This window comes from Isoptericola cucumis, from assembly GCF_014635665.1.
In the GTDB taxonomy this organism is placed as follows: Bacteria; Actinomycetota; Actinomycetes; order Actinomycetales; family Cellulomonadaceae; genus Isoptericola; species Isoptericola cucumis.
This window is the reverse complement of record NZ_BMDG01000006.1, coordinates 113,052-226,500: the sequence shown is the minus strand read 5'-3', so window position 1 is coordinate 226,500 and position 113,449 is coordinate 113,052. Positions and strand designations below refer to the sequence as shown.

At 74.3% G+C, this 113,449-nt stretch carries 107 protein-coding genes (2 of these 107 only partly in view); 36 read left to right on the top strand and 71 right to left on the bottom strand.

Annotated elements, in window-relative coordinates; all coding sequences use genetic code 11:
• On the bottom strand, positions 1-718 hold the 5' portion of the coding sequence (locus IEW03_RS10805; RefSeq protein ID WP_188523685.1) for an MFS transporter. The gene continues 599 nt to the left of window position 1, outside the view; only the first 718 of its 1,317 coding nucleotides appear in the window; it begins with the start codon at positions 716-718; the stop codon falls past the left edge of the window.
• 131 nt (positions 719-849) lie between these two features.
• Between IEW03_RS10805 and IEW03_RS10800 the strand changes: the two genes are divergently transcribed.
• Positions 850-1,386 (top strand): NUDIX domain-containing protein, encoded by a 537-nt coding sequence (locus IEW03_RS10800; protein WP_188523684.1) that lies wholly within the window; start codon positions 850-852, stop codon positions 1,384-1,386.
• Positions 1,387-1,489: 103 nt separating this feature from the next.
• On the opposite strand, the gene IEW03_RS10795 is transcribed toward IEW03_RS10800, so the two are convergent.
• On the bottom strand, positions 1,490-3,007 hold the full coding sequence (locus IEW03_RS10795; protein ID WP_229737919.1) for an NAD(P)H-quinone dehydrogenase: 1,518 nt from the start codon (positions 3,005-3,007) through the stop codon (positions 1,490-1,492).
• A gap of 77 nt (positions 3,008-3,084) precedes the next feature.
• Here IEW03_RS10795 and IEW03_RS10790 point away from each other — a divergent pair, with 77 nt between their 5' ends.
• Positions 3,085-3,936 (top strand): purine-nucleoside phosphorylase, encoded by an 852-nt coding sequence (locus IEW03_RS10790; protein ID WP_188523683.1) that lies wholly within the window; start codon positions 3,085-3,087, stop codon positions 3,934-3,936.
• A 28-nt stretch (positions 3,937-3,964) separates the two neighbouring features.
• Entirely contained in the window at positions 3,965-5,818 is a 1,854-nt protein-coding gene (locus tag IEW03_RS10785; protein ID WP_188523682.1) for a phospho-sugar mutase, read from the top strand.
• Positions 5,819-5,858: 40 nt separating this feature from the next.
• Here the strand turns inward: IEW03_RS10785 and IEW03_RS10780 are convergent, their stop codons facing one another.
• The 14 genes from IEW03_RS10780 to IEW03_RS10715 form a co-directional block, all read right to left on the bottom strand.
• On the bottom strand, positions 5,859-6,674 hold the full coding sequence (locus IEW03_RS10780; RefSeq protein ID WP_188523681.1) for a siderophore-interacting protein: 816 nt from the start codon (positions 6,672-6,674) through the stop codon (positions 5,859-5,861).
• A gap of 96 nt (positions 6,675-6,770) precedes the next feature.
• The gene (locus tag IEW03_RS10775; RefSeq protein ID WP_188523680.1) at positions 6,771-8,516 is read right to left on the bottom strand and encodes a hypothetical protein; all 1,746 of its coding nucleotides are present in this window, start codon (positions 8,514-8,516) and stop codon (positions 6,771-6,773) included.
• Positions 8,513-9,175 (bottom strand): ABC transporter ATP-binding protein, encoded by a 663-nt coding sequence (locus tag IEW03_RS10770; RefSeq protein WP_188523679.1) that lies wholly within the window; start codon positions 9,173-9,175, stop codon positions 8,513-8,515. Before IEW03_RS10770 ends, IEW03_RS10775 begins: the two co-directional genes overlap by 4 nt.
• Positions 9,176-9,185: 10 nt before the next feature.
• Positions 9,186-9,914 (bottom strand): deoxyribose-phosphate aldolase, encoded by a 729-nt coding sequence (gene deoC, locus IEW03_RS10765; protein ID WP_188523678.1) that lies wholly within the window; start codon positions 9,912-9,914, stop codon positions 9,186-9,188.
• Entirely contained in the window at positions 9,911-11,026 is a 1,116-nt protein-coding gene (locus IEW03_RS10760) for an adenosine deaminase (protein ID WP_188523677.1), read from the bottom strand. Before IEW03_RS10760 ends, deoC begins: the two co-directional genes overlap by 4 nt.
• Before the next feature lie 20 nt (positions 11,027-11,046).
• Positions 11,047-11,322, bottom strand: coding sequence for a hypothetical protein (locus IEW03_RS10755; RefSeq protein ID WP_188523676.1), 276 nt, complete (start codon positions 11,320-11,322; stop codon positions 11,047-11,049).
• A gap of 240 nt (positions 11,323-11,562) precedes the next feature.
• Complete coding sequence (locus tag IEW03_RS10750; protein ID WP_188523675.1) at positions 11,563-12,858, bottom strand: thymidine phosphorylase; 1,296 nt, start codon at positions 12,856-12,858, stop codon at positions 11,563-11,565.
• Complete coding sequence (locus IEW03_RS10745) at positions 12,858-13,295, bottom strand: cytidine deaminase (protein ID WP_188523674.1); 438 nt, start codon at positions 13,293-13,295, stop codon at positions 12,858-12,860. Before IEW03_RS10745 ends, IEW03_RS10750 begins: the two co-directional genes overlap by 1 nt.
• 2 nt (positions 13,296-13,297) lie before the next feature.
• Entirely contained in the window at positions 13,298-14,605 is a 1,308-nt protein-coding gene (locus IEW03_RS10740; RefSeq protein WP_188523673.1) for an ABC transporter permease, read from the bottom strand.
• Positions 14,602-16,041, bottom strand: coding sequence for an ABC transporter permease (locus IEW03_RS10735; RefSeq protein WP_188523672.1), 1,440 nt, complete (start codon positions 16,039-16,041; stop codon positions 14,602-14,604). The genes IEW03_RS10740 and IEW03_RS10735 overlap by 4 nt, the downstream gene beginning before the upstream one ends.
• Positions 16,038-17,570 carry an ABC transporter ATP-binding protein gene (locus IEW03_RS10730; RefSeq protein WP_188523671.1) on the bottom strand — a complete coding sequence of 511 codons (1,533 nt, stop codon included), beginning with the start codon at positions 17,568-17,570 and terminating at the stop codon, positions 16,038-16,040. Before IEW03_RS10730 ends, IEW03_RS10735 begins: the two co-directional genes overlap by 4 nt.
• A 155-nt stretch (positions 17,571-17,725) precedes the next feature.
• A complete protein-coding gene (locus IEW03_RS10725) occupies positions 17,726-18,820 on the bottom strand; it encodes a BMP family lipoprotein (protein WP_188523670.1) in 1,095 nt (364 codons plus the stop codon).
• 188 nt (positions 18,821-19,008) lie between these two features.
• Complete coding sequence (locus IEW03_RS10720; protein ID WP_229737918.1) at positions 19,009-20,241, bottom strand: amidohydrolase; 1,233 nt, start codon at positions 20,239-20,241, stop codon at positions 19,009-19,011.
• A complete protein-coding gene (locus IEW03_RS10715) occupies positions 20,238-21,392 on the bottom strand; it encodes a mannose-1-phosphate guanylyltransferase (RefSeq protein ID WP_188523669.1) in 1,155 nt (384 codons plus the stop codon). The genes IEW03_RS10720 and IEW03_RS10715 overlap by 4 nt, the downstream gene beginning before the upstream one ends.
• A gap of 175 nt (positions 21,393-21,567) precedes the next feature.
• Between IEW03_RS10715 and sdhC the strand changes: the two genes are divergently transcribed.
• From sdhC to IEW03_RS10695, 4 genes are read left to right on the top strand one after another with little or no spacing between them, the layout of a single operon-like run.
• Positions 21,568-21,948 (top strand): succinate dehydrogenase, cytochrome b556 subunit, encoded by a 381-nt coding sequence (sdhC, locus tag IEW03_RS10710; protein WP_188523668.1) that lies wholly within the window; start codon positions 21,568-21,570, stop codon positions 21,946-21,948.
• Positions 21,948-22,412: a succinate dehydrogenase hydrophobic membrane anchor subunit gene (locus IEW03_RS10705; protein ID WP_188523667.1), complete on the top strand. Its 465-nt coding sequence runs from the start codon at positions 21,948-21,950 to the stop codon at positions 22,410-22,412. Before sdhC ends, IEW03_RS10705 begins: the two co-directional genes overlap by 1 nt.
• A gap of 15 nt (positions 22,413-22,427) precedes the next feature.
• Positions 22,428-24,263 (top strand): succinate dehydrogenase flavoprotein subunit, encoded by a 1,836-nt coding sequence (sdhA, locus tag IEW03_RS10700; RefSeq protein ID WP_188523666.1) that lies wholly within the window; start codon positions 22,428-22,430, stop codon positions 24,261-24,263.
• Positions 24,263-25,039, top strand: coding sequence for a succinate dehydrogenase iron-sulfur subunit (locus IEW03_RS10695; RefSeq protein WP_188523665.1), 777 nt, complete (start codon positions 24,263-24,265; stop codon positions 25,037-25,039). The genes sdhA and IEW03_RS10695 overlap by 1 nt, the downstream gene beginning before the upstream one ends.
• Here IEW03_RS10695 and IEW03_RS10690 read toward each other — a convergent pair.
• The 7 genes from IEW03_RS10690 to sigE all read right to left on the bottom strand — a co-directional run bounded on the left by IEW03_RS10690 (position 25,023) and on the right by sigE (position 31,411).
• Positions 25,023-26,081, bottom strand: a complete 1,059-nt coding sequence (locus IEW03_RS10690) for a YihY/virulence factor BrkB family protein (protein WP_229737917.1) — start codon at positions 26,079-26,081, stop codon at positions 25,023-25,025. The genes IEW03_RS10695 and IEW03_RS10690 overlap by 17 nt on opposite strands.
• Positions 26,082-26,092: 11 nt before the next feature.
• The gene (locus IEW03_RS10685; protein ID WP_188523664.1) at positions 26,093-26,647 is read right to left on the bottom strand and encodes a 2'-5' RNA ligase family protein; all 555 of its coding nucleotides are present in this window, start codon (positions 26,645-26,647) and stop codon (positions 26,093-26,095) included.
• Positions 26,644-27,711, bottom strand: coding sequence for a tryptophan--tRNA ligase (gene trpS, locus IEW03_RS10680; RefSeq protein ID WP_188523663.1), 1,068 nt, complete (start codon positions 27,709-27,711; stop codon positions 26,644-26,646). The genes IEW03_RS10685 and trpS overlap by 4 nt, the downstream gene beginning before the upstream one ends.
• An 85-nt stretch (positions 27,712-27,796) precedes the next feature.
• Positions 27,797-28,276: a twin-arginine translocase TatA/TatE family subunit gene (locus IEW03_RS10675; protein WP_229737916.1), complete on the bottom strand. Its 480-nt coding sequence runs from the start codon at positions 28,274-28,276 to the stop codon at positions 27,797-27,799.
• A 53-nt stretch (positions 28,277-28,329) separates the two neighbouring features.
• On the bottom strand, positions 28,330-29,712 hold the full coding sequence (locus IEW03_RS10670; RefSeq protein WP_188523662.1) for a S1C family serine protease: 1,383 nt from the start codon (positions 29,710-29,712) through the stop codon (positions 28,330-28,332).
• Positions 29,709-30,734: a zf-HC2 domain-containing protein gene (locus IEW03_RS10665; RefSeq protein ID WP_188523661.1), complete on the bottom strand. Its 1,026-nt coding sequence runs from the start codon at positions 30,732-30,734 to the stop codon at positions 29,709-29,711. The genes IEW03_RS10670 and IEW03_RS10665 overlap by 4 nt, the downstream gene beginning before the upstream one ends.
• Positions 30,731-31,411 (bottom strand): RNA polymerase sigma factor SigE, encoded by a 681-nt coding sequence (gene sigE / locus IEW03_RS10660; RefSeq protein WP_371870615.1) that lies wholly within the window; start codon positions 31,409-31,411, stop codon positions 30,731-30,733. Before sigE ends, IEW03_RS10665 begins: the two co-directional genes overlap by 4 nt.
• A gap of 137 nt (positions 31,412-31,548) precedes the next feature.
• On the opposite strand from sigE, the gene IEW03_RS10655 reads away from it, so the two are divergent.
• Positions 31,549-32,199 carry an O-methyltransferase gene (locus tag IEW03_RS10655; RefSeq protein ID WP_188523767.1) on the top strand — a complete coding sequence of 217 codons (651 nt, stop codon included), beginning with the start codon at positions 31,549-31,551 and terminating at the stop codon, positions 32,197-32,199.
• Positions 32,200-32,337: 138 nt separating this feature from the next.
• Here the strand turns inward: IEW03_RS10655 and IEW03_RS10650 are convergent, their stop codons facing one another.
• The 4 genes from IEW03_RS10650 to dapE form a co-directional block, all read right to left on the bottom strand.
• Complete coding sequence (locus tag IEW03_RS10650) at positions 32,338-32,505, bottom strand: DUF3117 domain-containing protein (protein WP_079573043.1); 168 nt, start codon at positions 32,503-32,505, stop codon at positions 32,338-32,340.
• 178 nt (positions 32,506-32,683) lie between these two features.
• Positions 32,684-33,658, bottom strand: a complete 975-nt coding sequence (gene folP, locus IEW03_RS10645) for a dihydropteroate synthase (RefSeq protein ID WP_188523659.1) — start codon at positions 33,656-33,658, stop codon at positions 32,684-32,686.
• Positions 33,655-34,521, bottom strand: coding sequence for an LOG family protein (locus IEW03_RS10640; RefSeq protein ID WP_188523658.1), 867 nt, complete (start codon positions 34,519-34,521; stop codon positions 33,655-33,657). The genes folP and IEW03_RS10640 overlap by 4 nt, the downstream gene beginning before the upstream one ends.
• Positions 34,522-34,530: 9 nt before the next feature.
• Positions 34,531-35,721 carry a succinyl-diaminopimelate desuccinylase gene (dapE, locus tag IEW03_RS10635; RefSeq protein ID WP_188523657.1) on the bottom strand — a complete coding sequence of 397 codons (1,191 nt, stop codon included), beginning with the start codon at positions 35,719-35,721 and terminating at the stop codon, positions 34,531-34,533.
• A 31-nt stretch (positions 35,722-35,752) separates the two neighbouring features.
• On the opposite strand from dapE, the gene dapD reads away from it, so the two are divergent.
• Both dapD and IEW03_RS10625 read left to right on the top strand, forming a co-directional pair.
• The gene (gene dapD / locus IEW03_RS10630; RefSeq protein ID WP_188523656.1) at positions 35,753-36,721 is read left to right on the top strand and encodes a 2,3,4,5-tetrahydropyridine-2,6-dicarboxylate N-succinyltransferase; all 969 of its coding nucleotides are present in this window, start codon (positions 35,753-35,755) and stop codon (positions 36,719-36,721) included.
• 103 nt (positions 36,722-36,824) lie between these two features.
• The gene (locus IEW03_RS10625) at positions 36,825-37,685 is read left to right on the top strand and encodes a hypothetical protein (protein WP_188523655.1); all 861 of its coding nucleotides are present in this window, start codon (positions 36,825-36,827) and stop codon (positions 37,683-37,685) included.
• Positions 37,686-37,719: 34 nt separating this feature from the next.
• Here the strand turns inward: IEW03_RS10625 and IEW03_RS10620 are convergent, their stop codons facing one another.
• The 3 genes from IEW03_RS10620 to fdxA form a co-directional block, all read right to left on the bottom strand.
• Positions 37,720-39,066 carry a citrate synthase gene (locus tag IEW03_RS10620; protein ID WP_188523654.1) on the bottom strand — a complete coding sequence of 449 codons (1,347 nt, stop codon included), beginning with the start codon at positions 39,064-39,066 and terminating at the stop codon, positions 37,720-37,722.
• Positions 39,067-39,236: 170 nt separating this feature from the next.
• Positions 39,237-40,400, bottom strand: a complete 1,164-nt coding sequence (dapC, locus tag IEW03_RS10615; protein ID WP_188523653.1) for a succinyldiaminopimelate transaminase — start codon at positions 40,398-40,400, stop codon at positions 39,237-39,239.
• A gap of 16 nt (positions 40,401-40,416) precedes the next feature.
• Complete coding sequence (gene fdxA / locus IEW03_RS10610; RefSeq protein WP_188523652.1) at positions 40,417-40,734, bottom strand: ferredoxin; 318 nt, start codon at positions 40,732-40,734, stop codon at positions 40,417-40,419.
• A 118-nt stretch (positions 40,735-40,852) separates the two neighbouring features.
• Here fdxA and IEW03_RS10605 point away from each other — a divergent pair, with 118 nt between their 5' ends.
• On the top strand, positions 40,853-41,137 hold the full coding sequence (locus tag IEW03_RS10605) for a DUF6725 family protein (RefSeq protein ID WP_188523651.1): 285 nt from the start codon (positions 40,853-40,855) through the stop codon (positions 41,135-41,137).
• A 33-nt stretch (positions 41,138-41,170) separates the two neighbouring features.
• Here IEW03_RS10605 and IEW03_RS10600 read toward each other — a convergent pair whose 3' ends face one another.
• The 19 genes from IEW03_RS10600 to IEW03_RS10510 form a co-directional block, all read right to left on the bottom strand.
• Positions 41,171-42,217, bottom strand: coding sequence for a prephenate dehydrogenase (locus IEW03_RS10600; protein WP_229737915.1), 1,047 nt, complete (start codon positions 42,215-42,217; stop codon positions 41,171-41,173).
• Positions 42,214-43,179 carry a prephenate dehydratase gene (locus IEW03_RS10595; protein WP_188523650.1) on the bottom strand — a complete coding sequence of 322 codons (966 nt, stop codon included), beginning with the start codon at positions 43,177-43,179 and terminating at the stop codon, positions 42,214-42,216. The genes IEW03_RS10600 and IEW03_RS10595 overlap by 4 nt, the downstream gene beginning before the upstream one ends.
• Positions 43,176-44,057, bottom strand: a complete 882-nt coding sequence (locus IEW03_RS10590) for an ACT domain-containing protein (protein ID WP_188523649.1) — start codon at positions 44,055-44,057, stop codon at positions 43,176-43,178. The genes IEW03_RS10595 and IEW03_RS10590 overlap by 4 nt, the downstream gene beginning before the upstream one ends.
• On the bottom strand, positions 44,057-46,360 hold the full coding sequence (locus IEW03_RS10585; RefSeq protein WP_188523648.1) for a VanW family protein: 2,304 nt from the start codon (positions 46,358-46,360) through the stop codon (positions 44,057-44,059). The genes IEW03_RS10590 and IEW03_RS10585 overlap by 1 nt, the downstream gene beginning before the upstream one ends.
• Before the next feature lie 216 nt (positions 46,361-46,576).
• Positions 46,577-46,999 (bottom strand): DUF6113 family protein, encoded by a 423-nt coding sequence (locus tag IEW03_RS10580; RefSeq protein WP_229737914.1) that lies wholly within the window; start codon positions 46,997-46,999, stop codon positions 46,577-46,579.
• Positions 46,996-47,985, bottom strand: coding sequence for a PIG-L family deacetylase (locus IEW03_RS10575; protein WP_188523647.1), 990 nt, complete (start codon positions 47,983-47,985; stop codon positions 46,996-46,998). Before IEW03_RS10575 ends, IEW03_RS10580 begins: the two co-directional genes overlap by 4 nt.
• Positions 47,986-48,004: 19 nt before the next feature.
• Positions 48,005-49,915 (bottom strand): translational GTPase TypA, encoded by a 1,911-nt coding sequence (gene typA, locus IEW03_RS10570; protein ID WP_188523646.1) that lies wholly within the window; start codon positions 49,913-49,915, stop codon positions 48,005-48,007.
• Positions 49,916-49,972: 57 nt separating this feature from the next.
• Positions 49,973-51,757 (bottom strand): BCCT family transporter, encoded by a 1,785-nt coding sequence (locus IEW03_RS10565; protein ID WP_188523645.1) that lies wholly within the window; start codon positions 51,755-51,757, stop codon positions 49,973-49,975.
• A gap of 114 nt (positions 51,758-51,871) precedes the next feature.
• Entirely contained in the window at positions 51,872-53,632 is a 1,761-nt protein-coding gene (locus tag IEW03_RS10560) for a dipeptide ABC transporter ATP-binding protein (protein ID WP_188523644.1), read from the bottom strand.
• Entirely contained in the window at positions 53,629-54,606 is a 978-nt protein-coding gene (locus tag IEW03_RS10555; protein ID WP_188523643.1) for an ABC transporter permease, read from the bottom strand. The genes IEW03_RS10560 and IEW03_RS10555 overlap by 4 nt, the downstream gene beginning before the upstream one ends.
• On the bottom strand, positions 54,599-55,525 hold the full coding sequence (locus IEW03_RS10550; RefSeq protein WP_188523642.1) for an ABC transporter permease: 927 nt from the start codon (positions 55,523-55,525) through the stop codon (positions 54,599-54,601). The genes IEW03_RS10555 and IEW03_RS10550 overlap by 8 nt, the downstream gene beginning before the upstream one ends.
• 264 nt (positions 55,526-55,789) lie before the next feature.
• Complete coding sequence (locus tag IEW03_RS10545) at positions 55,790-57,412, bottom strand: peptide ABC transporter substrate-binding protein (protein ID WP_188523641.1); 1,623 nt, start codon at positions 57,410-57,412, stop codon at positions 55,790-55,792.
• A 227-nt stretch (positions 57,413-57,639) separates the two neighbouring features.
• Positions 57,640-58,401 carry an ABC transporter ATP-binding protein gene (locus IEW03_RS10540; RefSeq protein WP_188523640.1) on the bottom strand — a complete coding sequence of 254 codons (762 nt, stop codon included), beginning with the start codon at positions 58,399-58,401 and terminating at the stop codon, positions 57,640-57,642.
• A complete protein-coding gene (locus IEW03_RS10535; protein ID WP_188523639.1) occupies positions 58,398-59,339 on the bottom strand; it encodes an ABC transporter ATP-binding protein in 942 nt (313 codons plus the stop codon). Before IEW03_RS10535 ends, IEW03_RS10540 begins: the two co-directional genes overlap by 4 nt.
• Positions 59,340-59,394: 55 nt before the next feature.
• Positions 59,395-62,127: an FtsX-like permease family protein gene (locus IEW03_RS10530; protein ID WP_188523638.1), complete on the bottom strand. Its 2,733-nt coding sequence runs from the start codon at positions 62,125-62,127 to the stop codon at positions 59,395-59,397.
• The gene (locus IEW03_RS10525; protein ID WP_188523637.1) at positions 62,127-65,126 is read right to left on the bottom strand and encodes an FtsX-like permease family protein; all 3,000 of its coding nucleotides are present in this window, start codon (positions 65,124-65,126) and stop codon (positions 62,127-62,129) included. The genes IEW03_RS10530 and IEW03_RS10525 overlap by 1 nt, the downstream gene beginning before the upstream one ends.
• Entirely contained in the window at positions 65,123-65,359 is a 237-nt protein-coding gene (locus tag IEW03_RS10520; RefSeq protein WP_188523636.1) for a hypothetical protein, read from the bottom strand. Before IEW03_RS10520 ends, IEW03_RS10525 begins: the two co-directional genes overlap by 4 nt.
• A 16-nt stretch (positions 65,360-65,375) precedes the next feature.
• Entirely contained in the window at positions 65,376-66,176 is an 801-nt protein-coding gene (locus IEW03_RS10515) for a GNAT family N-acetyltransferase (protein ID WP_188523764.1), read from the bottom strand.
• A 55-nt stretch (positions 66,177-66,231) separates the two neighbouring features.
• A complete protein-coding gene (locus IEW03_RS10510) occupies positions 66,232-67,029 on the bottom strand; it encodes a TetR/AcrR family transcriptional regulator (RefSeq protein WP_188523635.1) in 798 nt (265 codons plus the stop codon).
• Between the two features lie 64 nt (positions 67,030-67,093).
• Here IEW03_RS10510 and IEW03_RS10505 point away from each other — a divergent pair, with 64 nt between their 5' ends.
• A complete protein-coding gene (locus tag IEW03_RS10505; protein ID WP_188523634.1) occupies positions 67,094-67,960 on the top strand; it encodes an alpha/beta hydrolase in 867 nt (288 codons plus the stop codon).
• A gap of 18 nt (positions 67,961-67,978) precedes the next feature.
• Here the strand turns inward: IEW03_RS10505 and IEW03_RS10500 are convergent, their stop codons facing one another.
• The gene (locus tag IEW03_RS10500) at positions 67,979-68,572 is read right to left on the bottom strand and encodes a hypothetical protein (protein WP_188523633.1); all 594 of its coding nucleotides are present in this window, start codon (positions 68,570-68,572) and stop codon (positions 67,979-67,981) included.
• Positions 68,569-68,907 carry a hypothetical protein gene (locus IEW03_RS10495; RefSeq protein ID WP_188523632.1) on the bottom strand — a complete coding sequence of 113 codons (339 nt, stop codon included), beginning with the start codon at positions 68,905-68,907 and terminating at the stop codon, positions 68,569-68,571. Before IEW03_RS10495 ends, IEW03_RS10500 begins: the two co-directional genes overlap by 4 nt.
• Positions 68,908-69,074: 167 nt before the next feature.
• Here IEW03_RS10495 and IEW03_RS10490 point away from each other — a divergent pair, with 167 nt between their 5' ends.
• The gene (locus IEW03_RS10490; RefSeq protein WP_188523631.1) at positions 69,075-69,716 is read left to right on the top strand and encodes a LysE family translocator; all 642 of its coding nucleotides are present in this window, start codon (positions 69,075-69,077) and stop codon (positions 69,714-69,716) included.
• On the opposite strand, the gene IEW03_RS10485 is transcribed toward IEW03_RS10490, so the two are convergent.
• Both IEW03_RS10485 and IEW03_RS10480 read right to left on the bottom strand, forming a co-directional pair.
• Positions 69,677-70,567, bottom strand: a complete 891-nt coding sequence (locus IEW03_RS10485; protein WP_188523630.1) for a phosphatase PAP2 family protein — start codon at positions 70,565-70,567, stop codon at positions 69,677-69,679. The genes IEW03_RS10490 and IEW03_RS10485 overlap by 40 nt on opposite strands.
• Before the next feature lie 152 nt (positions 70,568-70,719).
• Entirely contained in the window at positions 70,720-71,181 is a 462-nt protein-coding gene (locus tag IEW03_RS10480; RefSeq protein WP_188523629.1) for an SRPBCC family protein, read from the bottom strand.
• Positions 71,182-71,319: 138 nt separating this feature from the next.
• On the opposite strand from IEW03_RS10480, the gene IEW03_RS10475 reads away from it, so the two are divergent.
• From IEW03_RS10475 to IEW03_RS10450, 6 genes are all read left to right on the top strand, one after another.
• Complete coding sequence (locus IEW03_RS10475) at positions 71,320-72,243, top strand: DUF6772 family protein (RefSeq protein ID WP_188523628.1); 924 nt, start codon at positions 71,320-71,322, stop codon at positions 72,241-72,243.
• The gene (locus IEW03_RS10470) at positions 72,240-72,572 is read left to right on the top strand and encodes a hypothetical protein (RefSeq protein WP_188523627.1); all 333 of its coding nucleotides are present in this window, start codon (positions 72,240-72,242) and stop codon (positions 72,570-72,572) included. Before IEW03_RS10475 ends, IEW03_RS10470 begins: the two co-directional genes overlap by 4 nt.
• Before the next feature lie 8 nt (positions 72,573-72,580).
• A complete protein-coding gene (locus tag IEW03_RS10465; RefSeq protein ID WP_188523626.1) occupies positions 72,581-73,882 on the top strand; it encodes an MFS transporter in 1,302 nt (433 codons plus the stop codon).
• A gap of 60 nt (positions 73,883-73,942) precedes the next feature.
• Positions 73,943-75,082: a LacI family DNA-binding transcriptional regulator gene (locus IEW03_RS10460; protein WP_188523625.1), complete on the top strand. Its 1,140-nt coding sequence runs from the start codon at positions 73,943-73,945 to the stop codon at positions 75,080-75,082.
• 10 nt (positions 75,083-75,092) lie between these two features.
• Complete coding sequence (locus tag IEW03_RS10455) at positions 75,093-75,719, top strand: VOC family protein (RefSeq protein ID WP_188523624.1); 627 nt, start codon at positions 75,093-75,095, stop codon at positions 75,717-75,719.
• A 94-nt stretch (positions 75,720-75,813) separates the two neighbouring features.
• Positions 75,814-77,052: a N(5)-(carboxyethyl)ornithine synthase gene (locus IEW03_RS10450; protein WP_371870614.1), complete on the top strand. Its 1,239-nt coding sequence runs from the start codon at positions 75,814-75,816 to the stop codon at positions 77,050-77,052.
• Here IEW03_RS10450 and IEW03_RS10445 read toward each other — a convergent pair.
• A complete protein-coding gene (locus IEW03_RS10445) occupies positions 77,041-77,277 on the bottom strand; it encodes a hypothetical protein (protein WP_188523622.1) in 237 nt (78 codons plus the stop codon). The two genes, IEW03_RS10450 and IEW03_RS10445, sit on opposite strands and share 12 nt — an antisense overlap.
• A 281-nt stretch (positions 77,278-77,558) precedes the next feature.
• Positions 77,559-78,284: an SDR family oxidoreductase gene (locus IEW03_RS10440; protein ID WP_188523621.1), complete on the bottom strand. Its 726-nt coding sequence runs from the start codon at positions 78,282-78,284 to the stop codon at positions 77,559-77,561.
• Between the two features lie 121 nt (positions 78,285-78,405).
• On the opposite strand from IEW03_RS10440, the gene IEW03_RS10435 reads away from it, so the two are divergent.
• Both IEW03_RS10435 and IEW03_RS10430 read left to right on the top strand, forming a co-directional pair.
• Positions 78,406-78,816 carry a MerR family transcriptional regulator gene (locus IEW03_RS10435; RefSeq protein WP_188523620.1) on the top strand — a complete coding sequence of 137 codons (411 nt, stop codon included), beginning with the start codon at positions 78,406-78,408 and terminating at the stop codon, positions 78,814-78,816.
• A 149-nt stretch (positions 78,817-78,965) separates the two neighbouring features.
• Positions 78,966-79,475 carry a hypothetical protein gene (locus IEW03_RS10430; RefSeq protein ID WP_188523619.1) on the top strand — a complete coding sequence of 170 codons (510 nt, stop codon included), beginning with the start codon at positions 78,966-78,968 and terminating at the stop codon, positions 79,473-79,475.
• A gap of 32 nt (positions 79,476-79,507) precedes the next feature.
• Here the strand turns inward: IEW03_RS10430 and IEW03_RS10425 are convergent, their stop codons facing one another.
• Together IEW03_RS10425 and IEW03_RS10420 are read right to left on the bottom strand one after the other, a co-directional pair.
• Positions 79,508-80,200 carry a hypothetical protein gene (locus tag IEW03_RS10425; RefSeq protein ID WP_229737911.1) on the bottom strand — a complete coding sequence of 231 codons (693 nt, stop codon included), beginning with the start codon at positions 80,198-80,200 and terminating at the stop codon, positions 79,508-79,510.
• Positions 80,197-80,880: a hypothetical protein gene (locus IEW03_RS10420; protein WP_188523618.1), complete on the bottom strand. Its 684-nt coding sequence runs from the start codon at positions 80,878-80,880 to the stop codon at positions 80,197-80,199. The genes IEW03_RS10425 and IEW03_RS10420 overlap by 4 nt, the downstream gene beginning before the upstream one ends.
• 132 nt (positions 80,881-81,012) lie before the next feature.
• Here IEW03_RS10420 and IEW03_RS10415 point away from each other — a divergent pair, with 132 nt between their 5' ends.
• Positions 81,013-81,684 carry a TetR/AcrR family transcriptional regulator gene (locus IEW03_RS10415; RefSeq protein ID WP_188523617.1) on the top strand — a complete coding sequence of 224 codons (672 nt, stop codon included), beginning with the start codon at positions 81,013-81,015 and terminating at the stop codon, positions 81,682-81,684.
• 76 nt (positions 81,685-81,760) lie between these two features.
• Here the strand turns inward: IEW03_RS10415 and ychF are convergent, their stop codons facing one another.
• From ychF to IEW03_RS10390, 6 genes are all read right to left on the bottom strand, one after another.
• Positions 81,761-82,846 (bottom strand): redox-regulated ATPase YchF, encoded by a 1,086-nt coding sequence (gene ychF / locus IEW03_RS10410; RefSeq protein ID WP_188523616.1) that lies wholly within the window; start codon positions 82,844-82,846, stop codon positions 81,761-81,763.
• Positions 82,847-82,882: 36 nt separating this feature from the next.
• A complete protein-coding gene (locus IEW03_RS10405) occupies positions 82,883-83,731 on the bottom strand; it encodes a DinB family protein (RefSeq protein WP_188523615.1) in 849 nt (282 codons plus the stop codon).
• Between the two features lie 73 nt (positions 83,732-83,804).
• Positions 83,805-84,845 carry a GNAT family N-acetyltransferase gene (locus IEW03_RS10400; RefSeq protein ID WP_188523614.1) on the bottom strand — a complete coding sequence of 347 codons (1,041 nt, stop codon included), beginning with the start codon at positions 84,843-84,845 and terminating at the stop codon, positions 83,805-83,807.
• A gap of 98 nt (positions 84,846-84,943) precedes the next feature.
• The gene (locus IEW03_RS20400; protein ID WP_229737910.1) at positions 84,944-85,594 is read right to left on the bottom strand and encodes a hypothetical protein; all 651 of its coding nucleotides are present in this window, start codon (positions 85,592-85,594) and stop codon (positions 84,944-84,946) included.
• Positions 85,573-86,544, bottom strand: a complete 972-nt coding sequence (locus tag IEW03_RS20395; protein ID WP_229737909.1) for a hypothetical protein — start codon at positions 86,542-86,544, stop codon at positions 85,573-85,575. Before IEW03_RS20395 ends, IEW03_RS20400 begins: the two co-directional genes overlap by 22 nt.
• On the bottom strand, positions 86,514-87,344 hold the full coding sequence (locus tag IEW03_RS10390) for an ABC transporter ATP-binding protein (RefSeq protein ID WP_188523613.1): 831 nt from the start codon (positions 87,342-87,344) through the stop codon (positions 86,514-86,516). Before IEW03_RS10390 ends, IEW03_RS20395 begins: the two co-directional genes overlap by 31 nt.
• 182 nt (positions 87,345-87,526) lie before the next feature.
• Here IEW03_RS10390 and IEW03_RS10385 point away from each other — a divergent pair, with 182 nt between their 5' ends.
• The gene (locus IEW03_RS10385) at positions 87,527-89,092 is read left to right on the top strand and encodes a DNA recombination protein RmuC (protein WP_188523612.1); all 1,566 of its coding nucleotides are present in this window, start codon (positions 87,527-87,529) and stop codon (positions 89,090-89,092) included.
• A 14-nt stretch (positions 89,093-89,106) separates the two neighbouring features.
• Here the strand turns inward: IEW03_RS10385 and IEW03_RS10380 are convergent, their stop codons facing one another.
• On the bottom strand, positions 89,107-90,108 hold the full coding sequence (locus IEW03_RS10380) for a 4-hydroxy-3-methylbut-2-enyl diphosphate reductase (RefSeq protein ID WP_188523611.1): 1,002 nt from the start codon (positions 90,106-90,108) through the stop codon (positions 89,107-89,109).
• Positions 90,109-90,242: 134 nt separating this feature from the next.
• Between IEW03_RS10380 and xseA the strand changes: the two genes are divergently transcribed.
• Both xseA and IEW03_RS10370 read left to right on the top strand, forming a co-directional pair.
• Positions 90,243-91,511 (top strand): exodeoxyribonuclease VII large subunit, encoded by a 1,269-nt coding sequence (gene xseA, locus IEW03_RS10375; RefSeq protein ID WP_371870618.1) that lies wholly within the window; start codon positions 90,243-90,245, stop codon positions 91,509-91,511.
• Between the two features lie 64 nt (positions 91,512-91,575).
• Positions 91,576-92,718, top strand: a complete 1,143-nt coding sequence (locus IEW03_RS10370; RefSeq protein WP_188523609.1) for an epoxide hydrolase family protein — start codon at positions 91,576-91,578, stop codon at positions 92,716-92,718.
• 9 nt (positions 92,719-92,727) lie between these two features.
• Here the strand turns inward: IEW03_RS10370 and IEW03_RS10365 are convergent, their stop codons facing one another.
• On the bottom strand, positions 92,728-94,347 hold the full coding sequence (locus tag IEW03_RS10365; RefSeq protein ID WP_188523608.1) for an ATP-binding cassette domain-containing protein: 1,620 nt from the start codon (positions 94,345-94,347) through the stop codon (positions 92,728-92,730).
• 90 nt (positions 94,348-94,437) lie between these two features.
• Here IEW03_RS10365 and IEW03_RS10360 point away from each other — a divergent pair, with 90 nt between their 5' ends.
• From IEW03_RS10360 to IEW03_RS10350, 3 genes are read left to right on the top strand one after another with little or no spacing between them, the layout of a single operon-like run.
• Entirely contained in the window at positions 94,438-94,707 is a 270-nt protein-coding gene (locus IEW03_RS10360) for an exodeoxyribonuclease VII small subunit (protein ID WP_188523607.1), read from the top strand.
• The gene (locus tag IEW03_RS10355; protein WP_188523606.1) at positions 94,704-95,672 is read left to right on the top strand and encodes a carbohydrate kinase family protein; all 969 of its coding nucleotides are present in this window, start codon (positions 94,704-94,706) and stop codon (positions 95,670-95,672) included. The genes IEW03_RS10360 and IEW03_RS10355 overlap by 4 nt, the downstream gene beginning before the upstream one ends.
• Positions 95,669-96,328, top strand: coding sequence for a carbonic anhydrase (locus IEW03_RS10350; protein WP_188523605.1), 660 nt, complete (start codon positions 95,669-95,671; stop codon positions 96,326-96,328). The genes IEW03_RS10355 and IEW03_RS10350 overlap by 4 nt, the downstream gene beginning before the upstream one ends.
• Before the next feature lie 11 nt (positions 96,329-96,339).
• Here IEW03_RS10350 and IEW03_RS10345 read toward each other — a convergent pair whose 3' ends face one another.
• Complete coding sequence (locus IEW03_RS10345; RefSeq protein ID WP_188523604.1) at positions 96,340-96,900, bottom strand: DUF1697 domain-containing protein; 561 nt, start codon at positions 96,898-96,900, stop codon at positions 96,340-96,342.
• An 84-nt stretch (positions 96,901-96,984) separates the two neighbouring features.
• Between IEW03_RS10345 and IEW03_RS10340 the strand changes: the two genes are divergently transcribed.
• Entirely contained in the window at positions 96,985-98,436 is a 1,452-nt protein-coding gene (locus IEW03_RS10340) for a class II fumarate hydratase (protein ID WP_188523603.1), read from the top strand.
• A 207-nt stretch (positions 98,437-98,643) separates the two neighbouring features.
• Here the strand turns inward: IEW03_RS10340 and IEW03_RS20570 are convergent, their stop codons facing one another.
• The gene (locus tag IEW03_RS20570) at positions 98,644-99,150 is read right to left on the bottom strand and encodes a MarR family winged helix-turn-helix transcriptional regulator (protein WP_188523602.1); all 507 of its coding nucleotides are present in this window, start codon (positions 99,148-99,150) and stop codon (positions 98,644-98,646) included.
• Positions 99,151-99,220: 70 nt separating this feature from the next.
• On the opposite strand from IEW03_RS20570, the gene IEW03_RS10330 reads away from it, so the two are divergent.
• On the top strand, positions 99,221-100,525 hold the full coding sequence (locus tag IEW03_RS10330) for an FUSC family protein (RefSeq protein WP_188523601.1): 1,305 nt from the start codon (positions 99,221-99,223) through the stop codon (positions 100,523-100,525).
• A gap of 10 nt (positions 100,526-100,535) precedes the next feature.
• Here the strand turns inward: IEW03_RS10330 and phoH2 are convergent, their stop codons facing one another.
• Positions 100,536-101,897, bottom strand: a complete 1,362-nt coding sequence (gene phoH2 / locus IEW03_RS10325; protein ID WP_188523600.1) for an RNA 5'-3' helicase PhoH2 — start codon at positions 101,895-101,897, stop codon at positions 100,536-100,538.
• 320 nt (positions 101,898-102,217) lie between these two features.
• Here phoH2 and IEW03_RS10320 point away from each other — a divergent pair, with 320 nt between their 5' ends.
• Positions 102,218-102,778: a DUF1697 domain-containing protein gene (locus IEW03_RS10320; RefSeq protein WP_188523599.1), complete on the top strand. Its 561-nt coding sequence runs from the start codon at positions 102,218-102,220 to the stop codon at positions 102,776-102,778.
• A 199-nt stretch (positions 102,779-102,977) separates the two neighbouring features.
• The gene (nhaA, locus tag IEW03_RS10315; protein WP_229737907.1) at positions 102,978-104,207 is read left to right on the top strand and encodes a Na+/H+ antiporter NhaA; all 1,230 of its coding nucleotides are present in this window, start codon (positions 102,978-102,980) and stop codon (positions 104,205-104,207) included.
• Here the strand turns inward: nhaA and IEW03_RS10310 are convergent.
• A complete protein-coding gene (locus IEW03_RS10310) occupies positions 104,185-104,919 on the bottom strand; it encodes a DedA family protein (protein WP_188523598.1) in 735 nt (244 codons plus the stop codon). The two genes, nhaA and IEW03_RS10310, sit on opposite strands and share 23 nt — an antisense overlap.
• A 179-nt stretch (positions 104,920-105,098) precedes the next feature.
• Between IEW03_RS10310 and IEW03_RS10305 the strand changes: the two genes are divergently transcribed.
• The gene (locus IEW03_RS10305) at positions 105,099-106,493 is read left to right on the top strand and encodes a short-chain fatty acid transporter (RefSeq protein WP_188523597.1); all 1,395 of its coding nucleotides are present in this window, start codon (positions 105,099-105,101) and stop codon (positions 106,491-106,493) included.
• A gap of 17 nt (positions 106,494-106,510) precedes the next feature.
• Here the strand turns inward: IEW03_RS10305 and IEW03_RS10300 are convergent, their stop codons facing one another.
• A complete protein-coding gene (locus IEW03_RS10300) occupies positions 106,511-107,938 on the bottom strand; it encodes an MFS transporter (protein ID WP_229737906.1) in 1,428 nt (475 codons plus the stop codon).
• 156 nt (positions 107,939-108,094) lie between these two features.
• Here IEW03_RS10300 and IEW03_RS10295 point away from each other — a divergent pair, with 156 nt between their 5' ends.
• On the top strand, positions 108,095-108,826 hold the full coding sequence (locus IEW03_RS10295; RefSeq protein ID WP_188523595.1) for a helix-turn-helix domain-containing protein: 732 nt from the start codon (positions 108,095-108,097) through the stop codon (positions 108,824-108,826).
• A 6-nt stretch (positions 108,827-108,832) separates the two neighbouring features.
• Here IEW03_RS10295 and IEW03_RS10290 read toward each other — a convergent pair whose 3' ends face one another.
• The gene (locus tag IEW03_RS10290; protein ID WP_188523761.1) at positions 108,833-110,341 is read right to left on the bottom strand and encodes an XRE family transcriptional regulator; all 1,509 of its coding nucleotides are present in this window, start codon (positions 110,339-110,341) and stop codon (positions 108,833-108,835) included.
• A 169-nt stretch (positions 110,342-110,510) separates the two neighbouring features.
• On the opposite strand from IEW03_RS10290, the gene aceA reads away from it, so the two are divergent.
• Complete coding sequence (gene aceA / locus IEW03_RS10285) at positions 110,511-111,824, top strand: isocitrate lyase (RefSeq protein WP_188523594.1); 1,314 nt, start codon at positions 110,511-110,513, stop codon at positions 111,822-111,824.
• 110 nt (positions 111,825-111,934) lie between these two features.
• Positions 111,935-113,449, top strand: the 5' portion of a protein-coding gene (gene aceB / locus IEW03_RS10280; RefSeq protein WP_188523593.1) for a malate synthase A. Its footprint extends 213 nt past the window's final position; only the first 1,515 of its 1,728 coding nucleotides appear in the window; its start codon is at positions 111,935-111,937; the stop codon falls past the right edge of the window.

Genomic DNA, 113,449 nt, shown 5'->3' with positions numbered 1-113,449 from the left:
GGATGTACCGCACCCCGGCCGCGAGGTCGCCGAAGTAGCTCGGCGGGGCGCCGGCGTCGGAGCGCACGAGCCGCGGGACCCGGACCAGCAGGAGCAGGCCCACGCCGACGAGTGCCGTCACGACGTCCACGAAGAACACCGCGACGATGTCGAAGTTCGCGTAGACGGCGGCTGCCAGTGCCGGCGCGAGGAGCATCATGCCGGACTGGATGGACTGGTTGATGCCGTTGATGCGGATGAGCTGGGTGGCCGGGACGATCTGCGGGACCATCGCGCTCACGGCGGGGGTCTGGATGCCGGCGAACGTGGACCGCACCGCGAGCGCCGCGTAGATGACCCACAGGTCGTCGACGCCGGAGAGCATCAGCAGCGCGAGCGCGAGCGTGACGACCGCGATCGTGGTGTCCGCGCCGATGATGAGCAGCCGGCGGTCGTGCCGGTCCGCCCACACGCCGCCGAAGATCGAGACGAACGCCTGCGGCAGCATGCCGAACACGATGCTCAGCATGAGCACGGACCCGGACTGGGTGAGGATCGTCAGGTGCCACATGACGGCGAACTGCACGAGCATCGAGCCGAGCAGGGAGACCGTCTGGCCGGTGAGGAAGACGGCGACGTTCCGCTTCCAGCGCGGGTCGTCCTCGGCGACGCCGGTGGGCGCGTCGCCGGCCTGCGTGGCGAGGTCGGCGGCGGGAGTCGTGGGGAGGTTCTCGGTCATGGGGCGGTACGGCCTTCGTTCGTCGGGGCGACGGCGGGTGGACGGGGTGGTGCAGGGGTGGACCTCGGGCCGGGCCGGTCTTCATCGGCGGGGGGCGTCGCCGAGAACATCCTCCCCGGTAGCCTGGCCGCGTGCCGAACCGTTTTCCGCCCCGTGACGTCCTGCACCGGCAGCCCGGGGACGGGTGGGTGACGTGCGGCGACCATCGTCACTGGGGCCTGCACGGCGCGGCCGGGCTGTTGCTGGCGCGGCGCGGCGGGACCCCGGGCGCCGGTGACACGGACGGGCCGGTGACCGAGGTCGTGCTGCAGCACCGTGCGCTGTGGTCGGACCAGGGTGGCACGTGGGGCGTGCCCGGTGGCGCGCTCGCGCCGGGCGAGACCGCGGTCGACGGTGCGCTGCGCGAGTCCCTGGAGGAGGCCGCGATCCTGCCGGAGTCGGTGCAGGTGGTCGGCACGCACGTGCTCGACCACGGCGCGTGGTCCTACACGACGGTCGTCGGCGAGGTGGTGCCGGGTGCCGTCGTCGAGCCCGCGGCCGCCGACCCGGAGAGCCTCGAGGTCCGCTGGGTGCGGCTCGACGAGCTGGACGGGCTGCCGCTGCTCCCGCCGTTCGCCGCGGCGCTGCCCGACCTCCTGGCGCTGCTGGACGGCGGCCGCGACTCCTGACGCCGGCCGCCCGGGACCCTCTCGGACGATGTGCACGGCACCACCCTGAGACCTCGACCAAGGTTGAGGTCAAGGCCCGGCCGGGAGGCGGACGCCGAGGGCGTCAGCGCACCTGGCCGTGCAGCACGCGCGCGGCCTCGGCGACCGACCCGGACAGCGACGGGTAGACGGTGAACGCGTCGGCGACGTCGTCGACGGTGAGCCGGTGCGCCACGGCGAGCGTGATGGGGAACACGAGCTCGCTCGCCCGCGGCGCCACCACGACGCCGCCGAGCACGACACCCGCCTCCGGATGGGCGAAGAGCTTGACGAAGCCGTCGCGCATGCCGAGCATCTTGGCCCGCGGGTTGCGCGCGAGCGGCAGCATCGTCGTGACGTAGCGTGACCCCTGCTCGCGCAGGCGCGCCTCGCTGTACCCGACGGTCGCGATCTCGGGCGCGGTGAAGATGTTCGCCGCGACCTGCTTGAGGCGCAGCGGCGCGACGGCGTCGCCCAGGGCGTGCGACATGGCGATGCGCCCCTGCATGGCCGCGACCGACGCCAGGGGCAGCATCCCCGTGCAGTCCCCGGCCGCGTAGATGCCGCGCACCGACGTCCGCGACACCTTGTCGACGGCGACGTGCCCGGACTCGGTGAGCCGCACCCCCGCCTCCTCGAGCCCCAGCCCGGCGGTCGACGGGATGCCCCCGACGGCGATGAGCACGTGCGACCCGGTGACGACCCGCCCGTCCGACAGGGTGACGGCGACGCCGTCGGCCGTCCGCTCGGCCGACGCGGCGCGCGAGCGGGACATCACGGTCATACCGCGCGAGCGGAAGACACCCTCGAGCAGCTCGGCGGCGTCCATGTCCTCGCCCGGCAGCACCCGGTCGCGCGAGGAGACGAGGACGACGTCCGAGCCCAGCGCGTGGTACGCCCCGGCGAACTCGGCGCCGGTGACGCCCGAGCCGACGACGATGAGCTTCTCGGGCAGCTCGGTCAGCCGGTAGAGCTGCGTCCAGGTGAGGATCCGCTCGCCGTCCGGGACGGCGGTGGGCAGCGTGCGCGGGGTGGCGCCCGTCGCGAGCAGGATCGTGTCCGCGTCCCGCGTGACGGTGCCGGACTCCTGCTCGACGACGACGCGCGACGGGCCGTCCAGGCGCCCGCGCCCGGTCAGCACCTCGACGCCCTCACGCTCGAGGCGGGCGCGGATGTCTGCCGACTGCGCCTCGGCGAGCGCGAGCACGCGCGCGTTCACGGCCTTCAGGTCGACCAGGTCGCGGCGGGCCCGGCTGCTGCGCGCCGCCGGGTCCACGCCCGGCTCGAGCCCGGTCTCCGACGACACGAGGGCCTCGGAGCGGATCCCCAGCTCGGGGCCCTGCTCGGCCGTGGTCAGCCACTCGGCGGTCGCGATGAGGGTCTTGGAGGGGACGACATCCGTGAGGACGGCGGCGCCGCCGACGCCGTGCCGCTCCACCACGGTCACGTGCGCGCCCAGCCGGCGTGCGACGAGGGCGGCCTCGTAGCCGCCCGGTCCGCCGCCGACGACGACGACGCGCTGGCCGCGGGGGTGGGCTGCCGGTGCGCCGGGTGCGGCGACGGGGGCAGGGGTGTCCTCAGGAGGGGTGTTCACGGTGGGCACGGGGCCATTGTGTCAGGCCCGGCGCGGGCTCGGAGCCGGTGCGGCGGGGGCCCGGTCGCCGGGCTACCCTCGGGTCCATGAGCACCACGACCCCGATCGTCCCCGACCTCGACGACCCGGCGACCGACCCGTTCGACGTGGCCCGCGCCGCCGCCGACCACATCGCCGAGGTCACGGGCGTGTCCGGGCACGACGTCGCACTGGTGCTGGGGTCGGGCTGGGGCGGCGCGGCGGAGCTCGTGGGCGACGTCGTCGCGGAGGTCCCCACCCATGAGATCCCCGGCTTCGCCCGGCCGTCGGTCGTGGGGCACGGCTCGACCACCCGCTCGATCCGGGTGGAGCGCCCGGACGGCGCCGTCCGTCACGCCCTGGTGATCGGCGGGCGCACGCACCTCTACGAGGGCAAGGGCGTGCGCCGGGTCGCGCACGGTGTCCGTACCGCCGCCGCGACCGGGTGCGAGACGGTCGTGCTCACCAACGGCTGCGGGGGCCTGCACATCTCGTGGCGGCCCGGCCAGCCGGTGCTGCTGTCCGACCACATCAACCTGACGGCGACGTCCCCGCTCGAGGGCGCGACGTTCGTCGACCTCACCGACCTCTACTCCTCGCGGCTGCGCGAGATCGCCCGCACCGTGGATCCCGAGCTGCCCGAGGGCGTGTACGCACAGTTCCCCGGGCCGCACTACGAGACCCCGGCCGAGGTCAAGATGGCGGGTCTCATGGGCGCCGACCTGGTCGGCATGTCCACGACGCTCGAGGCGATCGCCGCCCGGCACGCGGGCATGGAGGTGCTCGGCATCTCCCTGGTGACCAACCTCGCGGCCGGGATCAGCCCGCAGCCGTTGTCGCACGAGGAGGTGCTGGAGGCCGGTCAGGAGGCCGGCCCGCGCATCAGCGACCTGCTCGCGCGGATCGTGAAGTCCCTCTGACGCCGCCCGGCCCGAAGGAGCGCCTGCCATGAGCCTGGACACCGACGACCCGGCCTTCGAACCCACCGCGGGCCCGAACGGGCCGACCGTCCCCCTGGAGCTCCTGCTCGACCAGGTGGAGGACTGGATCCGCCACGACGTCGACGAGGCGGACCGGGCCGAGCTCGCGGAGCTCGTCCAGGACACGGCCTCCCACCGGCGCAGCACGGCCGCCCGCGCCGTCGCCGAGCTGCGTGACCGGTTCGCCGGGACGCTGCAGTTCGGCACCGCCGGCCTGCGGGGTGCGATGGCCGCCGGCCCGAACCGGATGAACCGCGCGGTCGTGACGACGGCGGCCGCCGGGCTCGGCGCCTACCTCGCCGCCACGCTGGGCCGGGCCGCCACCCGCGAGGCGGCTCCCCGGGTCGTCGTCGGCTACGACGCGCGGTACCGCTCGGCGACCTTCGCCACGGACACCGCCGCCGTCCTCACCGCGGCCGGGGCCGACGTCCTGCTGCTGCCCTCACCGCTGCCGACGCCCGTGCTCGCGTTCGCGGTGCGGCACCTGGACGCCGACGCCGGCGTCATGGTGACGGCGAGCCACAACCCCGCCGCCGACAACGGCTACAAGGTCTACCTGGGCGGGCGGGTCGTCACCGACGCCGGGCAGGGCGCGCAGATCGTGCCGCCGCACGACGCTGGAATCGCCGAGCGCATCGCCGCCGCGGGCCCGGCGTCCGACGTGCCGCGCGCCGACTCCGGGTGGACCGTGCTCGACCGCGACGTCGTGCTGTCCTACCTGGCCTCCGTGCGCGCCCTGTCCGACGGGAAGCCCCGGACGCTGAAGGTCGTCACCACCTCCCTGCACGGCGTCGGCGGGCGGGTGCTGGCGCGCGCGCTCGCGGACGCCGGGTTCACGCACGTCGTGCCCGTCGAGGAGCAGGCCGACCCCGACCCCGACTTCCCCACCGTCCGCTTCCCCAACCCCGAGGAGACGGGCGCGATCGACATGGCGCTCGGCCTCGCCTCCGACGTCGGCGCCGACGTCGTCATCGCGAACGACCCGGACGCCGACCGGTGCGCCGTGGCCGTCGTCGACCCGGCGGCCGGCACCTACCAGGGGGCCGAGACCGCCCGCTCGCAGGGGTGGCGCATGCTGCACGGCGACGAGGTGGGCGCGTTGCTCGGCCGGGAGATCGTCACCCGGGGCGTGGGCGGTGCCGGGCCCGTCCGGCCGGGCCCCGGCGGGCGGCCCGTGCTCGCGTCGTCGGTCGTGTCGTCGCGGGTGCTGTCGTCGATCGCCGCGCACCACGGTGCCGCGCACGCCACCACCCTCACGGGCTTCAAGTGGATCAGCCGCACGCCGGGGCTCGTCTTCGGCTACGAGGAGGCGCTCGGCTACTGCGTCGACCCCGCAAACGTGCGGGACAAGGACGGCATCAGCGCCGCCGTCCTGGTCGCGCAGCTCGCCGACCGGCTCAAGGCCGACGGGCGCACCCTGATCGACGCGCTCGACGACGTCGCCCGCGAGAACGGGCTGTTCCTCACCGACCAGCTCTCGGCACGCTTCGACGACCTCGAGCGCATCGGCGACACCATGGACCGGCTGCGGTCGGCCCCGCCGCGGATGCTGGCCGGGGCCGGGGTGGCGCAGGTCCTCGACCTGACCACCGGCGTGGACGGGCTCCCGCCCACCGACGGCGTCGTGCTGCTGGGGGCCGACGACACGCGCGTCGTCGTGCGGCCCAGCGGCACCGAGCCCAAGGTCAAGTGCTACCTGGAGGTGGTGGAGCCGGTCGCCCCGGACGCCTCGTCGTACGACGTCGGGCGCCTGCGCGTCGCGGCGCAGGCCAAGCTCGACCGGGTGAAGGCCGACATGCGCGCCGCGCTGGGGCTCGGCTGACCCGGTCGGCTCAGCCCCGGTCGGCTCGGACCCGCCCGGGTCAGCCGCCGAGGGCGGCGTCGTCCTGCTCGACGGCCGCGTTCCAGTCACGCTTCTGCGCGCGCCAGCCCTCGTCGTCGGTGCCGCGGCGCCAGTACCCGGACGCCGACAGCAGCTCGCGCGGCACGCCGAGCTCCGAGCGCGCCCACCGACGCAGGTCGCGCACGCAGCCGGCCTCGCCGTGCAGGAAGGCGTGCGGGGTGCCCGCGGGGAGCTCGCCCGCCGCGTGGGCGCGCCGGACCACGTCGGCGAGGTCGTCGCTGCCGCGGTGGACCCAGGTGAGGCGCACGTGGGCGCGCGAGTCGATCATGTGCTCGTCGTCCGGCCCGGGGACCTCGACGAACGCGTGCGCCACGGCCCCCGCCGGCAGCGACTCGAGCGCCGCCGCGATGGCCGGCAGCGCCGCGTCGTCGCCCACGAGCAGGTGCCAGGGCGCCTGCGGGTCCGGCGCGTACAGGCCACCGGGCCCCAGGAAGGCCACCGGCTCGCCCGGCTGCGCCCGTGCCGCCCACGGCCCGGCGACGCCCTCGTCCCCGTGGACCACGAAGTCGATGTCCCACTCACCGTCGCGCACGGCGCGCACCGTGTAGGTGCGCAGCAGCGGGCGGCCGTCCTCGAGCTCGCCCAGCACGAGCTTCACGTAGGCGTCGGTGTGCTCGACCGGCGGGGCCGCGCCCGCGGCGAGCTCGGGCCCTGCGAGCGTGAGGCGGACCATGTGCGGGGTCAGCCACCGCACGGCCGTGACGGTCGCGTGCCGGGGCACGCGCTTGCGGGCCGGGGCGCCGGCCGGTGCTGCGGGCGTGGTCGTCTCAGTCATGGTGAGGCGAGCCTAACCTCTCCCCGGCCGTCGCCCCGGTGACAAAGGTCACCCGCGACGTGCCGGGTCACCGGTGCCCGGGTCGCCGGTGCCCGGTCACGAGCCGGCGAGGCGGCGGACCCCCGACGTCACGAGCCATGCCGCGAGCGCCGCCACCCCCACCGCCGCGACGACCTCGCCGCCGGGCGTCGCGCGGTGCAGCAGCCAGGCCGTCCCGATCACGACCAGCCAGCCGCGCAGGTACCAGGCGCCCAGCACGAGCATGGAGGCGTCGCCGGCCGGCGTCACCATCGGGGTGAAGACGCCCGGGGGCGCGGTCGTCGCGCCCGCCACCCACACCCGGGCCGCGAGCACCAGGACGATGACGAGCACGAGTAGCAGGACGGCCGGCCCGGCCGCCGAGACGGACGCGCCGGCCGCGGCGGCCCACGCCGCGGTGACGCCCCCGCCCAGGGCCGCAGCCAGGATCCCCACCAGGACGGGCACCACCGCGTGCGCGGCGACCTGACGCCCCGGGCCGCCGGGAAGCAGCGCTCCCGGCTCGGTCTGCGCCGCCAGGGCGCGCAGGCCGCCGCACCACGTCGCGCTCGCCGCGTACAGGAGGGCGGCGCCCACGACGACCGCGACCGGGGAGGCACCCCCCGCTGCGGCGCCCTCACCCGCCGCACCCGCGCCGAGCAGGACGAGGAGGCCACCGACGCCGCCGACCGCGAGAGAACCGGCGAGCGCCACCGGGCGCCGCCGCAGGCCCAGGAGGTCGCGCGCCACCACGGGGGCCCGGCGCAGGAGGGCGCCGGGAAGCCGGGCGCGGCGCCCGCCGTACGTCACGGGTCCGAGCACGTCCGCGACGGCACCCGACTCGCCGCCGACCAGGCCGCGCCCGGCCGCGACGGTGCTGCGGTGGCCGCTCGCCGCCGCGTCGACGTCGACCTCATCCGGCAGCGCCTGCAGAACCAGGCCCACGGCGGCCAGCCCGACCAGGGCCGCCCCGACGACCAGACCCGCCCCGGGCTGCCCCGCGACCAGCCCGACGTCCACGGGGCACGGTGCCTCTCCCCCGTCCGGGGCCAGGCAGGCGACGCCGATCGTCGTCCGTCCCCGAGCCGGGTCGAGCAGCGCGGCCGTCGCCGCCACGCCCCCGACGACGAGCAGCACCGCCGTCACCGACGTGGACGCGCGCCGCCACCTCGGCGCCTGCGCGCCCACGCCCACCGCGAGCGGGACCTGCGCCAGCAGCGCCGCGCACACCCCCCACCACGCCACGGGGCCGGCGCCGTCCCCGGCGCCGTGCGCGAGCGCCGTCGCGCCGAACGCCGCGACGACCGCCGCCCCAGCCACCAGCGCCGCGCCCCGGCGCCGCAGCACCACCCGGGGGCGGAACTGCCCGCCGAGGACGAACGTCGCCTCGGCGGGGCTCACCGACAGCGGGCCGCCGGCCCGGGCCGCGGCGAGCGCCGCGGCCGCCGCGACGCCGAGCGCGAGCAGTCCGCCGGCGACGAGCCGCGCGACGTCGGGCGTGTCCCACGCGCCGGCGCCGTTCGCCGCGCCGACGACCGCCGCGGTGCGCAGTCCCGTCCCGGCCTGCGCGAGGGCCGACCAGAGGATCGGGCCATAGACCAGCGCCAGGAGCACCACGCCGTACGCCAGGTAGACCCGGTCGCTCGGGTCGCCTCCGCCCTCGGCCACTCGGACCAGCATGCTGCGTCGCCGCAGCGAGCGCACCCACCGGCGCCACCGGCCGTACGCGACCCGCCGCCCGTCGTCGAGGTGGGCGGCCCGCGCGGCATCGTCGTCCGACGCACGCTCCGGGGCGGGCACCGGCTCCCGTTCCGGGTCCGTCATCGCGGCCCGGGGGCGGCCAGCGCCACCTCGCCGCCACGCGCCGCCAGGTCGGCGCGCAGGTCGGGGTCGTGCGTCGCGACGACGAGAGCCCGGCCCGCGTCCGCCGCCCGGCCGACCAGCCGACGCGCCACCGCCCGCCACCGGGCGTCCAGGCGCTGCTCGGGCTCGTCCAGCACCACCAGCCGCGCCGGCCGGTACAGGGTGGTGGCGAGGGCGAACAGCTGCGACTCCCCCGAGGACAGCTCGCCGGGCAGCTGGTCGCGCACCCGCTCGAGCTCTGCCTCGGCCAGCGCCTCGTCGACCCCCGGCCCCGGGTGCCGGCCCGCCCACGCGGAGGACACGAGGCGCAGGTGCTCGGCGACCGTGAGGTCCGGGTACGCCGACAGGCCCCCGAGCAGCAGCGCGACCTCCTCGCGGCGCCGGCGTCGCGCCTCGGTCGCCGGCAGGCCCAGCACGCGGACGCTGCCCGCGGTCGGCGCGTCCTTGCCTGCCACCAGCCGCAGCAGGGTCGACTTGCCGCTGCCGTTCGGCCCCACCACGGCGACCGCCTGGCCCGCCACGACCGTCAGCGAGGTCGGCGCCAGCACCTCGACGGTCCCGTGGGTGCGTGACGCGCCGTCGATCTCGACGACCGGCGCGTCCCCGTGCTTCCCGGTCATCGCCGGGCGGTCAGTAGCCGCCGTCCGAGGGCGCGCCCCCGGCGGACGTCGCGTCGTCGAAGCCCGCGAGCACGGCGCCGGTGCCCGACAGCCCCAGCCGGGTCGCGCCGGCGGCGATCATCGCGAGCGCGTCGGGCAGCGTGCGCACGCCGCCGGACGCCTTGACGCCCAGTGCCGGGCCGACGGTGCGCGCCATCAGCGCCACGGCATGGGCGGACGCGCCGCCGGCGGGGTGGAAGCCGGTCGACGTCTTGACGAAGTCGGCGCCGGCGGCCTGCGCCTCCTGGCACACGGCGACGATCTCGTCGTCGGTCAGGGCCGCGGACTCGATGATGACCTTGAGGACCTTGCCGGCGGGCACGGCCGCGCGGACGGCCGCGATGTCGCGACGCACGGCCTCGACGTCGCCGGCCTTCGCCGCACCGACGTCGACGACCATGTCCACCTCGTCGGCGCCGTCCGCGACCGAGCGGGCCGCCTCGGCGGCCTTGACCTCGCTGACGTGCTTGCCGGACGGGAAGCCGCACACCGTCGCGACCGCGAGGCGCCCGGCGGCCACCTCGACGGCGTGCGCGACGAACGTCGGCGAGACGCACACGGAGAAGACCCCGAGCCGCGCCCCCTCCTCGACCAGCGCCGTGACGTCGGCCTCGGTGGCCTCCGGCTTCAGGAGCGTGTGGTCGACGTACCGGGCCAGCGCGGCGGCGTCGGTCGGTGTGCCGGGCGTGGGCTCGGTCATCGCAGGGCCCCCTCGACCTTCTGGTAGCCGGGCAGGATCAGCTCGTCGACGAGCTCGCGACGCTCGTCGTGGTGGACGAACGCGCTCCAGGCGGCCGTCATCGTCACGTCGGCGAGGTCGTCGATCGTCCAGCCCGCCTCCGTCACGAGGCGCGTCATCTCGTGCGACATCGACGTGCGCGACATGAGCCGGTTGTCCGTGCTCAGCGCGACCGCGAAGTCGAGCTCCTTGAGCCGTGTGATCGGGTGGTCGGCGACCGTCGTGGCCGTCGTCGCCGCCGTCTGCAGGTTCGACACCGGGCAGACCTCGAGGGTGATCTGGTGGTCGCGGACCCAGTGCGCGAGGGGCCCCAGCTCCGCCAGGCGCTCGCCGTCGTCGTCGAAGGACTCGTGGAACGTGATGTCCTCGACGATGCGCACGCCGTGCCCGAGGCGGTCCGCCTGGCCGAGGTGCACGGCCTGGGCGATGGAGTCGAGGCCGGCGGCCTCGCCCGCGTGCACGGTCACCGGGAAGTTCTGCTCGGCGAGGAAGCGCCAGATGCCGGCGTGCCGCGACGGCGGGAACCCGTCCTCCGGACCGGCGATGTCGAAGCCGACCACCCCGCGGTCGCGGTAGGCGACGGCGAGCTCGGCGATCTCCTGCCAGCGGTCGGTGTGCCGCATCGCGGTGACGAGCTGCCCCACGCGGATGGTCTGCCCGCGGGCCGCCGCCTCGCGGATGCCCTCGTCGATGCCCGCCTGCACGGCCTCGACGGTGGCCTCCAGGGCGAGCCCGCGCTGCACGTGCTGCTCGGGCGCCCAGCGCTGCTCGGCGTAGACGACGCCGTCGGCGGCGAGGTCGAGGACGGCCTCGCGCGCGACCCGCGCCAGCGCCTCCGGCGTCTGCATGACGGCGATGGTGTGGTCGAAGGTCTCGAGGTAGCGCACCAGGGAGCCCGAGTCGGCCGCCTCGACGAACCAGGCGCCGAGCGCGTCGGCGTCCCCGGCCGGCACCTCGTGGCCCACCTCGTCGGCGAGCTCGAGCACGGTCTGCGGTCGCAGGCCTCCGTCGAGATGGTCGTGCAGCAGGACCTTGGGCAGGTCGGGGATGAGGTCGACGAGGGCGTGCGTCATGGGGGCCAACCTACCGGCCGTCAGCCCTCCGCGTCGTCGACCTCGCCCTGGTCGTCCGCGCCCGCCTCGTCCTCGTGCTCGTCGAGGCCGCGGACCACCTGCGACTGCTCGACGACGTCCGCCTCCGACGCCGCGCCCTCCAGGTCGGGGCGGGCCGCGGCCGGGCTGTACTCCTCCGGCCGGTCCGCCGGCGGTGACGCGTCGTCGGCCTCCTGGGCCTCCTCGAGCAGGCTCGTGGTGTCCTCCTGGTCCTCCAGCCCGGCGTCCCGCCAGGCGTCGTCCGGGACGGTGCTCATGAGGCCTCCTTCGCTCGACGACGGTGGGCTCCCATGGTCACGCGGCCCCGCTCTGCGCGCCAGGGGGGCCGCTGAGGGCGGAACGGCGCGAGACGCGTCACCGGGCGCGCGAACCTGCCCCGCGGTGGCGGCGACGACGGCACCCCCGTGAACTCCCCGACGGCGGCGAGGACGTCGGTGAGCCGGGACGACCGCCGGAGCTCCACCGCGGACCCTCTCCGTCCGCCCGCCCGCCCGGGGTCAGCCGACCCGGTCGAGCAGCAGCGGCCCGCGCCCCGCGGCGGCCTCGTCGCCGACCGACCAGGCACCGTCGAGCGCGGCGCGGGCGCGGTCGAACCGCTCGGGGGTGTCGGTGTGCAGCGTCAGCAGCGGCTGCCCCGCCGTGACCTCGTCCCCCGGCTTGGCGTGCAGCTCGACGCCGGCGCCCGCCTGGACCGGGTCCTCCCGGCGCGACCGCCCGGCACCGAGCCGCCAGGCGGCGACCCCGACCGCGTACGCGTCCAGCGCCCCCAGCACCCCGGAACGGTCGGCGACCACGTCCTGCCGGTGGGCGGCCACGGGCAGCGGTGCGTCCGGGTCCCCGCCCTGGGCGGCGATCATGCGCCGCCACACGTCCATCGCGCGGCCGTCGCCCAGCGCGGCCCGCACCTCGGCCTCGGGCGTCGGACGGCCGGCCCCGGCGAGCATCTCGACCGCCAGCGCGACGGTGAGCTCGACCACGTCCTCGGGACCCGAGCCCGCCAGCACGTCCAGCGACTCGCGCACCTCCAGCGCGTTGCCCGCCGCCCGGCCGAGCGGCGTGGCCATGTCGGTGAGCAGCGCGACCGTGCGCACGCCGGCGTCGGTGCCGAGGTCGACCATCGTGCGCGCGAGCTCGCGCGCCGTGTCGAGGTCCTTCATGAAGGCGCCCGAACCGACCTTCACGTCCAGCACGAGCGCGCCCGTGCCCTCCGCGATCTTCTTGCTCATGATCGAGCTCGCGATGAGGGGCACCGACTCCACGGTGCCGGTCACGTCCCGCAGGGCGTAGAGCTTCTTGTCCGCCGGCGCGAGGCCGGCGCCGGCGGCGCAGATCACGGCACCGACGTCCTCGAGCTGGGCCATGAGCTCGTCACCCGTCAGCGACGCGCGCCAGCCGGGGATCGACTCGAGCTTGTCGAGCGTGCCGCCCGTGTGACCCAGTCCGCGGCCGGACAGCTGCGGGACCGCCACCCCGAACGACGCCACCAGGGGCGCCAGCGGCAGGGTGATCTTGTCGCCCACCCCGCCGGTGGAGTGCTTGTCCGTGGTCGGGCGCGAGAGTCCGGAGAAGTCCATCCGCTCCCCCGACGCGATCATGGCCGCGGTCCACCGGGCCACCTCGGGCCGGCTCATCCCGTTCAGCAGGATCGCCATCGCGAGCGCCGCCATCTGCTCCTGGTCGACGGCGCCCCGGGTGTAGGCGTCGACCACCCAGTCCACCTGGTCGTCGGTGAGCTCGCGCCGGTCGCGCTTGGTGCGGATCACGTCGACGGCGTCGAACGGCTCGCGGGTCATCAGGCCTCCGGGGCGGGTCGGTCGGTGAGGTCGCGCGCCAGGTCGGGCGCGCCGAAGGCGTCGGGCAGGACCTCGGTCATCGGCACGACGCCGCGCGGGGAGTCGACGAGGAGGCCGGGGCCGCCGTGCTCCCACAGGAGCTGCCGGCAGCGCCCGCACGGCATGAGGAGCTCGCCCGCCCCGTCCACGCAGGTGAACGCGACCAGCCGGCCACCGCCACCCGTCACCAGCGCCGAGACGAGGGAGCACTCCGCGCACAGCGTGACGCCGTAAGCGGCGTTCTCCACGTTGCAGCCCACGACGACGCGCCCGTCGTCGGCCAGCGCGGCCGCACCCACCGGGAAGCCCGAGTAGGGCGCGTACGCCCGGCCCACGACCTGGCGGGCGGCGGCACGCAGCGCCTCCCAGTCCGGCACGCCCGCGTCGTCGGTCGCCACGGCTACTCCTTGCTGTACGCGTCGCCCGCGGCCGCCGGCGCCCGTGACCTGCCGACGAGCCCGGCCACGGCGAGCAGCGTCACCACGTACGGGAGCATCAGCATGAACTGGCTCGGCACGGGCGAGCCGACCACCGACAGCACGTTCTGCAGGTTGGTCGCGAAGCCGAACAGCAGGCCTGCCAGCGCGGCGCGCAGCGGGTCCCACTTGCCGAAGATCACCGCGGCGAGGGCGATGAACCCGGCGCCCGCCGTCATCTCCCGGCCGAACTGGTTGATCGACACCACCGTGTAGAAGGCGCCACCCATGCCGGCCATCGCGCCGCCGATGAGCACCGCCCGGTAGCGGGTGCGCACGACGTCGATGCCGACCGTGTCGGCGGCCTTGGGGTGCTCGCCGACCGCGCGGACCCGCAGGCCCCAGCGCGTGCGGAACAGCGCGAACCAGACGACGGCGACGGCGACGAACATCAGGTACACGACGATCGTCTGGTTGAACAGCACCGGCCCGACGATCGGGATCCGCTCGAGGAACGGGACCGGGAGCCGCTCGAAGCGGGTGGTGGTGTTCAGCGTCTCGGCGTTGGGGACCAGCACCTCGGAGTAGAAGAAGCTCGTCAGGCCGATGACCAGCACGTTGAGGACCACGCCGACGATCACCTGGTTGACCTTGTAGGTGATGGTGAACATGCCCAGCACGAGCGCGACGAGCGCGCTCGCGAGCACCGCGGCGACCAGGCCGGCCCAGGGGCTGTCGGTGATCGAGCCGACGATCGCGGCGGTGAACGCGCCCGCCAGCAGCTGCCCCTCGATGGCGATGTTCACGACGCCGGACCGCTCGCCGATCACCCCGCCCAGCGCGCCGTAGACGATCGGCACGCACAGCGCCACCGAGCCGCTGAGCAGGCCGACGACGGACAGGTCACGCGGGCTGCCGGCCGCGGCCCAGGCGAGGAAGCCGACCAGGAGCGCGGCGGCGAAGACCGCGATCGCCCACACCGGCACCGGTCGCCCGGCACGGGTGCGCACCGCGGCGAGCAGCAGCACGGCGAGCCCGACCCCGCCGCACACCCACGCGGTGGCCATGGCGGGCACCACGAAGGTCGACAGCACGAAGAGGTCGGTGCTGGTGGACAGCAGGAACCGGGCCGAGCCGTCGTGCGGGGACAGGAGCAGCAGCAGCGCGTACAGCACCAGCACGACGCCGAGGCCGATGACGGCCTTCCACGTCGTCGTCGCCACGGCACGCGGGGCGTCCTGCGAGGCCGGGGCCCCGGCGGCTGCGGGCACGCCCGCGGTCGTGGCGGTCATGCCTGTCCCCCCTTGGTCGGTGCGGTGGTCGGTGCGGCTGCCGCGCGACGGCGACGCGTCCGCGGGACGCGGTCGGGCTGCGGGAGCCGGAAGATCGCGCGCACGAGCGGCGGCGCCGCGATGAACAGCACGATCAGCGACTGGACCACGAGCACGATCTCGATCGGGATGCCCTCGGCCGCCTGCATCGCCGAGCCGCCGGCCTTGAAGCCGCCGAACAGGATGCCCGCGCCGAGCACGCCCCAGGGCGACGAGCCGCCCAGCAGGGCCACCGTGATCGCGTCGAACCCGATCCCGGCGTCGATGTCGGCGCCGAACCCGGTGGTCACCGTGCCCAGCACCTGCTGCGCGCCGGCCAGGCCGACGAGGCCACCGGCGATGAGCATGACGTAGACGGTCGCGCGGGAGACGTCGATGCCGGCCACGCGCGCGGCCTTCGGGTTCTCGCCGACGGCGCGGAAGGAGAACCCGGTGCTCGAGCGGTTCAGGAGCCACCACACGTAGACCACGGCGGCCAGCGACAGCACGAATCCCCAGTGCAGGTTGTAGCTGTCGCCCAGCAGCGGCGGCAGCACCGAGCTCTCGGCCATCGGCGGCGTCTTGGGGTTCGCGGACCCGGGCGCCTGCATGAGGCCCGGCGTCGCGAGGAAGTACGACAGCAGGTAGAACGCGACGTAGTTGAGCATGATCGTGACGATCACCTCGTGCGCGCCGGTGCGGGCCTTGAGCAGGCCGGCGATGCCGGCCCACAGCGCGCCCGCGGCGACGCCGGCCACGACGCACAGCAGCATGTGCCACGGGAACGGCAGCCCGGTGACGCCGAAGCCGATCCAGCCGGCGGCCGTGGCCGCCATGAGCATCTGCCCCTGGCCGCCGATGTTGAACAGGCCGGCCCGGAAGGCGAGGGCGACGCCGAGCCCCGCGGCGATGAGCGGTGTCGCGTTGGTCAGCGTCTGCGTCAACGGGCGGATCCCGACGGCGAACGAGTCGGCGCCGAAGTTGTAGACCGCGCCCTGGAAGAGCGCCGAGTAGGCGCCGCCGACCGCCCGGCCGACGGCGGCGAGGGTGTCCGCCGGCCGCGCGAAGAAGTACGGCGCCGCAGCCTGCACGCGCTCGTCGGTCACGATGATCAGGATCGAGCCCGCGATCACCGCGAGCACGATCGCGCCGAGCGCGACCGCCCAGCCGCCCGAGGTGGCGCGGCGGAACGCGTCGCGCCACCGCGCGCCCGTGTCGGCGACGACGGGCGTCTGCTCGCGCGCCGCCTCCTGCTGGAGCTCCTCCGCGAGGCCGGGCTCGGCCTGGGCGTCGACGGTCTCGAGCGCCTCGGCCAGCGGGGAGCCGGGGTCGGCGTCGGGCACCTGTCCGCCTGCGGGCTCAGGCACGGCCTCCGGCTCGGGCTCCCGGCCGTCCGGGCGGGGCGTCTCGCCGCTCACGCCGCGTCTCCTTCGTTCTGGGGCCCGGTCTCGGGCGGGATGCCGGCCATCATCAGGCCGAGCGTGTCGCGCGGGGTGTCCGCCGGGACGATGCCGACGACGCTGCCGCGGTACATGACCATGATCCGGTCGGCGAGGGCGACGGCCTCGTCGAGCTCCGTCGACACGACCACCACGGGGATCCCGGTGTCACGCGTCTCGACGATCCGCTTGTGGATGAACTCGATGGACCCGACGTCCACGCCGCGCGTGGGCTGCGCGGCCACGAAGAGCCGCAGCTCGCGCGACAGCTCGCGGGCGAGGACCACCTTCTGCTGGTTGCCGCCGGACAGGCGACCCACCCTGGTCTCGATGCCCTGGGTGCGCACGTCGAACTCGGCGACCTTCTCCCGCGCGAAGCTGTCGCGGGCGCGCAGCTGGAGCGAGCCCCGGCGCACGAACGGCGGCCCGTCGGTCCGGTCGAGCACGAGGTTCTCCGCGATCGTGAACTCGCCGACCAGGCCGTCGGTGTTCCGGTCCTCGGGGACGAACCCGACCCCGGCGCGCAGGATCTGGCGCACCGTGCGGCCGACCAGCTCCTGTCCGTCGAGCTGGATGCTGCCGCGCACCTGCTCCTGCAGCCCGAGGAGCGCCTCGGTGAGCTCCGTCTGGCCGTTGCCCTGCACGCCCGCCACGACGAGCACCTCGCCGCCGCGCACCGAGAAGCTGACCCGGTCGACGAGCACCTGCCCGCCGGGCCCGACGACCTCCAGGTCGGTGACCTCGAGCGCGTTCTCGCGCAGGGTGGGCTCGTCCTTGGCGACGACGAGCTCGACCGCGCGCCCGACCATGAGCGAGGCCAGCTCGCCGTCGCTCGCGCTCGGGCTCGCCTCCCCGACGACCTTGCCGTGGCGGATCACGGTGATCCGGTCGGCGACCTCGCGCACCTCGCGCAGCTTGTGCGTGATGAAGACGATCGCCGTCCCCTCGTCGCGCAGCTGACGCATGATCCCCATGAGCTCGTCCGTCTCCTGGGGGGTGAGCACCGCCGTCGGCTCGTCGAACACGAGGATGTCGGCGTCGTGCGAGAGCGCCTTGATGATCTCGACGCGCTGCTGGACGCCCACGGGGAGGTCCTCGACGAGGGCGTCGGGGTCGACGTGGAAGCCGAAGCGGGCGGAGATCTCGGTGACCTTCGCGCGGGCCGCGTCGAGGTCGAGCACGCCGCCCGCCCGGGTCGACTCGTGGCCGAGCATGACGTTCTCGGCGACGGTGAACACCGGCACGAGCATGAAGTGCTGGTGGACCATGCCGATGCCGGCGGCCATGGCGTCGCCCGGACCGTCGAACTCCTGCACCGCGTCGTCGAGGAGGATCTGGCCCTCGTCCGCCTGGTAGAGCCCGTACAGCACGTTCATCAGCGTCGACTTGCCGGCGCCGTTCTCACCCAGCAGGCAGTGGATCTCGCCCGGCTCCACCACCAGGTCGATGTGGTCGTTGGCCACGAGCGCGCCGAAGCGTTTCGTGATCCCTCGCAGCTCGAGCCGCATGTTCGCCTTCCTCGCGGGGGGTCATGGGTCCCGCCCGTCAGCCTCTCACCGGGAGCGCGTCGTCGCCGCTCCGCACACTTCGTGCGCGGGCCCCGAGGAGATCGCTCCCCGGGACCCGCGCACGGTCGATGTTTCTCGGGCCCGTCAGGTACCGATCAGCCCTGGCCCGCGAGGTACGAGGTGACCTCGACCTCACCGGAGATGATCTGCTGCTTGAGCGCCTCGACCTCTTCCATGAGGGCGGGGTCGACCTTGTCCTCGAAGTCGTGCAGCGGGGCCAGGCCCACGCCCTCGTTCGCGAGGGTGCCCACGTACGGCGTCGCGTCGAAGTTGCCCTCGCCGGCGGCCAGCGTGGCCTCGTAGGTCGAGACGTCCATCTTCTTGAGGATCGACGTCAGCACGTAGGGCTTGGTGGCCGGGTCGGTCTCGTAGAAGTCGGCGTCCACGCCGACCAGCGCGATGTCGCGGCCCGAGTCCTTGATCGCCGCGATGGCGGACTGGTACACGGGGCCACCGACGGGCAGCAGGACGTCGACGCCCTGGTCGATGATGTTCTGCGCGGACGTCTTGGCGGTCTCGTTGGCCTCGAAGCCGCCGGTGAAGACGCCCTCCTCGCCACCCGAGTACCCCACGACCTCGACCTTGGCGTCCTTGGTCTCGTTGTAGTACTCGACGCCCTGCTTGAAGCCGTCCATGAAGATCGTCACGGTCGGGAAGGGCTGGCCGCCGAAGGTACCGACCTTGCCGGTCTCCGAGTAGCCCGCGGACAGGTAGCCGGCGAGGAACGCGGCCTGCGCGGTGTCGTACAGGAGCGGCTTGATGTTCTCGGCGTCGGTCTTGCCGTCGAAGTCCGCGTCGGCGGCGTCGTCGACGATGATGTACTCGGTCTCCGGGTTCTCGGCCGCCGACTCGATCGTGGTGGCCGACAGCGCGAAGCCGACCGAGACGATCGCGTCGCAGTTCTGACCGACCAGCGACTCCATGTTCGGCTTGAAGTCGCTCTCCGACTGGGACTGCACGTCGATGAGCTCGGTGCCCAGCTCGTCGGCCGCCTGCTTGGCGCCCTCGAAGCTCAGCTGGTTGAAGCTCTTGTCGTCGAAACCGCCCTGGTCCGAGACGATGCACGGCGTGAAGTCGCTCGCTGCGGCGTTGCCGCCGTCGTCGCCGGACTCCTCGGGTGCCTCGGCACAGGCAGCCAGCGCGAGCGCCACGGCCCCCGCCAGAGCCGTGAGCTGGGTCGCTCTCTTCACTGTCGCTCCTGTCGATCGGTCACGAGGGCCAGGGTCTTCCGGCCCGTCACGCTGGGCAGCCTAGTCACCGCGCACCGGCTGGAGAACCGTGCACGGTGAACCGGCAGGAGTCGTTATCGAAGCGGTATACGCCGGGAACGTGGCCGACACGTGCCAGCGGGTTCAGGGCAGGTGCACCCCCGAGCCTCTCAGGGCTCCAGGGCGAACCGGCCCAGCAGCCGGGCGCCGACCGCGATCGCCCGCTCGTCGACGACGAGGTCGCCCTGGTGGATGTCGTACCGGCGCCCGCCGGGCGTCCCGGTGCCGAGCCGGGCCATCGCCCCCGGCACCTTCGTGAGGTACCAGGCGAAGTCCTCGCCGCCGAGCGACTGCTCCGTGAGGACGACGCCGTCCGGCCCGAGGACGGCCGCACCCGCGACCTCCAGGGCGCCCGTCACGGCGGCGTCGTTGTCCACGGGCGGCACGCCACGCGCGTGCCGCACGCTCACGTCCACGTCGTACGGCGCCACGACCTGGCCCACGGCGTCGTGCAGGACCTGCCCCGCGCGCTCCCACGCGCGCACGTCCAGGCAGCGCAGCGTCCCGCTGACGGTGCCGGTGGACGGGATCGCGTTGTGCACGTTGCCCGCGTGCACCGCGCCCCACGTGAGGTTGACGCCCGAGCGCGGGTCGAGCCGGCGGCCGAGCACCGCGGGCACCTGCGTGATGACCTGCCCGAGGGCGTACACGACGTCGCCGGTGAGGTGCGGCCGCGACGTGTGGCCGCCGGACGACGACAGCGTGACGGTCACCGAGTCGGACGCCGAGGTGATCGGGCCGATGCGGGTGCCGACCTGCCCCACGTCGAGCTTCGGCTCGCAGTGCACGGCGGCGATCCGGTCCACGCCGTCGAGCGCGCCCTGCGCGACGACGTCGTGGGCGCCCCCGGGCATGACCTCCTCCGCGGGCTGGAAGACCAGCCTGACCCCGCGCTCCAGCAGCCCCTCGTCGGCCAGCCGCGCGAGCGCCAGGCCCGCGCCGAGGACGACGGCCGCGTGCACGTCGTGCCCGCAGGCGTGCGCGACCCCCGGCACCGTGGAGGCGAAGTCGGTGCCGCACGAGTCCTCCAGCGGCAGGGCGTCGATGTCGGCGCGCAGCGCGACGCGGCCGTGCCCGTCCATCGGCCCGCCGGCCGGGTCGGGCCCGACGTCGCACACCAGGCCGGTGCCCTCCAGCAGCCGGGGCGCGAGGCCGGCGCGGCGCAGCCGGTCGGCGATCAGCGCCGTGGTGCGGACCTCCTCGCGGGCCAGCTCCGGGTGGGCGTGCACGTCCCGGCGGAACTCGACGAGCTCCTGCTCCAGCTCGGCGACGACCGCGTCGAGGCGCGCGCCGGCCGGCCCTGCGGTCCCCGCGCCCGTGCTCACGGTGCTCGCCGCGCTCACAGCAGCTCCTCCCGGCCGGCGGCGCGCACCGCGTCGACCATGCCCTTGACCTGCTGCGCCCGCGCCCGCGTGGTGACCAGGAGCGCGCCCGGGGTGTCGACGACGACGACGTCGTCGATGCCCAGCAGCGCGACGAGCCGGTCGCCGCCGGGGACGACCACCGACCCGGCCGACTGCACGCGCAGCACGTCGCCCCCGTCGCCGAGCACCTTGGAGCCGGCGTCGTCGTCCGCCGGCAGCAGCGCGGCCAGCGAGTTGAAGTCGCCGACGTCGTCCCACCCGAAGGCGCCCGGCACGACGGCGACCCCGCCGGTCGCCGCGACCGGCTCGGCCACGGCGTGGTCGATCGCGATCTTCTCCAGCCCCGGCCACACCTCGGCGAGCACCTCGGCGCGCCGCGGCGTGTCCCACGCCTCGGCGACCGCGCGCAGGCCGTCGTGCAGCGCGGGGCGCTGGTCGGCCAGGTGTCCGAGCAGCACGGACGTGCGGGCGACGAAGATGCCCGCGTTCCACCGGTACTCGCCCGACGCGACGTACTCGCGCGCCGTCGCGGCGTCGGGCTTCTCGGTGAAGCCACGGGCGTGCAGGGCGCTCGGCGCGTCGGCGACCCCCAGCGGGTCGCCGCTGCGCACGTACCCGAACGCGACCGAGGGCCGGGAGGCGGCGATGCCGATGGTCGCGACGTAGCCCGCGCGGGCCACCGCGACCGCCTCGCGCACGGCCGAGCCGAAGGAGGCGGCGCCGGACACGACCTGGTCCGCGGCGAACGAACCGATGACGACGTCGCCGTGGCGCTGCTCCAGCACGGCGGCGGCGAGCCCGATCGCGGCCATCGAGTCGCGCGGCGACGGCTCCGCGAGGACGTCGTCGTCGCCCAGCACGGGCAGCTGCTCCCGGGCCGCCGTCACGTGCGGCTCGCCCGTGACGAGCACCACGCCGCCGGGCCCGGTCAGCGGCGCCAGCCGGTCCACCGTCGACTGCAGCAGGGAGCGCCCCGAGCCGGTGAGGTCGAGCAGGAACTTGGGCGAGGCGGCGCGCGAGAGAGGCCACAGGCGGGTGCCGGCCCCGCCCGCCGGGACGACGGCGTAGAAGCCGGAGATCGGTCCGGACGGGTCGTCGGCTGGCACGGCGGCAGGCACTGCGGGACTCATGTCCGCAGCATAGTGACGCGACACCGGACGACGCCGTCTCCCCTGTGGAATAGGTCACGAAACACCCCGGCACGTCCCGGTTTGCCGGACCTCGCGTCCCACGAGACGACCGGATGTCACTACAGTGACCGTGAACGGAATCCACACAGAATCCCCGCCAACGGAGGCTCCCCCCGTGCCCACACCTGCTGGCACGCTCTACCGCGGCCGTGAAGGCATGTGGTCGTGGGTCGCGCATCGCGTGACCGGCGTGCTCATCTTCTTCTTCCTGCTCGTGCACGTCCTGGACACCGCGCTCGTGCGGGTCTCGCCCGAGGCCTACAACGCCGTCATCGGGACGTACCAGACGCCCATCATGGGACTCGGGGAGGCCGGCCTCGTGGCCGCGATCGTCTTCCACGCGTTCAACGGCGTCCGCGTGGTCCTCGTCGACTTCTGGGCCAAGGGGCCCAAGTACCAGAAGACCATGCTCTGGGTCGTCGTCGGTCTCTTCGTCGTGACGATGGCGGGCTTCCTGCCGCGGCACCTGATGAACGTCTTCGGAGGTGGGCACTGATGGCACAGGCAACCTCTCAGGTCACGGTCGACGCGCCCCGCTCGCCGTACGACCGGCGCAAGACCACGCGCGGCAACTTCGAGCTGTACAGCTGGGTGTTCATGCGCGCCTCCGGCGTGGTGCTGCTCGTGCTGATCTTCGGGCACCTCTGGATGAACCTCATGGTGGGCGAGGGCGTGCACGCGATCGACTTCGGCTTCGTCGCCGGCAAGTGGGCCAGCCCGCTCTGGCAGGTCTGGGACCTCCTGATGCTCTGGCTCGCGATGATCCACGGCACCAACGGGGTGCGCACGATCATCAACGACTACGCGCAGCGGGACGGCACCCGCATGGTGCTCAAGGGCCTGCTCTACCTCGCGTTCGTCGTCGTGGTGGTGCTGGGCACGCTCGTGATCTTCACGTTCGACCCGTGCCCGACCGACGCGCCGGCCGACCTCCTCGCCTCGTTCTGCTCCGCAAACTAAGGACTGGCTCTCCCGATGCAGACACACCAGTACGACGTCGTCATCGTCGGCGCAGGCGGCGCCGGCATGCGCGCAGCGCTCGAGGCGTCGAAGGACGCCCGCACCGCCGTCATCTCCAAGCTCTACCCCACCCGCTCCCACACCGGCGCCGCCCAGGGCGGCATGGCGGCGGCCCTCGCGAACGTCGAGGAGGACAACTGGGAGTGGCACACGTTCGACACCGTCAAGGGCGGTGACTACCTGGTCGACCAGGACGCGGCCGAGATCCTCGCCAAGGAGGCCATCGACTCCGTCCTCGACCTGGAGAAGATGGGGCTGCCGTTCAACCGCACCCCCGAGGGCCGTATCGACCAGCGCCGATTCGGCGGGCACACCCGCGAGCACGGCCAGGCCGCGGTGCGCCGCGCCTGCTACGCCGCGGACCGCACCGGCCACATGATCCTGCAGACGCTGTACCAGAACTGCGTCAAGCAGGACGTCGAGTTCTACAACGAGTTCTACGTCCTGGACCTCATCACCGACCACGACCTCACCACCGAGGACATCGAGGACGGCGCCGAGGTCAACGCGACCGGCGTGGTGGCGTACGACCTGGCGTCGGGCGAGATCCACGTCTTCCAGGCGAAGGCGATCATCTTCGCCACCGGCGGCGCCGGCAAGATCTTCAAGACGACGTCGAACGCGCACACCCTCACCGGTGACGGCATGGCGCTGGCCTACCGCCGCGGCCTGCCCCTGGAGGACATGGAGTTCTTCCAGTTCCACCCGACGGGCCTGGCCGGCCTCGGCATCCTCCTGTCGGAGGCCGCGCGCGGCGAGGGCGGCATCCTGCGCAACGCCGACGGCGAGCGGTTCATGGAGCGCTACGCCCCCACCATCAAGGACCTCGCCCCGCGCGACATCGTCGCCCGGTCGATGGCGAACGAGGTGCGCGAGGGCCGCGGCGCCGGGCCGAACAAGGACTACGTCCTGCTCGACCTCACCCACCTCGAGCCCGCGCACATCGACGCCAAGCTGCCCGACATCACCGAGTTCGCGCGCACCTACCTCGGCATCGAGCCGTACACGGAGCCGGTGCCCGTCTTCCCGACGGCCCACTACGCGATGGGCGGGGTGCCCACGAACGTGGCCGGCGAGGTGTTGCGCGACAGCCACAACGTCGTCAAGGGCCTCTACGCGGCCGGCGAGGTCGCGTGCGTGTCGGTGCACGGCTCGAACCGCCTGGGCACCAACTCGCTGCTGGACATCAACGTGTTCGGCAAGCGCGCCGGCCGGTCGGCCGCGGCGTACGCCAAGACGGTGCCCGCCCACGCGGACCTGCCCGAGGACCCGACGGGCCGCGTCGTCGCGCAGCTGACCGAGATGCGCGAGCGTCCGGACGGCGAGCGCGTGGCCGAGGTCCGCAAGGCCCTGCAGGAGACCATGGACGCCAACGCGCAGGTCTTCCGCACGGGCGAGTCGCTGAACCAGGCCCTGTCCGACATCCGCGAGCTGCAGAAGCGGTACGCGAACGTCTCCGTCCAGGACAAGGGCAAGCTGTTCAACACCGACCTGCTCGAGGCCATCGAGCTCGGCTTCCTGCTGGACATCGCCGAGGTCACCGTCGTCGCCGCGATCAACCGCAAGGAGTCCCGCGGCGGGCACTACCGCGAGGACTACCCCGAGCGCGACGACGCGAACTACATGCTGCACACGATGGCGTACCGCCGTCCGACGTCGGCCCCCGACGCCGGCGACGGGCACGTCGCGGGCTACTTCGACCACGTCGAGTCCTTCGGCGACTACAAGGTCGTCCTGGGTTCCAAGCCCGTCACCCAGACCCGCTACGAGCCGATGGAGCGGAAGTACTGATGACTGCTGTTCTCGAGAACCCTGCGACCGAGGCCCCGGAGCCGAAGGCGGGCGCCGTGCCCAGCTTCGACGTCACGCTGCGCATCCGGCGCTACAACCCGGAGTCGGAGCACGGCGAGGAGTCCGTCTGGGACGAGTTCACCGTGACGGTGCACGGCACGGACCGTGTGCTCGACGCCCTGCACATGATCAAGTGGGAGCAGGACGGGAGCCTGACGTTCCGTCGCTCCTGCGCCCACGGGGTCTGCGGCTCCGACGCGATGCGCATCAACGGCCGCAACCGGCTCGCCTGCAAGACGCTCCTCAAGGACGTCAACCCGGACAAGCCGATCACGGTCGAGCCGATCAAGGGCCTGCCCGTGGTCAAGGACCTCGTGGTCGACATGGAGCCGTTCTTCGCGTCCTACCGCGAGATCATGCCGTTCCTCATCACGTCGGGGAACGAGCCGACCCGCGAGCGTCTCCAGTCCGCCGAGGACCGGGCCCGCTTCGACGACACCACCAAGTGCATCCTGTGCGCCGCGTGCACGTCGTCGTGCCCCGTGTTCTGGACCGACGGGCAGTACTTCGGCCCGGCCGCGATCGTCAACGCGCACCGGTTCATCTTCGACTCCCGCGACGAGGGCGCCACGCAGCGCCTGGAGATCCTCAACGACAAGGAGGGCGTGTGGCGCTGCCGCACGACCTTCAACTGCACCGAGGCCTGCCCGCGCGGCATCGAGGTGACCAAGGCGATCCAGGAGGTCAAGCGCGCGATGATCACCCGCGCGTTCTGACGCTCCGCCCGCTCGGACCGTAGGAGCCCCGTCGTACCCCGCGGACGACGGGGCTCCACGGCTTTCCGGAGCCCTGCCCGCGGCGCACGATGCGGTCGATCTCGGCGGCGTCACGGCGGGCGGCGACCTCCTCGGCGGCGAACGCGATCTCGTCGAGCCGCGGCGGGTCGTAGACCCACGCGCACACGAGCAGCAGCACCCGCGCCACGAAGTTCACCAGCACGAGGACCGTGACCAGGACGGCGAACGACGCCAGGAGCGCGTTGCGCGACGCGCCGGCGGCCACCACGGACGTCCCGGCCCAGCGGAGCACGCCCGCGACGACGCCCGCCGTGAGGCACCCGATCCAGACGTCCCGCGTGCGCCGCGGCCGGACCCGCGCGACCACCCGGATCACGAGGTACACGAGAAGCGCGTCCAGCAGCACGCCCACCGCGAGCGTGCCGAGGCTGAGCGTGCGGGCGAGGACCAGCGAGTCGCCGAACCAGGACGTGACCTGCCGGCTGATCGTCTGGGACAGGACGCTGGCCGCCGCGGACGCCACGACCATCGCGCCGAGAATGACGAACCCCGCCAGCTCCCAGACCCGTGACAGCACCGGGCTGACCCCCACGACGGGCTGGTCGAACATCGAGCGCACCGACACCCGGAGCGCCCGCATGAACCCGATGGCCGTCCAGAGGAACACGACGGCCGCGGCGACGCTGTACCAGGTCAGGGCGGACGGGAGCATCAGCTGGCTCGGCTCGAGCACCCCGTTCGGGTTCTCGGCCGACCGCACCAGGCCCGGCAACCACGCGTCGATCTGCGCGAACACGGCCTGCTGCAGCTCCGGCCGACCCGCCAGCGTGGACGAGAAGACCGTGAAGCCGATGGTGAGGGCGGCGAACAGGGAGAAGATCGCGGTGTACGCGATGCCGCCGCACAGCAGGGAGCCGCGGCGGTCCATGTACCAGTAGAACGACCGCACGGGACGCAGGTCCCTGAACCGCTCGTACGCTGCGAGGGAGCGCTCCCTGGCGCGTTCGAGTCGGTCGTCCACAGTGGACGACCCTAGGGAGCGGGCCGGGCTCCCGCGAGCGGGAAGCTGTGCTGCGGGCGCCACACGCCGTCGTCGCCGTGCTCGTACTGCCACAGCCGGTCGACCTCGAACGTGCCCTCGAAGCCGGCGAGCTCCGTCAGGGCCCGGTCCAGCTCCGCGTCGGGGACCTCGTGAGCCACGGTGACGTGCGGGTGGTAGTTGAACCGCAGGTCCTGCGCGAGGATCCCCGACCGGGCCGAGGCCTCGAGCATCTCGCACTCGGCGATGCCCTCCGCGAGCGCGACGAACACGACCGGGGAGATCGGCCGGAAGGTGCCGGTCCCCCGCAGGTGGATGCGGAAGGGTGCCGTCTCCGACGCGACCTTCTCGAGGTGCTCGGCGACGGCGGGCAGCACGGAGTGGTCCACGACCGTGGGCCCGATCACCGTCACGTGCGGCGGGATCGCGTGCGCCAGCGGGTCGCCCAGGTCGGCCCTGGCCGCCTGGAGCACGGACGCGAACGGCTCCGGCACCGCGATGGCGATGCCGATGCGTACCTGTGACGGGGCCCGGGGCGGCAGGTTCACCGGGTGCCCCGCGGGAGCAGCCCGAACCGGTCGTACATGCGGTCGAGGACCGGGCGGGCGACCTCCCGCGCACGCGCGGCGCCGTCGGCGAGCACCTTGTCCAGCTGGGCCGGGTCCGAGAGGTAGGTCTGCGCGCGGGCCTGGAACGGCTCGAGGAAGGCGACGACGGCGTCGGCCAGGTCCACCTTGAGGTAGCCGTAGCCGCGCCCGTCGTACTCGGCGGCGATCTCGTCCTTGTCGCGGCCGGTCACGGCCGAGAAGATCGTGAGGAGGTTCGAGATGCCCGGTTTCGCCGCGGGGTCGAAGCGCACGCCGTACGACTCGTCGGCGTCGGTGACCGCGGACTTGATCGCCTTGGCGGCCTTCTTCGGGTCCTCGAGCAGCCAGATGACGCCCTTGCCGCCCGCGTTCGACTTGCTCATCTTGGCCGTCGGTTCCTGCAGGTCCTGGATCTTGGCCACGGCCTTGACGATGTGCGCCTCCGGCACGACGGCCGTGCCCGCGCCGAACCGGGTGTTGAGCCGCTCCGCCAGGTCGCGCGTCAGCTCGAGGTGCTGGCGCTGGTCCTCCCCGACCGGCACGAGCGCCGTGTCGTACAGCAGGATGTCCGCGGCCATGAGCACGGGGTAGGTGAACAGCCCGACGGTGGTGCCCTCGGCCCCCTGCTTGGCGGACTTGTCCTTGAACTGCGTCATGCGGCCGGCCTCGCCGAAGCCCGTCTGGCAGCTCAGCAGCCACGCGAGCTCGGCGTGCTCGGCCACGTGCGACTGCACGAACAGGATCGACCGCTCCGGGTCGACGCCACCGGCCAGGTACTGCGCCGCCGTGCGGCGGGTGCGCTCCCGCAGCGCCGCGGGGTCCGGTCCGACCGTCAGCGCGTGCAGGTCCACGACGCAGTACAGGGCGTCGTGGTCGTCCTGCAGCTTCGCCCACTGGGTCAGGGCGCCCAGGTAGTTGCCGAGGTGCAGCGAGCCGTCGGTGGGCTGCATGCCGGAGAAGATGCGAGGCGCTGCGGGCGCACTCGTCCCGGTCCCTGCGGACCCGGTGGTGGCGACGTCGGACATGGTGGCCATTGTGTCAGGTCCGGGAGGCGTCCAGGAAACCGCCGGTCGCGCCGGCGGCGGCTCGGGAGGCGGGTCGGGCGGTGCCTCAGGTCGCTTCGTCGTCGAAGGGCGCCGGGGCGCTCACGGCGACGTCGGCGGAGGTGTCGGGGCGCCCGCCCGCGGACGTCCCGGCCTGGCCCCCGGCGCCCGGGGCCGTGGTCGACGCGCCGTTCGTGGGCGCCGCCTCGTCCGTGGACGAGGCGGCGTGCGTGGACGAGGCGGTCGCGGCCGCGGCGGTCACGCCGGCGCCCGCGGCGCGGGTCGGCACCGGGTCGTCGTCCATGAGGGCCTCGCGCACGATGCGGCGCGGGTCGTACTGGCGGGGGTCGAGCTTCGACCAGTCGACGTCCTTGAGCTCGGGGCCGAGCTCGTCGTCGACGCGTGCCTTCGCGTCCTGCAGCATGCCCTTGCCGCGCCGTACGAGCGCCGCGAGCTGCGCCGCGTACCGGGGCAGTCGTTCGGGCCCGATGAGCACCACGGCGAGCACCAGGAGGACGATGATCTCACCGCCGTTGATGTCCAGCACGGGTGCAGCCTAGCGGGCCCGGAGCAGGCCGCGGTATCGCCGCACGTGGCCCGTCATCCGCTCTCCTGTCCCTGGAGCACGACGCGCACGTCGCGCTCCGCGTCCTCGGTGCGCACGCGCAGGGTCACCGCGTCCCCCGGCTGCCTGGCCCGGATCGCGACGATCAGCTCGTCGCTGCGCGAGACGGGGCGCCCGTCGATCGACAGGATGACGTCGCCGGAACGGATGCCGGCCTGGTCGGCCGGCCCGTCGGGGGTGACGGCGGGCTGCCCCTCCTGCGCCGCGGTCGAGACCTGCACGCCCTCGCCCGAGTAGGCGGTGTCGAGCAGGACGCCGATCACCGGGTACGTCGCGTGCCCGGACTCGATCAGCTGCTCGGCGGTGTGCCGCACCTGGTTGGCGGGGATGGCGAACCCGAGCCCGATGCTGCCCGTCGCCGACACCGCCCCCGGCGGCTGCGCGATCGCCGAGTTGATGCCCACGACCTCACCGTCGGCGTTGACCAGCGGCCCGCCGGAGTTGCCGGGGTTGATCGCGGCGTCCGTCTGGATGGCGTCGATGAACGCCGTCTGCGCCTCGTCGCCCGCCTGGACCGGCCGGTGCAGGGCGCTGACGATCCCCGTCGTCACCGTCGCCTCGAGGCCCAGCGGCGCACCGACCGCCAGCACCGAGTCCCCGACGACGACCTGGTCCGAGTCGCCGAGCACCAGCGGCTCGAGGCCCTCCTCGTCGACCTTGACGACGGCGAGGTCGTAGTCCGTCGTGCGCCCGACGACGGTGCCCGGCTGCTCGTGCCCGTCCGCGAACGTCACGACGACCTTGCCGCCCGAGGACGAGCCGGCGACGACGTGCTCGTTGGTGAGCAGGTAGCCGTCGTCCCGCAGCACGAAGCCGGAACCGGTCGAGACCCCCTGCCCGCCCGTGACCTCGATGGAGACGACGCTCGGCAGCACGTCCGCGGCGAGCCCCGCCACCGAGCCCGCGGGGCGGGACGGCGCGGCGTCGGTGCCGTGCGCGACGCCCCCGGCCGGGGCCGGGAGCGCGGCGTCCGCGGGCCGGTCGTCGTCGGTCGCGTCGGAGATGCGGTCGCCCACGAACCCGCCGGCCAGGCCCGCGACCAGGGCGAGCGCGACGACGCCCGCACCCAGCCGCCGGGGCCGCGAGGGCGTGCGGGCGGCTCGCTCGCCCGGCGTGACCGCCGGCGGCTGCCCGTCGGGTCCGGGTGACGGCTCGGCGAACGCCGCCGGCCGCGGGCCGTCGTCGGGGGCGCCGTGGACGCCGCCGGGGCTCTCGACGCCGGCCGCGGCCACGGTCCCGATCGGGCCGAACGGCGAGGCGGGCAGCACGACGTGGCCGCCGGGCTCCGGGTGTGCCACGGGGGCGGCGTCGGCGGGCGGCTCGGGCGGTGCGAAGAGGTCGTCGGGGCGCTGCGTCATGGTCGCGAGAGGGCTCCTGTCACGGTGGTCCACCCGCGGGAGAGCTGCGGCAGGACCCCGGCATCGTAACCACCGCCGGGGAAGGCCGCCACGATCTCGGCCAGGACCTCCTGGGGGACGTCGGCGGTGACGTCCACCGTCACCTCGCCCGCCTGCCACGCCACGTGCCACGGGTCGGCGGACAGCACCTGCACGTCGTGGCCGGGCACGTCCAGGCCTCCGGCGGCAGCCACCTCGGCGAGCTGCCCCGCGCGCTGGCGGACCACGACCGCGCCGTCGGGGCCGTCGAGGTCGAGCTCCACCACGCGTCGCGCCGGCCCGGTCCCGCCGCCCGACGTCCCCGCGGTGCCCGCGAGCGCCACGGGGGCGGTCAGGAGGTCGGACGCCGGGCCCTCGCCCGTGTCGGAGACCAGCCGCAGCGCCCGGACCTCGTACCCGGACGGGAGGCCGGAGAACGGCGCCCAGCCCCGGTCGACGAGCCAGTCGTGCGCGGCGTCGGTGCGCTCCCCGTCGCTTGCCCCGGACCACGCCGCGCCGCCGCCGGGGGCCACGGCCGAGGCGCCGGCGAGCACGGAGAGCGCGGCCGAGCGGGACGGGTCGGGGGCGACCACGTCGCCCTGGCCGAGCACGAGGAGCACCACGCCCAGCATCCCGACGCCGCCGGTCCCGACGATGGTCGCCCGCACGCGACGCTGGCGCCGCCGCCGGGCGTGCAGGTCGCCCGTGAGGGTGGGCTCCCACGGCGTACGACGCTCCCAGGTGCGCGACCCGCCCTGGCCCCGCAGCGGGTCGCCGTCGGACGGCGGGATCGAGGCCGAGAGCGCGAGCAGCCGCTCGGTCAGCGCGGGGTCGGGGGTGACGTCACGGGCCGCCGCCAGCGCGCGGTGCGCGGCCCGGGCGGCCTCGAGGTCCGCCGCGCAGCGGGCGCAGCCGGCGACGTGCGCGAGGGCCCGCTCGGTCGCGGCGGCGTCGAGCTGACCGTCGGCGAGGTCGCTCACCCAGCAGCCGAGGTGCGCCGTCACGACGGTGCTCCCGGCACGCCCCCCGACATCGCCTCCCCGGCGGCCGGCTCGCGGGCGCCCTCGACCGCACCGTGGACCGCACCTTCGGCCGGGACCTCCGCCGGCCCCGCGACCCGCGTCACCTCCGCACGACGGTGCTCCAGCGCGTCGCGGAGCTGCGCGCGCGCCCGGTGGATGCGGGACCGGACCGTGCCGAGCTTGATCCCGAGCGTCACGGCGATCTCCTCGTAGCTCAGCCCCTCGATGTCGCACAGGACGACCGCGGCGCGGTACTCCGGCCGCAGGGCGTCGAGCGCCCGCTGCACGTCGTGGTCGAGGTTGGCGTGCTCGAAGCCCCGCTCGGGCCGCCCGTCGCCGTCCGGCGCGGCGACGCGTGCCGCGTCGTCACCCATCGCCTCCATGCGGATGCGCTTGCGACGGCGCACCTGGTCGAGGAAGAGGTTGGTGGTGATGCGGTGCAGCCACCCCTCGAACGTCCCCGGGGTGTAGCTGGACAGCGAGCGGAACACCCGCAGGAACGTCTCCTGCGTGAGGTCCTCGGCGTCCTGCTGGTTGCCGGTCAGGCGGTACGCGAGGCGGTAGACGCGCGCGGAGTGGTCGCGCACGATCTGGTCCCACGTGGGCGGGGTCCAGGCGGGCGCGGGGCTGGTGGTGGTCGGGCCGGTCATCACTCCCATGGTCCCACGCCAACGTGCGGGCAACCTGAGAGGTTCCCGCGTACGATCGCACCCGAGACGTTCCCGCCGGCCCGGCCTGCGGACAGGCGCCGCCCCGCCGCGCCTGAGCCTCTCCACCCCACGCCAGGAGGACCGCCATCACCACCGACGTCGACGCCCGGAACGGGCGGACCGCAGCCTGGGCCTACGCGGAGTCCTTCGTCCCCGAGGACGAGGTGCTGCTGCGCGCCCGCGAGCGCGCGGCCGAGCTCGGCTGCGCGGCGGTGGCCCCGGGCACCGGCGCCGTGCTGCGCGTCGTGGCGGCGGCGCTCGGCGCGCGGGCGGTCGTCGAGGTGGGCACGGGCACCGGGGTCGCGGCGCTGTGGATGCTGCAGGGCATGCCCGCGGACGGCGTGCTCACCACGATCGACGTCGAGCTCGAGCACCAGCGCGCGGCCAAGCGGGCGTTCGCCGAGGCAGGGGTGGCCCCGGCCCGCACGCGCACCATCCCGGGCCGGCCCGCCGACGTCCTGCCCCGCCTCACCGACGGCGCCTACGACCTGGTCCTCGTCGGCGCCGACCCGCACGCGTACCCCGAGTACGTCCAGGAGGCGGTGCGGCTGCTGCGCCCGGGCGGCGTGCTCGCCGTCGACGGCGCCATGCACCGCGGGCGGGTGCCCGACCCGGCCCGCCGTGACGAGGTCACGACCGTGGTGCGGGAGGTCGGCCGGGCGCTGCGCTCCGACGAGCGCCTGCTGCCCGCGATGCTGCCGTCCGGCGACGGGCTGCTGCTCGCGGTACGCCGCTGACGCCGGTCGGTTCGCGTGCCGCGGCGGTGCCGGACGGGACGGTCACGGGACGCGACGGGTGCGACACGACGAGCGCGGGGCAGCGATGCTGCCCCGCGCTCGTGCGGTCTGTCCGGCCGGGTCGTCCGGCGTGCCGGGTCAGGAGACGACGGCCTGGAGCGCCTCGCCCAGCTCGGTCGCCTCGGTGGCGTTGAGCTCCACGACCAGACGGCCACCACCCTCGAGAGGGACACGCATGACGATCCCGCGACCCTCCTTGGTGACCTCCAGCGGCCCGTCGCCCGTCCGCGGCTTCATCGCAGCCATCTGTGGCTCTCCATTCCGTTGTCCCGGTTCCTCGGCCTGACTCTCCCCACCCGCACCGGTCGGCGGTGCGGGGTTTGAGGCACGCCTCACCATTCTAGTTCAGAACCGGAGCAACTCTTCCAGCCCCTGGACGGATCCGGTCGCCTGCCGAGACCGCCGGCGGACCGGCCGGGGACGCTCATCCCAGCCCTCGGAGCGCGGCCCGGGGCGGGGCCTCGTCGCGCACCGCGGCCACCATGTCCAGCACCTGCCGGGTGGCCGCGACGTCGTGCGCACGGAAGACGGACGCGCCCATCCAGGCGGCGAGGGACGTGGCGGCCAGCGTCCCGGAGAGCCGCTGGTCCGGCGGCAGGCCGAGCGTCTCCCCCACGAAGTCCTTGCGGGACAGCGCCATCAGCAGCGGGTGGCCGAGCCCGGCGAGCGCCGCGGTGCGCCGCAGCAGGTGCAGGGAGTGCCACGTGTTCTTGCCGAAGTCGTGCGTCGGGTCGACCAGCACCGACCCCGCCGGGACCCCGCAGGCCACCGCCCGCGCCGCCGCCGCGCGCAGCGTCGCGACGACGTCGTCCACCAGGCCGTCCCGGGGGTCGGCGCCGGGCCGGTCGACCGTCGGGTACTCGACCCGGAAGGGGTCGGTGCGCGGCACCGCTCCCCCGGTGTGCGAGCAGACGACGCCGACGCCGGCCTCACCGGCGACCTCGACGAGGGCGGGGTCGTGCCCCGCCCACGTGTCGTTGACGAGGTCGGCGCCGGCGGCCACGGCCTCGCGCGCCACCGCCGCGCGCCACGTGTCGACGGACACCAGCAGGTCGGGGATCTCCTCGCGCACCCGGGCGACGAACGGGACCACCCGGGCGATCTCCTGCGCCGCGTCCACCTCCGGGCCGACGCCCGCACGCACGCCCCCGACGTCCAGGATCTGCGCGCCCTCGGCCCAGGCGCGGTGGGCCGCCTCGATCGCGGCGTCGTCGTCGGTCAGGCGCGCGGGGGCGTAGAACGAGTCCGTGGTGCGGTTGACGATCGCCATCACCACCGGGCGCAGCGCCCCGTCCGGCCCGCGCCCGACCTCGCGCCCGCGCAGCACGAGCGGCGTGCCCGCCGCCGGGACGCCGACGCCCCGGCCGTGCGGCGCCCCCTGGCAGAGCGCCTCGGTCACGACCCGTCCGCGGCCTCGGCCGCCTCCTCGGAGTCCGCGGCGAGCTCGGCCAGCGCCTCGCGCTCCGACGCCGCGATGGCCGCGCCGCGCTCGATCACGTACTCCACGGCCTCGGCCGGGGAGTCCGTCAGGTGCAGCAGGTCGAGGTCGGCACGGCCGATCATGCCCCGGTCGGCGACGGCGCCGCCGATCCAGTCGAGCAGGCCGCCCCAGTAGTCGGAGCCGACGAGGACCAGCGGGAACTCCGTGACCTTGTGCGTCTGCACGAGCGTCAGCGCCTCGAACAGCTCGTCGAAGGTGCCGAAGCCGCCGGGCAGCACGATGAAGCCCTGCGCGTACTTGACGAACATCGTCTTGCGCGCGAAGAAGTACCGGAAGTTCACGCCCAGGTTGACGTACTCGTTCATGCCCTGCTCGAACGGCAGCTCGATGCCCAGGCCGATCGACGTCCCGCCGGCCTTGTGCGCCCCCTCGTTGGCGGCCTCCATGATCCCGGGGCCGCCGCCCGTCATCACCGCGTACCCGGCGTCGGCGAGCAGCCGGCCGACCTCGACGGCCATCGCGTAGTCCGGGTGGTCGGGCTTGGTGCGCGCGGAGCCGAAGACGGACACCGCGGGCCCCACCTCGGCGAGCGCCCCGAAGCCCTCCACGAACTCCGACTGGATGCGCATGACGCGCCACGGGTCGGAGTGCACCCAGTCCGCGTCGCCGCCGGCCGCGAGCAGGCGCTGGTCGGTGGTCTGCGCCGGGATCTGGGTCCCGCGGAGCAGGACGGGCCCCTTGCGGTAACCGCGCCCGGACTGCGGGACCCCGTCGTCGCTGCGGTCGCTGCGGTGGGGGTCGGAGGTCGTCGCTCGCGTCATGCCACGAGCCTATGCTCCGGCGGGCTCGCCCGCGCCGAGCAGCCACGAGCGCAGCGCGTCCCGGCCGACGGCCAGCCGGGCCACCGGCAGCCGCTCGTCGTCCTTGTGCGCGAGCACGGGGTCGCCCGGACCGAAGTTCACCGCCGGCACGCCGAGCTCGGCGAACCGGGCGACGTCCGTCCACCCGTACTTGGGCCGCGGGGCCTCGCCGGTCGCCGCGCGCACGGCGTCGGCGAAGTCGGCCGCCAGCGGCGCGTCCAGCCCGGGGCGGGCGCCCGGGGCGGCGTCCGTCACGACGACGTCGTACCCGGCGAAGAGCTCCCGCACGTGCGCCTCCGCCTCGGCGACCGTCCGCGAGGGCGCGAACCGGTAGTTGACGGTGACCGTGCACGCGTCGGGCACGACGTTGCCCGCGATCCCCCCGGAGATCCCGACCGCGTTCATGCCCTCCCGGTAGACCAGGCCCTCGACCTCCACCTCGCGCGGCTCGTACTCCGCGAGCCGCGCGAGCACCGGCGCCGCCGCGTGGATCGCGTTGACGCCGGACCACGACCGCGCCGAGTGGGCCGCGACGCCCGTCGTGCGGACCTCGACCCGCAGGGTCCCGTTGCACCCGCCCTCGATGCCGTTGTTGCTCGACTCGCCGAGGATGGCGAGGTCGCCGGCGAGCAGCTCGGGGTGGTGACGCACCAGCCGGCCGAGCCCGCTCAGCGACGCCTCGACCTCCTCGTGGTCGTAGAAGACGTACGTGACGTCGACGACCGGTTCGTGCCCCGGCCGCCCGAGCTCGACGGCGAGCGCGAGCATGATCGCGATCCCGCCCTTCATGTCGACCGTGCCGCGGCCCCACATCTCGACGACGCCGTCCGGCGACGTCTCGAGCCGCGTGGGCAGGTTCGGCGGCACGGTGAGCGGCACGGTGTCGAGGTGCCCGGCGAGCACGACCCGCTGCTCGCGGCCGAGCACGGTGCGGGCCACGAGCGCGTCCCCGTCGCGCAGGACCTCCAGGTGCGGCTGGGCGCGCAGGACGTGCTCGACGGCGTCCGCGAGGGCCGTCTCCTGGCCGGAAACCGACGGGACGTCGCACAGGGCGGCGAGCAGCGGCACGAGGTCCGACCCGGCGACGGTCGCGGGGTCCAGCAGGGCGAGCAGGTCGGCGGGCGCGCGGGAGGCGGTGGGATCCGTGGTCACGCGGACCATCGTGGCAGACGGGCGCACTAGTCTTGGCCCCATGACGACACCCGCTGCTTCGCGCCCCGCCTGGGGCCTCGGTCTCGCCACGGTCGCCGACGACGGCACGACGCTCGACGTCTGGTACCCCTCGCCCCGGCTGGGCGAGCCCCCGGCCGGTGACGTCGATATCCCCGCCGAGCTGGACGCGCTGACCGAGCGCGACGACGCGCGCCGCGTGGGCGTCTCGGTCGTGCGCACCGTGATCGACCTGGACGCCCCGCCCGCCGACACCGCCGACGCGTACCTGCGCCTGCACCTGCTGTCGCACCGGCTCGTAGCGCCGCACGGGGTCAGCCTCGACGGCCTCTTCGGGGTGCTGACCAACGTCGTGTGGACGTCGCACGGCCCCTGCGCCGTCGAGGGCTTCGAGGCCACCCGGCTGCGGCTGCGCGCCGACACGGGCCGGGCCGTCACCGTCTACGGGGTCGACAAGTTCCCCCGCATGGTCGACTACGTCGTGCCCGCCGGAGTGCGCATCGCCGACGCCGACCGCGTGCGCCTCGGCGCCCACCTGGCCGCCGGCACCACGGTCATGCACGAGGGCTTCGTGAACTTCAACGCGGGCACGCTCGGCGCGTCCATGGTGGAGGGCCGCATCTCCGCCGGGGTCGTCGTGGGCGACGGCTCGGACGTGGGCGGCGGCGCCTCGATCATGGGCACCCTCTCCGGGGGCGGCACGGAGGTCATCAGCGTGGGCGAGCGGTCGCTGCTCGGCGCCAACGCCGGCCTCGGCATCCCCCTGGGCGACGACTGCGTCGTCGAGGCGGGCCTGTACCTCACGGCGGGCACCAAGGTGACCGTGCTCGGCGAGATGGGCGCCGACGGCGACCCGCTGGTCGTCAAGGCCCGCGACCTCGCCGGCCGCGACAACCTGCTGTTCCGCCGCAACTCCCGCACCGGCTCCGTCGAGGTGCTCGAGCGCGGCGGCGTGGGCGTCGAGCTCAACGCCGCCCTGCACGCGAACTGACGGCCAGGGCCGGCGGCGGACGCGAGCGGGGTCGAGCACCGTGCACCAGGGGTCGCCGCGCGGGCGACCGCGCGCCCGTCGCCGGTCGGGGGCAGGCGTCGTCGTGGGGGTCGTCGTGGTCCTCGCCGTGGGCGCGGTGGCCACGGGGGCGGTCGTGCGGTTCCTCGACTCCCTCGACGACGAGGCCGAGCCCGTGCGGTGCGCCGCCGAGCTGGACGGCACCTCCTGGTACCTGTCCCCCGAGCAGGCCCAGAACGCCGCGCTGATCACCGGGACGGCCGTCCAGCGCGGGCTGCCGGGGCGGGCCGCGACGATCGGCCTGGCCACGGCCCTGCAGGAGTCGCGGCTCGAGAACATCGACTACGGCGACCGGGACTCGGTCGGCCTCTTCCAGCAGCGCCCGTCGCAGGGCTGGGGCACGGTCGCCGAGATCATGGACCCGGTGTACTCGACCGGCGCGTTCTACGACGGCCTCGTCGAGGTGCCGGGCTACGAGGACCTCGAGGTCACGGTCGCGGCCCAGGCGGTGCAGCGGTCCGGCTTCCCCGACGCGTACGCGCAGCACGAGACCCGGGCGCGCGCCTGGGCGTCCGCGCTGACGGGGCACTCCCCCGGGGCCCTCACCTGCCACCTGCCCGACCTCGAGGCGGAGGCCGGCGACGAGACCGTGGACGACAGGGCTGCGCAGGTGTCCGCCCTGGCGGCGCGGGACCTCGGCATGGCGGACGGCACGGTGCGCGCCGCCGACGACGGCACCGTGCACCTGGACGCCGCCGCCCTCGGCGGGGAGACCGCCACGTGGACCGTGGCGCACTGGGCCGTGGCGACCGCGTCCGCGACGGGCGCCGTCGAGGTCCGCGCCGGCGACCTCGTGTGGACCCGCGCCGACCCGACATGGCACGAGGCCGACGGCGACCCCCAGCCGGAGGGCCGGGTCACCGTCGGCCTCGTGACCGGCGAGTAGCGCAGGGCGCGGGACGCCCTGCGGGATCAGCGGCTCAGCGCTGCTCGAGCGGGGTGTACGCCCGCTCGGTGGGGCCCGTGTAGACCTGCCGCGGGCGGCCGATCTTGGTCTGCGGGTCGGACATCATCTCGCGCCACTGGGCGATCCAGCCGGGCATGCGGCCGAGCGCGAACAGCGGCGTGAACATCGCCGGGGAGAAGCCCATGGCCTTGTAGATCAGGCCGGTGTAGAAGTCGACGTTCGGGTAGAGCTTGCGCTCGACGAAGTAGTCGTCGCGCAGCGCGATCTCCTCGAGGCCGCGGGCGATGTCGAGCAGCTCGTCCTTGGCACCGAGGCGGTCGAGCACGGCGTCCGCGTGCTTCTTGACGATCGCGGCGCGCGGGTCGTAGCTCTTGTAGACGCGGTGCCCGAAGCCCATGAGGCGGACGCCGGCCTCCTTGTTCTTCACCTTCTTCATGAAGGTCTCGACGGAGTCGTCGCCGCTGCGGATGCTCTCCAGCATGGTCAGGACGGCCTCGTTCGCGCCGCCGTGCGACGGCCCGGACAGGGCGTTGATCCCGGCCGCGACGGACGAGTACAGGTTCGCGTTCGACGAGCCGACGATCCGCACCGTCGACGTCGAGCAGTTCTGCTCGTGGTCCGCGTGCAGGATGAGCAGCTTGTCCATCGCGGCGACCAGCACCGGGTCGGACTCCCACTGCTCGTAGGGGCGCGAGAACGTCATCCGCAGGAAGTCGTCGACGTAGCCGCGGGCGTAGTCCGGGTACAGCAGCGGCTCGTCGCGCGTCGCCCGGTGCAGGTACGACGTGATGGTGCGGATCTTCGCCAGGATGAGCACGGTGGCGAGCTCGACGGCCTCGGGGTCGTGCGGGTCGAGCGACTCCGGGTAGTACGTCGGGAGCGCGTTGACGGCCGACGCGAGGATCGACATCGGGTGCCCGCCCCGCGGGAACGAGGACAGGAAGGCGCGGAAGCCCTCGGGCACCAGGGTGTGCCGGTTGATCCGGTCGGTGAAGCTCTCGAGCTCGGCCGGCGTCGGCAGCTCACCGTGGATCAGCAGGTAGGCGACCTCGAGGAAGGTCGAGGAGTCGGCGAGCTGCTCGATCGGGTACCCGCGGTAGCGCAGGATGCCCTGGTCGCCGTCGATGTAGGTGATCTCGGACTCGCACGACGCGGTGTTCGTGAAGCCGGGGTCGACCGTGACCATCCCGGTGTCCCGCAGGAGCGAGGACACGACGATCCCGTCGTTCCCCTCCGTGGCGGGGACGACGGGCAGCTGCCGGGCGGTGCCGCCCGTGACCAGCTCGACGGTGGCAGCGCCACTCGGGGTGCCGGTCGAGGTGCCGTCGGGTGCGCCGGCGGCAGGCTGGGTGGAGGTCATGTCTTCCTTCCCTGACGGGCTCGACGGCGCCCCACGTCGGGATCCGGCGAGCGCGTGACTCGTGACTCTGGACGGGGCGGCCCGGGGCACGCCGGCCGCGACGTCCCCGAGGGCGACCGCGGCCTGCGGACGAACCTACCCCCCAAGACCATGGTGTTCCAATCCCTGGGTCAAGATGGTGTGATGCGCGCCACAGCCCGGGTCACGGCGTCGTCAGGGGCGGTGAGCGCCACCCGGACGTGCCGGTCGCCGGCGGCGCCGTAGAACTCCCCCGGCCCGACGAGCACGCCGCGGCGCGCGAACCACGTCGCCAGCTCGCGCGACGTCGCCCCGGCGGGCGGGCCAGGCTCGGCCGAGCCGTCCGCCGGGCGCGCCCACAGGTACAGCCCGGCCTCGGAGCCGTCGACGACGAACCCCGCAGCGCGCACCGCGCCGGCCAGGGCGTCCCGGCGCCGGGCGTAGACCTCGCGCTGGGCGGCGACGTGCGCGTCGTCACCCAGCGCCGCCGTCATCGCCGCCTGCACCGGGGCGGGCACGATCATGCCGAGGTGCTTGCGGGTGGCCAGCAGGCCCGCGACCAGCGCCGGGTCGCCCGCGACGAACGCCGCGCGGTACCCGGCGACGTTCGACTGCTTGGACAGCGAGTACGCGACCAGCAGCCCGTCGTGGCTGCCGCCCGTCACCCGCGGGTCGAGCAGGCTGGGCACCCGCGACGTGCCGTCGTCCCCCATCCACCGCTCGGCCCACGGCAGCTCGGCGTAGCACTCGTCGCCGACGAGGACGGCACCGATCTCGCGGGCCGCCTCGACGACACGGCGCAGCTGCGCGACGTCGGCCACGGCCCCCGTCGGGTTGCCGGGTGAGTTGACCCACACGAGCCGCACGTCGTCGCGGCCGGCCCAGGCGTCCACGTCGTCGGTGGCCAGCGGGGTGGCACCCGCGAGGCGCGCACCCACGTCGTAGGTGGGGTACGCGACCGCCGGGTGCACGACCACGTCGCCCGGCCCCAGGCGCAGCAGCGACGGCAGCAGGCCCACGAGCTCCTTGGAGCCGAGGGTGGGCAGGACGGCGTCCGGGTCGAGGTCGGGCACCCCGCGCCGGCGGGCGAACCAGCCCGCCACGGCCGCCCGCAGCGCGGGCGTGCCGTGGGTGAGCGGGTAGCCGTGGGCGTCGGACGCCGCCGCGAGGGCGTCGCGCACGACGTCCGGCGTGGGGTCGACAGGGGTGCCGATCGACAGGTCCACGACGCCGTCCGGGTGGGCGCGCGCCGTGGCGCGCACGTCCCCCAGGGTGTCCCAGGGGTACGCGAGGGAGCTCAGGTCGGCGAATCCCATGCCGGCCGGCGCGCGCTCAGGCCTGCGGGGGCAGGGCCGCGATCATCGGGTCGTCCTTGTCGATGACCCCCATCTTGGCCGCACCACCGGGCGAGCCGAGGTCGTCGAAGAACTCGACGTTCGCGCGGTAGTAGTCCTTCCACTGCTCGGGGACGTCGTCCTCGTAGTAGATGGCCTCCACCGGGCACACCGGCTCGCAGGCACCGCAGTCGACGCACTCGTCCGGGTGGATGTACAACGAGCGCGAGCCCTCGTAGATGCAGTCCACGGGACACTCCTCGATGCACGCCCTGTCCTTGACGTCGACGCAAGGCTGAGCGATCACGTAGGTCACTGCGGGTACCTTCCAGGTCACGAGGGCCGGATGCGGGCGGGGCCCGCACCGCGGCGCATGCGGTGTGGTGCAGGGGCCGGCAGGCCGTGCCCCTCCACCGAACTCTAGTATCGATGGCGTGGTGCTCCCGCCCTCAGCCCCCCGTCCGTCCGCGTGGCGAGACCTGCCCGTCGGCGCGCGCGTCGTCGTGCGCCGCCGCCTCGCGCCCGAGGAGGCCGACGGGCACGTGTGGACCGACGTCATCGGCGTCGTGCTGGGAACCGGCCCGGACGGGCTGCGGCTGCGCCGCGACCCCGCCCGCGGGTCGGGCGCCCCGGGCGAGGCGGACGAGGTCGTCGTCCCGGCCGAGGCGATCGAGGCGGCCAAGCGGCTCGGCCCCCGGCCGACCCCGCGCGGCCGCTGACCCGCTCGTGCGGCCGGGTCGTCGGCGCGGTCGTCAGCGGGCTCGCGGGAAGGTCACCTCGGCGGCCGCGGCGGTGACATGTCTCACGACCCCGCCGGCGGCACAGCGCTCCAGGAGCACCGCGGGCCAGTCGCCCTCCAGCGGCACCTGGTCGACGGCGGCGACCGGGGCGTTGCCTCCTTCGCGCACGTCGTCGGCCGCGTGGAAGAAGCCGTGCAGCGGGGCGTTCGTCTCCAGCGCCGCGACGACGAGCTCCAGGTCGCGCACCACCTTGCGCAGGGCGGGGGCGACCCACGCCGCGTTCGCCGCGACCATCGCCTCGGTGCGGGCGGGGTCGGTGCGGGCGACCCGGGTGCCGTCCCGGAAGCTGCCCGCCGCCAGCCCCAGCGCCACGTCGCGCACGGGCGCGCCGGCGACGGCGTTGAGCAGCTGCGTGGCCAGCACGTGCGGCACGTGGCTGACGAGGGCGGCCGACTCGTCGTGCCGGTCGTCGGTGAGGACGGCCGCCGTGCCCTCGAGCGGCCCGGTGATCAGCCCCAGCACCTGCGCGAGCCGCCGCGGGTCGGTGCCGCCGGCCGTGTCGCCGGTGCCGTGGACCGGTGCCGCGACCGTCACCGCCCACGGTGCGCCGTCGAGCAGCCCGCGGGACGACGCCTCGAACCCGCTGTGCTCGGTCCCCGCCATCGGGTGCCCGCCGACGTACCGTTCGCCGAGGCCCGCGTCGGTCATCGCCGCGCGCACCTGGCCCTTGACGCTCCCGACGTCCGTCACGGTCGGGTCCCAGCAGCCGGCGGCGGCCAGCAGGTCCCGGAGCGCCGACGCCGTGGCGCGCACCGCCCGCAGCGGGACGGCGAGGACGACGACGTCGGGCCGCGCGGCGCACAGCCCGGCGAGGTCGTCGGCCACGGTGAGCCCCGCGGCGCGTGCGGCCTCCCGGGTCGCGGGCGCGACGTCGGTCGCGACGACGTCGACGCCGCGCTCGGCCAGCAGCCGCGCGAGCGAGCCGCCGACCAGGCCCAGGCCGACCACCCCCACGCGCCCCACCGGGTGCGCGGCGACCGGCCCGTCCGTCCCGCTCACCACAGCAGGCCCCGCGCCAGGTCCGCGGGGCCGTCGTCGCCCAGCACGCTGCCCGTGGGCACGTGGTCGGGCAGCACGCCGTCCAGGCCCGGGCCGCCCGGCGCCACGGGGTACGAGCCGAGGACCTTGAGCGAGTCGCCCGCGGCCAGCAGGGCCGTGAAAAGGTCCCGCACCTGCGGCTCCCAGGGGGCGCCGTCGAGCGTCACGACGAACACGTACTGCCCCTCGCGCACCTTCAGCGGCCGCTCCACCAGGCTCGACATGTTGACCCCGCGCTCGGCGAACTCCGCCGTGACGCGCGCGAGCACGCCGGGGCCCGTCAGCACCGGCGTCACCGCGACCATGGTGCGCCACGCCCCCTCGGCCTCGCGGAGCGGGGCCCAGGCGGCCGCGGCGTCGTCGCGCGGGCACAGCACCAGGAACCGGGTGCGGGCGCCCGCGAAGTCCTCCACACCGGTGGCGAGCGTCTCCAGCCCGTACAGCTCGCCGCACAGGCGCGGCCCGAAGGCGACCTGGTGGTCGGCCAGGTCGCGGCACGCCGCGGCGTTGGACGACGCCGGGACGCCCAGCAGCCCGCGCTCGGCCATGAAGCGGGTGCACTGCGCGAGGCCGTGCGGGTGCGCCGTCGCCTCGCGGAGGCCGGCCGGGTCGGCGTGCCCCGGGCGGACGAACGCGTCGAACGACACGTCGAGCACGACCTCGTCGACCGCGACCACGTCACCGCTGCCCACGAGCGCGTCCAGCGACGGCACCACGTAGCCCTCGACGGAGCTCTCGATCGCCACCACGCCCCGATCGGCCGCGCCGGCGGCCACGGCGTCGTGCACCTGGCCCACGGTCGCCAGCGGATCGGGCCGCACGTCGTGCGCGACGCGCGCGGACGCCCAGGTGAGGACGGCCTGGTGCGTGAACGTGCCCTCCGGGCCGAGGAACGCGACGCTGCGGCCCGCCGCAACCGTCATGCGCCCGCCCAGCGCGGCCCCAGCAGCCGCGGGCCGGGGACGAACCCGTGACCGGGCAGCACCGCGAGGGTGCGGTGCGCGACGCCCCGTCCGTCGAGCTCGGCCACCAGCCCGTCGAGCACCCCGACGTCCGGGCACGCGAACGACGTGAAGAACACGTGCGGCCCGTGGGCGGAGGGGTGGCTGCGCAGGTGCTGCAGGTCGACGCCCGCGTCGGACAGGACCGCGAGCGTGTGCTGCAGCGACCCGCGGTGGTCGTCCGACGGCCCCACGGCGAGCCACACCTGCGCGGGCTCGGCGAACCTCGGCCACGAGGCCCTTGACTCCAGCAGGCCGTACCAGACGGGCCCCCGGCCGGCGAGGTGCTCGCTGCCCGGGAGCTCGGCCCAGCCGGCGGGCACCCGGGACCTCTCGACGACGAGCGAGCCGGACGGGCCGGCGATCGTGGCCCGCTCGTCGATCGTCGACCGCGTCGGCACCAGGCGGGGGCTCACCCCCATGCCGCGCAGCACCTCCTGGCAGTCGCGCACGCCCGCCTCGTCGATCACCACCTGACCGCCGGCGGCGCCCACCGGCGCGACCCAGACCCACTGCGGGTCGACCGCGACCGCGGCCGTGAGGATGAGCGACGGGTCGCCGGCCAGGAGTGCCTCCTCCAGGCCGGGAGCCGGCTGCTCCGGGTGCCCGAGGTGCACGACGGCCGCCAGGTCGTCGATGCTCGCCACGGTCGCCAGCGTGTCCGTCGTCGTGCCGAGGTCCAGCAGCTCCGTCGACTCGTCGGCGACGCCATCCGTCGTCGCCGACGCCCCGGCCCAGCGTGCCTGCCGGGCCGCCGCGGCGGCGTGCGCCGGCGACTCCCGCTCCGTACGTCCCAGCATCAGTCCCCCGAGCTCTCGTCCCGACCGGCGTCGTCCCCCTGGTCCTGGTCACCGCCGGACTTCTTGTCGTCCTTGCCGTCGTCGCGGTCGGAGCCCCGGTCGGCCTTCGGCTCGTCGCACTGGATGCCGTTGTCGGGCTTGTAGGTCCAGTTGTACGACTCGTCCTTGACGACCTTGCCGTCGTGGCTGACCTTCCGGTAGTTCGTGATGCTGAACCCGTCCTGGCCCGCCGGGTAGTACTCGCACTCCGGGCCGCTCTGGTGGACGGTCGTGGTCGGCACGACGTTGCGCTTGGGGCTCGCCGACGTCTTCACGTCGTAGTACTCGGTCGACCAGACCGCGACGTGCAGCTCCCCGCCCGAGACCCAGGACTGCATCACCGCACCGTACGGGGTGTCGTTCGTGAACTTCATGTCGATCGAGCCCACGTAGATCGTGGCCTCACGACCGGCCGGGTAGCGGGTGAACCAGTAGCTGTGCGGCTGGTGCCCCGCGTCGTCGTAACCCGCGAAGAAGCCCGCGTTGTAGGTGGTGGTCGCCATCTGCGACAGACCGCCCCCGACGCCCTCCGTGTGCATCCCGTTGCTCACCACGCCGGACGCGACGTACCCGTTCTCCAGGGTGATCGGCGAGAGCGTGTCCACCAGGGAGAACGTGTCCCCCGGCGCGATGAACGTGCCGGTGACCAGCTGGGCGCCCCGGATGAGGTTCTGCGTGCGCACCGTGTCGCTGGTGAGCGGCGTCGAGAACTCCGAGACGACCTCCTTGACGCCCATGCCCTCCAGCGCGGCCTTCGTGTACTCCGGGTCCTGCTCCGTCAGCTCGAGCTCCACCGACCGGTCGTCGCCCAGCGCCGCCTTGCCCACCGACTTCGCGGTGGCCTCCGGGTCGAGGGTCGTGCCGGTGGCGCCGCCGACGACCACGGGCTTGCCCCCCGAGAACTCGAAGTGCGCGTCGTCGGGCTCGGTGAGCAGGTCGTCGGTCCGCGCGACGACGGCGCTGACCAGCTGCTCACCGTCGAACTGCGGCGTCAGCGCGCCGTCCTTCGGCTCGAACGACGTGGCCTTGGCGAGCGCCCGCTCCGGCAGCTCGACTGACTGGCCGCCGACCTGCACCGTGACCGGGGCCTCGGTCACCTTCTCGGCCTGCGCGAGCGCCGCGTCGGTCGCGTCCTGGTCGATCTTCGGCGCCACCGGCTCGGTGGGCAGCTCGACCGGGGACGTGGTCACGAGCCAGCTCGAGGTGAGGACGTCGCCCGCCTCGTCGGCCACCGGCTGGGACCCGTCGACCGCGTCGGTCGCGACGGGCTTCGCGCCCTTGAACGCCACGGTGCCGTCCACCGGCTCCACGACCAGCGCCTCCTGCAGCCCGTCGACCGCGGCGTCGAGCGTGCCGGCGTCGACGTCCACCACGGGGGCGACCTCGCCGCCGCCGACGACGTGGTCCCACAGCCGGGCGGGCGCCAGGGAGAAGCCGGTGAGGTCGTCCACGGTCGCCGCCGCGTCGAACGTCAGCCCGGCCTTCGCCGGGTCGAGGGTGCTCGACGCCTCGCCCGCCTCGACGGGGATCGGCTCCGCCGCGCGCGGCCCGAGGTCCGCGGTGAGGGCCGCGGCCGCCTCCTGCTCCGTCATGCCCCCGATCTCGACACCGGCGACCGTCGTCTCCTTCGGCACCGTGTCGGCCACCGCCCACTGGGCGGCCGCGTACGCACCGGCCAGGACGACGACCCCGAGGCCCGCCCACAGCGCCACCTTGGGCGCGCGGCTCGGCGCGCCGTCGCCGGACAGGCCGTCGAGCGGGGAGCCCGTCTCGCCACCGCCCGGCGGGTCGGCCGGAGCCCCCGCACCGTCCCCGGCGGTCCCCGAGCCCGGGGGCACGGCCGGCGGCGGGGGCGGGGTGAGCGTGATGCCCGTCGAGGTGTCGGCCGCCGGCGGCGACGCCGGCACCACCGGCAGCGCCTGCGTCGGGCTGCCGGTGGCCGACGGCGCGGCGACGGTCGCGACCACCCGCTGCTCGTACGCCCGGACGCTGGGCTGGTACGGGGTGTCGTCCTCCGGCTCGGCGTCCACGGCAGGCTGCGGGTCCTCCTGCGCGCCAGCACCGTCGGGGGCGTCGGCCTGCGGGGCGGCGTCAGCGTGCGGAGCGTCGTCGTCCGGAGCGTCGTCCTGCGAGGCGCCGCCCTGGGGACCTGCGTCCTGCGGTGCGGGGGCGTCTGCCCCCGCACGGGCCGGGTCGTGCTCCGTGGCGCTCGGCTCGGGCACCCCGTCGGACGGCTCGGGCGCGGGCTCGGTCGGATGACCCATGGACGGCTCCGTGGGGGGCTCGAGGACGGGGCTCGAGGCCCCGGACGGTCGGTGGGTGCGGGGGTCTCCCCCGCGTGCAGGATCCTACTCGGGGGCGCCGCGCAGATTGCGGCGAACCCAGGATGAAAAACCCAAACCGGACCCACTTCGTTACAGAGCGGTCATCACGAGGGGCAGGCGTCCACAGGACGGACACAACCCCCTGCCCACGGCGGGTCAGCCGCGGTCGGTGAACCACCGCCGCGGCAGGAACGCGGCGACGAGGAACATCGCCATCCCGCCGTACGTCCACACCAGGCCGACCGCCTGCGCCGGCACCAGCACGTCGCCCCCGGGGCCCTCGAGCGCCAGGACCTGCACCGCCAGCACCCACCCGGCGCCGGCGGCCAGCATGGTCCCGAGACCCGACCAGGCGCGGCACAGCACCGCCGTCGAGAGCGTGATGGCGAGGGCGAGGACGATGCCCACGGGCAGGTCCTGCCACTGGGTCCGGTGCGCGACCGTCCCCAGCATGCCCACCGTGGCGCCCAGGACGAGGGCCAGGACCGCGCGGCCGGCGAGGGCGTACCAGCGCGCCCGGGCGGGACGCCCGCTGGCCGGGACCGGGTCTCCGGCAGTGGCCGGCTGGGTGCTGCTCATCGCGGCGAGCCTACCGGTGCGTGACGCACGTACGTCTCGTGCGCGAGGACGGGCGCGAGGACGTCGTTGCTCAGCGCGTACCAGCCGAGGAGCCCGTCGCGGGGTTCCCCGTCCGCAGCGACCCGTGTCGCGTGCTGCACCTGCGTCGCGTGACCGCGCATCGCGGCGAGGAGCGGCTCGAGGACGGGTGCCACCGCCACGCGGACGGTCGCGGCGCCCGCGAGCCCGGCGTCGTCCTTCGCGACCGGCGGCAACGACTCGTCCGGGTCGGGGAACGAGAGCCCGACGTCGTGCGCGAGCGTGCGTGCCACGGCGTCGGCCGCGAGAGCGCGACGGGCGGCGCGCACCTCCGCCGCCGGGGCGACCGCCTCCCAGCGCTCGGGCACGAGCCAGGGCTCCCCCGGCACGGGCGCGGCAGGGTCGGCGGCGAGGGCCACGGCCCGCACGGTCACCTCGTAGGTCCGCACGTGGTCCGGGTGCCCGTATCCCCCGCGCGGCTCGTACGACACGACGACGGCGGGGCGCCGGTCGCGCAGGACGGCGGCGAGGCGGACCGCCGCGTCGTCGAGCGGGACGCGGCTCAGCGCCGTGGCGGGGGCGTCGGCCCCCGGCCCCGCGACGCCGGGCGCCACCCACTGCATCCCCGAGTCCTCGAACCGGGACACGGGCGGGCCCGCCGGCACGGTGTCGAGGAAGGCGTGGTCGGACACGCCGAGCGCGTCGAGGGCCGTCGCCACCTCGTGCTCGCGGTGGGCGGCCAGCGCGCGGGGGTCGCCCTCGAGGCGGGCGAGCCCCGTGCGGTGGTGCGCGGTGTCGATGACCTCGCCGCGCTCCCCGCGGGTGCAGGTCACGACCGTCACGGGCTGCCCGCGGTGCGCCCAGGCGGCGAGCAGCGCCCCGGTCGACAACGTCTCGTCGTCCGGGTGCGCGTGCACCGCCAGGAGCGGCCCCTCGGGCAGGAGCGACGGCCCGCCGTCCTGCGTCATCGGTCCCCGCGCGTCATCGTCAGGCGCGCTTGGCCCTGGCCGTCGCGCGGGCGCGCTCGGTCGCGTCCAGCACGACCTTGCGGATGCGGACGACCTCGGGGGTCACCTCGACGCACTCGTCCTCGCGGGCGAACTCGAGGGACTCCTCGAGCGTCAGGTGCTTCGGAGGAGTGAGGTTCTCGAACGTGTCGCTCGAGGCGGCACGCATGTTCGTGAGCTTCTTCTCCTTGGTGATGTTGACGTCCATGTCCTCGTTGCGAGCGTTCTCGCCGACGATCATGCCCTCGTAGACCTCCTGCGTGGGGTCGACGAAGAAGGTACCGCGCTCCTGCAGGTTGATCATCGCGAACGGAGTCACGACACCGGAGCGGTCCGCGACGAGCGAACCGTTGATGCGGGTCTCGATCGGCCCGGCCCACGGCTCGTAGCCCTCGGAGATCGAGGACGCGATGCCCGTGCCGCGCGTGTCGGTGAGGAAGCGCGTGCGGAAGCCGATGAGCCCGCGCGCCGGGACCATGAACTCCATCCGCACCCAGCCGGTGCCGTGGTTGCTCATGGTCTCCATGCGGCCCTTGCGCTGCGCGAGGAGCTGCGTGACCGCGCCGAGGTACTCCTCGGGGACGTCGATCGTCATGCGCTCCATCGGCTCGTTCCGCTTGCCGTCGATCTCCTTCGTGACGACCTGCGGCTTGCCGACCGTGAGCTCGAAGCCCTCGCGGCGCATCTGCTCGACGAGGATGGCGAGCGCCAGCTCGCCACGGCCCTGGACCTCCCAGGCGTCCGGACGCTCGGTCGGCAGCACCTTGAGCGAGACGTTGCCGATGAGCTCCGAGTCCAGGCGGTCCTTCACCTGGCGCGCGGTCACCTTGTGGCCCTTGCCGCCCTTGCCCGCGAGCGGGGAGGTGTTGATGCCGACCGTCATCGAGATGGCCGGGTCGTCCACCGTGATGAGCGGCAGCGGGCGCGGGTCGTCGAGGTCGGTGAGCGTCTCGCCGATCATGATGTCGGCGATGCCGGCGACGGCGACGATCTCGCCCGGGCCGGCCGACTCGGTCGGCACCCGGTCGAGGGCCTTGGTCTCGAGCAGCTCGGTGATCCGCACGCTGGTCAGCGTCCCGTCGTGGCGTGCCCACGCGACCGTCTGGCCCTTGCGCAGCGTGCCGTTGAAGATGCGCAGCAGCGCCAGGCGGCCGAGGAACGGCGACGCGTCGAGGTTGGTGACGTGCGCCTGCAGCGGCATGTCGGCGTCGTAGGTCGGCGCGGGGATGGTCGACAGGATCGTGGCGAACAGCGGCTCGAGGTCCTCGTTCGCGGGCAGCGAGCCGTCCGCGGGCTGGTCGATCGAGGCCCGGCCGGCCTTGGCCGAGGCGTAGACCACGGGCACGTCGAGGATGGCGTCGAGGTCGAGGTCGGGCACCTCGTCGGCGAGGTCGCTCGCCAGCCCGAGCAGCAGGTCGGTGGTCTCGCCCACGACCTCGGTGATGCGCGCGTCGGGACGGTCCACCTTGTTCACGACGACGATGACCGGAAGCTTCGCGGCCAGGGCCTTGCGCAGCACGAAGCGCGTCTGCGGGAGCGGGCCCTCGGACGCGTCGACGAGCAGGACGACGCCGTCGACCATCGACAGGCCGCGCTCGACCTCACCGCCGAAGTCGGCGTGGCCCGGCGTGTCGATGACGTTGATGGTGATGCCCTCGGGCGCCCCCGCCTCGGCCGCCGCCGGCCCTGCGTACCGCACCGCGGTGTTCTTCGCGAGGATCGTGATGCCCTTCTCGCGCTCCAGGTCGCCCGAGTCCATGACCCGGTCGTCGACGTGCTGGTGCGCGGCGAAGGCGCCTCCCTGACGCAGCATGGCGTCGACCAGCGTGGTCTTGCCGTGGTCGACGTGGGCGACGATCGCCACGTTGCGCAGGTCTGAGCGCACAGACATCAAGGGGTCTCATTTCCATCGAGAGGGAGGGCGCCCACGATCCGGGGCCCACCCATCTTACCCGGACGGGTCGGGTCCCGACGGCGCCTGTGACCCACCCGACCCTGCCGCGCCGTCCCCCGGCGGTGGAGCCGCTCCCTGCCCGGGGGCCCGTCTCCGGGGCAGCCGCAGCCGCAACGCCCCCGGTGCCGGCGGCAGGACGTTCTCCCACCGCCCCGCGAGCGTCGTCGCCACCTTCTCGGTGACGTCCTGCGTCAGCTCCGCCCGGGCCGCGCGTCTCTCGGCGCGCACGATGAGCCGGTGCTCGGCACTCAGCTCCTTGACGACGGACACGGCCATGCCGATCAGCACGAGGGAGAAGGGCAGGGCGATGAGGATCGCGGTGGTCTGGAGCGCGCTGAGGCCGCCGGCCAGGAGCAGGGCGGCCGCGACCAGCCCCTCGAGGATCGCCCAGAACAGCCTGCTCCACAGCGGCGGGTTGGGGTCGCCGCCGTTCGCGAGCATGTCGACGACGAACGACCCGGAGTCGGACGACGTGACGAAGAAGACGATGACCAGCACGATCGCCGCGACGGACAGCCACGCGCCCCCGCCGGGGAGCGTGTCGAAGAGCTGGAACATCGCCGTGTCCGTGTTCACCCCCTCCGTCCCGTCGGGCAGGGTGGCGAGCATGCTGCCGGGCTCGGCGATCTCCTGGTTCAGCCCGGCGCCGCCGAAGACGCTGAACCAGATCGTGGTGACGACCATCGGCACGGCGAGGGTTCCGAGCACGAACTCGCGCACGGTGCGTCCCCGCGAGATGCGCGCGATGAAGACCCCGACGAACGGTGCCCACGACATCCACCAGCCCCAGTAGAAGATCGTCCAGCTCGACTCCCAGGCCAGGCCCTCGTCCCCCCGGAACGCCAACGTGTCGAACGTCAGCTGGATCACGTTGGCGAAGTAGTAGCCGAACGACTGCACCCACTCGCGCAGGAGGAACAGGGTGGGGCCTAGCACGATGACGACGCCGAGCACCACGCCTGCCAGGACCATGTTCCCGTTCGAGAGCCACTTGATGCCCTTGGAGAGGCCCGACGCGACCGACAGGGCCGCGACGGCCGTGATGGCGGCGATGAGGCCGATCTGCAGCGCTATCGACGCCTGGTCGACGGCGCCGAGGAATTCGAGCCCGTTGGACACCTGCAGGACGCCGAACCCGAGCGACGTCGCCACGCCGAACACCGTGCCGATGATGGCGACCACGTCGATGGCGTCCCCCAGCCTGCCCTTGACCCGGTCGCCGAGGAGCGGCTCGAGCGCCCAGCGGATCGACACCGGCCTCCCCTTGCGGTGGATCGCGTAGGCGAGCGCCAGGCCCGCCACCACGTAGATCGCCCACGCGTGGATGCCCCAGTGCAGATACGTCTGCCCGATCGCGGACTGCGCGAGCGCGGCGTCGTCGCCGGTCACACCGGGCTTCGGGGTCTCGAAGTGCGACAGCGGCTCCGCCACGCCGAAGTAGACGAGGCCGATGCCCATCCCCGTGGCGAACAGCATGGAGAACCACACCGGCAGCTTGAAGTCGGGCTCCTCGTCGTCCGGGCCCAGCACGATGTCGCCGAACCGGCTCAGACCCATCCAGATCGCGAAGACGACGAAGCCCGCGACGATCAGCACGTAGTACCAGCCGAAGACACCGATCACCTCGCCCTGCAAGGTTGCCATGACGTTCGTCGTGGCCTCCGTCGCGAAGACCGCGAGCAGGACGAACAGCACGATGATCCCCGCCGCCGGGTAGAAGACGCCGCGGGCCAGGGTCGACGCCCGCCTCGCGGCATGTGTCGTCTCGGTCCGTGTCATGGGTTCACACTTCCCCCCACCTGGGGCACCGGCAAACGCAGCAACGCCGGTGGGGCCGGACCACGTGCGTGGTCCGGCCCCACCGGCGTGCGTCCGATCGGGTGCTGCGGGAGCTCAGCCCGCGATCTTCGCGTCCTCCAGCCCCGCGCCGGGGATGGCGGCGAGCAGGTCCCGCGTGTACTGCTGACGCGGGTTGTCGAACACGGCGTCGGTGGACGCGTACTCCACGACCTGGCCGTTCTGCATCACGACGACGGAGTCGGCGATCTGGCGCACCACCGCGAGGTCGTGCGTGATGAACAGGTACGACAGGCCGAGCTCGTCCTGCAGGCTGCCGAGCAGCTCCAGGATCTGCGCCTGGACCAGCACGTCCAGCGCGGAGACCGCCTCGTCGAGGACGATGACCTCCGGCTTGAGCGCCAGGGCGCGCGCGATCGCGATGCGCTGGCGCTGGCCGCCCGACAGCTCGTTGGGGAAGCGCCGCATGGTCGACGCCGGCAGCGACACGAGGTCCAGGAGCTCTCGGACCCGCGCCTCACGCTCCTTCTTGCTTCCGACCTGGTGCAGCCGCAGCGGCTCCTCGATGGAGCTGAAGATCGAGAACATCGGGTCGAGCGAGCCGTACGGGTTCTGGAACACCGGCTGGATCCGCCGCCGGAACGCGAACTGCTCCTTGGGCGACAGGCCCGCCACGTCCGTGCCGTCGAACTCGACGACGCCCGACGTCGGCTCGAGGAGCCCGAGCACCATGTTGGCCGCCGTGGACTTGCCGGAGCCCGACTCCCCCACCAGGGCGAGCGTCTCGCCGCGCGGGAGCGTGAAGCTCACGTTGTCGACGGCCGTGAAGTCGCTGGACGCCCCCGGCCGGGCCCCGCGGATCTGGAAGACCTTGGTGAGGTCGCGCACCTGCACGATCGGGCGGCGCCGGGTCTCCTCGCCGTCGGCGTGGTGGCTGAGCAGCTCGTCCGGGGTGGCACCCTCCTCGCGCGCCACCTGGATGCGGCGCGACGCCAGCGACGGTGCCGAGGACACCAGCCGCTTGGTGTACGGGTGCTGCGGGTCGGCCAGGATCTGGCGGGCCGGCCCCGACTCCACGACGCGCCCCTTGAACATCACCACGAGGTGCTCGGCGCGCTCGGCGGCCAGGCCCAGGTCGTGGGTGATGAACAGGACGGCGGTGCCCAGCTCCTGCGTGAGGACCTCGAGGTGGTCGAGGATCTGCCGCTGCACCGTCACGTCCAGCGCCGACGTCGGCTCGTCCGCGATGAGCAGCTTGGGCCGGGCCGCGAGGCCGATGGCGATCAGCGACCGCTGGCGCATGCCGCCCGAGAACTCGTGCGGGAACTGGCGGGCGCGCCGCGCCGCGTCGGGCAGGCCCGCCTCGGCCAGGAGGCCCGCCACCCGCTCCTTGCGCTCGGCCCGTCCACCCTCGAACCCGTTGGCCCGCAGCGCCTCGTCGATCTGGGTGCCGATGCGCCACACCGGGTTGAGGTTGGACATCGGGTCCTGCGGCACGAGGCCGATGTCGCGGCCGCGCATGGCCTCCATCTCGACGCGCGGCAGGCCGACGATCTCGCGGCCGTCGAACGTGATGGAGCCGCCGGTGACCTTGCCCGTGCCGGGCAGCAGGTCGATGACGGCGTGCGCCGTGGTGGACTTGCCGGAGCCCGACTCGCCGACGATCGCGACCGACTGCCCGGGGTAGACCGTGATGTCGACCCCCCGCACGGCCTTGACCTCCCCCACACCGGTGGTGAAGGAGACCTCGAGGTCGCTGATCTGGAGCAGCGGCTTGTCGGTGCCCGCGTCGTAGCTCGTCCCGGCGGGCCGGCCCGTCGGCAGCCCGCCGCCGGTGACTGGGAACTGTGTCGTCATCGCTTCCGTGCCTTCGGGTCGAGGGCGTCGCGCACGACGTCGCCCATCATGATGAAGCCGAGCACCGTGAGGGCCAGGCCCCCGGCCGGGTAGAAGAGGATCTGCGGCGCCTGGCGGATCGCGTTCTGGGCCTGCGAGATGTCGCCACCCCACGAGACCGTGCTCGGCGGCAGGCCGATGCCGAGGAAGCTCAGCGTCGCCTCCGCCACGATGAACGTACCCAGCGCGACCGTCGCGTAGACGATGATCGGCGCGGCCGAGTTCGGCAGCACGTGCTTGAGCAGGATGCCGCCGCGCCCCATCCCGAGGGACTTCGCCGCCGTGACGAACTCGTTGTTCTTCACCGACATCACGGTGCCTCGGCTGATGCGGGCGATGGACGTCCATCCGAACGCCGCGAGCACGAACGCCACCGTGAAGCTCGTGCGGTTGGTCGTGATCGACATGATGACGATGGCGGCCAGCACCAGCGGGATCGCGAAGAAGATGTCGGTGATGCGCGACAGGATGGCGTCGAACCAGCCGCCGAAGTAGCCGGCGACGGCGCCCATCGTCGTCCCGAGGAGGACCACCATCGCGGTGGCCATCACGCCCACGAGCACCGAGGCCCGTGCGCCGTACAGGGTCCGGGAGAAGATGTCGCAGCCCTGCTTGTCGTAGCCGAACGGGTGCCCCGGCTCGGGGGCCCCCAGCGAGTCGGCCAGGTTGCAGTCGAACCGCGGGTGGATGTCGGTGAACCAGCCGGGGAACGCCGCGACGATCACGACGAGGACGATGATGGCGGACGCGACCCAGAACATCGGGCGGCGGCGCATGTCGCGCCACGCGTCCCGCCAGAGGCTGGACGGCGCGTCGGTGGTGCTGACGGCGTCGACGGCGCCGAGGCCACCCTCGTCGAGCTCGGCGGCGAAGTGCTCCTGGCCGGGGCGCGGTCGGCGCCCGCCGGGCAGGGTCTCGGTGCGGTTCTCAGGCATAACGGATCCTCGGGTCGAGGGCGGCGTACAGCAGGTCGACGACCAGGTTCGCCGCGATGTAGACGATCACCAGCACGGTCGTCAGCGACACCACGGTGACGTTCTCGCCACGGATGATCGCGTCGTACAGGGTGCCGCCGACGCCGTTGATGTTGAAGATGCCCTCGGTGACGACCGCCCCGCCCATGAGGTTGCCCAGGTCGGCGCCGAGGAAGGTCACCACGGGGATGAGCGAGTTGCGCAGCACGTGCCGGCCGTTGACCTGGGTGCGGCGAAGACCCTTGGCGCGGGCGGTGCGCACGTAGTCGGCGCTGAGGTTCTCCGCCACCGACGTGCGCGTCAGCCGGACCACGTAGGCGAAGGACGTCGCGGCCAGCACGATCGCCGGCAGCAGGAGCGTGTAGAAGTCGGGATCTCGTCCCGCGGTCACGGGCAGCCAGCCGAGCTCGACCCCCACGACGAACTGCAGGACGAACCCCATGACGAACGTCGGCACGGCGATGACGAGCAGGCTGATGACCAGCACGGTGCCGTCGAACCAGCCGCCCTTGCGCATCCCGGCGATCAGGCCGAACGTCAGGCCGAAGACCGCCTCGATGACGAGCGCCATCATGGCGAGCTGGAACGTCACGGGCAGCGCCTGCGCGATGACCTCGGTGATCTCCCGTCCGCGGAAGTCGACACCGAAGTCGAGCGTGAAGACGCCCTTGAGGAAGAGCAGGTACTGGACGATGAAGGGCTCGTCCAGGTTGTACTGCTGGCGGATCTGTTCCTGCACGGCCTCGGGGAGCCCGCGCTCCCCGCCCAGGCCGGCCACGGGGTCACCGGGCCGCAGGAATACCAGTCCGTAGAGCAGGAGGGTCGCCCCTAGGAACACAGGGATCAGCTGCAGGAGCCTGCGTCCGAGATACCAGAGCATGCGTGTTGTCTCCTCGTTGGCTCCGGGGGGTACCCCGGGCTACGGGTTCATGGTGTCCGGGCCACGTCGCCCGGACAAGGTCGGGGGCGGGGGGTGCACCGTCGGCACTCCCCGCCCCTCACCGTCGGGTGGCCGACCGCGACGTTACAGGACGCGGTCGGTCGGCTCCGAATCGACGGTCCGGCTCAGCGCTCGCGGTCCGGGAGCACCGGTCCACGAGCGCTGAGCCGGCCGTGCCGAGTCAGAACCGATTCGTCAAGGACGTCACTCGGACTTCGTCACCTGGTAGAGCAGCGGGTCGCTGTCCCAGCCGAAGACGACGTTGTCGACCGCCTCGGAGTAGCCGGCGGTGACGTTCTGGTACCACAGCGGGATGCCAGGCATGTCCTCGAGGAGGATCGTCTGGGCCTCCTTGTACGCCTCGATCGCCTGCTCCGGGGTCTCCGCGCCGTTGCCCTCCTTGAGCTTGGCGTCGAACTCCTTGTTGGAGTAGCCCATGTCGTTCGAGCCCGCGCCCGTGCCGTAGATCGGCCCGAGGAAGTTGCTCATCGCCGGGTAGTCGGCCTGCCAGCCGCCACGGAAGATGCCGGAGATGGCGTCGTTGTCACGCGCGTCGAGGAACTCGTCGAACGTGGGGTACGGGTCGAACTCGCAGCCGATCTCGAGCGCGCTGCGGACGTTGTTGCAGACCGCGTCCACCCAGGTCTGGTGGTCGGAGTCGGCGTTCGAGGCGATCTGCAGCGTGAAGTCGGCGCCGACCGGGTCCATGGCCTCGGCCTCGTCCCACAGCTTCTTCGCCGCCGCGGCGTCGTACTTGAGCACCTCGTTGCCCGGCAGCTCCTCGGTCCAGCCGTCGATGACCGGCGAGGTGAAGTCGGTGGCCGGGGTGCGCGAGCCGTTGTAGATCGTCTCGGTGATCTGGTCGCGGTCGATGGCCATCGAGATCGCCTCGCGGCGCAGGGTGCCGGCCTCGCCCTGGAACTCCTTGACGTACTCCGGGACGTTGATGACCTGGATGACGGCGGAGGGCTGGTTGACGGCCCGCTCGCCGAGCTCGTCCTCGAACGTCGCGAACGACGACGACGGCACGTTGGTGACGATGTCCAGCGAACCCCCGAGGAGGTCGTTGTACGCCGTGTCCTCCTCGGTGTAGGCCATCAGGTCGACACCGCCGTTCTGCACGGTGCGCTCGCCCTTGTAGTCCTCGTTCGGGCGCAGCTCGATCAGGGAGTTGTGCTCCCAGGTCTCGACCTTGTACGGGCCGTTGCCGACCGGGGTCTCGCCGGCCGCCTTCGGGTCGTCGAAGAACGACTCGGGCAGCGGCATGAACGCGGCGTAGCCCAGGCGCATCGGGAAGTCCGACTCGGGCTGGTTGAGCTTCACCGTGAACTCGGTGTCGCTCACGACCGTGAGACCCGTCAGCTCGGAGTCCTTGTCGTACGAGAAGCCCTCGATGGGCTCGAAGAAGTACGACAGGTTCTGCTTGTTCGAGAGCTTCGCACCGTAGTTCCAGGCGTCCACGTAGCTCTGCGCCGTGACCGGGGTCCCGTCGGTGAACGTCCACCCGTCCTTGAGGGTGATCGTCCAGGTCTGGTTGTCCTCGGACTCGATGGACTCGGCCATCTCGTTGTGCACCTGGCCCTCGGCGTCGTAGTACACCAGGCCGGCGAAGATGTTCGAGATGACCTTGGAGCCGTAGGTCTCGTTGGTCATCGTGGGGATGAGCGGGTTCTGCGGCTCACCGTTGCTCACGGTGACGATGCCGGTGCTCGGGCCCTCGTTCGCGGCCTCGGGGTCGTCACCGGAGCCGCCGCCGCACGCGGACAGCAGCAGGGCCGAGGTCAGGGTAAAGGCCCCGATCCCTGCAAGTCGTCGTCGAGGTGTCACGTGTCCTCCTGAGTTGAGTCGCTCACCGCGGAGGTGAAACCACGGCGAGGATGCAGGCGCAAGCGCGCGCACTGCACTGTGCGCCCGTGAGCCTAGTCACGTCTGGGGCCCAGGTCATACCCTTGGTCCCCTTTGTGACCGGAACCGTGACCATTCCGGTATCTGGCCGCAACCTCCGTGTCACGCTCCCACGCCCGGGACACGGCACGTTCCCGCTGCTCATCCGGTCAGACGGGCTCGAGGCGCCCGTCACGCAGCACGAGCACCCGGTCGGCCCTCGCCACGAGCTCCGGGTCGTGCGTGGTGACCACGGCCGCGACCCCGCGCTCGTGCACCAGACCGCGCACCAGGTCCATCACGACGGTCGCCGTCGCCGAGTCCAGCTGGCCGGTGGGCTCGTCCGCGAGCAGCACCCGGGGCCGGTCCACCAGCGCCCGCGCGATGCCGACCCGCTGCTGCTGGCCGCCGGAGAGCTCGTACGGCCGCTGCCCGGCGTGGTCGGCCAGGCCCACCGCCTCGAGCGCGGCCGCGACCCGCCGCGCGCGGTCCCCCGGCTCGGTGCGGGCGAGGCGCAGCGGGACCTCGACGTTCTCCGCCGCCGACAGGACGGGGATCAGCCCGAACGACTGGAAGACGAACCCGATCTCGCCGCGGCGCACCGCGTGCAGCTCGTCCTCGCTCATCGCCGACAGCTCCCGGGCCGCGTCAGCCCGCGCGCCCGCCGCGCCGTCGGGCGAGCCGTCGAGCCACACCCGGCCCGCGGTGGGCCGGTCGAGGCCGCCGAGCAGGTGCAGCAGCGTCGACTTGCCGGAGCCGGACGGGCCCACCACGACCAGCAGCTCGCCCGCCGCGACCTCGAGCGACACGTCCGCAAGGGCGCGCACCTCGCCCGCGCCGCTGCCGAAGACGCGCGAGACGGCCTCGGCCCGCAGCACCGTGCGCGTGGCCGTCCCGCTCGTGGTCGTCCCGTCCACCGTCGTGCCCGTCATCGCTCCTCCGTCCGGTCGGGCCGCACCTCGACGCGGTCGGGCTCCAGCGCGAGCCGGACCCGGTCGCGCAGGTCGAGCGCGTCGACGAAGTCGGGCGGGAGCTGCAGCCGCCCCACCCGGTCGAGGACGGCGAACTCCTCCGCGACGTGCCGCTGCGCGCCGTCCTCCCCGACCTCGACGCGGCGCAGCACCTCCGTCGAGGTGCGCCCGTCGCGGATCTGCACCGTGCGGGACACGTGCTCGGAGACGGCGGGGTCGTGCGTGACGATCAGGGTGGTGACGCCCGTGGAGGCGTTCACCGACCGCAGCGCCTCCAGCACGTCCACGCTCGCCGCCTCGTCCAGCTCGCCGGTCGGCTCGTCCGCGAGGAGCACCTGCGGGGCGCTCGCCATCGCCACCGCGATCGCCACGCGCTGCTGCTGCCCGCCCGACAGCTGGTCGGGCCGCCGGTGGGCGACGTCCGCGACCTGGAGCAGCTCGAGCAGCTCGGCGACCCGCGCGTCGCGTCGCGGGCCGGCGCCGGCGCGCGGGCCGGTGCGCGAGATCTCCAGCGGGAGCCGCACGTTCTCGGCCGCCGTGAGGTACGGCAGCAGGTTGCGGCCGGTCTGCTGCCACACGAACCCGACGGTCCGGCGCTGGTAGCGCACGCGGTCCCGAGGCCCCATCGACAGCAGGTCGGTGCCCGCCACGACCGCCGACCCCGCGGTCGGCGTGTCCATCCCCGACAGGATGTTCAGCAGGGTGGACTTGCCGGAGCCCGACGCGCCGACGAGCGCGACGAGGTCGGACCGCGCGACGCTCAGGTCCAGCCCCTGCAGCGCCTGGACCTCGATCCCGTCGGTCGCGAAGATGCGCACCAGCCCGCGGCAGCGGATCTCCTCGACGCTCCCGGCCGGTGCCTGCCCGGCGACGTCCGCCCGCGCCCGTGTGTCGGTCATCCCGCCTCCTCCTCGCCCGTCCGCCCAGTCCTACCGCCCGCGCCCGTGGCCCGCCTCATTCCGTCTCCGCCCGCAGCCGGTCGACCGTCGCCGTCCTGCGGCCCAGCGCCGCGGACACCCCCACCCCGAGCGCGACCACCACGACGAAGCCGGCCCCGGCCAGCAGCAGCCACCACGGGTCCAGCACGAGCGGCGGCTGCACGTCGCCTCCCGTGAGCGGGCGCAGGTCGACGCTCGCCCGCAGCAGCAGCGGCACCGCGACGCCGAGCAGGGCGCCGACGACGAGCGCGACCGCTGCCCACGGCCCGACCTCCCAGCCGACGACGCCCCGGGCCTCCGAGCCGCGCAGCCCCATCGACCGCAGCACGGCGAGCAGCCGCCGGCGGGCCGGCGTCGCGAGGACGAGCATCAGCACGACGGTCGCCAGGCTCAGCGCGGCGGCCACGGCCACCGCCACGGCGGCGCCCGCCGCGATGCCCGCGGACGACGGCGACTCGAGCACCCGGGCCGTGACCGAGCGCAGGTCGTCCACCTCGGCCCCGGGAAGCGCGTCGGCGACGGCGGCGGCGACCTCCCGCGCGTCGGCGTCGGGCTCGAACGCCAGGAGCGCCGTGCGCGGCTCCGGTGACACGTCGAGCGCCGCCGCCGACGCGGCGTCGACCAGCACGAACGGCACGTCGGAGGGCACGCCGGGGATGGTCCCGACCGAGCGCGCCACGTCGAGGGCGACCTCCTCGTCGCCGAGCTCGAGCGTCGCCGGGGAGCCGGGGACCACGTCGTCGACGTCGTGCACCATGGCGGGGACGGCGCCATCGGCTCCACCCGCACCGGGCCCGGCGAGGCCGCCGGGGAGCCCGCCGGGCACCTGCGCCTGCACCCGGGCGAGCGCGTCGGTGTCGGCCACCAGCACGGCCACGGGGACGCCAGGACCGTCCTGGGCGACCCGTCCCTGGTCGTCGAGGCGGGCCACCGTCGCGACGTCCGCGACCCCGGCGACGTCGCGCAACGACGCGACCGCCTCGGAGCCCACCACAGGCCCGGTGGCCCGCACGTCCGCACCGAGCTCGACCCGGGCCTGCTGCTCCACGCCCGCGTCGAGCGTGGACAGGAGCACCGCCGAGGACGTCGCGACCGACACCGACAGCACCAGCGCGAGCGCGGGCACCACGCCCCCGGCGGACGCCCGCGTCGCGCGGGCGGCACCGAGGTACGGCACGAGGTCGCGGCGGCGGGCCAGCAGCCGCTCGAGCCCGCGGGCGGCGAAGGGCGTCACGCGGACGGCGACCAGCGTCGCCGCGACGCTGACCAGCAGCGGCGTCGCGGCGAGGAGCGGGTCGACGCCCTCCGCCACGACCCCGCGGCTCAGCAGCAGCCCGGCGGACAGGGCCGCGAGCCCGAGGACCGTCAGCTCCGCCACCAGCCGCAGGCGCGAGCGGCCGGGCGCGGTGAGGTCCGACCGCTCGGTGCGCAGCCCGCGGGGCATCGTCGCCGTCGCCGCCGCGACCGCCGGGGCCAGGGCGGCCGCGAGGGTCAGCAGCACCTGCGGCACCGTGACGGCGCCCGGCCACGCCAGCAGCCCCGCCCCGAGGCCCGCGAGCGCCGCCGGGACGCTCACGACCAGCCCCTCGGCCGCCGTCAGCGCGCGGACCTGCAGCCCGGTCATCCCGCGCGCCCGCAGGACGGCGAGCGCGGACCGGCGGCGGTCGACGACGAGGCGGGCGGCGAGCACCATCACCGCCGCCACGGCACCGAGCGGGCCCACCACGAGCACGGCCAGGATCGCGTCGGTGCCCGCCCGCTCCCCCAGCACGTCGTCGAGCACCCCGGCGAGCTCGGTGCGCGGCTGCAGGCGGACCGGGTCACCGGGGACGACCTCCAGCGAGGAGTGCGTCAGGCCGCGGACCTGCGCGGCGAGCCGCTCGACGTCGCCCGCCCCGACGCCCTCGGTCGACACCGGGTACCAGAGCCGGGTCTGCGCCCCGCGCAGCGCCGTGAGCGGGTCGATCATCGCGGGGGCCGTGTACGCGGCGGACGTCACGAGGTTGCCGCGCTCGAAGTCCTGGATCACCTGCGGCGCACGGGCGAAGGGCTGGTGGTACCAGGCCGACGCCTCCGGGTCGACCGGCTCGACGACGCCGACGACGCGCACGGGCGGGTACGCGAGGGACTCCGAGCGGTACGCCTCGCCGACCTCCCACCCGAGCAGGTCGGCGGTCGGCCCGGTCACGACCACCTGTACCGGCTCGTCGAGCACGGGCCCGGAGGACGTCACGGCGATCGGCGTCGCCACCGGCCAGTCGCCCTCGACGAGGCGCATCTGCTCGCGCAGGCTCGGCGACGCGCGCACCACGAGCGAGCTCTCGTCGACGTCGGTGCCGGGGACGATCTCGACCCCGTAGGGGTCGGTGCCCACGGCGAAGTCGGGCTCGCCGAGCACGCTGCGCAGCGGCTGCGGCTGCGCGTCGCGGATGCCGGTCATCCCGGCCAGGTAGCCGTCCCACGCGGGCTCGTCCGGCACGGTGGGCCCCGACCCGTCGCGGACCGGGCCCCCGAACGTCTCCGGCAGCAGCCCGGGGTCGGCCGCCGGCGCGCTCCCCGCGATCGTGACGGCGTCGCGCAGCAGCGGGGTGAGGTGCTGGGTCGCGTGGTCCACCTGCCGGGCGCGCATGTCGGCGACCGCCCGCGCGGCGGTCGTCGCCGCCGCGGCCGCGAGCAGGGTCACCAGGGCCAGGACGAGCATGGCGCCCCACGACGTGCGCAGGTGCCGCCGCACCAGGAGCCCGAGCATCAGCGCACCTCCTCGCGGTAGGCGGTGTCGCGGGCCTGGGCGACCACCCGCGCGCGGATCGTGACGGCGACGCCCACCAGCCCGGCGAGCAGGACGACGCCCGGCGCCGCGAGTGCGGACCACGCCACGTCCGGAACGACCGCCGGCACCACCGTCGCGCCGGTCAGCGTGGCCCCCGCCAGCCCCGGGACGACCGCCGCCGACACGACCACGCCGACCGCCAGCCCCACCGCGGCCGCCGCCACCCCCACGACGAGGAGCTCAGCCGCGCGCGCCCCGCCCTGGGCCCGCGGCGGCACCCCCACGGCCCGGAGCACGGCGACCTCGGGCCGGCGGGTGCGCAGGGTGGTCACCGCGGCGGCGGCCACCCCGACGACGGCGAGGACGACGGCGCCGGCCGCCGCGACCTCGAAGGCCGCGCGGACCGGCCCGGCCGCGTCGGCCGCACCGGGCGGGACCTCCGACGACGTCACGTCGGCGAGCCCCGGCGCCCCCGCCACCTCGCCGGCAGCCTCCGCGAGCCCGGCCAGCCCGCCGTCCGCGCGGCGCGCGTCGGTGGCGCCGACCCACACCTCGCCCGGGGCCGGCACGGTCGGAAGGCGGTCGAGCTGCCAGGCCTGCAGGTCGGCGAGCCCGACGAGCGCCGCGGCGGGCTGCCCGGCACCCGGCACGGCGTCGGCGACCCCCGCCACCTCGACCGTGACCGGCGTCGTCCCGACGGGCAGCTCGGTCCGCTCCCCCGCCTCGAGGTCGAGCCGGTCGGCCAGGGGCCTCGAGACGACGGCGGGAAGGTGCTCGGCGGCTGCGCCCGCCGGCACGACGCGGTAGGTCCCGGGCTGGTCCGAGCCCAGCTCGAGGCGTGCGCCGAACCCCGACGGCGGCCCGCCCAGCCGCGACGCCTCCATGCCCAGACCCGTCGCGGGCACCCACGCGCCCGCCTCGAGCGCCACGGGGGCCGGGACGGCGTCGCCGGCGGTGGCCTCGACGGAGTCCACCGCGAGGTCGAGCACGGCCCGCCACTCGAATATCCCGGTCGGCACCAGGTCCAGGCCGACGAGACGCTGGCCGGCCGGCGCGTCGCGCACCTGGGGCGGGAGCGGGACCGTCAGCTCCTCGGAGCCCCGGCCCGCGCGGATCGTCCCGGCCTGGTCGCTCCCGGGGTCGCCGTCCCCGTCGAGGTCGTACCCGAGGGTGCCCGCCTCGACGCCGGTGAGCCGGCCCCGGCCGTCGGCGAGCCACAGGCGCAGCTCGACCCCCGAGTCCTCGAGCTGCGCGAGCTCGCGGCGCCCGCGGTCGTCGCCGCGCGTCGCCGCCAGGAGCTCGGCCCAGGACAGCCGGCGGTCGACCCGCGCGCCGGGCTCCAGCTCGAGCTCGCCGAGGACGAGGCTGCCCGTCACCCCCAGGGCGAGCGTGTCCGTGCCGGGCGGCAGCGCCGGTGCACCCGCGAAGGGGTCGTCCCCGTCGAGCGGGGCCAGCATCGCGGCCGGGCCCTCCGCACCGTCGGGGACCCGCAGGACGGCGCCCGCGGCCGCGGGGTCCAGCGCGACCGTGGAGGCCGGCACGTGGTCGACGGCGCCGGTCGCGACGAGCACCGGCTCCGCCCCGGCGACGCCGTCGAGGGCGGCGAGCTCGCTCGAGACGTCGGACGGGACGCCCTCGGCGCCGGCCCGGTCCCCCGCGCCGACGACGCGCACGTCCGTACCGGTGGCGAGCAGGGCCGTGTCCGCGCGCAGCCGCTGGGACGTGCCCGCGTAGGTCGCGGCCAGCACCAGCGAACCGCATGCGAGGACGACCAGCACGATCGGGACCGCGACCACGGCCAGGCGCCGGGACACCTGGCGGGCCACCAGGACGCCGCCGGCGCCGCGGCCGCGCGCCACGACGGCGGCCCACCCGCGCGCGAGGGGCCCGAGCGCGGCGACCACGAGGACGGCGGCCGCGGCCAGCGCGAGCGCCGGGGCGGCGGCCGCCGCGACGTCGGTCTGCCCGCCGTCGGGCGTGGGCACCAGCGGCGAGCCGTACCGGCGCAGCAGCCAGAGCGTGACGCCCGCCGCCACGACGGTGAGCGCCACGGTGCCGAACGCGGCGGCCCGTCGGCCGCGGCCCGAGAGCTCGGCAGGGCGGCCTGCCGCGGCGGCGCGCGCCTGCAGCCCCGCGACGACGGCGAGCGTGGCCGCGGCGAGCACCGCCACCGCCGCGGCCGGGACCAGGACGCCGGCCGCGAGGGCTCCGGCGGTCGCGCCCCCGGACCCGCCGAGGGCGAGCCAGGCCGCCGCGCCCGCGCCGCCGAGCATCGCCGCGACGGCACAGACGACCAGCGCCTCCCCTGCCGCGGCCAGGGTCACCTGGGCGGGGGACGCGCCACGCGCGAGCAGCAGCCGCACCTCCGTCTCGCGCGTCGCGGCCAGCAGCCGGGCGACCTGCGCCACCGCGACCAGCCCGACGAGGGCGAGCAGCAGGAGCGGCACCAGCGTTACCGCCGACGCCGCGCGGACCGCCGCCGCCGTGGCCTGGGCGCGCTGCCCCAGCTCTCCCGTGACGGTGACCCCGCGCTCGGACACGGCGTCGTCGTCGAGCAGCACGGGCCCCAGCGCCTCGGCCCCCGACGCCAGGACGGGCAGGTCGGCCGGGCTCGTGCCCGCGAGGTCCGGGACCAGCGTCCATCTCAGGAACGGGTCGTCGGAGTCGTCGTCGGGGACCTCCTGGACGTCCAGCCGGTAGGGCACACCCGCGAACAGGCGGGCGGCGGTCTCGGAGAACGCCTCCTCCTGGCCGCGGGCGCCGTCGGGGTCCGCGCGCAGACGGGTGGTCACCACGAGCGTCGCCACGCGGCCGTCGGCGGCGGTCAGCCCCTCGTCCGTGATGGCGGTCTCGGCGCTGCGCACCGCGACCAGGGTGGTGCCGACGGCGGCGGTCACCGCCGCCACCAGCAGCAGCACGAGCACGAGCAGGCCGCGGTGAGCGCCCGCCCGGCGCGCCAGGAGCCCGCTGCGGCTCACCTTCGCCCGCCTTTGTCCCGCGGCGCCCGGCCGCGCCGTTCGTTGCCCCGTCGGTAGTTCCCGGTCGCCCGGGCCAGCAGCTGCTGGTCGGTGTCGTCGTCCTGGCCGAGGAGGGCCACGAGCCGGTCGGCGCGCGCCCCGGCGACCGTCACGACCAGGCGACCGCCCCGGCTCACCAGCACCTTGCCGTCCTGGGTGACCCGGTAGTCGAAGGGATCGTCGTCGAGCCCCATCGATACGCCCCCTGTCCTACCGGCGCCAGAGGTACGGGGTCGTGGTGGACACCTTGACCAGGCCCGACCGCTCCAGGATGGGACGGGAGAACTCGGTCGAGTCGCTGTGCACGTAGTGCTTGCCCAGCACGAGCGCGGAGCGGGCGCGGGCCGAGGTGAGCGCCCGGTAGATCCCGCGGCCCCGCCACTCGGGGCGGGTCGAGCCGCCCCAGAGCCCGGCGAAGTCGGAGCCGGCGACCGGTTCGAGCCGTCCGGCGCTCACGACCTGCCCCGCCGCCTCGGCGACCCACAGCTCCATGGCGGGGTCCCGCTCCTGGCGGCGCAGGATCGCCGCGGCGTGCCCGGACGTGGCGGGGTCGTCGCCGAAGACCTCGTCGGCCATCGCGCTCATCGCCCGCACGTCGTCCGGGGCGGTGATCCGCCGCAGGGTGACGCCGTCGGGCAGCGGGACGTCGGCGACCAGCGCCTGCGTCTCGCCGATCATGATCGACTCCGGCTCGTCGGGCGCGAAGCCGTGGTCGACCAGGGCGTCGTGCAGCCCCGGCGCGGCGTCGTGGCCGCGGGTCTTCCACTCGACGCGCGAGATGTGGGCGTCCTCGCGGTAGTGCGCCAGGGCCGCCGCGACGAAGCCGCGGACCGTCGCAGCGTCGGCACCGCCCAGGTCGCGGTAGGTCACCATGCCGCGGCCGCCGTCGAACGTCACGAGCCGCAGGGGACCGAGGCGCACGACGGACGTCGCGCCCGGCGTCTCGGCGTCGGTGCGCAGCTGGTCGTCGTAGGCGGCGAGGAGCCGTGGGCGGTCGGCCGCGGGAGTGATCACGGACGAAGGGTGCCAGTCCCCTGTGACGGTGACAACAGATTTCGCCCCGCCGTCACGGCCCGGCGGGCGCCCGCCCCGGCCGACCGCCCGTCCCGAGCCCCTCGCAGAGCACGTCGACGACGCGCCGCACGGAGGCACGGGGCGCGTCCTGCCAGTCGTGCGGCGCGTGCTGCACGAGGGCGTGGGCGCGGGGGTACCGCCGGTCGAGGTCGCCCACCAGGCGCTGGGTCGCCGCCGCCTGCTCGCGCCACGCCGCCGCGCCGTCGCCGGCGGCCGCGCGGGCGTGGCCCGCGTCGGTCTGCGCCGCCGCGCGGACCACGGCGTAGAGCGTCGTCACGACGGGAGCGCGGGAGCCCGGCGGCGTGCGCCAGCGCTCGAGGACGGCCAGGAGCCGCTCGAGCCAGTCCTGCTGGTGGGGGCCGCCGGGAGCCTCGGTCCACGAGAGCTCCGTCAGCCAGGGATGACGCCGGTAGAGCGCGAAGAGCTGCTCGGCCCAGGCCGCCAGGTCGTCCGCGAGCGAGGTGCCCGGGTCGTCCCACGCGGGCAGCACGGACGCGTGGTCCTCCATGAGCGCCAGCAGCTGTTCCTTGGTCCCGACGTACGGGTACAGGCCCATCGCGCTGAGACCCAGCGGTGCGGCGACGGCCCGGGTCGAGACGCCGGCGAGGCCGGCCCCGTCGGCGACCTGCACGGCGGTGTCGAGCACGTCGTCCAGGTCCAGCCGGCGCTGCGGCCCTCGCCGCGGGGCGGGGGCGGCGACGCCGCGGTGCCGCCACAGGCGGCGCACGTGCGCCTCGACCTGCTGCGCTCCCCCGCCTGCTGACGACGCCTCCCGCGATGTCCCGCTCATTGCCGCCATCCTCTCATCGCCTTACAGTGTAAGGAGTTATTTCCCACCCCACCCAGGGAGACCCATGCCCACCGCCCGCCTCCACGACGACGCCGCTCTCGACGTCACGACCCTCGGCGACGGCCCCGCCGTCCTGCTCCCCGTCAGCACCGCGACCACCGAGGGCCCGCAGGCCGACGCGGTGCGGGCATGGGGAGCCGACCCGAACCTCGGGCACGCCCTCGCGACCCGGCTCGCTGCCGCCGGCTTCCGGGTGGTGGCCGCCGACTACGAGGGCCACCTCGCCGCCCGGCCGAAGCCCGGCACCCTCACGGCCGACGCGGTCGCCGCCGACCTGCTCGCCGTCGCCGACGCGGCAGGCGCCGACCGGTTCGCCTACTACGGCTACTCGTGGCTGGCCCTCGCCGGCCTGCAGCTCGCCCTGCGCACCGACCGGCTCACCGCGCTCGCCATGGGCGGCTACCCGCCGCTGGACGGACCGTACGCCGCGATGCTCACCGTGACCCGCGCGGCGCACGCGCTCGCCGTCGCCGCCCGGGACGCCCCGCCCGAGCCTGAGCCCGCGCCCGCGGCCGCCCCGGAGCCCGGGGACTGGGACGCCGTGCAGACGACGCAGTCGCCCGAGCTCACCGGGCAGTACGTGACCCTGTACGAGTCGCTCGCCGGGTTCGACGACCGGACGTCGCTGGACCTGACGATGCCGCGGCTCGTCGTCGTGGGCGGCGAGGACGACATCACCTACGGCCCGGCCTGGGGCGACGTCGAGGTGGTCATCGCCGGTGCCGTCGCCCGGCGCCGGGCCGAGCTCGAGGCCGGGGGCTGGGGCGTCGAGGTGCTGGACGGCAAGGACCACCTGTCCGCCATGCGGGCCGACGCCGTGCTCCCCGTCCTCGAGCCGTGGCTGACGGCCCGGCTCCGCGGCGTCGCCTGAGCGCACCCGCGCCCAGCGCTACGGGAGCGGCTCCGCACGCAGGGCGTCGTCCGACCACAACGACGCCCCCGCGTGGCCCAGCAGCAGCTTCGGGTAGTAGGTCCACGCGAACCAGGGTGCGCGCTCCGACGGGCCGAGCAGCCCGTCCAGCACGAGACCGCCCGCGGTGAGGACGACGCCGAGCGCCCGCCGCCGCACGCCGGAGCGCCGGACGACGACGGTCGCCGCCATGAGGTACGCGTAGTGGGCCGCCGCCCACGCAGGGCCGGGCACCCGGCGCCCGCCCGCCCCGGCGTCGAGCCACGCCACGGCGGCCGGGTGCACGTGCAGCGCCGCGAACGCCAGGTGCGTGCCGTCGCCCTGGCCGGGGCGCTCGTACCACCGCGCACAGGCGAGGGTGTTGTTGACATAGGCGCCGCCGGCGAGGTCGGTCGCGAGCGCGCACGCCACGGCCGCCCGCCCCGGGTCCGCGCCGCGCCGGCGGGCGACCAGCGGCGCGGCGACGGCGCCGACCACCGTCGTGGCCGCGGTGAGGACGTGGTCGACGGGCCGCGCCTCCGGCCCGACGAACTCGCCCCACGCCCGGCGCAGCCGGGAGAGCCCGCCGCTCACGCCCGCCCGCCCGCGTCGCCGCCCGCACGGGGCACGGAGTTCAGCGGCATCACCCGCTCGGAGACGAACATCCAGGCCGCGAACGTCGCGACGCCCGCGTCGAACGCCACCAGCGACCGGTCCCACCGGCGCCCGGCACCGACGGCCGCCCGGGTGAGGGCCAGCCCGCCGACGAGGTTCGCCGCGCCCCAGGCCAGGTTGACGAGCGGCCCGGAGTCCCGTCCGGCGAGCGGCGTCAGGTGCGCCCGTCCCGTCACCGCCGAGGCCAGGTGCGGCGCACAGTTGGCCACGAGGAGGCCGCCCACGAACGCACCGACGGCGCGACGCCGGCTCACGGGAGACCTCCCGGGGTGCGCACGGTCGGGGCGCAGGTCAGGGGCGCGATCCCCTCCAGGCTCGGCATGCCAGCCACGGTCGCAGCAACCCTCCCCCACGGCAACAGCGGAGCGCGCGGAGGTCCGCGGGATGTCACGGGCGTGCGCCCCGACGCTCCCTGACTCGCATGACGGCCCTCCTGCCGAGCACGCCCCTCCTGCTGGCGTTCCTCGGTGCCACGCTGGCGACCCTGGCCGTGCCGGGGCCGTCGGTGCTCTACGTCGTCACACGCAGCACGGCGCACGGCCGCCGCGCCGGGCTGCTGTCGATGCTGGGGCTCGAGACCGGGGCGGCGCTGCACGTCCTCGCCGCGGCGCTCGGGCTCGCGGCGCTCCTGGCGCGCTCGCCCGTCGCGTTCGACGCCGTCCGCTGGGGCGGCGCCGCCTATCTCGTGTGGCTCGGGGTCCGCGAGCTCCGCACCGCACGGCCGGGCACCGACGGCGACGCCGGCACGCCGCCGCCCGTCGGCAGGTGGCGGCTCTTCGCCGACGGGGTGCTGGTGGACGTGCTCAACCCGAAGACCGCGGTCTTCTTCCTCGCGTTCCTGCCGCAGTTCGTCGACCCGGGCCGGTCCCCGGCGGCGGGCCAGCTCGCCGCGCTGGGGCTCGTCTTCGTCGCGCTCGCCGCCGCGGTCGACAGCACGTACGCCGTGCTCGCCGCCCGCCTGGCCGCGCGGTGGCGTGCGTCCGGGCGCGTGCGACTCGTCATGAGCCGGGCCGCCGGCGGCGTCTACCTCGCCCTGGCCGGGGCAGCCGTCGTGGTGCGCTGACCCACGCCGTCGGCGTCGGTCATTGCGTCGCGCTCGCCGTCCTCGGCCGGCCGGGCATTCTCGTCCTCGCGCCCGCCGGCCTCGCCCTCGCGCCGCGCTCCGGACGACGACCCCCGCCTCGTGCGGGCGCGCCGCGGCCTGCTGCGCCACAGGTCGCGCCGGTCCGCCTCGATCAGGAGCCGCAGGAGCAGTCCGCCGACGAGCAGCCCGCCCACGAGGTCGGTCACCCAGTGCCAGCCGAGGTAGTACGACACGGCCACGGCGTTGAGCGCGATCGCGCCGACCCCCACCCGCAGCCCGCGCAGCGTGCGCTCGGACACGGACGTCCACCGCCCGACGAGGTACACGGCGGTCCCGTAGATGAGGATCGCCTCGGCGGCGTGGCCCGACGGGTAGCTGATGCCGCTCCATCCGAGGGTCTGCAGGCCGCCGTCGAACAGGCCGGCGTCGTCCGTGGTCGGTGCCGGCCGGGCGAGCAGCACCTTGAACAGGCCCACACCGCCGTAGAAGGCGACCTCGGCGGCCACCACGCACTCGAGAGGGCGCCAGGTCCGATGTCGCCAGGCGAGCGTGCCGGCGACGCCCACCAGGACCGGCAGGCACACCGCCTGGCCCGCGATCGGGTCGAGCACCTGCTGGACGAAGGGCTGCAGCCCGGGTGTGAGGCGCTGCGCCCAATGACCGTGGGCCGCCTGGTCCATCTCCTGCAGCGGCCCGGCTGCCAGCAGGGTCACGCCCAGCAGCGAGAGCGCCAGCACCGACGTCGACGTCGCCGCGTCGAACCATGACCGCGTGCGGCGTCGCGCGGCGCGTCCGACGGGCGGAGGCGTGCCGGACGCGCGCGAGGTCACGGGTGTCTGGAGCAACATAACCCCACGAGGCTAAGCGCCCACCCCGCCATCCGGCGCGCGGGAGGGCGTGACCATGCCCACTCTTCACGAGTGGTTCATGAGGCGCTCACCCGCCCGTGCCCGCGTCCTCACGCGACCCGCGGCCGCGCCCGTCAGACACGACCAGGGCTGGCGAGCGCAGCCGTGAGCCACTCGTTGCGCACGGTCAACAACCGGGTCAGGTACGACGTCAGCACGAGGCGGTCGACGGCGCGGCCCACCCACCACGCCGGCGACTCGAACGTCGCGACGTCGGTCATCACGGTCCCGTCGCCGTCCGCGTCGAACCGGTGCTCGTGGTGCCAGCGCCGGAAGGGGCCCGACACCTGCTCGTCCACGAACCGGTGCGGGGCGTCGTGCGCGCTGATCCGCGAGGTCATCGTGAACGGGACGCCGAAGTGCCGGGCACGCCACGTGACCACGTCACCGAGACCCATCACTCCCGCCGTCACGCCGCCGACCGCTCGCTCGCCCGAGGCCCTCATCGACGCCGTGTGGGCGTCGACCGAGAGGCTCAGCTCGAAGCACTGCCGTGGGGCCGCCGGGACGCGGGTGATGAGCTCGATCGTCGGCACGACCCGACCCTAGCGAGGCCTGCCCGCCGCGGACCCGCCACCGCCGCCGGTTGACAGGCGCCCGTCACTCTCGTACAACTGATAAATCGATTGTTCAGCGGCGAACTCCACGCCGTGACGACCAGGACGGCTTGGACTATGCCCTTCTCCCCCACCGGGTACTTCGACCCGCTGCCGCGCATCCTCGTGGCCGACGACTTCGACCACGGCATGAACGGATGGCTGGACCTGCGGCCCAACTTCGTCGCGCCGGGGTTCCGCGAGCACTCCGACGACATCGACCTGATCCACTGGGGCCCGACGATGCTCAGCTCGGCGACGTTCGCGTTCGGCGGCACGCACGGGTCGGCGAACGGCACCTACTCCCTCAAGATCTCCAGCCGCGCCGCGGCCGCACCACCCGACCAGCCGCCCGCGCCCGGCTCGATGGGGCTGGCCATCAAACGCCTGGCCGTGCCGCCGGGCGTCCGGCGGCTGCGGGTCGAGGCGCTCGTCGCCTACAAGGTCGAGCAGGACCGGCCCGGCCTCGGCGTGAACGACCTCCGGGCGTTCGGGATGTTCGTCGACCTGCAGGACGGCGAGCACCGGTACATGCCCGGGGTCCGCTACGTCAACGCCGTGGAGGGCAGCCCGGTGCGCCGCTGGCAGTACTACAGCCCCACGACGGCGACCGACGAGGAGTGGAGCTACGGGGCCGACGGCTGGCACAAGGCCGGCATCGACCCGCAGTGGTTCGGCGAGCGTGCCGCCGACGGCTCCACGGTCGCGACCACGTGGTTCGACGACGGCGAGCAGCACCTCATCTACAACGAGTCCGACGACAAGCTCAACTGGACCCCGTTCTCCCTCACCGTCGACCTGACCCGGCGCTGCTACGAGGAGCTGCGGGTCGGCGGCAAGGTGCTGCGGTTCCCGGACGGGGCCCACCCGACCCTGGCACCCGCCTACGACGACATCCAGGGGCTGCTGAACCCCGTGTTCTTCGTCGAGGCCGACACCGACCGCCGGGTGTCCCTCTTCCTCGACTCCGTGCTCGTCTCCGCGGAAGGAGAGCTCGCGTGAAGACCTTCTACTCCTCCGTCGTCGAGCTGCGACAGGAGTTCGTCACCGACATCGAGACCCACCCGTACGAGTGCGGGTGGGCCGACGAGGCGATCTTCTTCGTCGAGGTGCACGCCCCGGAGCCGGGCGTCCGTCTCGGCCTGCGCGTCCAGCTGAGCCCCGACGGCATCCGCTGGCACGACGAGGGCACCGTGATCGACACCGGCACCAGCACGTTCGCCCGGGTCACCCACTTCGGCGGCTTCCTGCGCCTGGCCGGGGCGGCCCACCGACCGGACGGCACCGCCGCACCGGCGACCATCTCCGTCCGACTTGCACTGAAGGGTTGAGGGACACGATGACGTTCCGCATCAACAGAGCGACGATCGGTGCCACCGTCGGCACCGCCCTCGAGTGGTACGACTTCTCGCTCTACGGCACGGCCAGCGCGCTGGTCTTCCCCACCGTCTTCTTCCCGACGCAGGACGCGACCGTCGCGACCCTGGCGTCGTTCGCGACCTTCGCGGTCGGGTTCTTCGCCCGCCCGATCGGCGGCCTCATCATCGGCAACCTGGGCGACCGCTACGGCCGACGGCAGATGCTCTTCCTCACCCTCGTGCTGATGGGCATCTCCTCGACCCTGATCGGCGTCATCCCCAGCTACGACGCCATCGGCATGACCGCACCCGTGCTGCTCGTCGTGCTCCGGGTGCTGCAGGGCTTCGGCGCCGGCGGCGAGTACGCGGGCGCCACCCTGCTGGCCGCCGAGCACTCCACGAGCAAGGCCCGCGGGATGAACGCGGCCATCCCCGGCGCGGGGAACGCGGCCGGCGCGCTCCTCGCGACAGGGGTGCTGACCCTGCTCAGCACGACCCTCTCCCACGACGCCTTCATGGCCTGGGGATGGCGGGTCGCGTTCCTCCTGAGCATCGCCGTGAGCGCGACGGGCATCCTCATCCGCCTCCGCGTGGACGAGAGCCCCGAGTTCACCGAGGTCAAGTCGGCGGGCAGGGCGCCCCGGGTCGCCATCACCGAGCTCTTCCGGACGGCCGGGCGCAAGATCCCGCTGGCGATGCTCGCCAGCATCGGCCCGAACGTCGCGAGCTACCTGCCGTCGGTGTACGCGCTGACGTACCTGGCGACGAACGTGGGGGCGCCGGAGTGGATCGGCCTCACCGGCATCCTCATCGGCAACCTGCTCAAGCTCGTCACCATCCCTCTCGCCGGGTGGATCAGCGACCGGGTGGGTCGCCGGCCCGTCTTCCTCGCCGGCGCCCTCGGCGCCGTGGTGCTCATCTACCCGTTCTTCTTCCTGCTCGACGTCGGCACCCCGCTCGCTGTCTGGGCGGCTCTGGTGCTCATCTTCACGTTCTGCAACGACGCGATGCTGGCCGCCCAGTCCGGCTTCATGTCGGAGCTGTTCGAGGTGCGCTACCGCTACACCGGCGTCACGTTCAGCCGGGAGATCACGGGGGCCCTGGTCGGCGGGACCCTGCCGTTCGTCGCCGCCTCGCTGACGTCCGCCGCCGGCGGGGACTCCTGGCTCGTCGCCCTGTACTGCGGCGTCCTGCTCGCCCTCGCGGCGCTCGGCATGTTCCTCCTGCCCGAGACCCGCGTGGTCGACGCCGAGGACCGGCCGGCGACGGTCGCCACGCCGTAAGGCCGGCGGAGCGGCGGCCCGAGGTGGCCGCCGCTCCCCGCCGCCGGGCATAGTGAAGCCATGGGCCGGCCCGCGACGCACGACGTACCACGACAGGGCTCCCGGAGCGGACCCGTCCGCCTCGCCGACGTCGCCCAGGCGGCGGGGGTCTCTCGTCCCCTCGCGTCCCGGGTGCTCAACGGCGACCCCGCCGTGCGCGCAGCACCCGAGACCAAGGCGCGGGTCCTCGAGGCCGCCGACCGGCTCGGCTACGTCCCGCACGTCGGCGCCCGGAGCCTGCGCTCCAGCCGCACCGGCCTCATCGGTCTCGTCGTCCACGACCTGTCGAGCCCCATCTACCTGGAGCTGATGCGGGGAGCCCGCGCCGAGGCCGCCCGTCACAACTACTTCCTGGTCCTCGGCGACGTCGACGAGCTGCTGGCTGACGACGACGCGTTCACCATCTTCATCAGCGGCCGCCGGGTCGACGGCATCGTCGTCCAGGGCGGCCACGGCGAGTTCGACCTGCGGGTCGACGAGATCGCCCACGCCCTCCCGACCGTCGTCGTGAACGCGCCGACGGCCGAGAGCGACACCGTCACCCAGGTCTTCCCCGACGAGGTCGCCGCGACCCGCATGCTCACGGAGCACCTCCTGGGCCTCGGCCATCGGCGGTTCGGGCTGGTGACGGGCCCCCGGCGCTCCACCACGAGCCTGCTGCGCGAGAAGGGGATCGCCGCCGCGCTGGCCGACGCGAGCCTCGAGCTGCGGGAGGAGGACCGCGTCCACGGGCCCTGGACCGCCGACGCCGGGCGCGCCGGCCTGGTCGAGCTGATCCGGCGCTGGGACGGGGACCCGCAGCGTCCGACCGCGGTGATCGCGGGCAACACGCTCATCGGGATCGGGATGCTCGGTGCCGCGGCGGCGCAGGGGTGGAGCGTGCCCGCCGACCTCTCCGTCGCCGCCGTGCACGACACCTGGGTCAGCGAGCACCTGGTCCCCGCGCTCACGACCGTCAGCCTGCCGCTGTACGACGTCGGCGTCACGGCCGTCCGCACCCTGCTGTCCGGGACACCCGGCGGCACCCGCATCGAGCTGTCCGACCCGCCGCCGGCGCTGCACCCGCGCGCGTCCACGCAGCGGCCGCCGGACCTCGGCCGCGCTCGCCACGACCCGCACCCGTCAGGAATCGAGAAGCCCGCCGGCGGTGGCCCTTCCTAGCGTGGTGGACATGAGCTACGTCAACCACGTCACCCTCGAGGTGACCGACATCGAGGCCGCCACCCGCTTCTGCTCCGGCGCGCTCGGCCTGGACCCCGGCACGAGCCGGGTCAGGCTGCGACAGGTGGACGCGCCGGCCGCCGGGTTCCGCGGCTTCGCCCTCACCCTGATCACCGCGCAGCCCGCGGACGTCGACGCGCTCGTCGACGCCGCCTCGGGCGCCGGCGCCGCGATCCTCAAGCCGCCGACGAAGTCGATCTGGGGCTACGGCGCGTCCTTGCAGGCGCCGGACGGGACCGTCTGGCAGATCGCGTCGGAGTCCAAGAAGAACTCCGGTCCCCCGACCACGGACGTCGTCGAGATCGTGCTGCTGCTCGGGGTCGCCGACGTCAAGGCGACGAAGCGGGCCTACGTCGAGCGCGGCCTCGAGGTCAAGAAGTCGTTCGGCGGCAAGTACGTCGAGTTCGCGTCCCCGGACGGAGCGGTCAACCTGGCGCTGTACGGGCACGACGCCCTCGCCAAGCAGGTCGGCGTCCCGGCCGAGGGCAGCGGCTCGCACCGCATCGTCCTGAGCAGCACGGCCGGCCCCTTCACCGACCCGGACGGGTTCGTGTGGGAGGCCCCGGCCACCGCCTGACCGGCGGGCATCCTCCGTCTGGCGGGAGGCTCGCTCTTTGGAGCGTACGATCCACCCAGGAGCTGCCTCTGGTTCCCCGATGATGGGAGTCCGGATGCCCGGCACCGCTCGACGTTCCCCCGTTTCCCTCAGCAACGCCGTCTCCAGCGCCTCGCCGAACGGCGGGCTCCTCACCCTCGGGCTGCTCGCCGGCTCCTCGATGGAGAACGAGCGGCGGCTGCCGATCCACCCGCACCACCTGGACCGCATCGACGCGGACGTGCGCGCCCGCATGACCGTCGAGCACGGCTACGCCGACGGGTTCGGGCTGGAGCCCGGCTACGTCGAGTCACGGGTCGGCAGGGTCGCGGGACGGTCCGAGGTGATCGAGTCCGCCGACGTGCTGCTCCTGCCCAAGCCGCAGGCGGCCGACGTGGCCGCGATCCCCGAGGGGCGCGTCCTGTGGGGGTGGCCGCACTGCGTGCAGGACGCCGACATGACGCAGACGGCGATCGACCGGCGCCTCACGCTGATCGCGTTCGAGGCGATGAACCACTGGACCCCCCGGGACGAGTTCGGCCTGCACGTGTTCCACAAGAACAACGAGCTGGCCGGCTACTGCTCCGTGCTGCACGCGCTGAGCCTCGTCGGCTCGACCGGCGACTACGGACCCCGGCTCAGCGCCGTCGTCATCGGCTTCGGCGCGACGGCGCGCGGCGCGGTCACGGCGCTCAAGGCGCACGGGATCCACGACGTCCAGGTCCTCACGCAGCGTGGGGTCGCGGCGGTCGGCTCGCCGATCCACAGCGCGCACATCACCCAGCTCAGCACCGACGAGGGCGCGGCCTATCTCAGCACCGTCCCCACGAAGGACGGCGACGTCCTGCTCCCGCAGTTCCTGGCGTCGCACGACATCGTCGTCAACTGCACCCTGCAGGACGTCGCCGCACCGTTGACCTACCTGCGGACCGAGGACCTGGGGGCGTTCGCCCCGGGGAGCCTGGTCGTCGACGTCTCGTGCGACGCGGGGATGGGCTTCGAGTGGGCACGGCCCACCACGTTCGACGACCCGATGTTCACGGTCGGTCGCGGCGTGAGCTACTACGCCGTCGACCACAGCCCGTCCTACCTCTGGGACTCGGCCACGTGGGAGATCAGCGAGGCGGTCCTGCCGTTCCTGCGCACGGTCCTGGAAGGTCCCACCGCGTGGGCCCAGAGCCGCACCGTCTCCCGCGCGATCGAGATCCGCGACGGGGTGGTCGGCAACCCGAGCATCCTGAGCTTCCAGGGACGCGAGCAGGCGTACCCGCACGCGCGGACGGCCGGGGCGCTCGCGCCTGCTTCATCGACGTGAGTGCGACCGTCGCACGGTCGGTCCGCTCGACCAGCGCATGACGTACCAGGCCGACGCATAGACCAGCACGCCCACGACCAGCGCCGCCAGCCCGGACTTCACGAGCACGGCCAGGGTGAGCTCCAGCCCGAGCGTGCCGTCCCGGTCCTGGACCGCGAGGACCGAGAACGCTGCGGACGCCGCGCTCACCAGGACGACGGACGAGGCGATCGACAGCCGCCTCACGGACCCGGCACGGGAGGCTGCGACTCGCTCGATCGTGAGCCGGCCGGACCGGAGGCGTCGCACGTACCAGACGACGATCGCGACCGCCCCGGCCAGCGCGTCCCACACGACGTGCGTCGCGAGCCCGACGAGGGGCCGAGACGAGAAACCACGCGCCGAAGGCGAGCCGGCCGTGCCGCGGCCTCGCGGGAAGGCCCGGCGCGCCGAACGTCCACGGGACCCGGGGGCCCCGCATCAGAGGGAGCACTGCGGCGGGGTGGGAGAGGGAGCTCGCGCCCGGGTCAGCTCACGCCGAGCAGCTCCGCCATCCGCGCGTAGAGCTCGGCCGGGTCGCCCGCGAGCGACGCCTTCACCATCGCGGTCCAGTCGTCCACGATCACCTCGATCGACCCGTCGGCGAGGCCGTCCAGCGAGCGGCGCGGCACGTCGCGGGGGTCGATCTTGGGGCCGTCGTAGCCGGCCGAGATCTCCGTGTCGGCGGCGCCGAGGAGCACGCCCTGCACGAAGGTGCCCTGCGACGCCAGCTCCAGGCGCACGGCGTTGGTCATGTTCCACTCCGCCGCCTTGGCGGCGGCGTACGACCCGGTCCCCGGGCTGGCGAACCACGACAGCGCGGAGAGCACGTTGACGATCGCGCCGCCGTCGTTCCTCGCCAGGACGGGCGCGAGCTCGCGGATCACGTCGAGCGTGCCCCAGAAGTGCGTGTCCATCTCGCGGCGCACCTCGGCCAGGTCGCCCGTGACCAGGGACGCCCCCGTGGCGATGCCGGCGTTGTTCACGAGCAGGGTGACGTCGTGGGTTGTCGCCGCGGCCGCGACGACGGAGGCGTGGTCGGTGAGGTCCAGCCTCAGGGGCACCACCCGGTCGTCGACGAGGTCGATGGCCTCGGGGCGGCGGGCGGTGGCGTACACCTTGCGCGCACCACGCTCGAGCAGCTCGAGCACGAACTGGCGCCCGATGCCGCGGTTGGCCCCGGTGACGAGGGCGGTCTGTGCGGTGATGTCCATGGAAATCCTGGTCTCCTTGCGACGTGGCTCGACGACGCGGGTCCGGATCCGGGCCCGCGGCGGTTACGCTAAGACCTGACGTTGACGTCAAGGGCAAGTCACGAGCCACGAGGGGGCCGGGATGCGGATCGGCGAGGTTGCACGGCGCGCGGGCGTGAGCCCCAGGGCCCTGCGCTACTACGAGGAGCAGGGCCTGCTCACGTCGGAGCGCACGCCCAGCGGACAGCGCGAGTACGCGGAGGCGGCGGTCGAACGCGTCACGCTGATCCAGCAGTTCTTCACCGCCGGGCTGCCGAGCCGCACGATCCAGCAGGTGCTGCCGTGCGTCGACAGCGGCGAGGGGTCGCCGGAGGTGTTCGAGATGCTCGCCGCCGAGCGCGACCGCATCACAGCCGCCATGGCCGACCTCGCCGCCACGCGCGACGCGCTCGACCGCGTCATCCACAACGCGCGGCATCCGAGCCCCGAGCACTGCCCCGGCCTTCGCGACCCCGCCTGGTCGCCGTACGAGCCCTCCATGGCGACCACCTAGTCCCGCCCACGGCGACGAAGAATGCGAGAGCAGCAGTCCTGAGAAACTTCAGACCGAGCACCGAGACCGTCAAGGACTTCACCGTCGCGAGCTCGCACTACTGGCCCAGGATCGACAAGAGCCTCAACAACCTCTTCTTCGGCGCCATCATGTTCGGGACGGGCCTGTACCTGGCCCTCAACGACCTTCCCGAGACGTCGAGCTATCTCTCACAGATCGTCCTCAGCGGGACGCCGACGACCGTCGGCGGGGCCTGCATCGTCTTCGGCTGCTTCGGTATGGTCACGGCCCTCATCGGCATGGCACGCAAGGGTGAGGACGCGATCGACCTGAAGTTCTCGTCACGAGGGATCACCGTGCGCGGCGGCCACAAGATCCCCTGGGACGCCATCTCCCACGTCACCGGCATCCGGTACGACAACCGCGCGGCGATCCAGCTCATGTGGGACCGGGCCGACCTCAATCGCGCCTTCGTCATCCACCTCAAGGAGCCCGTGGACATCCCGCGGCTCACGACGAAGGACGGCGTGCCGCAGCTGAAGATCGACGTGCTCCGGTATCCCGCGGAGGACTACAGGCCGCTCTACGAGCGGACGGTCGCCGAGTTCGAGCGCCGACGCATCCCGGTCGACATGGTGCACAGGACGAAGGAGACCTAGCCGACTCCGAGCGGATCTGCTGCCGCTCGGGTTCACGCCGCTTCTGCGGCGACGCCCCCTCCTGGGTCCGGAAGGTGCGTGCGTGGCAGGAGACGGATGCCGTAGACGACCAGCCACCCGACCCACAGCAGCCACCCTGACAACCCGACCAGTCCGGCCGCGCCGTTGCCACCCATCACCACCGGCGTCAGGCAGGCCGAGACGATCTGGAGGACTGCACCGGTGAGACCGATGCGGGCATGGAACCTCCCGATCACTCCGCCGGCCCGACCTGCCAGCGAGAACCCGACCATGGCCAGGGCGAGGAATGTGCCGTTCAGGCCGAAGAGGGCCTCGTGGAGGTTCCAGAGAAGATCCGCGCCCTCGTGCTCCTCGGCACTCGACATCGCCAGTCGAACGCCGATCACGACGGTGAACGTGACGTTCTGCGCGACGACTCCTGCGAAACCCACGAGCCCCCAGGGGCGGCCCGCCGCACCGCGGACACGTGACAGCGCTCCTGCGGCGAACAGCGTCGAGAAGACCCACGCCAGCGGGATCGACGATCCCGCCCACAGCACCAGGGCGGAACCCTCGTAGAAGCTCACGGCCTCGCTGGCACCAGCGCCCGGAGTCGGCGCACCTGCCGGAACCAGGAGGCCGTTCAGCCCGGTGATGATCGCAGCAAAGGCGATGGCTGAAGCGCCGGAGAGGATCAGGAACGAACGATCCGTCATGCCGCTCATCGGTGCCGCTCGAGTCGAACCGGCTTCGCCAGCAGGGGCAGTGCCTGCATGTGGTGCGCCTTCAGGACCCTGCGGACGTGGGTGTGGAAACTGGGTCGGAGGAGCATTCCGAGCAAGAAGCTCCGGGCACCGCCGGGCACGCGGACATAGTTCACGAAGGCGTACGGAGCGGCCTCCTGGTCGTCGGGCTGCAGCAGGGTGGTGTTGTCGACGCCGAGCTTGTCCGGGAACCACCCTGCGACCTGATCGAACCCCGCCGACGCCGCATCTGGCCGTTGCGCCACGAAGTGATTGAACAGGAAGGTCGCATCGCCGGTCCGGTCGGTGTCGCCGATGCGTCGCGAGTTCCACGCCGACATCGTGAACGTCGGAGCGAGATCTCGTACCTCTGCAGCCTCTCGCGCGAGCGCCTGCGATTCCACCCTGAGCAGCATCAGGACGTCGTACCGGGGAGCGCCGGGCAGTGGTGGCATCACCTCGGTCTCGAAGACCGTCGCAGACATCGTCCCGGTACGCCTTTCCGCGCCCGCGGCGTACTCGCAGCAACGTGCGATCGTCAGCGCCCGCTCGTCGCTGCGCCGGACGAACGGCAGCCGCGCTGGAGGATCGACGGACCATCCGGCATACAGGAAGCGGTCTGCGCTCGGCTCGTCGAACGCGGGCCGAGCGGCGTCGCTCACTCCGGCAGGTGGCATCATCAGCTCCTCATGTACGAGAAGACGCAGCTCTGACGGCGCGCCCCGCGCACAAAACTAAGCGCCCGTTCTATTTTGTGTCAACGGCACCCACCCACCTGCAGAGGAGCCCCGCCCATGGACAGGACCGACGACGGCGCACCCGCTCGACGTCGACCGGGTCGCCCCCGCAAGGCTGAAGCCGGCGACACCAAGGAGGAGCTCACGCGGGCGGCGGTGCGGCTCTTCTCGCGGCACGGCTTCGAGGGCACGTCGATACGTGCGATTGCACGAGAGGTCGGATTGAGCGAGAGCGTGCTCTACGCGCACTTCGAGAACAAGCAGGCCATCTTCGACGCGGTCATCGCCCGCTACGGTCCGCAGGACTCGGCGCGAGCACTCGACGGGGTCGACCACGAGCTGGCGAACACCGATCCCCCGCAGTTCCTCACGCAGCTGGTCGGAGCCTTCCTCGACGACTGGGACCGCGAGGAGGCCCGAACGCTGATCAGCCTCGTGAGTCGTGACGGGCTCCTGCAGAGCGAGCCGCTTCGCGCGGCGCTGTCAGGCACCACCGACTACGCCACCAGGCTGTTCTCCGACTGGCTCGCTGAAGGATGGATCCCCGAGCACCTCGGCCCCGGTGACCGGCTGGCCTACTCGTTCACAGGGCCGATAGGCCTCGCTCGCGTGCTGCACCTGCACGCGGATGCGGGCCCCGCCGAGAGGTCCCAGGCTCGTGCCGACGTTCTTCGCCACGTCGATCTCTTCGCAGCGGCCGTCTTCCGGGACCACGGCAAGCGTCCGTGAAGGACTCACCCGCTGAGTTGGACGGGAGCTGTTCTGGCTCGACAGCCGCGCCGGCAACTCCTGCTCACCAGTACTTCTAGACGTTGAAGCGGAACTCCACGACGTCGCCGTCGGCCATGACGTAGTCCTTGCCCTCGACGCGCGCCTTGCCGGCGGCGCGGGCGGCCTGCACGGACCCGGCCTCGACGAGGTCGTCGAACGAGATGACCTCCGCCTTGATGAAGCCGCGCTCGAAGTCGGTGTGGATGACGCCGGCGGCCTGCGGGGCGGTCCAGCCGGTGCGGATCGTCCAGGCGCGGGACTCCTTGGGGCCGGCGGTGAGGTACGTCTGCAGGCCGAGGGTGTGGAAGCCGACTCGGGCGAGCTGGTCGAGCCCCGCCTCCTCCTGCCCGGAGTCGGCGAGCATCTCGCGCGCGTCGTCCGGCTCGAGCTCGACCAGCTCGGCCTCGAACTTCGCGTCGAGGAAGACGGCGTCCGCGGGGGCGACGAGGTCGCGCAGCCGCTGCTGCATCCCGGTGTCGGCGAGCCCGGCGTCGTCCGTGTTGAAGACGTAGATGAACGGCTTGGCCGTGAGCAGCTGCAGCGACGCGATGTCGGCCAGGTCGAGACCCGCCGCCTTCGCGCCCTGGAAGAGGGTGGTGCCGGACTCGAGGATCTTCTCGGCGGTCTTCGCGGCCTCGAGGAGGGCGGCGTCGCCCTTCTTGATCTTGACCTCCTTCTCCATCCTCGGGAGCGCCTTCTCGAGGGTCTGGAGGTCGGCCAGGACGAGCTCGGTCGAGATCGTCTCGATGTCGCCCTCGGCGTCCACCGACCCCTCGACCCGGACGACGTCGCCGTCGTCGAACACGCGCGTGACCTGGCAGATCGCGTCGGCCTCGCGGATGTTGGCGAGGAACTTGTTGCCCAGGCCCTCGCCCTCGGACGCGCCCTTGACGATGCCCGCGATGTCGACGAACGACACCGTCGCCGGCAGCGTGCGCTCCGAGGAGAAGATCTCCGCGAGCTTGTCCAGGCGAGGGTCCGGCAGCGGGACCACGCCCACGTTGGGCTCGATGGTCGCGAACGGGTAGTTCGCCGCGAGCACCTGGTTGCGGGTCAGGGCGTTGAAGAGCGTGGACTTGCCGACGTTGGGCAGGCCGACGATGCCGATGGTGAGTGCCACGTGGCGAGAGTCTACGTGGCGGGGCCCGGTGCCGGGCTACGGAGCGGTCGGCGCACCGGGCGACGACGCCCCCGCGTCGGCGCCGCGGGCCGCGAGCGTGTCCAGGTCGCGCACGACGAACTGCAGGTGCGCCCAGTGCTCCCGGGCGACGACGCCGAGGCACCGGTGCACCGGGAACACCAGCCCGTCGGGCGCCCACGGCGGGAGGCGGGGGGCGTCCACGGTGACGTCGGTGCCGGCCAGGTCGTCGTAGAGCGCGTACACCTGCGCGATGCGGTCGGCGTGCACGGCGCAGACCTCCTCCAGGGACGGCGCCGCGGCCAGGTCGATTCCGTGGCGCCACACCTCGGGCTCGTACTCGGTGAACGGCAGCCCGGCGCACCAGAACGCGTCGTCGATCCCCCGCAGGCCGTACCGGATCCACCCGTCCATCGCGAGCACCAGGTGCCGCAGCGTCTGCGCCGTCGACCACTCGCCGTCGACCGAGACGTCGACGGCCGACATCGCGGCGGCGCGCTCGAGGTGGGCGTCCCAGGCGCGCAGCGCCCCGTCCAGGGAGGCGCGCTGCTCGGCGAGATCCTGCGAACGCGCCTGCTCCCGGCCCGGGAACCGCCGGTTCAGCTCCGCCTCGACGAGCGGCACGACGTCGACGCCGTTGACACGCAGCCCCGTGATCTCGCCGTCGATGTCCGCGCCCGTGAGATCGACGCCGCGCATCACCGCCCCCGGCATGAAGCTCTGGTCGAACCGCACGCCGTCGAGCCGGACGAGGCGGAAGGTGGCGCCCGTCAGGTCGGCCTCGGCGAACCGAGCGCCGCGCAGCTCGTCGTCCGGCCCGAACCGGGCCGCGTCACGTGTGGTCTCCCCCGAGGGCTCCGTCGACATGGCACGACCGTACGGCCGGGCACCGACAGCCCGCCCGCCGGCGCGGCCGCCGCCCCGAGCCGGAGCCCGCTGGTCAGAGCTCGATGTCGCGGTGCCAGGACTCCGTCCGGTACTTCGTGCGCCAGCCCCACTTCTCGTACAGGGCGGCGGCCCCCGTCGGGCTGTCGGCGTCGACCTCCAGCCCCACCCGGTCGCGGCCGCGGGCTGCCGCGTCGGCGACGACGGCGAGCAGCAGCGCCGTGGCGACCCCACGGCCGCGGGCCCGGCGGTCGGCGCCCAGGTACTCGATGTAGCTGCCCTCCTTGCCCGAGGCCCCCGACGGCAGCGCGGAGGCGACGAGCGCGCCCATGGGCTCGCCGAGGTCCTGCGGGTCGTCGGGGTCGGCCACCCGCGCCAGCCACCAGTGGTCCCAGCGGTGGCCGGGCTCGCTGCGCAGCCGCACGACGAACTCGCCGAAGCTCTCCCGGTAGGAGTTGAAGTGGTCCTCGAACGCGGACTCCAGCACGCGGTGCACCGTCTGCAGGTCCTCGGCCAGCGGCAGGCCGTCGTCGTGCGTCGCGACCGGCCGCACCGTCACCCCCGGGCGCGGGGCGGGCAGGACGCCCGGCTCGGCCTCCTCGGGGCGGACGGGCCGGCTCATCTGCAACCAGGAGCGCGCGTGCGCGAACCCCGCGGCCGCGAGCCACCCGCGCTGCACGTCGTCGCCGGCGTAGGCGCCCACGTCGAGCTGGGTGCTCGTCACGCCACGCTGCGCCGCGAGCTCGCGGCCCTGCGCCTCGCCCCACCCGAGGCACCACGCCGCGAGCTCGTCCGGGACGGGCGCCTTCCGGTCCACGTCGAGGCCGAGGACGACGCGACCGGCCGCGCGGTCGTGCGCGGACGCCCAGGCCCGCACGACGCCGTCGCCGTCCCGGACGACCACCTGGCGCCGCGTCCACGACACGGGACCCGCCACCTGGGCGGCGACGGCGTCGGCGTCCACGTCCCGCGAGCCCGTCCACGGGACGGCGAGTGCGCCGCGCAGCTCGCACAGGCGCGGGACGTCGGCGATGTCGGGGGTGGCGGCCTGCCAGCCGGCAGGCAGGGCCGGGTGCTGGTGGTTCTCGGAGTTCACCGGCCCATTATCCCCGACGGGCTTGGCGCTCCCATGACCGTGCACGCGGCACCGTCCCAGCACCGTCTCGGCCCCGTCTCAGCACCGTCCGGGAATCGTCACCGGAAGGCCATGACCTGCTGGAGCAGCTCGGGGCGCCGCCGGTCGAGCAGGCGCGCACCCCAGCGCACCCCGACGACCAGCACGACCGCCCCGACGGCGGTGCCCACCCCGAGCGTCGCCCACCCGAGCGCCGGCGCGGGCGCGAGGATCGCGAACAGGCCGAGCGCGAGCGCCGGGATGCTCAGCGCCAGCACGATCGCCATCGTCACGAGCTGCGCGACCATCGTCGCCACCGTGGCGCCCTGAGGCGACTTGAAGGGGCTCTCGCCCGGCTTGGGCACCGGGTACACGAGCCGCGCCGACACGGCGCTCGAGATGCCGAGCGACGTCGCCAGCGTCCCGCAGGAGATGCCCAGCATCGCCGGCAGCGCGTCCCACCGGTCCGCCACCGCACAGCCCACCAGCGCGAACGCGACGGTGAGCGGCAGCCCGGCCACCAGCACGGGGAGCACCCGCCCCCAGCGGTCGGCACGCCCGGGCACCCCGGTCGCGACGTGCAGCGCGAACGCGGTGCTGTCGTACCCGACGTCGTTCGAGATACCGAAGCCGAGCAGCCAGGCCACCAGGGGCGCGACGACGAGCAGCAGGCCGCCGCCCGCGCCGCTGGTCAGGCCGACGGCCAGCATCACCAGGGGCAGCAGCGGCACGATCGCGATCGACGCCGCGTACCGCGGGTCGCGCACCCAATAGGTGGCGCAGCGCGCCGCGACGGCGCCGGTGGGCGTCGCCGGGAGCCGGGCGAACCACCCGAGCCCCTTGCCCGCGCCCGCGGCGCGGTGCCGCCCCGCGGGGTGACGAGGGCGCGTGCCAGCGACCGGTCCCACACCCACCAGGCCAGCGCGAGCGTCGCCAGCGACACGGCGAGCCGGGCCGCCAGCAGCCCCCACGCCCCGTCGTGCACGGCGGAGCCGAGCGCCCACGGCGCGCCGAACGGCGTCCAGGCGACGACGGCGGACAGCGGCGCAAGAGCCTCGCCGACGGCGTCGGCGCCCGACCCCTCCACCGTCACCTCCACGCCGTCGGCCAGCCAGCCGATCGCCGGCCCGACCAGCACCAGCGGGACCACCGCGACGATCATCAGCACCTCGCGGTACCGCCGCGAGTCGAGCAGCGGCGCGAGCGCGGTCGTCGTCGCGCGCGAACCCACGACGCACAGCGCCGCGGCGAGCACCGCACCGACCAGCGCCGCCACCAGGGCGGCCGGCTCGCGCCACCAGGCGAACGAGACGCCGAGCGCGCCGAGCAGCGTGACCGCGCCCGGGACGGAGACGACCCCGGCGGCCGCGAGCCCCGCGAGCAGCTGGCGGCGCGGGATCGCGAACGTCACGAACCGTTGCGGGTCCAGGGTCGCGTCGAGGCCGAAGGCGAACAGCGGCACCACCCACCACGCGAGGACGACGAGGGCGCCGACGACGACGAGCACCTGACCCGTCACCGCGGCGTCGACGGTGCCGCCGGCGACCGCCCCCACCACCGCGAGCGCCAGGACACCGAGCCCGTACACCGACGCGACGACCAGGCCGATCGTCTGCCACACGCTCCGGCGGAACGTGTTGGCCAGGAGGGTCAGCTTGAGGCGGACGAGCTGCGCAACCACGACAGTCCCTCCGACTCACGACGGCCCCCGACCAGGTCCACGAAGCGGTCCTCCAGCGTCTGGCCGCCGCGGACGGCGTCCACCGTCCCCGCGGCCAGCACGTGCCCGCCCGCGATGATCGCGACGTGCGAGCACATGCGCTGCACCAGGTCCATGACGTGGCTGGAGACCACCACGGTGCCGCCGTCGGCGACGTAGGCGCTGAGGATGTCGCGGATGTTGGCGGCGCTGACCGGGTCGACCGCCTCGAACGGCTCGTCCAGCACGAGCACGCGGGGGGCGTGGATCATGGCCGCCGCGAGCGCGACCTTCTTGGTCATGCCGGCGGAGTAGTCGACGACGAAGGTGTCGCGGTCCCCCGTGAGGTCCATCGCCTGCAGCAGGTCCTCGGTGCGCTCCGCCACCGTCGTACGGTCGAGGCCGCGCAGCAGGCCCGCGTACGTGAGCAGCTGGGCCCCGGTGAGGCGGTCGAAGAGCCGCACGCCGTCCGGCAGCACGCCGAGCGTGGCCTTCGCCCGGTCGGGCTCGGCCCACAGGTCGGTGCCGTGCACCTGCACCACGCCGAAGTCCGGCCGCAGCAGGCCGGTGGCCATCGACAGGGACGTCGTCTTGCCGGCGCCGTTGGGGCCGACGAGGCCGAAGAACGAGCCCGACGGCACGTCGAGGTCGACGCCGGCGACCGCGATCTTCTGCCCGAACCGCTTCCAGAGGCCGCGCAGGCTCAGCGCGGCGGACGGGTCGGGCGGCGGTGGGGTCGCCGGCGCCTGCGGGGCCGGCGGCGGCACGGTGGGATCGGTCACCGGGCCAGCCTACTGAGGGTCCGGCTGCCCCGTCGGCCCGGCGGAGTGCGACGCGGGGGCCGTCGTGCCTGGTCAACGGGGCGTCCGCGGGGGCCGCGCCCAGGTGCGTGCGCGGGGTGTCGTCGCGACTCGCCGCGCCGGCCGGGCCCGCCGTGTCGGTGCGCCGTGGCAGCGTGTGCCCCATGACGACGACCACGGCACTGCTCCTGACGCTCGGCGCCCTCGTGGTGGGGGCGCTGGTGGGCTGGCTCTGGCACGCGAACCGCGTGACGCGCGCCGGGCGGTCGGAGGAGATGGAGCAGGTGCGCCTGCACGCCGACGTCGAGGCGACCCGGCGCGAGGCAGCGAGCCTGCGCGCCCAGCTCGAGGAGGCGCGGGCCGCCGCCGAGCGGCGGCTCGCCGAGGTCCGCACGGAGACCCAGGAGCGCCTGGCGGAGGCGCGGGCGCAGGCGGAGCGCCAGCTCGCCCAGGTCCGCGCCGACGCCGAACGCCAGGTCCTCGAGGCCAAGGGCGACGAGGAGACGGCCGCCCAGCGCTTCCAGTCCGTCGCGGGCAAGGTGCTGCAGTCCAGCAACCAGCAGTTCCTCGAGCTGGCCGAGCAGCGGCTCAAGGCCAGCACCGTGAAGAACGACGAGACGCTCGCCCAGCGCGAGCAGGCGATCCGGGCGCTGGTCGACCCGCTCGGCAAGAGCCTGGAGAAGGTCCGCGAGGAGGTCGCCGCGGCCGAGAAGGCCCGCGCCGAGGGGTCGTCCGCCATCGGCGAGCACCTGCGCCAGCTCACGCAGGTCAACGCGGAGCTGCGGCAGGGCACCAGCGACCTCGTCACGGCGCTGCGCTCGTCGCAGACGCGCGGTGCGTGGGGCGAGCTGCAGCTGCAGCGCGTCGTGGAGGCCGCCGGGATGATGGAGCGCGTCGACTTCGACGTGCAGGTGCAGGCCACGAACGACGACGGCGAGGTCCTGCGCCCGGACATGGTGATCAACCTGGCCGGCGGCAAGAACGTCGTCGTGGACGCCAAGGTCGCCTTCCTCGGCTACCTGGAGGCGCAGCAGGCCGACGACCCCGCCGTCCGCGAGCGCCGCATGGACGCCCACGTGCGCCACGTGCGCAAGCACGTCGACGATCTCGCGTCGAAGCGGTACTGGGACCTCTTCGACCACGCCCCGGAGTTCGTGGTCATGTTCGTTCCCGCGGAGGCGTTCCTCGCCGCGGCGCTCGAGCGCGACCCGTCGCTCATGGAGGAGGCGGCCCGCAAGAACGTCCTGCTCGCGAGCCCCGCGACGATGCTGGCCCTGCTGCGCACCGTGGCGTTCGCGTGGCGCCAGCAGGCGCTCGCCGACAACGCGCAGGAGGTGCTCAAGGTCGGCAAGCAGCTGCACTCACGGATCGTCACGATGACCGGCCACATCACCAAGATGGGCCGCTCGCTGGAGAGCTCGACGAAGGCCTACAACTCGATGGTCGGGTCGCTGGAGCGCAACGTGCTCGTGTCGGCGCGCCGCATGGTCGAGCTCGACGTCGTCGACGCGAAGGACGAGATCGACGAGGTCAAGGGCCTGCAGGAGGTGCCCCGCCCCATCACCCGCCCCGAGCTGCTCGCCGCCGAGGAGGGCGCGGTGGTGGCCCTGGGCGAGGTCACGGCCGACGAACGGGCCGACGTCGACTCCCTGGTGGACGCCGACCGCCGCGCCATGGAGCGCGCGACGGACGAGCAGCCCGGCGACGCCCGGGGCACGGCGGCGGGCTGAGCCGCCCCGCCTCGTCAGGCGGGCTGGACCGGGAGCTGGCGGGCGTTGCGCGGCGGGCGGAGCTCGCGCGGCAGGGAGAACACGAGGTCCTCGGTCGCCGTGCGCACCTCTTCGGCCTCGCCGTACCCGCGGTCGGCCAGCTGACGCAGCACGTCGTCGACGAGCACCTCGGGCACCGACGCGCCGGACGTCACGCCGACGGTGGCGACGCCGTCGAACCAGGAGTCCTCGAGCTCGGCGGCACGGTCCACCCGGTAGGAGCTGCGCGCCCCGGCGTCCAGGGCCACCTCGACCAGTCGCACGGAGTTCGACGAGTTCGCCGAGCCCACCACGATGACGAGGTCGCACTCCGGGGCGAGCTTCTTGACGGCCACCTGCCGGTTCTGGGTGGCGTAGCAGATGTCGTCGCTCGGCGGGTCGGCCAGCTTCGGGAACCGCTCGCGCAGCCGTCGCACGGTCTCCATCGTCTCGTCCACGGACAGCGTGGTCTGCGACAGCCAGACGACGTTGTCGGGGTCGGGCACCTCGACCCGGTCCGCCTCCTCGGGCGAGTTCACGACGATCGTGTGTTCCGGGGCCTCGCCGGCGGTGCCCTCGACCTCTTCGTGGCCGTCGTGGCCGATCAGCAGGATCGTCCGATCCGCCTTCGCGAATCGCACGGCCTCCTTGTGCACCTTGGTGACGAGGGGGCAGGTGGCGTCGATCGTGTCGAGGTTGCGGGCGGCGGCGGACTCGCGGACCGCGGGGGACACGCCGTGGGCGGAGAAGACGAGGCGGGCACCTTCGGGCACCTCGTCCGTCTCCTCGACGAAGATCGCGCCCCGGTCGCGCAGCGTCTCGACGACGTGCTTGTTGTGCACGATCTCCTTGCGCACGTACACCGGTGCGCCGTACGTCTCCAGGGCCTTCTCGACCGCGACGACGGCGCGGTCGACCCCCGCGCAGTAGCCGCGGGGGGCGGCGAGCAGCACACGCTTGGTCGTCGGGCTCGAGGGGGCCGGGGCGGTCGTAGTCACCCGGCCAGTCTAGGTGGGCCGATGTGGACGGTCTGTGACGGCCGTCCCCCTCGACGGTGACGCGGCGGTGACCGCCGAGGACCGCCTGTGCGGGGCCGTCGGTGGGGTGCGGCATGCTGGGGCGGGTGACCGACCTGCACGACGAGCGCACCACCGGCGCCCCGACCGGACCGCAGCCGCTGCCCGCCCTGGCGCGCGACACCACCGCCGAGCGGCCCTGGCCGGTGCGCCTGCTGTCGGAGAAGATCCGCGACTACGTCGCGAAGATGTCCATGGTCTGGGTCGAGGGCCAGGTCGTCGAGCACACCTACCGGGGCCGCGCCGGGATGCAGTTCGTCACGCTGCGGGACGCCGACGTCGAGGCGTCGCTGCCCGTGCACATGCTCACCCGCGCCTACGACGGCCTGCACCACAAGCCCGAGGTGGGCGACCACGTCGTCGTCCAGGCGAAGCCGGAGTTCTGGGTCAAGTCCGGCCGCATGTCGCTGCGCGCCACGGCGCTGCGCCAGGTCGGGATCGGCGAGCTGCTCGCGCGGATCGACCAGCTGCGGCGCGTCCTGGCCGCGGAGGGTCTCTTCGACGCCGACCGCAAGCGGCCGCTGCCCTTCCTGCCCGCCGTCGTGGGGCTCGTGTGCGGCCGGGAGTCGAAGGCGGAGCACGACGTGGTCGTCAACGCCCGGGCCCGCTGGCCGCAGGTGCGGTTCGAGATCCGCGAGGTCGCGGTGCAGGGCATGAACGCGGTGCGCGAGGTCAGCGCGGCGATCGCGGAGCTCGACGCGCGCCGCGACGTCGAGGTCGTCGTCGTCGCCCGGGGTGGCGGCTCGGTGGAAGACCTGCTGCCGTTCAGCAACGAGGCCCTGGTGCGGGTGGCCGCGGCCTGCACGACGCCGCTCGTCAGCGCCATCGGCCACGAGACCGACGCCCCGCTGCTGGACCTGGTGGCCGACTACCGCGCGTCCACCCCCACCGACGCCGCCAAGCGCGTCGTGCCGGACGTCGCGGAGGAGCGCGCCCGGGCCGCCCAGGCGCGGCAGCGGATGCGGGCGGCGCTCGTCGCCCGCCTCGACCGGGAGCAGCACCGGCTCGACGCCCTGCGGTCACGGCCCGTGCTCGCGAACCCGCAGACCACCGTCGACACGCGCGAGCGCGAGGTCGGCCAGCACGTGCGGCACGCGCGGCACCTGCTCGACGCCGCGTTGCTGCGCGCGGCCGGGGAGGTCGGGCGGCTCGCCGCCCAGGTCCGGACGCTCTCCCCCGCGTCGACGCTCGAGCGCGGGTACGCCGTCGTGCAGCGCGGTGACGGTCACGTCGTCCGCTCCCCCGACGACGTCGCGGCCGGCGACCCCCTGCACGTCCGGCTCGCCGACGGCGCGCTCCACGCCGAGGTCACCGCCACCTCCTGACCCGCCGCGACCAATTCCGCAATCGCGGAAGCAACCCTTCCGCGATTGCGGGAAGAGTGAGGGCATGACGACGAACACCGCCCTCACGCCCTTCCGCATCGACGTCCCGCAGGCCGACGTCGACGACCTGCGCGACCGGCTCGCGCGCACGCGCTGGCCGCACCCCGTCCCCGGCCGCGACGACCGCTCCGACTTCTCCCGCGGCATCCCGCTGCCGTACCTGCGCGAGCTGGCCGACCACTGGCGCGACGGTTTCGACTGGCGCGCGCAGGAGGCGGCCCTCAACGCCCACGAGCAGGTCACGACCGTCGTCGACGGCCAGACCTTCCACGTGGTGCACGCGCGGTCCGCGAACCCCGATGCGGTCCCGCTGCTGCTGTGCCACGGGTGGCCCGGGTCGTTCGTCGAGTACCAGCGGCTCCTCCCGCTCCTGGCCGGCGACTTCCACGTCGTCGTCCCGTCGCCGCCCGGCTTCGGGTTCTCCACGCCCCTGTCGGGCACCGGCTGGGAGCTCGCCCGCACCACCGAGGCGTACGCCGAGATCATGACCCGGCTCGGCTACGAGCGGTTCGGCGCGCACGGCACGGACATCGGCGCGGGCATCGCCGGCCGGGTCGCCGCCCTCTACCCGCAGCGCGTGATCGGCACCCACGCGGGCAGCGACGGGCGCTCGCTCGGGATGGTCGGCGACCAGTTCCCGTTCCCCGAGGGCCTGACGGACGCCGAGGTCGCCGAGATCGAACGGATCCGGTCGCTCGACGCGGCGGAGCGCGGCTACTACGAGATGCAGAACCACCGCCCCGACACGATCGGCCCGGCCCTCACCGACTCGCCCGTCGGGCAGCTGGCCTGGATCGCCGAGAAGTTCCAGACCTGGACGAACCCCGCGCACGCGACGCCGGACGCGGCGGTCGACCGCGACCAGCTGCTCACCAACGTGTCCCTGTACTGGTTCACCCGCAGCGGCGCGTCGAGCGCGCAGTTCTACTACGAGGCCTCGCACTCGGGGCTCGACTGGCTCGCGGCGTCCGACGTGCCGTCGGCGTGGTCCGTGTTCGACACCCACCCGCTCATGGCGAAGTCGTTCAACGCCTGGGGCGCGATCGACCAGTGGGTCGAGCACGCCGAGGGTGGCCACTTCCCCGCGATGGAGGAGCCGGAGCTGCTCGCCGCCGACCTGCGCGCGTTCTTCGCCGGCCGCGCCTGACGGTCGGCGTCAGCGCGCGCGGGCCACGCGGCCCTCGTCCCAGACCGGCTCGGGGGTCTCGCGGACCTCGCCGTCGGCGCCGAACACGAGGAACCGGTCGAAGCCGCGCGCGAACCACCGGTCGTGGGTGACGGCGAGGACCGTGCCCTCGAACGCCTCCAGGCCGGTCTGCAGGGCCTCCGCGCTCTCGAGGTCGAGGTTGTCCGTGGGCTCGTCGAGCAGCAGCGCGGTGCAGCCCGACAGCTCGAGCAGCAGGATCTGGAACCGCGCCTGCTGCCCGCCGGAGAGGCGGTCGAACGGCCGGTCGGCCGCCACGGTGAGCTCGTACCGGCGCAGCGCGGACATCGCCGCCCCGCGGTCGCGGGCGTGGTCCTCCCACAGGATCTGCGTGAGGACCCGCCCGAACAGCTCCGGGTGGGCGTGCGTCTGCGCGAAGAAGCCCGGCACGACGCGTGCGCCGAGCCGCGCCCGGCCGGTGTGCTCAACATCGTCCCCCGCGAGCAGCCGCAGGAAGTGCGACTTGCCCGACCCGTTGGACCCGAGCACCGCGACGCGCTCGCCGAAGAAGACCTCGAGGTCGAACGGCCTCATCAGGCCGGTGAGCTCGAGGGACTCGCAGGTGATCGCCCGCAGCCCGGTGCGCCCGCCGCGCAGGCGCATGGTGAGGTCCTGCTCGCGCGGCGGCTCGGGCGGCGGGCCGGCCTCCTCGAACTTGCGCAGCCGGGTCTGGGCCGCGCGGTAGCGGGAGGCCATCACGTCGCTCATCGTGGCGGCGCGCTGCAGCTCGCGCACGAGCTTCTTGAGCTGTTCGTGCTTCTCGTCCCAGCGGCGGCGCAGCTCCTCGAACCGGGCGAACCGCTCGCGCCGCGCCTCGTGGAACGTGGCGAAGGACCCGCCGTGCACCCACGCGTCCGTACCGCTCGGCGCGATCTCGAGCGCGACGATCCGGTCGGCCGCGCGGGCCAGCAGCTCGCGGTCGTGCGAGACGAACAGCACCGTCTTGCGCGTGTCGCGCAGCTGCCCCTCGAGCCAGCGCTTGCCGGGCACGTCGAGGTAGTTGTCGGGCTCGTCGAGCAGCAGCACCTCGTCCGGCCCGCGCAGCAGCGCCTCGAGGACCAGCCGCTTCTGCTCGCCCCCGGACAGGGTGCGCACCTCGCGCCAGCGCGCCTGCTCGTAGGGGATGCCGAGCGCGGCGACCGTGCACACGTCCCACAGCGTCTCGGCCTCGTAGCCGCGCGCCTCCGCCCAGTCGGCGAGCGCCTGCGCGTACGCCATCTGCGCGGGCTCGTCGTCGACCTCCATGACCGCCAGCTCGGCGGCGTCCACGGCGCGGGCGGCGTCGCGCACCCGCGGCGGCGCGACGGCGACCAGCAGGTCGCGCACCGTGCTGGCGTCGCGCACCGAGCCGACGAACTGCGGCATGACGCCGAGGCCGCCGGTCACGGTCACCGCGCCCGCCTGCGTGGGCAGCTCGCCCGACAGCAGCCGCAGCAGCGTCGTCTTTCCCGCGCCGTTGGGGCCCACGAGGGCGGTGGCGCTGCCCTCGCCGACCCGGAACGAGACGTCGTCGAGCAGCGTGCGACCGTCCGGCAGCACGTGCTCCACGTGCGCCACCTCGAGATGCCCCATGACGCGCACGATCCACCAGGCGCCCGCCGGGGGGCAACACATTTCGGACGCCGGCCCCCGAAGTCCGCCCCATGATGTTGACTGTCCTGCGTGACCGACGAGACTCCCCCCGACACCCCTGCCGACGTCTCGACCCTGTCGTACGAGGCGGCCCGCGACGAGCTCGTGGACGTCGTCGGACGGCTCGAGGCGGGCGGCGAGCCGCTCGAGGCCTCGCTCGCCCTGTGGGAGCGCGGCGAAGCCCTGGCCGCCCGCTGCCAGGAGTGGCTCGACGGAGCGCGCGAGCGGCTCGCCGCCGCCCAGCGGACGACGTCCGCCGACGCCGCCTCCGATCAGGACGACGACGGGGAGGACGCATGAACGGCCACGTGCTCGCCGTCGGCGAGGCGCTCGTCGACGTCGTCCACCGCCCCGACGGCACCAGCGCGGAGCACCCGGGCGGCAGCCTCGCGAACGTCGCGCTCACGCTCGGCCGGCTCGGCCGGGACGTCCGGCTCGCGACCTGGCTCGGGGACGACGAGCGGGGCGCGACCGTCCGCGACTGGCTCGCGGAGTCCCGGGTCGGGCTCGTGGCGGGCAGCGACCGCGCCGCGCGCACCAGCGTCGCGCAGGCGACGCTCGACCCGACCGGCGCCGCGACCTACGAGTTCGACCTCGAGTGGCGGGTGCCCGACGGCGCGGCCGCCGTCCCGGAGACGCTCGCGGTGCACACCGGCTCGATCGCCGCCGTCCTCGCGCCCGGCGCGGCGGACGTGCGCCGGCTGGTGGAGTCCGCCCGCGCGACGTCGACGATCACGTACGACCCCAACGCCCGGCCCGCCCTCATGGGCGACCCGGTCGACGTCCGTCCGCAGGTCGAGGAGCTGGTCGCCCTGGCCGACGTGGTCAAGGTGAGCGACGAGGACCTGGCCTGGCTATCGCCCGGCACCGAGCCGCTGGAGGTCGCGCGCGCGTGGCAGCGCTCCGGTCCCGCGGTCGTCGTCGTGACCTTCGGGGGCTCCGGCGCGACGGCGGTCACCGCCGCCGGCGACGTCACGGTCGCCGCACCCCGCGTCGACGTCGTCGACACCGTCGGTGCCGGCGACTCCTTCATGGGCGCGCTGCTGGACTGGCTGTGGGGCGCCGAGCTGCTCGGCGCCGAGAAGCGCGCGGCGCTGCGCGGCATCGACCGGGCGGCGACCACCCGGATGCTCACCCGCGCCGTGGCGGTCGCCGCCGTCACGGTGTCCCGCGCCGGGGCGAACCCCCCGTGGCCGGCCGACCTCGTCGGCCCGGACCGGGTCCGCGTCGACGCCTCGTCCCCCCTCCGAGAGGAGCACGCATGACCACCACCCCGCCCGCTCCCGCAGCCCTCACGCCCGCCGAGGCCTGGGCCCGGCTGCGCGACGGCAACGGACGGTTCGTCCGGGACGAGCCCGCCCACCCGGACCAGGACGCGGTCCGGCGCCACGAGCTGCGCACCGTGCAGCACCCGCACACGGTGATCTTCGGCTGCTCCGACTCCCGCGTCGCGGCGGAGATCATCTTCGACCAGGGCCTGGGCGACGTGTTCGTCGTGCGGACCGCGGGGCACGTGGTGGACACCACGGTGCTCGGCTCCATCGAGTACGGCACGGAGGTGCTCAGCACCCCCCTCGTGGTCGTGCTCGGGCACGACTCCTGCGGCGCCGTCGCGGCGACGGCCCACACGCTCGCCACGGGCGAGCAGCCGCCGGGCTTCGTGCGCGCCGTGGTGGACAAGGTCATCCCGTCGGTCGCGGAGCTCACGAGCCGCGGGCTCACGCACCCGATCGACCCCGACGTGCTGCGCACGGAGCACGTCAAGCACACGGTGGCGCTCCTGCGCGGCTACTCCGCGGCGATCGCCGCGGCCGTCGACGCGGGCCGCCTCGCCGTCGTCGGCGTCGTCTACGACCTGAACGACGGCAGCGCTCGGCTCGTGGCCGTCGACGGCGACGTCGGGGAGCAGCCGGTCGCCTGACCGCCGCCCCGTCAGGCGCGGGCGGCGGACGCCAGCAGCCGCTGCACGGTGCCGAGCGTGCGCGTCGTGGCGACGCCGCCGGTGAACCGCTCGACCGCGGCGTTGGGGTCGCCGCCCGCACCCGGGCCGCCGCGCACGACGCCGAGCACGACCCCGGGCCGCACGGCCACCAGGTCGAGCAGGTCGCGGGGGTCCGTCCACGGCAGCTCCACGGGCAGCGGCTGCCCGCCGTCCACGAGCGTCACGGTCTCGCGGTAGGTGCGCTCGTCGCGGGTGAGCGCGAACGGGTCGCCGTCGAGGGCCGCGGCGACGTCGTCGAGGGACCGCACGAACCCGGTGCCGGCGTACCCCGCCCGGTCGGCGAGCAGCGGGGCCGCGGCGGCGACCACGGCGCCGGCGTCCGCGTGCGTCCCCTCGCCGCCGAGGTCGAGCAGGACGGTGCCGTTGGTCTGGAACGACCGCACGGCCGCGGCGCCGCCGTCGCGGAGCGACTGCTCGAGCACCGCCCGCACGGGGCTGCCGCGGTGCCCCAGGTTCATGTTGCGGTAGAAGACCGCGTGGGTGAACGTCACCCGGTCATCGTCCCGTGCGGCACCGACAGCCGGCGTGACCCGGCTCACGACGGGCCGACCGCCAGGGTGCGGCACGATAGAGGCATGACTTCCGACACCGTCGTCCCCGGCACCGGCGCGTCTGCATCGACACCGGAGCCCGAGACCGAGTACCGCATCGAGCACGACACGATGGGCGAGGTGCGCGTCCCCGCGCACGCCCTCTACCGCGCGCAGACGCAGCGCGCCGTGGAGAACTTCCCCATCTCCGGCACCCCGCTCGAGCGCGGGCACATCGAGGCGCTCGCGCGGGTGAAGAAGGCCGCCGCCCGCGCGAACGCGGAGCTCGGCGTGCTGGACCAGGACGTCGCCGACGCCATCGTCGCCGCGGCCGACGAGGTGGCCACGGGCCGCCACGACGGGCACTTCCCGATCGACGTGTTCCAGACCGGCTCGGGCACGTCCTCGAACATGAACACCAACGAGGTGCTGGCCACGCTCGCGTCGACCACCCTGGGCCGGGCCGTGCACCCGAACGACCACGTGAACGCGTCGCAGTCGTCGAACGACGTGTTCCCGACCTCCGTGCACGTGGCGGCGACCGCCGGCGTCGTGCGGGACCTGGTCCCCGCGCTCGGCCACCTGGCCGAGGCGCTGGAGGCGAAGGCCGCCGAGTTCGCGACCGTCGTGAAGTCGGGCCGCACGCACCTCATGGACGCCACCCCCGTCACGCTGGGCCAGGAGTTCGGCGGGTACGCCGCGGCGGTGCGCTACGGCGTCGAGCGCCTCGAGGCGGCGCTGCCCCGCGCCGCCGAGGTCCCGCTGGGCGGCACGGCCGTCGGCACCGGCATCAACACCCCGGCCGGGTTCCCGCAGCGCGTCATCGAGCTGCTGCGCGAGGACACCGGGCTGCCGCTGACCGAGGCGCGCGACCACTTCGAGGCGCAGTCGGCACGCGACGGCCTCGTGGAGCTCTCGGGTGCGCTGCGCACCATCGCCGTGTCGATCACCAAGATCTGCAACGACCTGCGCTGGATGGGCTCGGGCCCGAACACCGGCCTGGGCGAGATCGCCATCCCCGACCTGCAGCCGGGCAGCTCGATCATGCCGGGCAAGGTCAACCCCGTGATCCCCGAGGCGGTGCTCATGGTCGCGGCGCGCGTCGTGGGCAACGACGCCACCGTCGCCTGGGCGGGCGCGACCGGGTCCTTCGAGCTCAACGTGCAGATCCCCGTGATCGCGCAGGGCGTCCTGGAGTCGGTCCGGCTGCTGGCGAACGCGTCGCGAGTGCTGGCGGACAAGACGGTCTCGGGCATCACGGCGAACGTGGACAAGGCGCGTGCGTACGCCGAGTCGTCGCCGTCGATCGTCACGCCGCTCAACCGGGTGATCGGCTACGAGTCGGCCGCCAAGGTCGCCAAGAAGGCCGTGGCCGAGGGGCTCACCGTCCGCGAGGCGGTCGTGGCGCTCGGCTTCGTCGAGCGCGGCGAGGTCACCGAGGCCCAGCTGGACGAGGCCCTGGACGTGCTGTCGATGACGACGCCGCCGCAGGCCTGACGACTCCTGCCGTCGTGGGCGTGATCTCGAGGGCTGTTCGGTAGCGAACGGTCCTCGGGGTCACGCCCACGGCTGTCAGCCCGCGGACAGATGTTTGGTAAGCCTTACCTCACCTGCTACTGTCGGCGGCACGCGGGAGGCGCGCCGCCGAGCTTGCGGGGCTGGGGGGTTCCAGCGGCCGGCGCGCCTCCCCCGCACCCGGGCCGCTCAGACGTCCCGGCCCGCTCCGTAGTCGGCCGGGTCGAGACGTCGCAGGACGACGGCGAGCAGCCTCCCGAGCTCGGCCCGCTCGGCCTCGGACAGGTCGGCGAGCACCGCCCGCTCGTGCTCGACCTGGCGAGGGAACAGCTCGTCGGCGAGCGCCTCCCCTCCCGGGGTGAGCGCCACGACGACGCCGCGCCGGTCGCGTTCCAGGACCGTGCGCTCGACCAGGCCCGCCTGCTCCAGCCGCGCGAGCCGCTTGGTCATCGAGGCGCCCGGCGCCCCCGTCATCGTCGTGACCTCCCCCGCCCGCAGCGGCCGCCCGGCGCGCCGCAGGGCGGTGAGCACGTCGAGCTCGCCGCGCGAGATGCCGTGCGCGGCCAGGTCGCCGGCGATCTGGTCCTCGAGCAGGCCGGCGATGCGACGCACGCGCGCCCCGACCTCGGCCGGCGACGTGTCGACCTCGGGGAGCCGGTGGGCCCACTGCTCCCGGACCCGATCGATGTAGTCCATCGGCCCAGGATAGGGGAGGTTCCTCACACTAGTTCCAGAATGTTTTACCAAGGAACTATCCTGGCCCACGATGCCTTCGCCCCCCTCCCCCGTGCTCGCCACCGCCCGTCAGGTCGCGGACCCCCACCACGTGCGCGCCGCCCTGCGCGTCACCACCACCGACGCGACCGTCGCCGCCGCCCTGCGCTGCGGCGCCGCGGTCGGCCTCACGCTCGCGGCCAGCGCCGCCGCCGGCCGCACCGACCTCGCCGGGTTCGCCGCCCTCGGCGCCCTCGCGTCGCTCTACGGCCGCTACGACCCCTACCGCCGGCGTGCCGCGGTCCTCGCCGGGGCCGGCGGGCTGCTGGTCGTCGCGTTCGTGCTCACGGCGGCCCTCACCGCGGCCGGCGCCCCGCTGGCGGTGGCCCTCGGTGCGGTCGCGCTCCTGTCCGGCACGGCCACCGTGCTCTGCGTCCTCGTGCGCACCGGCCCGCCCGGCGCGACGATCGTGGTCTTCGCCGCCGCGGGCGGGATCGCCGGCCCCGTCGGCTGGCACGACGTCCTCGAGCGCGGCCTCGCCGGCGCGGCCGGCGCCGCGATCGCCTGGTCCGTGTGCATGAGCGGCTACCTCGTGCGCCCCAGCGCACCGGCACGCCTCGCGGTGCGCCGGGCCGCGGACGCCCTCCGCCGGGCCGACGACGTCCGCGCGGCGTCCGACGGCGACCCGGCCGCCGCCGACGCCGTCGAGGCGGCGTACCGCGCGGTCGCGCACGCCCGGACCGTGCTGGCCGACGACCTCTCGCACCGGCGCACCCGCGACACCGCCCTCGTGCTCACGGCCGAGCTGGCCGTCGTCGCCGGGCCCGCGGACGCCCTCCCGGCGCGCCGGAACCTGCGCGACACGGCCCGGGCGACCTGGCCGTCGGCGGGCTGGCGCCTCACCGGCGTGCGCGTCGTCCTCGCCGGCCTCGCGTCGGGCGCCGTGGCCCTGGTGGCCGGGTTCGGGCACCCGGCGTGGGCCCAGATGGGCTCGACCGCGACCCTGCAGGGCACCACCACGCACCACGCGGTGGTGCGCGCCCTGCAGCGCGGCGCGGGCACCGCCCTCGGCGCCCTGGTCGCCTGGCCCCTGCTGAGCGCCCACCTGTCGTTCGCGGCCACCGCCGTGGTCGTCGTCGGGCTCCAGGTCGTCACCGAGGTGGTGGTCGGGCGCCACTACGGGCTCGCGATGCTCACCATCACGCCGATGGCCCTGCTCATGACCTCCCTGGGCGGAGCCGGCGACCCGTCCGGCATGGCGCTCTCGCGCGCGCTGGACACCGTGCTCGGCGCGGCGCTCGGCGTCCTCGCCGTCGTGGTGGTCCACCCGCGCCGCGCCGGCCGGGCCGCCGGCTGAGCCCCGACGGTCAGATCTCCAGCGACTCCAGCATCTCGGTGACGAGCGCGGCCACCGGCGACCGCTCGGACCGCGTCAGCGTGACGTGCGCGAACAGCGGGTGGCCCTTCATCGCCTCGATCACGGCCGCGACGCCGTCGTGCCGCCCCACGCGCAGGTTGTCGCGCTGCGCGACGTCGTGGGTGAGCACCACCCGCGACTCCTGCCCGATCCGCGAGAGCACCGTGAGCAGCACGTTGCGCTCCAGGGACTGGGCCTCGTCGACGATGACGAAGGCGTCGTGCAGCGAGCGGCCGCGGATGTGCGTGAGCGGCAGCACCTCCAGCATCTCCCGGTCGATCACCTCGTCCAGGACGTCCGGCGACACGAGCGCGCCGAGCGTGTCGTAGACCGCCTGCGCCCACGGGTTCATCTTCTCGGACTCGGACCCGGGCAGGTAGCCCAGCTCCTGCCCGCCGACGGCGTACAGCGGCCGGAACACGATGACCTTGCGGTGCTCACGACGCTCCAGCACGGCCTCCAGCCCGGCGCACAGCGCGAGCGCGGACTTGCCGGTGCCGGCCCGGCCGCCGAGCGAGACGATCCCGACCTCGGGGTCGAGCAGCAGGTCGATCGCGATCCGCTGCTCCGCGGAGCGGCCGTGCACGCCGAAGACGTCCTGGTCCCCGCGCACGAGCCGCAGCTTCTTGTCCGCGGTGACGCGGCCGAGCGCCGAGCCGCGCGGCGAGTGGACCACCACCCCGGTGTGGCACAGCAGGGGCGACGCCGCCTCGAGGACGTCCGGTTCGAGGGAGGCGAGCTCGAGCTCGCCCACCTCGTACAGGCCGCTCATCTGCTCGTCCGCGACGTCCACCTCGCGCATGCCCGTCCAGCCGGAGTCGACGGCGAGCTCGTGGCGGAACTCCTCCGCGCGCAGCCCGACGGCCGAGGCCTTCACCCGCATGGGGAGGTCCTTGGACACCACGGTGACGTCCCGGCCCTCGGCCGCCAGGTTGGCCGCGACCGACAGGATCCGCGTGTCGTTGTCCCCCAGCCGGAAGCCCGCGGGGAGCACCTGCGGGTCGGTGTGGTTGAGCTCGACCCGCAACGTCCCGCCGTCGTCACCGACCGGCAGCGGCGCGTCGAGCCGACCGTGCCGGACGCGCAGGTCGTCCAGCATCCGCAGCGCGCTGCGCGCGAAGTAGCCCAGCTCGGCGTGGTGCCGCTTGGCCTCCAGCTCGGTGACGACGACCACCGGCAGGACGACGTCGTGCTCCGCGAAGCGGTAGATCGCCCGCGGGTCGGACAGCAGCACCGACGTGTCGACCACGAAGGTCCGGCAGGCGGTGCGCGGCTCGGGGGTTCCTGGGGGGTTGGTGGCGTTCTGGACCACGGCGCACTCCCATGCTCGTGGGTGGGCGGGCGGCCGGCCCAGGGCGCTGCGGACGCAGAGCCGGTGCCGGCCCTCCTGTCCGGAGCGTGAACCCCATCGGCTGGCCTCCCGGTGGACGGCTGGTTGCCGTCCATGGCGCCAAACTACGACGCTGTGATTCGCGCCACCACCCCCGCCGCGGCGGGTCGCGAGATGTCATCCGTCGTTCATACGGCCGTCGCCCGCACGACGTCGGCGGGCACCTCGCGCCACCACCCGGGACGACCCGGCGTTGACCAGCGGATGTGCCTCGGGGGCCCCGAGAGGGGCAGCATGGGGGCATGGCCGCCACCACCTATGTCGTCCTGCTCCGCGGGGTCAACCTCGGTCCGCACCGTCGCGTGACCGCTGCCGAGCTGCGCCAGGCCGCCGCCGACGCCGGGCTCGACGACGCGCGCACGCACGCGAACAGCGGCAACCTCGTCGCCGTGGCCCCGGAACGTGCCACGGACGTCGCCGACCGCGTCTCGGACGCGCTCGAGCACGTCACCGGTACCCGCGTGCAGGCCGTCGCGCTCTCGTTGAACCGCCTCGTCGACGTCGTGGCCGCCAACCCGTTCCGCGCCGCCGCCCGCACCGATCCCTCGCGCCTGCAGGTGCACGTCGGCGCGGAACGCGTGGACGAGGTCGGCATCGCCCGCCTCGACCTGGGCAACCGCGGGCGCGAGCTGTTCGCCGTCGCCGCCGGCGTGCTCTTCGTGCACTACGTGGACGGCATCGGCCGCTCGAGGGTGACCACCGACGCCACCGACCGGGCCGCCGGCACCTGGACGACGGCCCGCAACTGGAACACCGTCACGCGGCTGCTGACGATGGCGCGCCAGAGCGCCACGGTGCCCTGACGCGGGCGGACGGCCCGACGACCACGCCCCGGCGCCTTGTAGGCTGGCCCGCGGTGAGCCGGGAAGTCTGGTCGGCGACGCCGGCTGCGACGCCGGCTGCGTCCCTGCACCCCCATCCGACAGGAGCAGCACCCTGAGCCCCGACGGCGCGACCACCCCGGCCCTTCCCGACGGCCCCACCCCGACGTTCCCCGCCCAGGTGCGCCGGTTCGTCTCACGAGAGACGACCGGCGGGGCCCTCCTCATCGGGGCAGCGGTCGTCGCGCTGCTGTTCGCCAACTCTCCCTGGCGCGACGCCTACACCACGCTCACCGAGACCGTCGTCGGTCCCGCCGCGCTGCACCTCGACCTCAGCCTCGCCGCCTGGGCGGCCGACGGGCTGCTCGCGGTCTTCTTCTTCGTCGTCGGGGTCGAGCTCAAGCACGAGTTCGTCGCAGGGAGCCTGCGCAGCCCCAAGGAGGCGGGGGTCCCGATCCTCGCGGCCGTCGGGGGCATGGCGGTCCCGGCGATCCTGTACTCGGTGATCGTCGTCGGGCTCGGTGACCCCGGGGCGCTGCACGGCTGGGCGATCCCGACCGCCACCGACATCGCGTTCGCCGTGGGCGTCCTCGCCGTCTTCGGCAAAGGCCTGCCGGTCGCGATCCGTACGTTCCTGCTGACGCTGGCGGTCGTCGACGACCTGCTGGCGATCACCGTGATCGCGGTGTTCTACACCGAGTCGATCAACCTGCTGTTCCTCGCCCTCGCGCTGCTCGGCGTGGTGCTCTTCGGCTGGCAGGTCCGCTCGCGCACGCCCCGCTGGTGGCTGCTCGTCCCGCTGTTCCTGGTGACCTGGGCCCTCATGCACGCGTCGGGCGTGCACGCCACGGTCGCCGGCGTGCTCATGGGCTTCACCGTGGCGGCACGCCCGATGTACGACGAGCCCGAGCCGCGCACCCACCGCTACGAGAGCGCGGTCAAGCCGTGGTCGCAGGGGCTCGCGCTCCCCGTCTTCGCGTTCTTCGCCGCCGGGGTGAACCTGGTCGACGGCGGCGGTGTCGCCGAGATCCTCGGGCAGCCGGTGGTCCTGGCGATCACCGTCGGCCTGGTCGTGGGCAAGGTCCTCGGCGTCCTGGGGATGACGGCGCTCGTCACGAGGGTCACGCCGCTGCGGCTCGCGCAGGGCATCGGCGTGCGCGACCTCCTGCCGGTCGCCTTCCTGGCCGGCATCGGGTTCACCGTGGCGCTGCTGGTCGCCGAGCTCTCGTTCGGGCACGGGTCCGAGCACACCGACGGCGCGAAGGCCGCCATCCTGCTGGCGAGCGTCGTCGCGGCCGTGCTGGGGGCGCTGACGCTGCGCTGGGACGCCCGCCAGGCCCGTTCGGCGGACATGAACCTCGACGGCCAGGACGACGCCGTCACCAACTTCATCGGGGACGAGAAGGACTGACCGTGCCGCCGGCGGGGTCGCCGGACACACCGACCGCCTCGATCATCGGCGGCACGGGTTCGGTGACCGCCGCCGCGCCGCGGGCACCCAGGGCGCGGCGGGCGTCGCGGGCGGCGACGGCCCGGTCGACGACCGCCCCGAGCAGCGTCCCGGTCACGATGCCGACCAGGACGGCCAGCAGCGGCTGCGAGCCGAGGGTGCTGGCCACGACGACGCCGATGAGCACCGAGTAGACCGACCAGGCCGCCGAGGCCACGGCCGACAGCGCCATGAACCGGCGCCGGGAGAAGCCGACCGCGCCCGCGGTGACGTTCACGGCGGTGCGCCCCACGGGGACGAAGCGCGCGGCGAGCACGACCGACGCGCCCCGCCGGTCGAGCGAGCGGGCGGCCCACGCCACGGCGCGCCTGCCGCGCGGCCCCCGCAGGAACGGCACCCTGCCGGTGCCGAACGCCCGCCCGATCGAGAACGCCAGCTGGTCGCCGCACCATGCCCCGAGGGCGGCGACGAACAGCACGGCGGCGAGGTTCACTCCCCCGTCGGCCTGCGCACCCACGGCGAGCATGATGATGACGGTCTCGCCCGGCACCGGGGGGAAGAAGCCGTCGCCCGCGGTGGCGCCGAAGAGCGCCGGGAACGCCCACGACGACGACACCAGCGCCAGGAGCCACGCTTCGAGCTGGCCCCACGCCGAGGCGATCGCGTCGATCATCCCTCCACGGTCGTCGAGGCGGGCACCCCGGCACCATCAGGAGATCCCCCGGACGGACCCTGAGGTGACCCCGAGGCGACCCCGGCCGGCCGCCTCGACCGCACGCCGGATCTGCGCCAGAGTGCGACGGGGCGCAACGGCGCGCCCCGCGGTCGACGACGACACGGAGGTAGCACCCCATGAGCGACACCCAGGCCACGACGGCGTCCCCGGGAGCACCGCCACCGTCGCGCAACCCGTTCGCTCGGGCGATGCGGCCGGTGAACGCGCTGGTCGAGCGGTTCATCCCGAGCGCCCTCGTCTTCGCGATCCTCCTCACGGTGGTCGTCGCGATCCTCGCGCTGGCCCTCACGGACGCGGGACCGGTCGACGTCCTGGTCGCCTGGGGCGACGGGCTCGCCGGGCTGCTGGAGTTCATGACGCAGATGGCGCTCATCCTGCTGCTGGGACACATGCTGGCGAACACGCGGCCGGTACGCCGCCTGCTCGCGCGGCTCGGCGCGGTCCCCCGCACGCCCCTGCAGGCCTACGTCTTCGTGTTCGTGGTGGCGGCGGTCGCGTCCTTGCTGCAGTGGGGCCTCGGCCTCGTCGTGGGCGGCATCCTCGCGCGGGAGGTCGCGGCCCAGGCGCGGGCGAAGGGGCTGCGCGTCCACTTCCCGCTGCTGGTCGCGGCGGGGTTCTCCGGGTTCGTCGTGTGGCACATGGGCTACACCGGGTCGGGTCCGCTCACCGCCGCCACCGAGGGATCCTTCATCGCCACCCAGCTGGGGTCGACCGTCCCCGTGGCCGAGACGACCTTCGCGACCTGGAACCTGGTCGCCGCCGTCGTGACGATCGTCGTCGTGGCGGGCGCCCTCGCGCTCGTCGCCCCGCGCGGCGGCGACCGGATCGTGGAGCTCCGGGTGGACGCGCGCGACCAGGGCGTCGAGGTCGACGAGGAGCGACGCACCCCCGCCGACCGGCTCGACGCCTCCCGGTGGCTCACGTCCCTGGTGGGCGTGGCGATCGTCGCCTACCTCGTCGTCTACTTCACACGCGGCGGCGGGCCCACGCTGGACATCGTCAACTGGACGTTCCTGGCCCTGATCATGCTGCTGGTGCGCAACCCGTTCGAGATCATGGCGCTCGTCAAGGCCGCGGCGTCCAACGTGGGCGACATCCTGCTGCAGTTCCCCCTGTACGCGGGGATCCTCGGGATGATGACGGCGACGGGCCTGGTCGCGGTGCTCTCCGACTGGTTCGTGAGCATCTCGACGCCGGGGACCTTCGGCGTCCTGTCGCTGCTGTCGGCGGGCCTGGTCAACTTCTTCGTGCCGTCCGGCGGCGGGCAGTTCGCCGTCCAGGCCCCGATCCTGCTGCAGGCAGCGAACGACCTCGGCGTGAACCCGTCCGTCGCGATCATGGCGATCGCCTACGGCGACCAGTGGACCAACATGATCCAGCCGTTCTGGGCGCTCCCCCTGCTGGCCATCGCCGGCCTCAAGGTGCGCGACATCCTCGGCTACACCACCGTCACGCTGATCGCGTCCGGCGTCGTGTTCGCGGGCACGCTGCTGGTCGTGGGCGCCGGCTGACCCGGCGCCCCCGGGGGTCAGCCGGCGCGGCGCGTCCGGGCGGCGAGGACCAGGGCGACGGCGACCCCCACGACGCTGACCGCCGTGGCCACCCAGAACGCGGCCGCGTACCCGCCGACGGGTTCCGCGCTGCCCGCGGCCGCGAGCAGCGCGGTCACGACGGGCGCCGCCGCCGCCGAGCCGACGGTCCGGACCACGCTGTTGAGCCCCGTGGCGGCCCCGGTCTCGGTGGCCGGCGACGACATGACGACGAGCTGTGCGCAGATCGCGTAGCCGATGCCGTTGCCGAGCCCCAGCACGGAGAACGCGACGACGACCGCCCACGGCGTCGCGGGCCACAGGGCCAGCCCGGCGGCGCCGAGCGCCATGACGGCGGCCGCGACGGCACCCGTGCGTCCCGCGCCGACGCGCCGGACGAGCACCGGCGTCGTGCGCCCGCCGAGGAACACCAGGACGGCGCTCGGCAGCATGGCCAGGCCCGAGACGGTCACGCTCATCCCGTGCCCGTAGCCCGTGGCCGCCGGGGCCTGCATGAGCAGCGGGAGCGCGACGTAGCAGACGTACGGCACGAACCCGACGGCAACGGTGAGGAGGCTGACCAGCACGATCGGCCCGTGCCGGAAGGTGCGCACGTCCACCACCGGCGCCGGCGAGCGCAGCTCGACGAGCACCAGCAGGGCGAGCAGCACCAGGCCGGCGACGCCCGCACCGAGCGTGCGCGCGGAGGTCCAGCCCCAGGTGCCGCCCTGGGACACCGCGAGCAGCACGCCCACGAGCCCGCCGGCGAGCAGGGCGATGCCGGGCCAGTCGGTCCGGCGCTGCACGGCGGGCGCGCCGCCGCGGGGCACCCAGGCCGCGACCAGCACGGCTGAGCCGAGGATGAGCACCGCCCCGAGGACGAACAGCCAGCGCCACGACAGAGCGTCCACCACGACGCCACCGACGACGAGCGCGGCGCCCGCGCCGAGCCCGATCATGCCCGGGATCCAGCCGAACGCGGCGGCGAGCCGCGGGCCGGCCAGCACCTGGCGTGCGAGCGCCAGCGCGAGCGGGAACGTCGCGGTGCTCACGCCCTGGACGACGCGGGCGGCGAGCAGCACGCCGAGGCTCGGGGCCGCGGCCGCGGCCAGGGTGGCCGCCGCGAAGACGAGGATCGTGGCGAGCAGCACGCGCCGGTGGCCGAACCGGTCGCCGAGGTTCCCGACCACCGGCGCGAGGACCGCACCGGCGAGCAGGAAGGCCGTGAGGATCCAGCCCGTGCCCTGGGCGGTCGCGCCGAGCTCGCGCCCCAGGGTCGGCAGCGCCGGCACGACGAGGGTCTGCATCAGCGAGAACGCGAGCACCGCCATGCTCAGCGCGAACGTGACCCGGGCGGGGTGCCGCGTGATCGTCGGGTCGGTGCGGTCGGGCGCGACCTCGTCGACGGGGGTGCTGGTCGGGGGCACGGGTGGGCTCGCTCTCTGCCGTGGGGGGTCGCCGTCCGGCGGACGGCGGTCGGGCATCGCCGGGACGTCCGGGCGTCGGACGGCGTGCCGTCATCCAATCGGAACGGAATGCTCGTTCCGATTCAGGCTAGCACCCGCCCGCACTACCGTGAGGCCATGCCTGCCACCGACGAGCCCGACCGCCCCCTCCCCGGCCGGCAGCGGGAGGCGCGCGCCAACGACACCGCCGTGCTGACGGCCGCGCGCGAGGTGTTCTCCGCACGCGGCACCGAGGCGTCGATGGCCGACGTCGCCCGGCACGCCGGCGTGGGCGTGGGCTCCGTCTACCGGCGCTACCCGACCAAGGAGGCCCTGGTCGAGGCGCTGCACGTGCACGCCGTGCGGGAGGCGGCGCGGCTCGCCGCCGAGGTCGCCGACGCCGTCGAGGGCGCCGCGGGGGCGCCGACCGCTCCGGTTCCCGGGTCCCGGCGGGAGGACGGCCCCGCCCCGGAGGACGGCCCTGCCCTGGAGGACCGGGGCGGCGTCACCGCGTTCCTCGAGAGGCAGATCACCGGCGCGACCGGACCGCTGCTGCGCCCGCCGGGCCTGCGTGGGCCGCTGCCCCCCGACCTCGCCGCCGCCTCGGCCGAGCTCGGCGCCGAGCTGGAGCGGATCGTCGCGCGCGACCGCGCCGCCGGGCTGCTCCCGGAGGGTTTCACCTCGGCTGACGTCATGCAGCTGCTGCAGCACCTGCGCCCGGCGCTGCCGTTCGGGCGCGACCGCGCGGACGCGCTCCACCTGCGCTACCTCGCGCTCGTCGCCCGCGGCCTGCACGAGCAGGCGCGCGCCGGGCAGCCCCTCCCCGACGGCCCTCGCTGGGACGAGTGGGTGGGCGCCTGGCACGACTGACGACCCTCACGACGCGGGGGCGTGCCGCTCCAGGAACTCGTAGACCTCGGTCGTGTCGACGCCGGGGAACGCGCCGGACGGCATCGCGGCAAGCATCGACGCGTGCGGCCGGGCGCTCGGGAACGCCTGCCCGGCCCACCGCTGGGCGAGCGGGCGGGCGGGCTGCCGGCAGCACGACTCGTCCGGGCAGCGCGACGTCGCGCGCGCCGTCGTCTCCCGGCCCAGGAACCACTTGACCTGGGCGTACGGCACCCCCACGCTCACCGAGAAGCGGCCGTCGGCGGTGTCCGTCACGCGTGACGTGCACCAGTACGTGCCCGTCGGGGTGTCGGTGTACTGGTAGTACGGGCTGAGGCGGTCGGTGATGCCGAAGACGACGCGCGCCGTCCAGTGCCGGCACACGTGCTGCCCCTCGACGGTGCCGAGCGCGTCGGCCGGGAACCGCACGCCGTCGTTCTCGTACGCCTTGTGGATGGCCCCGGACTCGTGGACCTTCATGAAGTGCACCCCGATGCCGAGGTGCCGCGTGGCGAGGTTGGTGAAGCGGTGGGCGGCCGTCTCGTACGAGACGGCGAACGCGTCGCGCAGGTCCTCGAGCGAGATCGCCCGGGCCTCCTTGGCCTCGCGCAGCTGCTTGACCGCCTCCCGCTCCGGGATCAGCAGCGCGGCGCACAGGTAGTTCGCCTCCACGCGCTGGCGCAGGAACTCGCGGTAGTCGCCCGGCTCGGAGTGCTCGAGGACGTGCGACGCCAGCGCCTGCAGCACCGCGGAGCGGGCGTCGGACCGGCCGCGGATGCCGTTGCTCGGCAGGTAGACGCGCCGGTGCCGCTGGTCGATCACGGCGCGGGTCGACTGCGGCAGGTCGGCCTCGTAGTGGATGGTGAAGCCGAGGTGCTCCGCCAGCTCCCCCGCCGCCCGCTGCGGCAGCGGGCCGCGCCCGTGCCCGACGCCGTCGAGCAGCCGGCGCGCGACGACCTCCAGGTCGGGGAAGTAGTTGTCCTGCGCGCGCATGTCGGCGCGCAGCTCGGTGTTCGCCCGGCGCGCCTCCTCCGGCGTCAGGGCCCGCTCCGAGTGCAGCCGCTCGAGCTCGCGCTGCAGCGCGACGACCGCCTCCAGCGCGTCCGTCGGCAGCGACTTGCCGACCCGCACCGGCTTGACCCCCAGCGCCGAGAAGAGCGGCCCTCTTTGCACGCGCTCGAGCTCGATCTCCAGCGCGTCGCGGTGCGACGGCGGCTGGGGCGAGAGCAGGTCCTCGACGCTCGCCCCGAGCGCGCGGGCGACCGCCTGCAGCCGTGCGATCGTCGGCTCGCGCTTGCCGTTCTCGAGCATGGAGACCTGTGACGGTGCACGTCCGATGGCCCCTCCGAGCTGCTCCAGGGTCATGCCGCGGCGGGTGCGCAGGTGCCGGATGCGGCGGCCGATCGTCAGGGCGTCCGCCTCGTGCCCGATCGGGATGCCGGTCGGCAGCGCCGCGTCGTCCCGGGTACCGGGCTGCTGTTCGGTCGAGATGGCCATGGTCGAGGGTGACATGCACCACCCCTTCCGTCCAGGAGAAGAACCGTGAAACTTCTCCGCCGTATCGCTGGCCGGGGCGCGTCGCCGAGCGTCAGGGTCGTCATCAGGACGACGGGCGGCCGCCGTCCGGCAGACCGACCGCAGTGACGTAGACGGAGAGGCACCGACCATGACCGCGACGCTCGAGCCCCAGACCACCACCCGCCCCGGCGACCAGACGCAGACCGCCGAGCAGCTCGCCGAGCAGTGGGCCACCGACCCCCGCTGGGCAGGCGTCGAGCGCACGTTCACGGCCGAGGACGTCGTGGCGCTGCGCGGCTCCGTCGGCGAGGAGTGCACGCTCGCGCGGCGCGGCGCCGAGCGCCTGTGGCGGCAGCTGCACACCGAGGACTACATCAACGCCCTCGGAGCGCTGACCGGGAACCAGGCGGTGCAGCAGGTCAAGGCGGGCCTGCAGGCGATCTACCTGTCCGGCTGGCAGGTCGCCGGCGACGCGAACCTGGCGGGCCAGACCTACCCCGACCAGTCGCTCTACCCCGCCAACTCCGTGCCGGCCGTGGTCCGTCGCATCAACAACGCGCTGCTGCGCGCCGACCAGATCGACGTCGCGGAGAACGGCGCGGCCACCCGCGACTGGCTCGCCCCGATCGTGGCCGACGCCGAGGCCGGCTTCGGGGGCCCGCTCAACGCCTACGAGCTGATGAGGTCCATGATCTCCTCGGGCGCCGCGGGCGTGCACTGGGAGGACCAGCTCGCCTCGGAGAAGAAGTGCGGCCACCTCGGCGGCAAGGTGCTGATCCCCACCCAGCAGCACGTGCGGACCCTCAACGCGGCCCGCCTCGCCGCCGACGTCTCCGACGTGCCGTCGGTCGTGATCGCCCGTACCGACGCCGAGGCGGCGACCCTGATCACCTCCGACGTCGACGAGCGCGACCGCCCCTTCATCACCGGAAAGCGGACCGCCGAGGGCTTCTACGAGGTGACGAACGGCATCGAGCCGTGCATCGCCCGCGCCAAGGCCTACGCGCCGTACTCCGACCTCATCTGGATGGAGACCGGCACGCCGGACCTCGACCTCGCCCGCCGGTTCGCCGAGGCCGTCAAGGCCGACTTCCCGGACCAGATGCTGGCGTACAACTGCTCGCCGTCGTTCAACTGGAAGAAGCACCTGGACGACGACACCATCGCGAAGTTCCAGCGCGAGCTGGGCGCCATGGGCTTCGCCTTCCAGTTCATCACCCTCGCCGGCTTCCACGCCCTGAACTACTCGATGTTCGACCTGGCCCACGGGTACGCCCGCGAGCAGATGTCGGCCTACGTGGAGCTGCAGGAGAAGGAGTTCGCCGCCGAGGGGCGCGGCTACACCGCCACCAAGCACCAGCGCGAGGTGGGCACCGGCTACTTCGACCGCGTCGCCACCGCGCTCAACCCCGACGCCGCCACCCTGGCCCTCGCCGGCTCCACCGAGACGGCCCAGTTCTGACCGATCCCCGGTGTCGCCGCGGTAGTGCCCTGCGCGCTCCGGTAGTGCTCTGCCGGCACTACCGGAGCGCGCCAGGCACTACTTCACGGCCCACTCGTCCCGGAGGCATCATGACCACGCTCGCCGACCCACGCACCCGTCCCACCGACACCCTCGCCACCCCGCTGGCCGACACCGCCTCCGGGCCGTCGGCCTGGGGCGCGGCGTCCCTCGCCGAGGGCACCGTCACCGTCGCCGCCGACCTCGGCCCGCGCGACGCGGAGGTCCTCACCCCCGGGGCGCTGGCGTTCCTCGCCATGCTCCACGACCGGTTCGCCGACGACCGCACCCTGCTCCTGCTGGAGCGGCAGCGGCGCATGCGCCGCATCGCCGACGGCGAGGACCCGGACTTCAGCCCGGCCACCCGCCCGGTGCGCGACGACCCGTCGTGGCGGGTGGCGGGGTCGGCCGGCGCCCCCGGGCTCGCCGACCGGCGCGTCGAGATCACCGGTCCGACGGACCCGAAGATGACGATCAACGCGCTGAGCTCCGGTGCCCGCTGCTGGCTGGCGGACGCCGAGGACGCGCAGTCGCCGACGTGGCGCAACGTCGTCGAGGGGCAGCTCGCGCTGCGCGACGCGATCCGCGGCACGCTCGAGCACACCGCGCCGAACGGCAAGCACTACACCCTGCCGTCGTCGGACCTGACCGAGCTGCCGACGATCGTCTTCCGCCCCCGCGGCTGGCACCTGTTCGAGTCGCACCTGGCCTACACCGGCCCGGACGGCTCCACCCAGCCGGCGTCGGGCACGCTGGTGGACTTCGGGCTGTACCTGTTCCACAACGCGACCGAGCTGGTCGCCCGCGGGCGCGGGCCGTACTTCTACCTGCCGAAGCTCGAGGGCTACCGCGAGGCGCGGCTGTGGAACGAGGTCTTCGAGGTGGCGCAGGAGGCGCTCGGCCTGCCGCGCGGCACGATCCGCGCGACGGTGCTCGTCGAGACGCTGCCGGCCGCGTTCGAGATGGAGGAGATCCTCTACGAGCTGCGCGAGCACTGCGCCGGCCTCAACGCCGGCCGCTGGGACTACCTGTTCTCGGTGATCAAGTGCTTCCGCACCCGCGGCGACTCGTACGTGCTGCCCGACCGGGGGCAGGTGACGATGACGGCGCCGTTCATGCGGGCGTACACCGAGCTGCTCGTGGCCACCTGCCACCGGCGAGGCGCGCACGCGATGGGCGGGATGAGCGCGTTCATCCCCGACCGTCGTGACCCGGCGGTGACGGAGCGCGCCGTCGAGCAGGTGTGGGCCGACAAGACGCGCGAGGCGCACGACGGCTTCGACGGCACCTGGGTGGCGCACCCGGACCTGGTCGAGGTGGCGCTCGGCGCGTTCGACGAGGTGCTCGGCGACCGCGACAACCAGGTCGACCGGCAGCGTGACGACGTCCGCGTCGACCAGGCAGACCTGCTCGACGTCGCGTCCGCACGGCGGGCCGGCGCGACCGTGACCGAGGCGGGCCTGCGCGCCAACGTCTCCGTGGGCGTGCGGTACATCGAGTCGTGGCTGCGGGGCGCCGGGGCCGCGGCGATCGACCACCTGATGGAGGACGCCGCGACCGCGGAGATCTCCCGGTCGCAGGTGTGG

What these genes read in the sequence shown, in the direction of transcription:
- IEW03_RS10790 (WP_188523683.1), top strand. Translation starts at nt 3,085, where the DNA reads ATGAGCACCACGACCCCGATCGTCCCCGACCTCGACGACCCGGCGACC.
- IEW03_RS10785 (WP_188523682.1), top strand. Translation starts at nt 3,965, where the DNA reads ATGAGCCTGGACACCGACGACCCGGCCTTCGAACCCACCGCGGGCCCG.
- IEW03_RS10780 (WP_188523681.1), bottom strand. Translation starts at nt 6,674, where the DNA reads ATGACTGAGACGACCACGCCCGCAGCACCGGCCGGCGCCCCGGCCCGC.
- IEW03_RS10775 (WP_188523680.1), bottom strand. Translation starts at nt 8,516, where the DNA reads ATGACGGACCCGGAACGGGAGCCGGTGCCCGCCCCGGAGCGTGCGTCG.
- IEW03_RS10770 (WP_188523679.1), bottom strand. Translation starts at nt 9,175, where the DNA reads ATGACCGGGAAGCACGGGGACGCGCCGGTCGTCGAGATCGACGGCGCG.
- deoC (WP_188523678.1), bottom strand. Translation starts at nt 9,914, where the DNA reads ATGACCGAGCCCACGCCCGGCACACCGACCGACGCCGCCGCGCTGGCC.
- IEW03_RS10760 (WP_188523677.1), bottom strand. Translation starts at nt 11,026, where the DNA reads ATGACGCACGCCCTCGTCGACCTCATCCCCGACCTGCCCAAGGTCCTG.
- IEW03_RS10755 (WP_188523676.1), bottom strand. Translation starts at nt 11,322, where the DNA reads ATGAGCACCGTCCCGGACGACGCCTGGCGGGACGCCGGGCTGGAGGAC.
- IEW03_RS10750 (WP_188523675.1), bottom strand. Translation starts at nt 12,858, where the DNA reads ATGACCCGCGAGCCGTTCGACGCCGTCGACGTGATCCGCACCAAGCGC.
- IEW03_RS10740 (WP_188523673.1), bottom strand. Translation starts at nt 14,605, where the DNA reads ATGACCGCCACGACCGCGGGCGTGCCCGCAGCCGCCGGGGCCCCGGCC.
- IEW03_RS10730 (WP_188523671.1), bottom strand. Translation starts at nt 17,570, where the DNA reads ATGCGGCTCGAGCTGCGAGGGATCACGAAACGCTTCGGCGCGCTCGTG.
- IEW03_RS10715 (WP_188523669.1), bottom strand. Translation starts at nt 21,392, where the DNA reads ATGAGTCCCGCAGTGCCTGCCGCCGTGCCAGCCGACGACCCGTCCGGA.
- IEW03_RS10705 (WP_188523667.1), top strand. Translation starts at nt 21,948, where the DNA reads ATGGCACAGGCAACCTCTCAGGTCACGGTCGACGCGCCCCGCTCGCCG.
- sdhA (WP_188523666.1), top strand. Translation starts at nt 22,428, where the DNA reads ATGCAGACACACCAGTACGACGTCGTCATCGTCGGCGCAGGCGGCGCC.
- IEW03_RS10695 (WP_188523665.1), top strand. Translation starts at nt 24,263, where the DNA reads ATGACTGCTGTTCTCGAGAACCCTGCGACCGAGGCCCCGGAGCCGAAG.
- trpS (WP_188523663.1), bottom strand. Translation starts at nt 27,711, where the DNA reads ATGTCCGACGTCGCCACCACCGGGTCCGCAGGGACCGGGACGAGTGCG.
- IEW03_RS10670 (WP_188523662.1), bottom strand. Translation starts at nt 29,712, where the DNA reads ATGACGCAGCGCCCCGACGACCTCTTCGCACCGCCCGAGCCGCCCGCC.
- sigE (WP_371870615.1), bottom strand. Translation starts at nt 31,411, where the DNA reads ATGGGAGTGATGACCGGCCCGACCACCACCAGCCCCGCGCCCGCCTGG.
- IEW03_RS10650 (WP_079573043.1), bottom strand. Translation starts at nt 32,505, where the DNA reads ATGGCTGCGATGAAGCCGCGGACGGGCGACGGGCCGCTGGAGGTCACC.
- IEW03_RS10640 (WP_188523658.1), bottom strand. Translation starts at nt 34,521, where the DNA reads ATGACGCGAGCGACGACCTCCGACCCCCACCGCAGCGACCGCAGCGAC.
- dapE (WP_188523657.1), bottom strand. Translation starts at nt 35,721, where the DNA reads ATGGTCCGCGTGACCACGGATCCCACCGCCTCCCGCGCGCCCGCCGAC.
- dapD (WP_188523656.1), top strand. Translation starts at nt 35,753, where the DNA reads ATGACGACACCCGCTGCTTCGCGCCCCGCCTGGGGCCTCGGTCTCGCC.
- IEW03_RS10620 (WP_188523654.1), bottom strand. Translation starts at nt 39,066, where the DNA reads ATGACCTCCACCCAGCCTGCCGCCGGCGCACCCGACGGCACCTCGACC.
- dapC (WP_188523653.1), bottom strand. Translation starts at nt 40,400, where the DNA reads ATGGGATTCGCCGACCTGAGCTCCCTCGCGTACCCCTGGGACACCCTG.
- IEW03_RS10595 (WP_188523650.1), bottom strand. Translation starts at nt 43,179, where the DNA reads ATGACGGTTGCGGCGGGCCGCAGCGTCGCGTTCCTCGGCCCGGAGGGC.
- IEW03_RS10590 (WP_188523649.1), bottom strand. Translation starts at nt 44,057, where the DNA reads ATGCTGGGACGTACGGAGCGGGAGTCGCCGGCGCACGCCGCCGCGGCG.
- IEW03_RS10585 (WP_188523648.1), bottom strand. Translation starts at nt 46,360, where the DNA reads ATGGGTCATCCGACCGAGCCCGCGCCCGAGCCGTCCGACGGGGTGCCC.
- IEW03_RS10580 (WP_229737914.1), bottom strand. Translation starts at nt 46,999, where the DNA reads ATGAGCAGCACCCAGCCGGCCACTGCCGGAGACCCGGTCCCGGCCAGC.
- IEW03_RS10575 (WP_188523647.1), bottom strand. Translation starts at nt 47,985, where the DNA reads ATGACGCAGGACGGCGGGCCGTCGCTCCTGCCCGAGGGGCCGCTCCTG.
- typA (WP_188523646.1), bottom strand. Translation starts at nt 49,915, where the DNA reads ATGTCTGTGCGCTCAGACCTGCGCAACGTGGCGATCGTCGCCCACGTC.
- IEW03_RS10565 (WP_188523645.1), bottom strand. Translation starts at nt 51,757, where the DNA reads ATGACACGGACCGAGACGACACATGCCGCGAGGCGGGCGTCGACCCTG.
- IEW03_RS10560 (WP_188523644.1), bottom strand. Translation starts at nt 53,632, where the DNA reads ATGACGACACAGTTCCCAGTCACCGGCGGCGGGCTGCCGACGGGCCGG.
- IEW03_RS10555 (WP_188523643.1), bottom strand. Translation starts at nt 54,606, where the DNA reads ATGCCTGAGAACCGCACCGAGACCCTGCCCGGCGGGCGCCGACCGCGC.
- IEW03_RS10550 (WP_188523642.1), bottom strand. Translation starts at nt 55,525, where the DNA reads ATGCTCTGGTATCTCGGACGCAGGCTCCTGCAGCTGATCCCTGTGTTC.
- IEW03_RS10540 (WP_188523640.1), bottom strand. Translation starts at nt 58,401, where the DNA reads ATGACGGGCACGACGGTGGACGGGACGACCACGAGCGGGACGGCCACG.
- IEW03_RS10535 (WP_188523639.1), bottom strand. Translation starts at nt 59,339, where the DNA reads ATGACCGACACACGGGCGCGGGCGGACGTCGCCGGGCAGGCACCGGCC.
- IEW03_RS10530 (WP_188523638.1), bottom strand. Translation starts at nt 62,127, where the DNA reads ATGCTCGGGCTCCTGGTGCGGCGGCACCTGCGCACGTCGTGGGGCGCC.
- IEW03_RS10520 (WP_188523636.1), bottom strand. Translation starts at nt 65,359, where the DNA reads ATGGGGCTCGACGACGATCCCTTCGACTACCGGGTCACCCAGGACGGC.
- IEW03_RS10510 (WP_188523635.1), bottom strand. Translation starts at nt 67,029, where the DNA reads ATGAGCGGGACATCGCGGGAGGCGTCGTCAGCAGGCGGGGGAGCGCAG.
- IEW03_RS10505 (WP_188523634.1), top strand. Translation starts at nt 67,094, where the DNA reads ATGCCCACCGCCCGCCTCCACGACGACGCCGCTCTCGACGTCACGACC.
- IEW03_RS10490 (WP_188523631.1), top strand. Translation starts at nt 69,075, where the DNA reads ATGACGGCCCTCCTGCCGAGCACGCCCCTCCTGCTGGCGTTCCTCGGT.
- IEW03_RS10475 (WP_188523628.1), top strand. Translation starts at nt 71,320, where the DNA reads ATGCCCTTCTCCCCCACCGGGTACTTCGACCCGCTGCCGCGCATCCTC.
- IEW03_RS10465 (WP_188523626.1), top strand. Translation starts at nt 72,581, where the DNA reads ATGACGTTCCGCATCAACAGAGCGACGATCGGTGCCACCGTCGGCACC.
- IEW03_RS10460 (WP_188523625.1), top strand. Translation starts at nt 73,943, where the DNA reads ATGGGCCGGCCCGCGACGCACGACGTACCACGACAGGGCTCCCGGAGC.
- IEW03_RS10455 (WP_188523624.1), top strand. Translation starts at nt 75,093, where the DNA reads ATGAGCTACGTCAACCACGTCACCCTCGAGGTGACCGACATCGAGGCC.
- IEW03_RS10450 (WP_371870614.1), top strand. Translation starts at nt 75,814, where the DNA reads ATGCCCGGCACCGCTCGACGTTCCCCCGTTTCCCTCAGCAACGCCGTC.
- IEW03_RS10440 (WP_188523621.1), bottom strand. Translation starts at nt 78,284, where the DNA reads ATGGACATCACCGCACAGACCGCCCTCGTCACCGGGGCCAACCGCGGC.
- IEW03_RS10435 (WP_188523620.1), top strand. Translation starts at nt 78,406, where the DNA reads ATGCGGATCGGCGAGGTTGCACGGCGCGCGGGCGTGAGCCCCAGGGCC.
- IEW03_RS10430 (WP_188523619.1), top strand. Translation starts at nt 78,966, where the DNA reads ATGTTCGGGACGGGCCTGTACCTGGCCCTCAACGACCTTCCCGAGACG.
- IEW03_RS10425 (WP_229737911.1), bottom strand. Translation starts at nt 80,200, where the DNA reads ATGAGCGGCATGACGGATCGTTCGTTCCTGATCCTCTCCGGCGCTTCA.
- IEW03_RS10415 (WP_188523617.1), top strand. Translation starts at nt 81,013, where the DNA reads ATGGACAGGACCGACGACGGCGCACCCGCTCGACGTCGACCGGGTCGC.
- IEW03_RS10405 (WP_188523615.1), bottom strand. Translation starts at nt 83,731, where the DNA reads ATGTCGACGGAGCCCTCGGGGGAGACCACACGTGACGCGGCCCGGTTC.
- IEW03_RS10385 (WP_188523612.1), top strand. Translation starts at nt 87,527, where the DNA reads ATGACGACGACCACGGCACTGCTCCTGACGCTCGGCGCCCTCGTGGTG.
- IEW03_RS10370 (WP_188523609.1), top strand. Translation starts at nt 91,576, where the DNA reads ATGACGACGAACACCGCCCTCACGCCCTTCCGCATCGACGTCCCGCAG.
- IEW03_RS10365 (WP_188523608.1), bottom strand. Translation starts at nt 94,347, where the DNA reads ATGGGGCATCTCGAGGTGGCGCACGTGGAGCACGTGCTGCCGGACGGT.
- IEW03_RS10355 (WP_188523606.1), top strand. Translation starts at nt 94,704, where the DNA reads ATGAACGGCCACGTGCTCGCCGTCGGCGAGGCGCTCGTCGACGTCGTC.
- IEW03_RS10350 (WP_188523605.1), top strand. Translation starts at nt 95,669, where the DNA reads ATGACCACCACCCCGCCCGCTCCCGCAGCCCTCACGCCCGCCGAGGCC.
- IEW03_RS10340 (WP_188523603.1), top strand. Translation starts at nt 96,985, where the DNA reads ATGACTTCCGACACCGTCGTCCCCGGCACCGGCGCGTCTGCATCGACA.
- IEW03_RS20570 (WP_188523602.1), bottom strand. Translation starts at nt 99,150, where the DNA reads ATGGACTACATCGATCGGGTCCGGGAGCAGTGGGCCCACCGGCTCCCC.
- IEW03_RS10330 (WP_188523601.1), top strand. Translation starts at nt 99,221, where the DNA reads ATGCCTTCGCCCCCCTCCCCCGTGCTCGCCACCGCCCGTCAGGTCGCG.
- IEW03_RS10320 (WP_188523599.1), top strand. Translation starts at nt 102,218, where the DNA reads ATGGCCGCCACCACCTATGTCGTCCTGCTCCGCGGGGTCAACCTCGGT.
- IEW03_RS10310 (WP_188523598.1), bottom strand. Translation starts at nt 104,919, where the DNA reads ATGATCGACGCGATCGCCTCGGCGTGGGGCCAGCTCGAAGCGTGGCTC.
- IEW03_RS10305 (WP_188523597.1), top strand. Translation starts at nt 105,099, where the DNA reads ATGAGCGACACCCAGGCCACGACGGCGTCCCCGGGAGCACCGCCACCG.
- IEW03_RS10295 (WP_188523595.1), top strand. Translation starts at nt 108,095, where the DNA reads ATGCCTGCCACCGACGAGCCCGACCGCCCCCTCCCCGGCCGGCAGCGG.
- IEW03_RS10290 (WP_188523761.1), bottom strand. Translation starts at nt 110,341, where the DNA reads ATGGCCATCTCGACCGAACAGCAGCCCGGTACCCGGGACGACGCGGCG.
- aceA (WP_188523594.1), top strand. Translation starts at nt 110,511, where the DNA reads ATGACCGCGACGCTCGAGCCCCAGACCACCACCCGCCCCGGCGACCAG.